The organism is Pseudomonas sp. H1_G08, from assembly GCF_054681355.1.
On the sequence record NZ_CP162822.1, the window covers coordinates 1,939,715 to 2,055,057 of the forward strand.

Below are 115,343 nucleotides of genomic sequence, written 5' to 3' on the forward strand. Positions count from 1 at the left end.
CTCTGCTCCGAACGAGAGCCGCTGAGGGTTGGCCCGCTGAGGAAAGTCGTGCTCGTCGAATATCGCTTTCCAGCCCATGGCGTATAGATCGGATTGCAGGACCTCGTGTCCTTGCGCAGTCAAGCATTCAACAGACACATCCACCAGTTGCCGCGTTAGCGACGAAGGCTCGGGATGGGCATAGATGATCAGTACTTTTTTCGACATGAAGGACGGCTCCGCTGTGATTTCGAAGGAGTGTCGCGGGGCTCGGGCCATCTGTGAAATCGCAAAATTTTGCTGCTAACATAAGATCGATGGATACCAGACGCCTTGATCTAAATCTGCTTGTGACGTTGGAGGCCCTTCTCATTGAGCAGAACGTGACCCGGGCTGCCGCTCGTCTGCATTTGAGCCAGCCAGCAGTCAGCGCTCAGTTGAGCCGTCTGCGCGACGTCTTCAACGACCCTCTTCTGATCCCCGCGCAGCGTGGAATGACGCCCACCGTCAAAGCCTTGGAGCTGCTCGTGCCGCTTCGCCAGGCACTTGACCAGGTAAGGGCGACCGTCACTACTCATCTGAATTTCGAGCCCGCGACGGCGAGCCTGACGGTATCAATCGCCTGCACGGATTACGTGCAGGCGGTTTTGATCAAACATCTCGTTGTCGCCATGCGACGCGAAGCGCCGGGTGTCCGCATCGCACTGCGCGTCCTGGACGTACCACAGCTGGAGCTGCAGATGACCCGCGGCGAGGTGGATCTGGCCGTGATAAACATGAACGGGGTTCCGCCCGCACTGCACTCGCAACACCTCTATGATGAGAGTTACGTGCTGATCGGGCGTCGTGGGCATCCAAGCCTGCGCGCGGGCCTGACCGTGGATGAGTTCGCGCAGCTGGAACATGTCGTGGTGTCACTGCGCGGCGGAGGCTTCTCTACCTCGGTGGATCACGCCTTGGTAGCGCACGGGCTGCGGCGTAACGTCGTTCATTCAGCGTCGTCATTTCTTCCAGTACCGGAGTTGGTCGCGCAGTCGGATTGTGTGGCCCTGGTTCCAAGTCGTCTTGTAGACGGTCGCAGCGAGCAACTGCTGTGCGTAGCCCCTCCCTTGCCGGTGGAAGGTTTTGCGATTGGCTTGTTCTGGCATGAGCGGTCGGATGGGCACGCCGGCTTCAAATGGGTACGTGAGTTCATCACTCGCGTGGCCGATTCTCGTGCATCCGATTATGGCAACCCAAGAACTCTGACAACCTTAAAACCCGTCCAGACAAGCTAGCGTGTCGAGTACTCGATAGGTCAAAGGCTCGCTGGTTGGCTCGCTCTTGCAAGCTCGCTGAGGCAATAAATTTCCATCCATCTACGTATGGCCGATTATGGTTTTATCGGCATACCTGAATGACTGTTTTTGGCCGGAAGCTGCCTCCCAGGCAGCGAACCGTGAATGGTCACTCGTCAAACAAGGTCCAGCCATGGCAAATGCCGGCAAAGTCTTTTGCCGTAAAAAATAATGTCAGTTCCTTTGGGTCAAATTCTTTGTAGAGCCAATGCCCAGGAATGGGGCCTCTCGTTATCGCGTATTCCAAGCGGTATTTTTGAACAGGTCCAAAACCGATGGAGCGTGAGTTCAACTCAAACCTGTCACCTCTGTTGAGCGCCCATAGCTTTTCAACAAGGCAGTCATCAAGCACCACCTCTCCCGCTACCTCAATGAGATACTTTGAATGAAGTTTCTGTTGAAGCCTAATGCTTCTGGCCATGCATCAACCTACCTATGAATAGTCCGAGCATCGACGCAATAATACTTGAACATGATGACGAGCGCTTTGGGTTGAAAAAAGTTCGCTGGGCGTACGCTCTGGCCGATAGCTGCCATCCGCCACCGGCAGCTATGAGCTGAGACGCCCGTACATCGGCGCCACGCAAGCCGCTCACCAAACCTGACCCCAGGTTTGTCCTGCCTGAAATCCCAAACCCGCACAAAAAAATCACCGATTCATTGTCAGTTGATTTTTTTCGGCCTATCTTGAATAAAACCTATACAGCCAACCTGTATGCGTACAACCTTTTCACCCGACTGTGTCCTTAACCCGCACCGCCACGAGTAACCCGAATGAGCCCACTACTAGCCAGCCATTACCGTGAAATCCTCGTTGGCGTCGGTGAGAACCCGGAACGCGAGGGTTTGCTGGACACGCCCCAGCGCGCCGCCAAGGCGATGCAATACCTGTGCAACGGTTACGCGATGAGCCTGGAAGACGTCACCAACGGTGCGCTGTTCGAGTCGCAGGGCGATGAGATGGTGATCGTCAGCGACATCGAGCTCTATTCGCTGTGTGAGCACCATATGCTGCCGTTTATCGGCAAGGCGCATGTGGCGTATATCCCCACTGGCCGGGTGTTGGGGCTTTCGAAGGTGGCGCGGGTGGTCGACATGTTCGCGCGGCGCCTGCAGATCCAGGAAAACCTTACTCGGCAGATTGCTCAGGCGATCCAGCAGATCACCGATGCTGCCGGTGTCGCGGTGGTTATTGAAGCCAGGCACATGTGCATGATGATGCGCGGTGTCGAGAAGCAGAATTCGATCATGACCTCCTCGGTCATGCTCGGTGCCTTTCGCGACAGCTCGACGACGCAGCAGGAATTTCTCCAGCTCATCGGCCGGCGCTAGGCCTATACACGGCCTGTTAACTGTACAAGCACAAGGAGTAGGAAGATGACCCGATTTCTGCTGCTGTTAGGACTGGCGCTCAGCATTGCAAGCTGCGGCAGTGTCGATGTTGCTCGTTATGCGGATCAGCAACCGGCATTGAGTCTGGAGCAGTTCTTCAGCCAGCCCGTCAAAGCCTGGGGGATGTTTCAGAAACGCAACGGCGAAGTGGTCAAGCGTTTCGAGGTTGATATCGCCAGCCGTCGTGAAGGTGAAAACCTGATCCTCGACGAGCGCTTCCGTTACAGCGACGGCACCCGTGAACGCCGAGTCTGGACCCTCACTCCCGGGGGCAATGGTCAGTGGAGCGGTCGCGCGCATGATGTGGTCGGAGTTGCTCAGGGCCAGATCGCAGGCAACACCTTCCACTGGCGTTATCGCCTGAACCTGCCAGTTGATGATTCGACCTACGAGATGAGCATGGACGACTGGATGTACCTGGTCGACGAAGACACGTTGATCAACCGCACCCGTATGTCCAAGTGGGGTTTCGAAGTCGGTCAGGTGACGGTGTTCTTCCGGCGCCAGAACGCTGGAGCGAACCCATGAGCAGTGGGTTGACCCTGGCCTCGTTCGGCGACGGTTATCGCGCCTTGGTGATCGGCGCCAGTGGCGCCCTCGGCACGGCGTTTTGCCAACATTTGAAGCAGGATCCACGCTGCGCCAGCGTCCGTACGCTGGGACGCAAAACTGTGCCGAAGCTCGACCTCGAGCAGCCCGAAACGATCGCCAGCGCCGCCGCCGAACTGGCAGGCGAAGCGCCCTTTCACCTGATCATTCACGCGGCCGGCCTCCTCCATCGTGACCGGATCAAGCCGGAAAAAAGCTACAGCGCAATCGAAGCCGAGTCGCTGCAGGCCGTGTTTCAAGTCAACACGCTGGGGCCTGCATTGCTGCTGCGCGACTTTCTGCCATTGCTTGCACCTCAAGGCGCGATGGCGATGCTTTCGGCAAAAGTCGGCAGCATCGGCGACAACCGTTTGGGCGGCTGGTACGCCTATCGCGCCTCCAAGGCTGCGCTGAACATGCTGATCAAGACCGCCGCCATCGAGCTTTCGCGCACGCGACCGCAGAGTCGCTTGCTCAGCCTGCACCCGGGCACGGTGGTCTCGCCGTTGTCGCAACCTTTTCGCGGAGCCGCAAGCGCCCGCCCGGCAGACATTGCCGCTGCGCAATTACTGAGTCTGATTGACACGCTGACGCCGGCCGATAGCGGCCATTTCTTCGCCTACGATGGAGAACGCCTGCCCTGGTAGGCAAGGAGTGAAGCATGAATCTGCAAACCCTCACCGAACGTGCGGCCAACAGTGAAGTTCGCGAACTGGAGCTGCTGTCACTCGAAGGTGGATTTTATCTGGCGAGAATTCGCGTAGATCAGGGCCAGTTCACCTTGCTCGATGACGCGGCCAAGCCAATGCACCTGCGTTCAATCACCCACCTTCGCGACTTGCTGCAAACCGTGCCGGCGTTTCCCTGCGTGCTGGTGCAGCAATGCGTGCACGACGAAATGTGCGGCCGGGATTCAGGGCCGGTCGAAGAGCTGCGCATTCCGTTTTCGCTGACCACGCCGTTATGACGCCGAAGCAAGGCGAGCGCTGAATGGCAGGCTGATAAAGCGCGCGTCGCCCACCGGCGACGCATTTATCGAACCCCTGCTCCGTCCACGGGTCTGCTTCACATCGATTCCCTGGAAGTAAATCCCATGTCCACTCAACACACACTTGTCCTGCTTGCCCGAGGCGGATACGCCGCGCGCGGCGTTCTGTATCTGATCATCGGCATCTTCGCGCTGCTGGCGGCGCACGACTCCACCAAACCGAAAGACAGTCACAAAAGCCTCGAAGCGTTGCTCAGCCAGCCCTTCGGCTACGTGCTGATCGGTGTTGTGGTCGCCGGCCTGCTGGCCTTCGCCGCCTGGCGTGCGCTGCAAGCGATCCGCGATGTCGACCACCACGGCAGCGAGTTCAAAGGCCTGGTCATTCGCGCAGGTTTGCTCGCCGGCGGTCTGGTCAACGCGGCGCTGGCCTTCTTTGCCTTGGGTCTGTTGGTGAGTGGCCTCAGGAGTTCCGGCGGTTCCGGCGATGGCAAGACCAAGGATCTGCTCGCGCAGCTGCTGTCATTCGAGCATTCGAACCTGTTGATCTACCTGATCGCGCTGATCCCGCTCGGTGTCGGTATCGCCCACATCATCAAAGGCTGGAAGGCCTCGTTCGAGAAGTACTTCGAAGCGGATGACGAAGTGATGCGTTACGTGCGCCCGGTGTCGCGCTTTGGCTTGATCGCCCGAGGCGTGGTGTTTATCGAGATTGCAGTGTTGATGGCGGTCAGTGGCTCGGTTTACCAGGCAACCAATCCACCCGGCATGAAGGAAGCGCTGGATGCTTTGCAGAATCTGCCGGCAGGCGGCGTGCTGTTGATGCTGATGGCGTTAGGGCTGATCGCGTTTTCGGTGTACAGCTTTTCCGAAGCGGCCTGGCGCCGGATCGAAATGGATGTGCCGCTGTAAGCGGCGATTCGAGGGGGCGTGTGCCCCCTCGACTGCTTCCCGTCAAGTAAACAGATCAACGCCCAACTGGAACGCTACCCATAGCGCCAGACCTGTAGCAAACATCAGCGCGATGTTTTCAAACAGGTTGTTGCGATATTGCTTGTCCAGCAGCGATTTCTGGTTGGACATGATCAGCAAGCCCAGGGAAATCACCGGCAAACCAATGATGTTCAATGCGCTGACACCAATGGTCAGTGTGACGAAATCCGGCATGCCCGGCATCGACCAGATCAGCGGCGTGACCAGGATGAACAGCATGAACCACTTGTGCATCGGGTCGTGATGGAACTCTTTACCGTACTTCTCGCGACGCTCAGGACGAACATGCTGGAAGGCATCGGTGATCAGCATCGGAAACGCCGTGGTCTTGCCTGAAATACTGGCGAACAGCGTCGCGAACACGCCGATGAAGAACACGTACCAGCCGATCGGGCCGAAGAAGATTTCCAGCGCCTTGCCCAGATCGCCCAAGGTTTTCACCTCGATGCCGTTGGGCCGCAGGATTTCCGCACCGACGATCCAGATCGCCAGGTTGATGATGATCCCGACGAACACCGCAAACAGCAGATCGTTACGCTGAATGCGCTTGTGCTGCGGCCCGGTCCAGCCTTTCTGGCGCATGACATAGGGGTGCACGAAGTTGGCGATCGAGCCGGCAACCGCGCCGATCACTGAAACCGCCACCAGCAACGCGCCATGCACGCCTTCGTCCGGTGGAATGCTGAAGCCGATGGTGCCTTTGATGATGCCGCTGACATCCGGACCGGACATCACCGCCAAAGCGATGAACGCCAGGGTCATGATCGCCAGCAGCAGCTTCATCACGCCTTCGATCATCGTGTAGATGTTGCGCCCGACCAGCATCCAGACCGCCAGCACCACCGCCACCGAGCACAGCAATGGCTGATCGATCTTGAACAGCATCGCCAGCGACTCCCCTGCCCCCTTGATCATGTAGGCGTTCATCAAGTGCCCCATCAACAAGGCATAAACCAACATGAACCAGGCAAACACCGGGTTGAGCTGGGCGTAGCCCTGCAGGATGGTCATGCCCTGGTTATTACACAGCTGGAACCGGGCAATGATGTTGACGATCAGGTACCTGAGCAACAGCGAGACCGCCAGCACCCACATCATTGCGTAGCCGTAATTCGCACCGGCCACTGACGACGTGATGAGATCGCCCGCACCGAGCCACGACAGCACGGCGATAATGCCAGGGCCGAGCAGTTTCAGCGTACGCAGGAACAGGTTTTGCGGTTTTGCAGCGGCCTGATGATCGAGTGGAGCCATGCTCGTCATAGGGGTATCTCCGTTATTGTTTTTGTGAGAATTGATGCAGTGCGCACATTAGGTAGGATGTCGTACAACAACGCTAACAGGAGAGTATGTAAAAATGTTTCACAACTCGCTGATTACCGTGCTGCTCGATCATTTCTGCTGATCAACATCCTCTAATACGCGTCTATAAAACCAGGCTAGGCGACGTTCCAGCTCCATGAAATAGACATTGAAGCCTTCGCCAATCACTCATAGGATGACTGATCACAACAACAATAAGGCTAAAATGATGAACAGAACGCTCTTGATTGCTGCGCTCGCCTCCACGTTGAGCGTGACGGCCAATGCCGCCACCTATGCCTACATCTCAAGCCCCGGTGACGGTCTGATCTCGCAGTATCGCCTTGATCAGAGCAATGGCGCGCTCACCCTCGTTGAGCAGATTCAGGCCGGTGATCAGGTCAATCCCATGGCTCTCTCCCCGGATGGCAAGGTGCTGTTTGCAGCCTTGCGCGTCAAACCCTTTCAGGTGCTGGGTTACCGGATCGATCGCCAAAGCGGTCGCCTGACAAAATTCACCCAAGCGCCCCTGGCAGAGAGCATGGCCTACCTGTCGACCGATCGAAAAGGTCGGTACCTGCTCGCCGCGTCCTACGGCGCCGATGCGCTCAGCGTTCAAAAGATCGGCGAGGATCAGCAACCTTCCGCCAACATCCTGCGCTACCCGACCGGCCTGCACGCGCATTCGATTCGCACCGAGCCGAGCAATCGCTTTGCCTACGCTGGCAACCTGGGCACCGACAAGGTGCTGCAATATCGCCTGGATGCCGAGACTGGCGAGCTCAGCGCGATCGGCAGCGGCGCGGTCAGTGTTCCGGAGAAAACCGGGCCTCGGCACCTGGCGTTCTCGCCCGACGGCAAATTCCTTTACGTCGTCGGTGAAATGAGCGGCACCGTGACGGCGTTTTCGATCGACGAGGCCAGCGGCGCGTTGACCCGAATCGCTGAAGCCAACGGCATTCCCGAGCGATTGAAACTGGCCCACGGCGAAGTCCGTGATGCGCGCAACAACGACTTGAAAGACGATCCGACCCCGCGCATCTGGGCTGCCGACCTGCGCATGTCGCCGGATGGAAAACTGCTGCTGATGAGTGAGCGCACCAGCAGCAGCGTTTCGGCATTTGCCGTGGATCCGGCATCAGGAGCACTCAAGTTCCTCGATAACTACCCGGTGCAAGAACAGCAACCGCGAAATATCGCCTTCTCCCCCGATGGCCACTGGCTGCTGGTGACGGGCGAGAAAAGCGCCAAGGTCGGTACGTACGCGGTGAGCAAGGATGGCGCGCTGAAGCGTGTCGGTGAAGCGGCCTCCGGCAAAGGCGCATTATGGATAGAAATACTGCAAACGCCTGATGCATGAATATCTGCGGAGCAGCAACTGCTCCGCCGTTCTGCAACTAATCCCCCGCCGCTTCGGTCATTAGGTTTGCCGAGGTTGATACATTTACGCAGACCTCACTTTCAAGAGACTGCCCACCGTGATCAGCCATCTCGATCGCCGCAACAACCGCTCGCTGGACAGTCTGAATTTCTTCCTCGCCGATGTTCGCGACGGCCTCGGGCCGTACCTCGCCATCTACTTGCTCGCCGTGCACCACTGGGACCCGGCCAGTATCGGCGTGGTCATGACCATTGCCGGTATCGCCGCACTGATCACGCAGACGCCCGCTGGTGCGCTGGTTGACAGCAGCCGGGCGAAACGGGCGCTGGTCATCATCGCCGCGCTATTGGTCACGGTGAGTTGTCTGCTCCTGCCGTTCATTTCGTCATTCAGTCTGGTGGCATTGACTCAAGCCTTGAGCGCGGCGGCAGCATCTATTTTTGCCCCGGCCATCTCCGCGATCACCCTGGGCATCACCGGCCCGCGAGCATTCACCCGGCGTACCGGTCGCAACGAGACGTTCAACCACGCCGGCAACGCGTGCGCAGCGTTATTAGCCGGTTTGTTTGCCTATCTGTTTGGTCCGGTGGCGGTGTTTTATCTGATGGCGGTCATGGCGCTGGCCAGCGTGATTGCCGTGCTGTTCGTCTCGGCCGAGGCGATTGATCACGACGTCGCGCGCGGTTTGCAGCCTGGCGATCAAAGCCATCAGCCGTCCGGGTTCAAGGTACTGCTGAGCAATCGCCCGTTGCTGATGTTTGCCCTGTGCTGCGCGCTGTTCCACTTGGCCAACGCGGCGATGCTGCCGCTGGTGAGCCAGAAACTCGCGCAAGCCAACTTGCACATGGCCACACCGCTGACGTCGGCGTGCATCGTCGCCGCGCAACTGGTGATGGTGCCGATGGCGCTGCTGGCCGGCGCGAAAGCCGATGTATGGGGGCGCAAACCGTTATTGCTGGCGGGTTTTCTGATCCTGCCGCTGCGTGGCTTGCTCTACACCTTCTCGGATGATCCGTACTGGCTGGTCGCCGTGCAGTTGCTCGACGGCGTCGGCGCTGGTTTGTTCGGTGCGCTGTTTCCAGTGATGGTCAAGGATCTGACCCTCGGCTCCGGGCATTTCAATGTCAGCCTCGGCGCGCTGACCACAGCGTTTGGCCTGGGCGCGGCGCTGAGCAACGGGCTAGCCGGTTTTGTCGTCGAAGCCGCCGGTTACAGCGCCGCATTCCTAACCCTTGCCGCAATTGCAGGAGCAGCGTTTCTGCTGCTGTTGATCGCTGTTCCGGAAACGCTGCAGCGGACTGAGAAAATCGAGTCCGCTGCGGTTATGGGCCAAACCTGAGCTAATCGCCACCGCAGCCATCGCCTAAAACGCTGTACGTGGCGACATGCCGCTGGCCGTGGCTGTCTTCATAGACGACCTCCACCGGAACAATTCCGCAGGCGGCGCTGGTGTCGGTGATGCTGATGATTTTGGCGATATCCAGTGGCACGCCGGTTTGTGCAGGTTCGGTGGCGGCGAACACGTTGCCGGCGAGGATGGTGAGGGTCAAAGCAATAAACGTTTTCATGGTGTGATCTCTCTATAAAGGGGAAGGAATTCAGGCCTGACGTTCAGTCAGCAATTGGCGCGCGGAATCGGCCATGACCGGCAGCGCTCCGGCGAGCATCAGGACGTCTTTGAGCACCAGGCGTCCGGCACCGGACAGATAGGGAAAGCCATGCTGACCATCGCCCAGCGCAGCGACCCAGGCTTCAGGCGTGGTAACCAGAAAGCTCAGGGTCACCAGCGGCGTAGCGAACGCCAGCGCGCCACCGAGCAGGCCGGTGCGGCGGGAAAGTGGGTTGGACAGGACCAGCAGACCGATGACGATTTCCACCACGCCAAGCCCGGTGGAAAAACCGTAGGTGTTGTTCGCGGTCTGCCAGGCGCGCTTGTCGGCGTTCAGCTCGCCCTCATGGGTCAGGTGCGCCTTGTAGTCCTGCGGGTGTTCGTAGAAGAACGACATCACCGGGCTGTTGGCGACGAAGGGCGTGATGCTGTCGGCTTCGTACGGGACGAATTTCAGCGCGCCGATCCACAGGAAGACGATGGCGATGGCCGCGCGCATCAGCGGGATACCGAGGCGATCGAGTTTGCCGAGCTGTTGTAGTCCGGCGTTGATTGAGGTGAACATGCGACGTCTCCAGATCAATGAAAGTGGAGTCAGTCTGCGGTGCTACCGAATCGCGCTTTTGTCGGTCATGCTCAACGTCTTGCTCAATCGTCTCAACTTTGCGGATTCCTTCATGATGGGTGCCAATGAACTCGCTCGATAAGCTCATCAGCCTGGCCAACGTGCGCGGCAGCCTCGATCTGCGTTGCCAGTTTCAAGGCGACTGGGCGCGCGATCATCAACAGGAAGCCTTGGGCAAGGCGCCCTATCACATCGTGCTCAAAGGTGAATGCCGGGTGGAACTGGCCAGCGGGCAACGCCTGGCGATGCGCGCTGGCGATATTCTGCTGTTGCCACGGGGCACGCCGCATGTGCTGCACAGCGGCGGTAAAGATGTAGCGCCAATGCTGCCAACGCTGATTCCCGGCGGGGTGTTGCCGATCTATCGGCTGGGTGGCGCGAGCGCCGATCTGGACATGCTCTGCGGTGGCTTTCATTACAACCGCGCATCGATGCTGTTCGCCGCCCTCCCCGATTACCTGTTGATTGCCAACGATGGTTTGCCGGTGGATGCGCCGCTGACAGCCCTGGTCGCGCTATTGCGCAGCGAAGCCGACAGCGAACAGCCGGGTGCACGGTTCCTCCTCGACTCACTGTCCCAAGCGTTGTTCACCTTGATCCTGCGTGCGCACCTGGCGCGTGCCGATCACGACAAAAGCACCCTGGCGCTGCTCGGCGACCAGCGCCTCGGCCGCACCTGTCAGGCGATATTGGCCGACCCGGCGCACGAATGGACCATCGAGGCCATGGCCGACACCGCGAACATGTCCCGTGCAACGTTCATGCGCACCTTTGCCCGGGTCGCTGGCGTATCGCCGTGGGTGCTGCTGACCCAGTTGCGCATGGAGCTGGCATTCAGTCTGCTCAGCCATTCGCATCTGGGCCTGAATGACATTGCCGTGCAGGTCGGCTATCAGTCGCAGGCTGCCTTCAGCAAGAAATTCAAGGAAATCTACGGCGAGGCCCCGGGCAAAGTCCGCCGCGCGATCTGATTGAATGGATCGCTTTGTATCAGCGTGTAGCTTTCGCCGACACAGATACACACGCATGCGAAGTCCGGCCGTGCGCACACAGAACTGACACATTTAGCGCGCTAAATACCCCTGTCGCTTCAATTCCTACCCCAACCAATCGACAGGACATCACCATGAACAAAGTCTTCGCAACCCTCGCCCTTACCGCCGCCATGTTCGGCGCCACCGCTGCGTTCGCCGCGCCGGTCAAACCTACCGTGGTGCTGGTGCACGGTGCCTTTGCCGATTCGAGCAGCTGGAACGGCGTGGTCAAGATTCTCGAGAAGGATGGCTATCCGGTGATCGCCGCCGCGAACCCGCTGCGCTCGGTCAAGGGTGATGCGCAATCGGTGGCGGATGTGCTGGCCAGCGTGAAAACTCCGGTGGTGTTGGTCGGCCACTCCTACGGTGGCCCAGTGATCAGCGAAGCCGCTTACGGCAATGCCAATGTCAAAGCGCTGGTGTACGTCGCAGCTTTTGCACCGGAAAAGGGTGAAACCGCCGCTGAGCTGTCCGGGCGTTTCCCTGGCAGCACCCTCGGCCCGACCCTGTCGGCCCCGGTTGAGCTGAGCGATGGTGGCAAGGATTTGTACATCCAGCAGGACAAATTCCATGAGCAGTTCGCAGCCGATGTTTCCCCGGCAGATGCGAAGTTGATGGCTGCCACCCAGCGCCCGGTGACCGTCGCCGCGCTCAACGAAGCCGCCACCGAGCCTGCATGGAAAACCGTGCCGTCGTACTTCGTCTACGGTGACCAGGACAAGAACATCCCGGCGCAAGCCTTGGCGTTCATGGCCGAGCGCGCGCACTCCAAGCAGACCGTCGTGGTCAAAGGCGCTTCGCACGTGGTGATGGTGTCCAACCCGAAAGCCGTTGCCAGCCTGATCGAAACGGCTGCGGCCGCGAAGTGATCCAGCGCTGAGTTGAACCTTGAAGCCTTAGCCGTGAACCCTGTTCACGGCTTTCAGCGCTGGGTGGTGTTGCAGCCGCTCGCTGAGAAAATCCACAAACGTGCGCACCTTCGCCGGTACGCGCGGATGTTTCAGATAGACCAGTTGCACAGGTAACGGCGGCGGCTCAAAGGCCTCCAGCACCAATTCCAGTTCACCGGCCGCGACCTGGCTGGCGACTTGATAGGACAGCACCCGGGTAATGCCCCAACCGGAACTGGCGATGTTGATCGCCGCCTGATTCGCGGTGACCACCAGACGCGGTTCGAAGCGAAAACTCAACGGGCCATCGGCATGGGCGAATTGCCAATCGCTGAGCAAATGACTGGCGGACGACATGACGATATTGGCGCGGCTCAGCTCGTTCGGATGTTGCGGTCGGCCATAGCGGGCGAAGTAATCGGGGGTGCCGCAGATGACCTGACGGACCTCGCCGACCTTGATTGCATGCTGATTGTTCTCGTGCAAATGGCCGATGCGCACGGCGACATCGATACCCTCTTCCGCCATGTTCACCACGCGATCAACCAGCAAAGCCTTCAGATGCACCGAAGGAAACGCATCGACGTATTGCGCCAGCAACGGCGCGATGAACAACTCGCCAAACAATACCGACGCGGTCACGCTCAAGTGCCCGCACGGCACCCGGTAACTGCCGGCGGCCGCCTCTTCGGCTTCGTCGACGTCGCACAGAATTCTTCGGCAATCGTCCAGATAACGATGCCCGGCTTCGGTCAGGTGCAGGCTGCGTGTGGTGCGCGACAACAGGCGCGTGCCGATGCGTTGTTCCAGCGCGGCAATGGCGCGGGTGACGCTGGGGGGCGAGGTGTTCAAACGCCGGGCCGCCGCCGCAAAGCCGCCCTCCTCGGCCACGGCCAGGAACATGCGCATTTCCTGAAAACGATCCATAGCTGGGGACCTGTCGAAGACTTTGAAAACCCACCGACCCTGTGGGAGCGGGCTTGCCCGCGATGGCGTCCTGTCAGTCAACAACGATGCTGAATGACCCACCGCTATCGCGGGCAAGCCCGCTCCCACAAGTTTTTTTGGCGTGTGCTGATATCAAGCGCTTTGCAGGCCCACCGCTGTGCGCTGCATGCCAACGAATTTCGGCAGCGCCTCGACCCGCCCGAGCCACGCCCGCACATTCGGGTAATCCTCAAGCGAGACATTGCCTTCCGGTGCGTGGGCTACGTAAGTGTAGGCGGCCACATCGGCAACGGTTGCCTTGTCGCCGGCAAGGAATGCGCTGTTGGCCAACTCGTCTTCCATCACTTGCAATAAAGCGTGGGAACGCTTGATCGCATCAGCCGCGTCGTAACCGGCGCCGAACACCGTGATCAAGCGCGCCGTGGCCGGGCCGGAGCTGATCTGCCCGGCAGCTACCGATAACCAGCGTTGCACCTTGGCTTGTTCGACCGGATCGCTCGGCAGCCACTGGCCGTTGCCGTATTTGCTCGCCAGATAAACAAGAATACCGTTGGAATCAGCGAGCACCGTACCGTTGTCGTCAATCACCGGCACTTGGCCGAAACGGTTTAGGGCGAGGAATTCAGGGGTTTTGTGTGCGCCCTTCATCAGGTCGACGAATACCAGTTCGGTCGGAACATCAAGCAGGGACAGCATCAACTCGACGCGATGCGAGTGGCCGGACAACGGATGGCGGTACAGTTTGACGGCTGACTGGGACATGACGTGCTCCTGGATTATTTGAGGTCGACCCGCTGATCGTGTCGATGGGCTCATCCTGCTCCCCTGCCGCAAATCGCGGAATCCTCAGCAAATACAATCGAGCATTTCAGCCAGTGAAATAATCATCCTCGTCCTTAGGCGCGCGTAGGGATCATTTCACCGCGTGAAACAGTGGATTGCAGTTTCTGGCCATTCCCTCGCAACCGGCCGAGGGCGAACATGAGCCCACTTGAGCTTCAGCCCCTGGCGGCTCACCGGCCCGTTTGCACCCGAGGAGAATCGAAATGGACACAGCGTCGAAACCGCAGCCCTCGCCCTGGCATGAAGGTGAGCTGACCCTGCAACGTGCCGTCGGCGCGGTGGAAATGATGGTCGGTGTCGGCCAGCGGCAACTGGCCCGCGACTGGATGCCGGATCAGCACCGCGAGTTCTATGCGCAACTGCCCTTCGTCGTGCTCGGCGCCGTTGATGGCCAGGGCGACCCGTGGGCGACGCTGCGCACCGGTCAACCGGGGTTCATGGATTCGCCGTCACCACAGGTTCTGAAGATCAAACTTGACGCCCAGCCCAATGACCCGGCCAATCAAGGCCTGCAGCCCGGCGACGCGATCGGCATGCTCGGCATCGAGCTGCACACCCGTCGGCGCAATCGCATGAACGGCAACATCAGCCGCCGCGATGACAACATTCTTGAGATCGGCGTGACCCAGGCTTACGGCAACTGCCCGCGCTACATCAATCTGCGCCATTACGCGTTCGTCGACGAAACCACCGACACCGCGCTCGACCTGCCTGTCAGCGAACCCTTGGTGCGCGACATGATCACCGCCGCCGATTCGTTCTACGTGGCCACTTATGTGGTGCGCGACGGTGAGCGCCAGGTCGATGTGTCCCATCGCGGCGGCAAATCCGGTTTCGTCCATATGGACGAGGACGGCACCCTGACCATCCCGGATTTCTCCGGCAATCTGTTCTTCAACACCCTGGGCAACATCCTGCTCAACCCGCGCGCCGGGCTGACCTTCATCGATTTTGAAAGCGGCGATCTGTTGCAGATGACCGGCAGCGCAGAAGTGCTGCTCGACGATCCGCAAATCGCCGCGTTCCAGGGCGCCGAGCGCCTGTGGCGCTTCAAGCCGCAGCGCATCGTTTACCGTCAGGCCGCATTGCCACTACGCTGGGCCGAGCAGCCGCAAGGCGATTCGCCCAATTCGCAAATGACCGGCAGCTGGGAGCAGACCCGCGAGCGTTTGCAGGCCGAGGCGCTGCGCAATCAATGGCGCGCGCTGCACGTCACGCGGGTGGTCGATGAGAGTCCGCAGATCCGTTCGTTTTACCTGCAAGCCAACGACGGCTTCGGCCTGCCGCGCTTCGAACCGGGCCAGCACTTGCCGATCAAGGTCTTGCTCGACGGCCAGGATGCCGCGTCGATCCGCACCTACAGCGTGTCCAGCGCGCCGTCGGACGAGTTTCTGCGTATCAGCGTTAAACGCGATGGCTCGGTCTCCTCGCATCTGCATGATCGCGTTCAGGCATTGGACTTGATCGAAGCCCGCGCGCCGCAAGGCGACTTCACCGTCGACGCCACCGAACGCCGGCCACTGGTGCTGTTGGCCGCCGGGGTTGGGGTGACGCCGTTGCTGTCGATGCTGCGCGAGGTGGTCTATCAGGGCAAACGCATCAGCCGCATGCGCCCGACCTGGGTGGTGCAAAGCAGTCGCACCGTCGAGGATCTGGCCTTTCGCGAAGAAATCGACGCCTTGGCTGCACGCGCCGGTGACAAGGTCAAGGTGCTGCGCGTGGTCAGCCAGCCGCCGCTGGAAGCAACAGCGCAGGGTTACGATCATGCCGGGCGCATCGACATCGCCTTGCTGAAGAGCCTGCTGCCGCTGGATGACTACGATTTCTACCTGTGCGGCCCGGGCAGTTTTACCCAGGCGCTGTACGACGGCCTGCGCAAAATGCGCATCCCGGACGATCGCATCCACGCCGAAACCTTCGGCCCGTCGACGCTGATCCGCGATGTCGAAATCAGCACCCCGGCGCCGCCGCAAGTACCGGTCGCCGAAGAGCCGGTCAAGGTGTTGTTTGCCACGTCCGGCAAGGAAGCACGCTGGGAACCGGGCAGCGGCACCTTGCTCGAACTGGCCGAGGCGCGTGGCTTGAATCCGGAGTTCAGCTGTCGCGGCGGGTCCTGCGGCACCTGCAAAACCCGCCTTACCAGCGGCCAGGTGCATTACCTCACCCCGCCGGCCATGCGCCTGGCGGACGACGAAGTGCTGATCTGCTGCGCCGCCCCGGCGCAGGGCAGCGACACCCTGGTGCTGGATGTTTGAATTTTGAGGAGGTGTGCCATGAAGCCGTTTGCCGAAACCAGCGTCGTTTGGCCGCAAGAGAAAACCGGACTGTCCGCCAGCGAATGCGAACGCAGTTTTTTGCTGCCGCAACTGATGGGCTCGCTCGCCGGTGAAACCTGCGCGTTGACGGGCTCATTCAATCAACGTGAGCATCTGCCTTCGAGCCCGAACGGCTGGTTTTCCCGTGGGCTCAAGGCGTTGTTTGCTTAGGCTTTGCTAACAGCCGCCACCCTGCCCGCCGGCCCGTGCTGGCGGCTGGTGACCAGGCCAATGAACGAGATCAGCAGCGCCAGGCCAATGGTCGAGGTCACTTCCAGGCGATGTTCAGGGGTGATCATCATCACCGCCAAAGCCGCGCAGATGAAGGCGATGACCAGCCAGGTGAGCCAGGGAAACAGCCACATGCGCAGGGTCATTTCGACCTTTTCCCGTTCCAGTCGGCGGCGCATGCGCAACTGCGAAATGGCGATCACCAGATACACCAGCAAGGCAATAGCCCCGGAGCTGGCGAGCAGGAACTGGAACAGCCCGGCCGGCATGAAATAGCTGAGCAAGGTAACGCCCGCACCAATCACCGTGCTGGCGATCACCGCCGCGCGTGGCACGCCGGCCGCCGAAGTCACCTTCAATGCCGGCGGCGCATCGCCGCGTCGGCCCAGCGAATAGAGCATGCGCGAGGAAATGTAGATCGAGGAGTTCATGCAACTGGCCACCGCGATCAACACGACCACGTCGACGAGGAATTTGGCGTTGGGGATGTTCATCAGTTCCAGTGCGCGCTGGTAGGAACCGACCGAGGCAAGTTGCGGGTCATTCCACGGCACCACGGAAATCACCACGAAGATCGACAGCAGATAGAAAATGCCGATACGCCAGATCACCGAACGGGTGGCCTTGGCGATGTTCTGCGCCGGATTGTTCGATTCCGCAGCGGCAATGGTCACCGCTTCGGTGCCGATGAAACTGAACATGATGGTGATGAACGCGCCGACCACCGCCGACATGCCGTTCGGCGCAAAGCCGCCGTGCTCGGCCATCAGCGTGCTCAAGCCACTGGCTTCACGCTCGGGAATCCAGCCCATCAGCACCGCAAAACCCAGGCCGATGAAACCGATGATTGCGATGACCTTGGCCATGGCGAACCAGAATTCGAACTCGCCGTATTTCGACACGCTGAACAGGTTGGTGATCACCAGCAGCACGATCGACAGCAAGGCGAACAACCAGGCATCGACCTGGGGAAACCACTGATTGAGCACGTGACCGGCGGCCAGTGCTTCGATGGGAATCACCAGCACCCAGAACCACCAATACAGCCAGCCGATGGTGAACCCGGCCCAGCGGCCAATGGCTTGATCGGCGTAGGTGGAAAACGAGCCGGTGTCGGGGTGCGCCACGGCCATTTCGCCGAGCATGCGCATCACCAGCACGACCAGCAGACCGGAGAACAGATAAGCGAGCAGCACCGCAGGTCCTGCAGCGGCGATGGCGTGGCCTGAGCCAACGAAAAGTCCTGCGCCGATGATGCCGGCAATGGAAAGCATGGTGACGTGACGCGGTTTGAAACCTTGCGCCAACTGACCGTTGGAGTCCTTGGGGTTCAGGCTAGTCATGGGTTCTTATTGTTCTCATGATCGACGTTTGGGCCACTGACTGAGCGTCAGGCGATCATCATTTCCGGTGTCGGCATCAGGCGAAAGCAGCGACGCAGACGCTTTGCCGACGAAATGATGCTTCACCTTACGTGGCCCGACCGCCGCGCAACTAGCCTGAGTGCGGCATGCCGATGTCTGATTTCGACATGCCACTTCAGGCCAGCATGGGGCGGCGGCAACCGCTGCGGCGAGTTACAGCGTGTAGGAAATCCCCACCTGCACGGTTCGCGGCGCGCCCGGGTAGGCGTAAACGTTGCCGAAGGCGCCTTCTTCGTAGTCGCGATCGAAGATGTTTTTCACATCGAGGTTGAGCCGCACCTTGTCGTTGACCTTGTAGAAGCTCAGCAGGTCGACCACGGTGTAACTGCCCATGGAAAACGCGGTGTTGGCGGTCTGCCCGGCTCGCTCGTCGACGTATTTCAGGCCGGTGCCAAGGCCAAGACCTTTGAGCGCGCCGTCCTGGAACTCGTACATGTTGAGCAGGCTGAAGCTGTTCTTCGGGATGTTCAGCAGTCGGGTGCCGGAGCGCAGCGTGTTGTCCTTGGTCACCTCGGCGTCGACGTAGGCGTAACCGCCGACCACTCGCCACTCCGGGGTGAGGTTGCCGGTAACGTTGACGTCGAAACCACGGCTGCGTACTTCACCAGCGGCGACGCTGAAGGTCGAATCCACCGGGTCGGTGGTCAGCACGTTGCGTTTTTCGATCTGGTAGATCGCCGCGTCGACGCTCAACTGCTGATCCAGCGCTTCCCACTTCACGCCCATCTCGTAGGACTTGCCTTTCTCCGGGGCGAAACCGCCGCCTTCGCGGCTGGCGCCGGTGTTGGGCTTGAACGAGCGCGCGGTGTTGGCGTACACCGCCAGGGTTTCGGTCAAATCGTAGGTCACGCCGATACGCGGGGTGACGGCATTGTCGCTGGCTTGCCAGCTCTTGCCGCCGGGCACGTAGGTTTCGTAATCGTGCTCGAAGCGCTCGAAACGTGCGCCGGCCAGCACCTTCAGTTTGTCGGTCAGCGCGACCTGATCCTGCACGAACGCCGCATAGGTCTTGAGGTTTTCCTTGTCGTGAGTCGGTGTGCGGGTCAGCGCCGGACGTGGCTGGCCGTAAACCGGATTGAAGATGTCGATCGGGTAGGCACTGACCGCGCCGCTGGAGCGCTGGATGATCGACTTGTAATCGTAATCTTCATACTCGATGCCGGTGAGCAAGGTGTGCTGCAGACCGCCAGTGTCGAAATGCCCGGTGAGGTTGAGCTGGGTGTCCTTGTCGGTCCATTCCAGCTTGCGGTAGTTGAAGTTGCGCCCCAGCGTGCGGCCGTCAGCGGCGATGCCGTTGGCCTCGATCGCATTACCCTTGAGCGAGCCGTCGAGCCACTGGAAACCTCCGCCCAAGGTCCAGTCGTCGTTGAGCATGTGTTCGAAACGCAACTGCGCCATGTTGTTGTCGTTGTGCAGCTTGCCGACGTCCTTCTCGCCAAAGAAGGTATCGCGCGAGGCAGTGCCGATCTGCGCCGGGTAGCGCGTGACGCCGCGATCGAGCGGCGCGTTGTTGCGCATGAAGTCGCCTTCGAAAATCAGCTTGGTCGCATCGGTGGCCTGCCAGGTCAGCACCGGCGTGATGCCGTAGCGCTCGTTCTCGACATGATCGCGGAAGGTGTCACCGCCCTCGCCCACCACATTCAAGCGATAGGCCAGACGCCCTTCTTCGTCGAGTGGCCCGGAAGCGTCGAGGGTGCCGCGCTTCATGCCTTGGTCGTTCAACTGGCTGCCTAACGTAACGGTGCGCTCGGGCAACGGCTGTTTCGACACCACGTTGAAGGTACCGCCTGGGTCGCCACGGCCATAGAGCATGGTCGCCGGGCCGCGCAGCACTTCCAGACGCTCGATGGTGTTGGCGTCGGGCATGTTCGGGTAGCCACGGTTAATCGGGAAACCGTTGCGGTAGAACTCACCGGTGGTGAAACCGCGCACGGTGAAGGTGGTCAGGCCCTGCCCGCCGAAATTGTTCGCCCGACCGACGCCACCGGCGTAATCCAGCGCATCCTGCAAACGCGTGGCGCCGAGGTCTTCGACGGCATCCTTCGTCACCACGCTGATCGATTGCGCGGTTTCATGAATCGAGGTGTCGGTGCGCGTGGCGCTGGCCGAACGGGTCGCGCGGTAGCCTTGCACCGGGCCGTCTGCCCGTTCGTAATCCGCTGTGCCGACTACGTCGGTAGCTTCCAGCTCAAGCGTTGAAGAAGTCGGTTCGGCTGACTCAGCCCACGAGGAAGAAGACAACGCCTGCAGCACACAAATGGAAAGCAGAGTTCGACGCATGAGGTGAAAACCTTTACGAATAGGCCAGAACGAAGGGCAAAACCGCCAGTGAAAACGTCGCGCATGGTATACGGTCGCATTAGTAATTGAAACGTATTCCTATTTGTCATATTGATCAGGATTGGTGAGCGAGATTCATCACTCCATCCTGAATCCGCGCATTATCAGTGGCGCGTCGATGGCCTAGGCTCGTAGAGATCCGACGTCAACCGATGGCTGCGCCGCGCTACGTGTGCGTCGCCAGCCTGTCTGGAAGGAATTTGCAGATGAAATTCGACACCCCGGCCGGCTCCAATCCGATCGACCAGCTGAAGGTGATCGGCCAACCTGCCGACCGCATCGACGGCAAGCTGAAAACCACCGGCACCGCCCCCTACGCCTACGAGCAAAACGCAGCGGTGCCGGACGCCGCCTATGGCTATATCGTCGGCGCCGGGATCGGCAAGGGGCGCATTGCCTCGATCGATTCGACGCAAGCGCGGGAAGCGTCCGGGGTGATTGCCATCGTCACTTACGAAAACGCCGGGGCATTGGCCAAAGGCGAGTTTTACGTAGCCAGGGCCTTGGCCGGGCCGCAGGTCGATCATTATCACCAGGCCGTGGCGATTGTCGTCGCGGACACCTTTGAACAGGCGCGCGCGGCCGCCGGCTTGCTCGACATCCGCTACGTGGCCGAACCAGGTTCATTCGATCTGGCGGCTGCGAAAGACTCCGCAACCCCACCGCCACCGGCCGGTTTCGGCCCGCCGCCGCAGACCAGCGTCGGTGACTTCGAAGGCGCCTTCAACGCTGCGCCAGTGCAAATCGATCAGCACTACAGCACACCTGACCAGGCCCACGCGATGATGGAACCGCACGCAACCATTGCCCGTTGGAGTGGCACGCAGTTGACCTTGTGGACATCGATCCAACAGATCAACTGGGGCGTGCGCGATCTGGCGAAAACCCTCGGCATCGCCAAGGAAGATGTGCGCCTGATCTCGCCATATATCGGCGGTGGTTTCGGCGGTAAGGGCACGATTCTTTGCGACGCAGTGTTGGCATCCCTGGCCGCTCGACATGCCGGGCGACCGGTGAAAGTCGCGCTGCCGCGGCCGCTGATGTTCAACAACCTGACCCATCGTCCAGCGACGCTTCAGCGCCTGCGCATCGGTGCCAACCGTGACGGCGTGATCACGGCGATCGGCCACGAGAGCTGGTCGGGCAATTTGCGCGGCGGACGCGCCGAAGCGGCTACCGCGTCAACCCGATTGCTTTACGCCGGGGCCAATCGCATGACCCGTTTGAATCTCGCCGTGCTCGATCTCGCCGAGGGTTCGGCGATGCGCGCGCCGGGCGAGGCACCGGGGATGATGGCGCTGGAAATCGCCATGGATGAACTGGCCGAAAAGCTGCAGATGGATCCGCTGCAACTGCGCATCCTCAACGACTCGCAGGTCGATCCGGAGCAACCGGCGCGGCCGTTCTCCAAACGGCAGTTGGTGGAATGCCTGAACACTGGCGCCGAACACTTTGGCTGGCGTCAGCGCAACCCTCAACCCGCTCAGCGCCGTGAGGATGGCTGGCTGATCGGCATCGGGCTGGCCTCGGCGATTCGCGGCGCACCGACCACCGCTTCGGCGGCGCGGGTGCGTCTCGATCGTCAAGGCGTCATCACCGTGGAAACCGACATGACCGACATCGGCACCGGCAGTTACACCATCATCGCCCAGACCGCCGCCGAAATGATGGGCGTGCCGCTGGACCGTGTCGTGGTGCACTTGGGCGATTCGCGGTTTCCGGAATCGTCGGGCTCCGGCGGCCAGTGGGGAGCCGCCTCCTCCACTGCCGGCGTGTATGCCGCGTGCATGAAACTGCGTGAAGCCGCCGCTCGCGCCGTCGGGATTGACCCGCAGCAAGCCGAGTTTGTCGATGCACAGATTCGCGCAGGCTCGCAGCAGGTTGCCTTGGCTCAGGCCGCAGCCAATGGCGAGCTGACGGGCGAGGACCGCATGGAATACGGTGACCTTGCCCAGCGCTTCGCCCAGCAGACTTTCGGCGCGCATTTCGCCGAAGTCGCGGTCAATGCGGCGACCGGCGAAATTCGCCTGCGCCGGCAACTGGCCGTGTGCGCCGCCGGGCGCATCCTCAACCCGAAAACCGCGCGCAGCCAGATCATCGGCGGCATGACCATGGGCGCTGGTGCGGCATTGATGGAAGAGCTGGCGGTGGATCATCGAATCGGCTTTTTCGTCAATCACGATCTGGCCGGATACGAGGTGCCGGTGCACGCCGACATTCCCCATCAGGAAGTGATCTTTCTCGATGAAGTCGACCCGTATGCCACCCCGCTGAAGGCCAAAGGCGTCGGTGAGCTGGGTATCAGCGGCGCGGCGGCGGCGATCGCCAACGCGATCTATAACGCGTGTGGCGTACGGGTGCGCGATTATCCGATTACGCTGGATAAACTCATCGGCGAGTTGTCCTACCCGGTCTGAGACTGGATCACGCAGGATATCGCCCATGTACCCCACCACCCCCGATGGCCGCTATTTTGTGGTCAAGCAACAGCTGTGGCGTTGCAGCAATCCATCACTGCCAGCCGCCGAACGTGAGACGTTTGTAGCCGAACTCATGTCAGCGCGGCGTGCGGTCAAAGAGGCGAAGCGTGCGGAGGATGCACAGGCGTTGAAGTCGGCGAGAGCTCGCGTCAACGACGCCAAAGTCGCGCTGGGTGAACGCGGGCCGGTGTGGTGGGATGACGGCAGCCCGGATTACAACCGTTTCAAGGTGAGCAATACGCCGTATGCGCAGTGGTTTGCCCAACTGCCTGAAGAGGAAAAGTCCCCTGACTGAATGTTGAGTGGCCTGATCCGGTACTCCCTGGACATAACTGCGACAACCACCGCTAATCCCTGTGGGAGCTGGCTTGCCAGCGATGAGGTCAGCACATCCAGCATTGATGTAGCAGATATACCGCCATCGCTGGCAAGCCAGCTCCCACAGGGATTGGGGATTGAATCAAGATCGGTGGTTCACTCATACAGGGACCTGCACGAGGCTCAGACTCGCAAAAGCTGCCGGGTCATCGCCATTGAGGTTTCCAGCGACTGTCCGGTGCGCTGGAGTTTGTTCAGCAGACTCGCGCCGAGCCAGAGCTGATACAGCGTCTCTGCCAACTTCCGCGCATCGCCCTCGGGCAAGCTTTTGTCATTTTGGCCTTGTTCGATGCATTCGGTGATGCGCGCGACGATGCGTTCGGCGCCGTCGCGCAAGGTCAAGCGCATTGATTCGGAGAGGTCGGCGACTTCGGCGCTGAGTTTCACCACCAGGCATTCATCGCCGTGGCCTTCCACGGTGCAGCGGTTCTGCCAGCCTTGCCAGTAATCCATCAAACGCTCGAACGCAGTCAGCCCAGGCAATGTCAGGCGGCGCTCCATGTCGGCGAGGTAGTCGACGAAGTAATCCTCGAGCAGCGCCTGGCCATACAACTCCTTGGATTTGAAGTAGTGATAGAACGAGCCCTTGGGCACGCCAGCGGTCTGCAGGATCTCGTTGAGGCCGACGCTGGTGAAGCCCTTCTCGGCCATCATCCGGTGGCCGGTGTCGAGCAAGTGTTGGCGGGTGTCGTCAAAGGTCGGCTTCATGGTGCGCAAAATTCCAGACAATAGACCAGTCGTATACTTCTCAAGGCCGGGAGTTTGCCATAACCGACGGGCAAAAACATTTTCTGAAAAAATTACTAGACGACTGGTCTAATTGGAACCTATGCTGCGCCCCGAGACACAAATTCATGCGGTGCCGACGCTGAGCGAATTCCTCGCCCTGTGCCGATGCCTGACCAAACCAAGGGTGCTCTATGAAAATCTTGATGGTTCTGACTTCCCACGATCAACTCGGCAACACCGGCAAGAAAACCGGCTTCTGGCTGGAAGAGTTCGCCGCGCCCTACTACGCCTTCAAGGACGCCGGCGCCGACGTCACGCTGGTATCGCCTGCCGGCGGCCAGCCACCGCTCGATCCGAAAAGCGATGAGCCAAGCGCGCAGACTGCCGAAACCGATCGCTTCCGCGCTGATTCGGCCGCGCAACAGGCGTTGGCCAACACGGGTCGCCTGGCTGATGTGAAGGCTGAGGATTTCGACGCAGTGTTCTACCCAGGCGGCCATGGCCCGCTGTGGGATCTGGCCGAAGACAAGGCCTCGATCGCGCTGATCGAAGCCTTCGACCGCGCCAACAAACCTCACGGTTTTGTCTGCCACGCACCCGGCGTGTTGCGTCATGTGGTGCGCGCTGACGGCCAGCCGATCGTCAAAGATCGCGACGTCACCGGTTTCACCAACGCCGAAGAAGCTGCTGTTGGTCTGACTGACGTGGTGCCGTTCCTCATCGAAGACGAATTCCAGCGTCTGGGCGGGCGCTATTCGAAAGTCGCCGATTGGCAGGTGCATGTGGTGGCTGACGGTCAACTGGTCACCGGCCAGAACCCGGCCAGCTCCGCCGCCGTTGCCGAAAAGCTGTTGAAGATGCTCGGCTGAATCCCTCGCTCTACCCCGATCAACGCCGCGTGCGTACCGCCCGGCGTTGTTTTTTTGCCCAGTCACTAGTCGACTGGTCTAATCAGATTCAAGGCTTACTCCATGAATAACGCTTTCTTCACGCCTGCCAAATTGGGCGCACACACCCTGAAAAACCGCATCGTCCTGCCACCTCTCACCCGCCAGCGCAGCACGCAACCGGGCAATGTCGCCAACGAATTGATGGCCGAGTATTACCAGCAGCGCGCCGGTGCCGGTTTGCTGGTCACCGAGGGCACCCAGATCGAACCGCGCGGCCAGGGTTATGCGTGGACGCCGGGCATTCACACGCCGGAGCAGATCGCCGGTTGGCGCAAAGTCACAGAGGCGGTGCACGCGGTGGATGGCGTGATCTTCGCCCAGCTCTGGCACGTCGGTCGGGTTTCACACACAGCGTTGCAGCCCAATGGTGATGCGCCGGTGTCGGCCTCTGCGGTGGCGACGGACCGCGTCAGCGTGTTCATCGAAACCGCGCCTGGTGTCGGTGAACTGGTGCCGCCGTCCGCTCCGCGCGCGCTGAGCACCGATGAAGTGCAGGAACTGATTCAGCTGTACATCCAGGCCGCGCGCAACGCGATGGATGCAGGTTTCGACGGCATCGAACTGCATTGCGCCAACGGTTATCTGGTCAACCAGTTCATCTCCGCCCACAGCAACCTGCGCACCGATCAGTACGGCGGCTCACTGGACAATCGCTTGCGCTTCTTGCGCGAAGTGGTGGCCGGTGTTGCCGAATGCATCGGCAAGGACAAGGTCGGTGTGCGTTTCGCACCGTTGTTCACTACCACCGATGAAGCGCGGACGTATCTGGGCCTGGTCGAGGAAGATCCGCACAGCACTTACATTGCCGCGATCAAGATTCTCCAAGACGTCGGCATCGCCTACCTGTCGATCGCCGAAGCCGACTGGGACAACGCGCCAGCGATGCCGCAGACCTTTCGCCAGGCCGTGCGCGACACGTTCAGCGGCGCGATCATTTATGCCGGTCGCTACACCGCCGAAACCGGCGCGCAATTGCTTGAGTCGGGCCTGGCCGATCTCGTCGCGTTTGGCCGACCGTTCATGGCCAACCCGGATCTGCCGGCGCGGATTGCCAATGATTGGCCGTTGAACCAATTGAATCCGGCGACGGTGTATGGCGGCGGTGCCGAGGGCTACATCGACTATCCGACCTACCCCGCATAAGGACACAACACAAATCCCTGTGGGAGCTGGCTTGCCAGCGATGGCGTCAGATCAGTCGATGCATGTGTGCCTGACAAAACGCTATCGCTGGCAAGCCAGCTCCCACACGGGACACTGCGCGCACAATACCTATACATAACAAACAATCTGTATAACTATTGGAGTTCGAATCGTTCACCGGACTTCGCTCCATGCCCCCAGCCCACCGCTTGCTCCTGATCCTCGGCGACCAGCTGTCTTTCGACCTGGCCTCCCTGCAGCCACTCGATCCCCAGCAAGACCTGCTGCTGATGGTCGAGGTCATGGAGGAAGCGACCCACGTCGCCCATCATCCGCAAAAGATCGCTCTGATCTTCAGCGCCATGCGCCACTTTGCCGAGGCGTTGCGCGATAAAGGCTACCGCGTCCAATACGTCCGCCTCGACGACCCGGATAACAGCGGCTCCATCCCCGGCGAACTGCAGCGCTGGCAAACCCTCACTGGTGCCGACGAAATCCACATCACCGAATGCGGCGACTGGCGCCTTGAGCAGTCAATCAAAGATTCGGGCTTGCCCGTGCACTGGCATTCAGACCGCCGTTTCCTCTGCTCCCGCGAAGAGTTCTCCAATTGGGCCAGCGGCAAGAAACAGCTGCGCATGGAGTTTTTCTACCGCGAGATGCGGCGCAAGAGTCGGCTGCTGCTCAATGGCGACGGTACGCCGGTCGGCGGTGCGTGGAATTTCGATGCGGAGAATCGCAAGGCGCTGCCCAAACACGCCAAACCGCCCTACCCGGCACGTTTCGCCAATGACGCAATCACCCAAGAGGTGCTGGCGTTGGTCGGCGAGCGCTTTGCCACGCATTACGGCACGCTGGATGACTTCAACTACCCGGTGACCCACGCCGATGCCCTGGCCTTGTGGCAATACTTTCTCGACTATGCGCTGGGCGGCTTCGGTGATTACCAGGACGCCATGGCCAGCGACGAACCGTTCCTGTTTCACGCGCGGATCAGTGCCGCGCTGAACATCGGCCTACTCGATTTGCGCCAGCTGTGCAGCGATGTCGAGGCGGCCTACTGGTCGGGGAGCATCGGCCTCAACGCGGCCGAAGGCTTCATTCGGCAGTTGATCGGCTGGCGCGAATACGTGCGCGGTGTGTACTGGCTGAAGATGCCGGATTACGCCGAGGGCAATGTGTTCGGCAACACGCGTGCGCTGCCGGAGTTCTACTGGACGGGTGAAACGCAGATGAACTGCATGCGCCAGGCCATCGGCCAAAGCCTGCAACATGCCTACGCCCACCACATCCAGCGGCTGATGGTCACCGGCAACTTTGCCTTGCTGGCCGGGATTGCGCCGAAGGAAATCTGTGAATGGTATCTGGCGATCTACATGGACGCCTTCGACTGGGTCGAACTGCCCAACACCCTGGGCATGGTCATGCATGCCGACGGCGGTTATCTCGGCTCCAAGCCTTACTGTGCCAGCGGCCAGTACATCAATCGGATGTCGGATTACTGCGGCGACTGCGCCTACAAGGTCAAGGAAAGCAGCGCGGACGATGCCTGCCCGTTCAACGCGCTGTACTGGCATTTCCTCATGCGCCACGGCGATATCCTGCGCGGCAATCAGCGCATGGGCATGATGTACAAGAACCTCGACCGCATGCCGCTGGCCAAGCAGGATGCGCTGTGGCAACGCGGGCAGATGCTGTTGGCGAAACTGGATAGCGGCGAAGCTTTCTAGTGCGCCTCAGGCCTGCCCGGCCATCCCGTTGCGCCCCGCCGCTTTGGCGCGGTACAGCGCCTGATCCGCGTTCTGGATCAACGCCGGGAGCGAATCCAGCTGGGCGCCCGTCCCTACCGCCATACCGATACTCACCGTGATCCGAGCAAACGGACTGCCCGGGTGGGCGATGTTCGCCTGCTGCAAACGCTCGAGCATCAGTTGCGCCACCACCGTCGCACCGGCGCTGTCTGTGGCCGGCATGATCACCGCCATTTCCTCGCCACCGTAGCGCGCGACCAGATCCGAGGGGCGTCGCACGCAGCCTTCAAGAATCTTGCTGACCGCTTGCAGGCAGGCATCGCCGGCGACGTGGCCCAAGGCATCGTTGAACAATTTGAAGTGGTCGATATCGATCATCAGCAAGGCCAGCGAAGTCCCGTCACGCTGCGCGCGCCGCGCTTCCACCGTCAGGGTTTCATCGAAACAGCGGCGGTTGGCCAGGCCGGTCAGCGCGTCCTTCAGCGCCAGTAATTCCAGCTGCCGATTGGACGCGAGCAATTGCTGCTGGGCATCGCGCAAGGCTTCTTCGGCCTCGGTGCGGCGGCGGATATCAAGGATCAGGAACCAGCCGATCAACCCGGTCAGCCCCAGCAGCCCGATCACCACCACCGCCGACAGCGCCGCTTCGATGCGCCACGCCGCCAGCGCTTCGTCCTTGCCCAGAGCCACGGTGGTGATCAGCGGCAGCGTTTCGCTTTTGCGGAACGCGTACAACCGCTCCACGCCGTCGAGGCTGGAGGTGTACGAGGCAGTGCCGACTGAACGGTCAACGAGGTATTTGGCGTAAATCGGCGATTTGGAGAAGTTGCGGCCCATGTCCTGCTCGCGGAACGGATAGCGGACCAGCAGCGTGCCATCGGTGTACGACAGGCCTATCGCGCCGTCCTGGCCAACGTCGAGTTTGCCGAACACCCGCAGAAAGTTTTCCACCCCCAGCGTCACTGCTACAACGCCAGCGAACTGGCCACCGGCGTCATTGAAGCGCCGACTGATGGTCACCACCCATTCGTGATTGGCACGGCTCTGGATCGGCGGGCCAATGAACGGCTCGCGGCTCCGGTTTTCACGGTGGTGAATGAAATAGGCGCGGTCGCTGCTGTTGGCGCCTTCCGGAATCGGCCGATTGGAGGACATCAGCCAATGCCCGTTCCGGTCATAGATGATGATGCCGCTGAGCTGTGGCATCAGCGGCTGCTGGCGGTCGATCAGGCTCTGGATGCGCTGAATCTGCGCCGGGCCGTTGCCCTCGGTTTCCAGACGTTCGACCAGTCCGAGCAAGAGCAGCGAGCTTTGCCGGACAATGCCTTCGGTGTAGGTGTTGAGCGCCTGGGTCAGGTTCAGGCCATGCACATCGACCTCGGCCAGCGCGCGCTCACGCGAAGACCAGACTTTCCAGATCGTCAGCGAAGTCAGGGAACAGCCAATCACCAGCAGCAGGAGCATTACAAGGCGAGTATCACGCTTCACGTCAGTACCTTAAGGAAGTCCGGTATCCATTCCAGCCATCATTCGAACGTCGGCACTCACGGCGGCCACGTGTTCCGGGGCGCAAGCATACAAGCAGTGTGCAGCGGCTGCAGCAACAGAGTGTGCAGCGCTAAGCGGCAGGTGCGGCGGGTTTGAGGATTTCCACGAGAAAATCGATGAACACGTTGATCCGGCTCGATCCACGGTGATTGGGCAGGTACAGCGCGTTGATGCAACTGCTGGCACTGCCGGGATTGACCTCGTAGTGCTCAAGCAAGCGCGTCAGGCGCCCGGCGGCGACGTCGTCGCGCACCAGCCAATCGGCCAGCAGCGCCACCCCGCCATCGCCAATCGCCGCTTCGCGCAGAATGTCGGCGTTATTGCTTTGCAGGCGGCCCGCAACGTTGAGCTGAATCGGCTCTTCGTCGCCCTGAAAGGTCCAGTGGTGATGGCTGCCGCCGTAATCGAAACGCAGGCATTGGTGCTCTAGCAGATCCCGCGGATGTTCGAGCACGGCGCTGCGCGCCAGATAATCCGGGCTGGCGACAATCCAACGCTGAAACTGCCCGACGCGTTTGCTGACGATGTCTTCGCTGACCACCGTCGAGCCGAGCCGCACTGAAACGTCGATCTGCTCGCTGAGCAAATCGCTGACCTGATCGCTCAGTGACAGGCTGATCTCCAGCCCCGGATGGCGTTCGAGCAAGCGGCTCAGGTGCGGCGCGATCAGCCGGCGGCCAAACTCCACCGGCACGCTGATGCGCAAGCGGCCTTGGGCATCACTGCCACGATCGGCGACCACCGCATCGGCTTCGTCGATAGCATCGAGAATGGCCACGGCCTTCTCGAAATAGGTTTGACCGGCGACGGTCACGCTGGTGTTGCGCGTGGTGCGATTGAGCAGACTGGCGCCCAACTCGTTTTCCAGCCCCGCCACTTGCCGTGTCACCGAAGACGTCGAAATCCCAAGCTTGCGCGCCGCCGAGGAATAGCCCCCGCAGCGCACGGTTTCAACAAACATCTTCAATGCCAGCAACTTGTCCATAAGCGGGATCCGGTGGTGAGGGAACGCCGCTGATTGTGCATCAGTGCTCGCCACACGTCTTGTATCGTCGTGCTTGCCGGGCCTCATCGCGACCTCAGCCATCAGCCTTGCGGCTCAGGAACAACGCCAGCGCCAGCGCCGGCAACACCGCTACGCCGACGGCCGAGAGATTCCAGCCGAAGTGTTCGTACAGCGGGCTGGCGACCAGTGAGCCGAGGGCGCCGCCGACGAAGATGCTCGTCATGTACACCGCATTCAGGCGGGCGCGGCTGTGCGGGTCGAGGGCGTAGACCTCGCGCTGGCCGAGCACCATGTTCAACTGCACGGCAAAATCCAGCAGCACCGCACACACCACCAGCCACACATAACCACTGCCCGGCAACGCGGCGATCAACAGCGACAGCGGCGCCAGCAGCAACGCCACCAAGGTACCGCGACGACCGTGCCCGGCATCGGCCAGACGCCCGGCAATCGGCGCAGCAATCGCACCCACCGCGCCGACCAACGCAAAGATCGCCACCTGCGCCTGGCTGAAACTGTGGTGACGCATCAGCTCAATCGGCGCGAGAGTCCAGAACAGGCTGAAACTGGCGAACAGTAAACCCTGATACAGCGAACGCTGGCGCAACACAGGAAAGCGTCGGGCCAAGGCAAACACCGAACCGATCAACGCGACATAGGTGGCTTTGTGCGTCGGCACCCGGCGCGGCAATGCCACAGCGGTAATCAGCGCGATCACCGCCATCAGTGCCGCCGCGCTGTAAAACACCCCGCGCCAGCCGAACACTTCGACCAACAGGCTCGACAGCGGCCGCGACAGCAGAATCCCCAACAGCAGGCCGCTCATGATGTTGCCGACCACGCGGCCCCGGCTGGCTTCCGGTGCCAGATGCGCGGCCAGCGGCACAAGGATCTGCACCGCAACCGACGTCAGGCCGATCAGCAAAGAGAGCAGCAGAAACAGCGACGGCGAATGAGTCAGGCCAGCGCACAACAGCGTCACGCTGGCGGCGAGGGTGAAGCCGACCACCAGACGGCGGTTTTCCATCAGGTCGGCCAGCGGCACCAGCAGCAACAAGCCCACCGCGTATCCGAACTGCGTCAGCGAGACGATCAGGCTGGCATTGGCGCTGGAGAGGCCGATCTGCGGCGCGATCAGTTCGACGATGGGTTGTGCGTAATACAGGTTGGCGACGACCGCGCCGCAGCAAAATGCCAGAAACGCGACCATCAGGCCGGAGAGTGAAGCAGGCTGTTCGGCCGGGGCCGCAACGGCAGGGTTGCCCGTAAGCATGGTGACACCTCGTTGAGTTCGGGAAAGTTGTGCCAAGGCTACGGTCAGCCGGCGGGGGCGAGAATGCGTGCCACTGGCAACGCACTGATGCGCGGCGCGCAACGTTGCTTGTGGCGCAACGCGCTGTTGCGCGGGCCGGTGATTCTCCGCTGCAAGGGTCTTCTCTACGCTTTGGCCCTGGCGCAGACGTCCGCATCGGCGCCCTTCCCCCGGCTGCTACAAGGAGCGTTTCCATGACCCGCACTGCACTCGTCCTGCCACTGTCCGCCGCGTTTTCCTGCCGATCATGAACAGCCCTCTACTCAAATCCAGAACCCTGTGGATCAGCGTGGCCGTGCTCGCGCTGATCGGCCTGATCGTCGCCGTCGCGCTGATGTGGCGCCCGGCGATCGCGCCAATCAAACGGCTGACGTCATTCGATACTGCGCAATTGCAACGCGGCGCACGGGTGGTCGAGGCCGGCGACTGCGCGGTGTGCCATACCCGCCCCGGCGGCGAATACCTGGCCGGCGGGCTGCCGCTGGTGACGCCGTTCGGCACGCTGTACAGCACCAACATCACTCCAGATGCGCAGACCGGGATCGGCGAGTGGTCATTGCCGGCCTTCGAGCGGGCGATGCGCGAAGGCATTGCCCGCGACGGCCACTTTCTCTACCCGGCCTTTCCTTACGTGCACTACCGGCGCATGAGCTCCGAAGACATCGCCGACGCCTATGCCTACTTGATGAGCGGCCCCGCCGTACACGCGCCCGCCATGCAGAATCAGATGAACTTCCCGATGAACATCCGCCCGCTGGTGTCGTTCTGGAACCTGCTGTTTCTGCACGGCGAGCCACTGACGCCGCTGGCCGAACACAGCGCGGCATGGAATCGCGGACGTTATCTGGCCGACGGCCCGGGCCACTGCGCCGGCTGCCATTCGCCGCTGAACCTGATCGGCGCGGAGAAATCCTCGGAGTATCTGCAGGGCGGCAGCGTTGATGGCTGGGAAGCGCCGGCACTGGTCGGCCTCCAGCAACGCGCCAATCCATGGAATCGCGAGCAATTGGTCGGCTACCTGCGCGCTGACGTGGTCGATGGTCACGGCACACCCGCCGGCCCGATGCGCCCGGTCAGCCTGAGTCTGGCGCGCTTGCCGGCCAGTGAAGCCGAGGCGATTGCCGACTACCTGCTGAGCCTGCAAAGCCCGCACGCGGTGACCGAAATCACCCCGAAAAAGCAGCCGAGCAGTCCAGCGGATCACAGCAGCGGCGCCCTGCTCTTCAGCAGCGCCTGTGCCGGATGTCACGCACCCGCCGCGCCGATGCGGGAAATCGACGGCCGCCCCGGCCTGCAAAGCACTTCGGCGCTGCAAGCGGCCAGCCCGCGCAACTTTCTCAAGACCGTGCTTGAAGGCGTGCCCGCCATTCCCGGCGCGCCCGGCCCGGTGATGCCGCCGTTCGCCGCCAGCCTCGACAACGCCCAGCTCGGCGCACTGGCGGCGTATCTGCGCGAGCAAGCCAGACCCGAGCAGCCATGGACTGACCTTTCTTCCACTATTGAAGCGTTACGTCAGGAGACGAAATGAGCCAGATCACTCTCACCGTCAATGGAGCCACCCAAGCGCTGGAGCTGGAAGCGGACATGCCGCTGCTGTATGCGCTGCGCAATCACCTGAACCTCAACGGCGCCAAGTACGGCTGCGGCCTGGGCCAGTGCGGCGCGTGCACGGTGATCGTCGACGACCAGCCGGTGTTCGCCTGCCTGACGCCTTGCGCAGGCCTTGAAGGAAAAAAGATCCGCACCGTGGAAAGCCTCGGCAGCGCAGAGAAACCCGGCCCTTTGCAAGCGGCGTTCATCGACAAGCAGGCCGCGCAATGCGGTTACTGCATCGCCGGCATGCTGATGCGCGCGCAGGCGTTGCTCGAACGTGATCCGCACCCGGACGAACAAACCATCCGCGAGCACATGGCCGGCAATCTGTGCCGTTGCGGCACGCACTTGCGCATCATCGAGGCGATCAAACAGGTGGCCGGGCATAACGGGAGCCTGACATGAGCGAAGCAAACGGCTTGAACCCCAGCCGCCGGGCCTTCCTGCGCGGCGGCGCGTTGCTCATGGCTTTTACCCTGATGCCAATGGCGCGGCGGGCCTTGGCCGACACCGAAGTCGACACCCTCGGCACCGTAGTGCTGGCCCCCGATCTGCCCGGCAGCCTGCGCACCAACCCTTACTTGGACGCGTGGATTCGCATCGGCGCCGACGGCATCACCGTGTACACCGGCAAAGTCGAATTGGGCACTGGAGTAAAAACCGCGTTGCTGCAAATCGCTGCCGAGCGCTTGCAGGTGCCGGCCAGCGCGATCAACTTGCTAACCGCCGACACCGCACTGACGCCCAACGAAGGCTACACCGCCGGCAGCCACAGCATTTTCGACAGCGGCACCGCGCTGTACAACGCTGCCGCGCAGGTGCGGGAAATGCTCGTCGATGCCGCTGCGCGCAGTTGGCAAGTCGATGCTGCGCAACTGAGCACTCGCGACGGCATTATCGAAGGGCCAGCCGCTCAGCGCATGGCTTATGCCGAAGCAGTCCAGCATGTCGATGTGCACCAATACGCCAAGGCGCAATCACCGGCGATGGCAGCGGCCGACTTCAAGCTGATCGGGCACAACCTGCCGCGTCTGGACATTCCGGCCAAGGTCAGCGGCGGCGCGGCGTTCGTGCAAGACATGCGCCTGCCGGGCATGCTGCATGCGCGGGTGATTCGCCCGCCGCGTCCCGGCTGCACGCTGCAGGCATTCGATACGGCATCGATTGAAGCGCTCAGCGGCGTGGTCAAAGTGATCCGCGACGGCAACTATCTGGCGGTGGTCGCCCGTGATGAGTGGCAAGCGATCAAAGCCATGCGCAGCGGCATCGAGAGTGCCAAGTGGAGCGGCGGCGAGGCGATTCCCGAAGCCGCCGGGATTCACCATTTGCTCAAGCAGCTGCCCTCCAAGCGCTATCCGATCAGCAACAACGGCAATCCCGGCGGCGCGACCGAAACGCGCTTCAAGGCGCGGGTCACCAAGCAGTATCTGATGCACGGCTCGATCGGCCCGTCCTGTGCGGTGGCCTGGTTCAACGACGGCGTGCTCACGGTGTGGACGCACACCCAGGGTGTCTATCCATTGCGCGCTGGTATCGCCGAGATGCTGCGTCTGCCGCCGGAGCGTGTGCGCTGCATTCATACCGAAGGCTCGGGTTGCTACGGCCACAACGGCGCCGATGATGCCGCCGCCGATGCCGCGCTGATCGCGATGCGCCTGCCGGGCACGCCGGTGCGCGTGCAATGGATGCGCGAGCAGGAAAATCTCTGGGAGCCGTACAGTTCGGCGATGGTCACCGAAGTCGATGCCGGCCTCAGCCACGGTCGTTTGCAGGACTGGAACTACGAGCTGTGGACCACGCCGCACAACGAACGCATCGTCAATGCCGGGCGCTTGCTGCCGGCACGTCTATTGGCGAAACCCTTCGCCTCGGCGCCGTCGGTGCCAATCGCCCAGCCCGAAGGTGACGGCGATCGCAACGCGGTGCCGCTGTACGAACTGGGCGCGACGCGGATCAACATGAACTTCGTCACCACCATGCCGTTCCGCACTTCGGCCATGCGCTCGCTCGGTGCGCACATCAACATCTTCGCCATCGAGGCGGGTATCGATGAGTTGGCGATCAAGGCTGGCCTTGATCCGGTGGCGTTGCGCCTGGCCCATCTGAGCGATCCGCGTGCCCGCGCCGTGATCGAGCGCGTGCGTGATGAAATCGGCTGGCCCCACAAGAGCAACGAGCCCGGCGCGGGGATCGGTTTTGCCTTCGCCCGCTACAAGAACATCATGGGTTACTGCGCCCTCGCGGTGAAACTGCGGGTGCATCCGCAGACCGGCGAAATTCGCGTCGATCATGTGGTGACAGCGGTCGACGTCGGCCAGATCGTCAGCCCCGATGGCCTGCGCAATCAGGTCGAGGGCGGCATCGTCCAGTCGGCGAGCTGGACGCTCTACGAACAAGTCGCCTACGACGCGGGCGGCATTCGCAGCTACGACTGGAGCGGTTATCCGATTCTGCGTTTCACCCAATTGCCGAAAAAAGTCGACGTGCATTTGCTTGATCAACCGGGCGAACCCTTCCTCGGTGCTGCCGAAATCGTCCAAGGGCCAATGGCTGCTGCCCTCGGCAACGCGGTCAGCAATGCCACCGGCCGGCGCTGGCTGAATCTGCCGCTGACTCGCTCGACCCAACCCGCCTGAACCACGCCCGCGTTCATCAGCGATGAGCGCGGGTGCCGTTGCGTTGCGCGCAAAACTGCGTAGCGCCGGCCACGGATTATCAGCCCCGCCACCCCCGGTTAAGTTACCTGCACAGCACGCGGCACCTGGCTGCCGCGCTTGTACCCTACTCATCGACATCCGGAGCTACCCATGACCCGTCGCCTGTTCCAACCCATTGCCCTCGGCCCTTACACCCTTGCCCATCGTGTGGCGATGGCGCCCCTGACCCGCTCGCGCGCTGGCCAGCCGGGCGACGTTCCGACCACGATGAACGCCGAGTACTACCGCCAACGCGCCAGTGCTGCGCTGATCATTACCGAGGCCACGCAGATTTCTCAGCAAGGCCAAGGTTATGCGTGGACGCCGGGGATCTACACCGATGCGCAAGTCCAGGCGTGGCGCGAAGTCAGCACGGCGGTGCACGCAGCGAACGGTCTGATCTTCATGCAGCTGTGGCACGTCGGCCGGGTCTCGCACCCCAGCTTTCAGCCGGACGCCGGCTTGCCGGTGGCGCCAAGCGCCCTGCCAGTGCCGGGCAAGACCTTTATCGTCGATGAACAAGGCAACGGCGTGTGGGGTGATGTGCCGGTACCGCGCGCCCTCGAAACAGCGGAAATTGCCGACATCGTCGAAGACTATCGCCGCGCTGCGCGTAACGCGTTGAACGCTGGCATGGACGGCGTGGAAATCCATGCCGGCAACGGTTATCTGCTCGACCAGTTCCTCAACAGCAACAGCAACCAGCGCGACGACGCCTATGGCGGCAGCGTAGAAAACCGCGCGCGCTTCCTGCTCGAAGTGGTCGCCGCCGTGGCTGATGAAGTCGGTGCCGAGCGCGTCGGCGTACGACTGACGCCGATGGGTCGCTTCATGGGCATGGGCGATGACACGCCCGAAGCGACCTTCGGTTATCTGGTCGAAGCGCTCAACCAGTGGAATCTGGCCTACCTGCACCTGGTCGAGCCGGCCATGGTCGGCACGGTCAAGGACGAAAACTTTGATCCGCGCTGGGACGCGATCATCGCCCAGTTGCGCCAGACCTGGAACGGCGTGCTGATCCTCGCTGGCGGTTACGACGCCGAGTCCGCTGAACAGGCGCTGAACGCCGATCGCGCCGACATCATTGCCTTTGGCCGGCCATTTTTGGCCAACCCGGACCTGCCGCGTCGGCTGCACGACGGGCTTGAACTGAACACGCCGGATCCGAGCAGTTTCTTCGGCGGCGATCAGCGTGGTTATGTCGATTATCCGTTTCACGCCTGAGGCTTGGGCTTCATAACTTTTAAGGTTTGTTTAAGGACTTTAAATAAAGCCTGCGGCCAGACTTTGCCCATCGATCAGGAGAGCCGCCATGAACCCGCAATCGGTGAAGTCAGACCCTTCCTGCCACCTGGCGCGCCCACTGGGCGCACTGTCCGGCTGGCAGGAACGCCGCGCCAAGGCCTACATGCTGCACGATCTGAGCCGCAGCCTGCGCGTCAGCGAGATTGCCGAACATTGCAATCTTTCACGCAGCCACTTTTCCCGGGCGTTCAAGATCGTCACCGGCTGCTCACCTCAGGAATGGATGCTGAAGATGAAGATCGACAAAGCCAAAGGGCTGTTGCTGACCTCGATGGCGATTACCGAGATTGTTTATGAATGCGGATTTTCCGATCACTCGCACTTCACCCGCACGTTCGGGCGCATGGTGGGGATGCCGCCGAAGGTCTGGCGCCAACTGATGTGCGGAGCGCGGGTGGCGCTGGTGGATGCGGATGTCTGGCGGCTCAGCGATGGGTTGCTGAATTCGACGATGGGCCAGCGCTTGACGGAACTGCGGCCCTGAGTCGGATTTCAAAGGGTTTTGTTCACTCCTCCCTTTTGGCCGCGATTTTTCGCGGCTTTTTTTTTGCGGTAGAGCGCTGGTGGTCGGCGTTGGTACGGCGGTGAACTCCCCCCTCACCCCAGCCCTCTCCCCGAGGAGAGGGAGCTGATTTGGTGTTTTTCCAGTCCTGAGTTCAACTCGGACTTTCACGTCGGCGTATCTCCCCCAAACACCCCGGTCAGTCCCCTCTCCCTCCGGGAGAGGGTTAGGGTGAGGGGCTTTTGATCCTGGCGTCCGGCGCAAGCGGCAGCCTGAAACAGATCCGCGCGCCCTCTTCGCTGTCTTCCACGCGCAACGTCCCGCCATGGGCGCCTATCACCGTTCGGCAAATCGCCAGGCCCATGCCCATGCCGCTGCCCTTGGTGGTGAAGAACGCATCGAAAATTTCTTCACGCTGATGCTCGGCGATCCCCGGCCCATTGTCTTGAAAAGCCACGCAGACCTGCCCATCGGACAGCGTCGACTCAATCACCAGGCGCCCGTCAGTCACGCCCTGCCCAGCCATCGCTTCCAGCGCGTTGACGATCAGGTTGTAGATCACCTGCTGGATCTGCACCCGATCCCCCAGCACCGGGTCAGCAGCGTTGAGTTGCGTGTGCAAGCTCACCCCGCGATTGTGCACATCGCTGGCCGTCAGTTGCACGACCTCACCGATCAACGCGTCAATCGACACCGGCAATCGTTGCAACGGCGCCTGCCTGGCCAATGCGCGCAAGGCCTGGACGATCTCGGTGGCACGGGCGCTGTCGGAGCGGATGTCTTCCAGTCCCTGAATAGCCTCGTCGAGATCAGGCGTGTCGCGCTTGAGCCAGCGCAGACTGGCCGAGGCGTTCGATGAAATGCCCAGCAGCGGCTGGCTGATTTCGTGGGCGATCGAGGCCGACAGTTCGCCCATCATTTTCAGGTGCGAGTTGCGCGCCAGTTCCGCCCGCGAGCTGCGCAAGTCGGCTTCCATCTGCGCGCGCAAGCGGTTGTCTTCGACCAGTTGCGCGTAGAGCCGTGCGGTCTGCAGCGACACCGCTGCCTGCGAGGCGAGGATTTCCAGCATGGTCAGGCGTTCGGCGCTGAACAGCTTCGGTACCAGGCTGTTTTCCAGATACACCAGACCGATCAGCGCGCCCTGCTTGAGCAACGGCAGGCACATCAGCGAGCGCGTCTGCCGCTCGCGCAAGTCGGCGCTGTAAGCTTGCGGGCAGTCGGCGCGGGCATCGTCGAGCACCAGCGGCGTGCGCGTGCGCATGGTCGAATTGAGTACTGAAACCGGCGCGATCTGCTCCAGCGAGCGATCGTTGTCCTGACTGACCCGCACGTTGCCCGCCTCGACATGCGCGGCAGCGGCCAATTGCAACTCACCCTCGGCGACCAACAGCAGCGCGCCGCGGTCGGCACCGGCCTGAATCATCAAGTGATTCATCAAGGTCTCCACCAGCCGATCGAGCAACACCTCTTGCGAGACCGCGCGTGCCGCTTCAATGCCGACTTCCAGATCAAGGCGCACCCGCGTCACCGGCGTTCCCGCTTGAAGGGTATGCTCGTGGGCGAGAAACGGATGCTGCGCTTCGAGCTGGCGCGCCTTGGCTTCAGCGCCCCACAGCACATAGCAGTCGCGCGCAACACGCAGGTGATGATGCGTGCCGGAGACCAGGCCGTTGGCCAGGCAGACCTCGGCCAGTTGTTCATGTGCCAGTGCTTGCTCATGGATAAATCCGGCAGCGGCCGCCGCGATTTGCGCTTGGTCGAAGCAGCGAATGGCGGCCAGCCCTTCGCCGCGCACGCGGGCCATCGCGCCTTCGATCAGCAGCAGTTTGTTGCTGAAGGTTGAAGGATTGAGCTCGACCCATGGCAGAAAACGCTGCCGTTGCTGCTCCAGCTTCTGCAGTTTTTCGGCAACAGAGCCCGGCGCCTCGGGACTGGCCAGTGCCAGGCTGTAGAACAGGTAGTAATGCGCCAGATCAATGTGCGCCGGCAGCGACCAGGTCAACGCCTCGGCGTCTTCGAAACGGCGCAACGCGTAACGCACTTCACCGAAATAGAACGCCGACATGCCCGAATACAACCACATCCACAACAGCGTCGGCTGTGAAACGCGGTCGCGATGCAGCGGGCCAAAACGGTCATGTTCCAAAGCATCCAGCATTGCGATCGAACGAGGCTCAGGCCCATTGCGCAAATCGCTGGCGAACGCCTGTTGCGCCAGCAGAATGCGCTCGATGTCGATGTAGTGAAACTGCCGCACCCAACTCAGGCCGACGTCCAGCTCGTTCAACACGTTTGGCAGCGGCTCGCCCATGAACAGCAGATCGGAGCCGATGTGGTTGCAGGCGTAACACGACATGCCCAGATCGCCGCCGGCCTGACCGCACTCAAACGCGGCGAAAGCCTTCTGCCGCGCGTAAGCCATCGGCCGGGTCCACGCGCTGACCTGATCCAGCGCCACCAGCGTGCCGGTGCGCCCCGCCTCATAGCCGTGCAGATCAGTCAGATCGAGCGCCAGTTCGGCGAAAGCAACACCGTCCAGATATTCGCCATAACGGTCGGCGATCATCACGCCGTACCAGGCGAAACCGTAGCCGCTGCTCGGCGTGGTGCCATGGAGCAAAGTCAGTTCGACCATCTTCGCCAGGTGCAGAAAAGCAATGTCGTCCTGCACGAAGAACGAGGCGATCAGCGTGCTCAGCAGTTCCATGGCCACTTCGATTCGCGGCTCGATGGCTTTGGGCAACGCCGTCAACTCAGCGATCCGTCGCGCACCGACCAATTGCCGAACCCGTTCGAACGCTTCGCCCAGTTGCGCCTTCGATGGGTGTCGCTGCAGGTCGATGTCGAGCAACGCAAGACCGGCCAGCGCTTCGCCGATCGCGCCGTGGTAATCGGAATGCAAGGTGCGCAGGCTGGCGCGCAGGCGGTAGGTTTTCGCCCGGTCCAGCACGGTGGCAGCGTGTTCCAGACAGTCGTCGAGACGCTGTTGCGCGCCGGGCAGATCCGCCAGCAACATCGCGCAGTCGGCTGCCAGCCAGCGCGCCGCGAAGGCTTGCGGGTAGAGCTGCGTCCAGCCGTTGTCGCCGAGTAACACCTCGGCGCTGCGCAGATAATCCACGGCCTGCTCGACAGCGGCGCTATCGCGGGCGCGCTCGGCAGCTTCGAGCAATAACTGGATGAATTCAGCGCGTCGAGGCGCTTGCAGCGCATTGCCGGCGCTGCGCTGAATCTGACTGGCGATGTCGAAGACCCGCGCCTGCCGCTGCTCGCCGCATTGATCGAGCATGGCGGCAGCGATGCGCGCATGCTCAGCCGAGCGCCCGGCCGGTGCGGTCAGCGCAGCGGCGGCTTCCAACACCCGATCGTGGGGAAACACCAGTTGGCCAGGCTCGCGCAGGAGAAATCCGGCGCTGACCAGATAATCCACGTCACGCAGCAATTGCGCCGGATCGTCCCCCAGCAAATCGCCCAACAGCGTTTCGTCACAGCGGCCACCAACGTAACCCGCGGTGCGCAACACTTCACGGGCACTGACCGGCAGACGCTGCAAGCGTTGCACCATCAATTCGGCCACGTTGTCGGCGTAGCGATAGCCGTTCACTTCGGCCTGATTCCACACCCAGCGCCGCGTCGTCGCGTCGAAACGCAGCAGACGCTCGTCCACCAGCGCGCGCGCCACCTGGCTGACGAACAACGGATTGCCGGCGGTTTTGAAGTGCACGACGCGGGCCAGCGCCTCGAGGTTGTCGACGTCAGCATCGAGTTCGACCGCCATCAGTTGCGCAACGGCCTGCACCGACAGCGGCCCTAGTCGAAGGTCACTGACTGGCAGCGCGGGTGCTCTGCGCATCTCATCGAGCCAGCCGCCCGGATGCTCCGTCAACTCGCCCTCGCGATACGCCAGAACCAGCAGCAGATGCCGCGTCGGTCGGCCGATAAAGGCTTTGAGAAACGCCTGCGTCGAGTCGTCAGCCCACTGCAAGTCGTCGATAAACAGCAGCAGCGGATGCCCCGGTTGCGCAAAGACTTCGAGCACATCGAGCAGCGCCCGATTGACCCGATCCAGGGCGTGGCGCGCCGGCATGTTCGGCAGTTCGGCGGTGGCGCCAATCAGCAGTTCGGCTTCCGGCGCCAGGTCCAGCAGCAAGCGGCCACGGCCCTTTAGGGTTTCGCGCAGTTGCTCGGCCAAGGCCTGCAAGGCCAGCGTGGGCTTGGTCAACACTTGGCTGATCAGAGACTGAAAAATCTGCGCCACCGGCGCGAAGGGCCGGTCATTGTTCAGCAGTTCGATCTTGCCGCTGGCCCAATAACCGGGTGCCTGGCTACGCAGGACTTGCTGGATCAGCGTCGACTTCCCCGCTCCCGGTGCGCCGGCAACCAGCAGCACGCGAGCGATGCCGTCGCTGCGCACGCGCTGGATCTGTTCAAGCAGTTGCTGACGTTCGTCATCACGACCAAACAGCACATCGCCGCGCGTGGCCGTTGCGCGAGCATCGAATGCACCGAGGCGGAACGCTTCGATCTGGCCTTTTTTCTGCCATTGCCGCAGGCACCAGGTCAGATCGGCGGCCAGCGATTCGATGCTTTGATAGCGCGCGTCCGACTCCTTGGCCAGGCCCTTGAGCAGCACGTGACAAATGCCTTGCGGCAGGTCGGGTTGGTATTGCGCTGGCGACAAAGGCTCGACGGCGGCGTGCACATGCAGCCATTGCGAGGCGTCGCGAGCGATCAGCGGCGGGCGCCCGGTCAGCGCCTCATAAATGATTGCCGACAGCGCATAGACGTCGCTGCGCTCATCGGAATCGACGCCGTCGCGCTGCAGCTGTTCCGGCGCCAGATAAGGCCAGTGTTCCAAGCTCGGCAGTTCGGTCGCCGGCGTTTCCTGCGCGTGGGTGTGAAAGCCCATCAGCCTGACGCTGTCGTCAGCATCGACCAGCAGATGCCAAGGCAATAAAGAACCCTGTGGGAGCGAGCCTGCTCGCGAAAGCGGTGGGTCAGTCAAGGGTGATGTCGGCTGGAATGACGCTTTCGCGAGCAGGCTCGCTCCCACAGGGTTTTGCGGTGTTTCCGGATGGCGAGAGTGGACCAGCGCATTCGCGGCGGCGACGGCGATATTCAGCACCCGTCCGAGTGGTAAGCCGGCGGCGTCGATCAGTCCAGCCAGCGGCGCGCCCCATTGCGGGTAGACCAACACCGGCCCGTCCGCCGAGCGAATCAGCGCGAGCGGGTTGAGCGCCCACTGCGAAGGCAACTGCAAATGGAAATCGCGCTCCAGCCGCTGGCACAGCGCCGGACGCTGGATCGGCGCACGCACAGCGAACCAGCTCTGGCCCGAGTGGCTGTCTTCGAGGCTGAACCAGGTCAGTTCATGGTCACGGCGCAGCAGACTGAACCGACAGCTCTCCAGCCATGCTTCATCGAGCATCGGCGCATCGGCCACGCGGGAAATTGCAGAGGAGGATGGCTGGCCGGGCATACGCATTCACCGCTGGAAATGGGATTCAGGCTGGTGGCGAAGTATACCCAGCGTTTTTTTGCCAGAGGGCCAGCCGCTGCGCTGATGTCCGTCCGCAGCCTCAAGATGGCCGTCCAGAGCCTTGCGCGGCTGTTTCTTGCGCTATACAAGCGCACGTCTTATCCCTCGGGATAATTGCTTTATGCCAGGCCGTCCCCTAGCGTACGAACCTGATAACCCGGCGCCCGCGCCCTCTCCTTCTCACCGCAACGCAGAGGCCCGCATGATCCGACTCGGCCAAGCCACGATTTCTTTGGAACGGCGCGAAGCCTTTCTCGATGGCCGGCCCTTGCGCATGGGCGGGCGGGCGTTCGAAATACTTTCCGTACTGATGCAGGCCGATGGGCGCATCGTCAGCAAGGACGAGCTGATCAATCAGGTGTGGCCGGACATCGTCGTCGAAGAGAACAATCTGCAAGTGCAGATTTCCTCGCTGCGCAAACTGCTCGGGGAAAAAGAAATCATCCAGACGGTTGCCCGTCGAGGTTACCGATTATTGAAAGACCGCGAACCCAAACTGCCCGTGTTCAACGCGCTGGCCTCGGCGCCGATGGTGGCGCAGCCGCCGTTGGTCGATACGCAATCGGTGCCGGTGTTCATCGTTGACGATGAGGCCTGCGTGCGTACCGCGCTCAGCCGCTTGTTGCGCGCCGAAGGCATCGAGCACCGGATTTTCCAGTCCGCCGAAGAACTGCTAGAGGGCGACATCGCCAATGGCCCGGCGTGCCTGTTGCTCGACGTCAGCCTGCCCGAAACCACAGGCCTGCAATTGCAGGCGGCGCTGAACGAGCGCGGCTTGCCGTGGCCGGTGATCTTCATGACCGGCCACGGCACGATTCCGATGTCGGTGCAGGCGATGAAGGCCGGCGCGGTGGAGTTCCTGACCAAGCCATTCAATGACGATGAACTGCTCGGCATTCTGCGCAGCACCCGTCAACACGCCGCGACGGCGTTCAATCAATGGCAACGGGTTCAGCACGTGCGGCAGCTGGCGGCGCAACTGACACCGCGTGAGCGCGAGGTGCTGCCACTGATCGTTGGCGGTCTGTCGAACAAGCAGATCGCCAACCAATTGGGCACCAGTGAAGTGACCGCCAAGGTTCATCGCAAACACATCATGGCGAAGATGCAGACCCGCTCGCTGGTCAACCTCGTCGAACTCTACGGACTGATCAGCGCTGCGCCTTCGCCTGGCCCATCGAGCCTGTCGTGAGCGCCCCGGCGGGTCGCCCGACGGCGATCGAGAACACCCGACCGACGATTGTCTGCATCGTCGATGACGACGCGTCGGTGCGCAAAAGCCTGTCGAATCTGCTGCGCTCGGTCGGTTATCGCGCGCAGGTTTATGCCAGTGGCGAAGCGTTTCTCGCCGAAGCAGACTTCGCCGAAATCGCCTGCCTGCTGCTGGATCTGCGCATGCCCGGCCTGTCCGGCATCGACGTGATGCGCCAACTGCCGCGACAGTTTCCGGTGATCTGCATGTCCGCCCATTGGGACGAGGCGGCGCTGGCTGAGTCCGGGCATTACCAGGCGTTTGAATGCCTGTGCAAACCCTTCGAAGAAGAGGTTTTGCTGGCGGCACTCGACAAGGCCCTGCACCGCCAGCACTGATCGCTTCAGCTGTCCTGCGTGGCTTCTTGCGCAGTTTCGATCGCGGGCAGCGACTCAGTCATCGAAGCGTGACACACCGTCAGAATCTCATCGGCCAGCGCCGAGTCATCCGGGCAGGCCCGCGACAGCATGATCGCCCCGACCGCGCGGGCCAGCAGGTCGATCATCCGGGTTCGGCCCTCACCTTGCGGTGCATCCGCTGCCGTCGGGTATTTCTCGCCGAGCGTCTGTAACGTGCGCTCGATGCCTTCAGCGAACGCCGCTTTGACATCCCCGGACTGCCGCGCCGCATCGCCGCACAACGCCGCCATGGTGCAACCGGTGGAGCGGCCATCGCGATGGTCGCGGGACACGTACACGTCGATGAAATCCTGCACGCTCATGCTTTCGGCGGCGGCCGTGGACTGCGCCAGGCTATTGGCCGAGGCTTCGGCCATCAGGTCGGCCTTAGAGCCGAAGTGTTTGTAGAAACCGCCGTGAGTAAAACCGGCGGCCGCCATCAGGTCAGCCACGCCGACCCCGTCATAACCGCGTTCGCGGAACATCACTGATGCCGTTTCGACAATGTGCTCGCGATTGGCCTGAGCCTGAGCTTTGGATACGCGCATGTTGAATCCTCCAGCGCTGAAAAATCATGGCTCGATGATACATAGATGTTGGCCATAATCAAAACCGTTGACATCTTAGATTTCGGTCATCATCCTAAAAGCCCGAAATCAGTCTTCACCTGAAAAAGAGCCAACACCATGACTACTCGCCCTACTGTTCTGATCACTGGCGCCTCCACCGGCATAGGCGCCGTCTACGCCGCACGTTTCGCCCAGCGCGGGCACGATCTGGTGCTGGTCGCCCGTGACCAGTCGCGCCTGGACAGCCTTGCCGCCGGTTTGCGCGCTGAGCACAACGTCCATGTCGAAGTGCTACAGGCCGACCTGACGCAACTGAGCGATCTGCAAACCGTCGAGGCGCGTCTGCGTGACGACGCGCGCATCGGTATCCTCGTCAACAATGCCGGCGCGGCGCAGTCCGGTACCTTCATCGAGCAGAGCACCGACAGCGTGGCGCAACTGGTCGCGCTTAACACCACCGCGTTGGTGCGGCTGGCTAGCGCCATCGCCCCGCGCTTGGCCAAGGCCGGCGACGGCGCGATCATCAATATCGGCTCGGTGGTGGGCCTGGCGCCGGAGTTCGGCATGTCGGTGTATGGCGCGACCAAGGCGTTCGTGCTGTTTCTCTCCCAGGGCCTGAGCCTGGAACTGTCGCCACAGGGCGTGTATGTGCAAGCGGTGCTGCCCGCCGCCACCCGCACGGAAATCTGGGACCGCGCCGGAATCGACATCAACACCCTCACCGACATCATGGAAGTCGGCGATATGGTCGACGCCGCGCTGGTCGGCTTCGACCGTCGCGAAGTCGTGACCATCCCGCCGCTGCACGAGGGCGAGCGCTGGGATGCCCTGCAAACCGCGCGGCAGGGCCTGTTGGGGCAGATCCGCCAGTCGGCTGTTGCGCAACGTTATCTGACTCAGGCCTGACCTCATTCAAACCCGCCGCTATGCCGGCGGGTTTCTACCGACAAGAGCATCCGCAATGAAGGCATTTTTCATCGAGCGCTACGGCAAGCAGAACGGCCGGATTGGCGACCTGCCCGAACCGCTGGTTGGCGCTCACGACGTGCTGATCGAAGTGCGCGCGAGTAGCGTCAACCCGCTGGATCTGAAGATTCGCAGCGGCGAATTCAAGATGATCCTGCCCTATCAAATGCCTTTGATATTGGGCAACGATGTCGCCGGTGTGGTGCTCAGCACCGGTGCGGCGGTCAAGCGTTTCAAACCGGGCGATGAGGTTTATGCGCGGGCGCCTGAAAACAGGATTGGCACGTTTGCCGAACGCATCGTTGTCGACGAACAAGCGGTCGCGTTGAAACCCGCCAATCTCGCCATGACCGAGGCGGCTTGCATGCCGCTGGTGGCGTTGACGGCGTGGCAGGCACTGGTCGAAGCCGCCAACGTGCAAAAAGGCCAGAAGGTACTGATTCACGCCGGCTCCGGTGGCGTTGGCACGGTCGCCATTCAACTGGCCAAACACCTCGGTGCTTTTGTTGCGACCACCACGAGCACGGCGAATGTCGCGTGGGTCAAGGCGCTGGGCGCTGATCTGGTGATCGATTACAAGCAGCAGGATTTCGCCATTGAGCTGCGCGACTACGACGTGGTGCTCAACAGCCTCGGCGGCGATGTGCTGGAAAAATCGTTGAGGGTGTTGAAACCGGGCGGGCAACTGATTTCCCTGTCAGGGCCGCCGACTGCGCAGTTCGCTCAGCAGCAGGGTTTGTCGTGGCTGCTCGGGCTGGTCATGCGTCTGCTCAGCAGTGGTATTCGGCGCAAGGCGCGCAAGCGTGGGGTGGGTTATTCGTTTCTGTTCATGCGTGCCGACGGCATCCAGTTGCAGAAAATCACTGCGTTGATTGAGGCCGGGGTGATCAAACCGGTGATCGATCGTACTTTTCCGTTCGATCAGATAGCTGACGCCTTGCACTACGTTGAACAAGGCCGGGCCAAGGGCAAGGTTGCCATCGTGATCGATCCTGATAGCCCCTCACCCTAACCCTCTCCCAGAGGGAGAGGGAACTGACCGAGCTGAATGCGCGAGTAACGCCGACCTGAAATACCGAGGCGAACACAGGTCTCAAAAAGCCCATAAATCAGCTCCCTCTCCTCGGGGAGAGGGCTGGGGTGAGGGGTGAATCCAGCGCGGTGTCCAAGCATGTGCATTGCAATACCACGCTCAATCCGCCCCTCCTGCTGAAACCTCGAGAAACCCCTCTCAACTTGCGTTTTGCTAATCCTGCACCACGCTTGATTCACAGAAGTGCACGTTTTCATGGCAAAACTGCGGTTAACTGAATGGTTAGTTACCGCTATAATCCCGCGCTTCATTCAAACGGGACTTTCAATGTGAACCACAGTCAACGCGTCTCAGGCGTTTCAACGTTCATCCTGGTCGGCCTTGGCGTGATCATCGCCCTGCTCGGTCTGGCGCTCGCGGCCGGCGGTGTGAAGCTGGTCAGCCTGGGCGGTTCCTGGTACTTCCTGGTCGGCGGTCTGGCGATGACCGTTTCCGGTGTGCTGATCGCACTGAAGAAAACCGCAGGCGCCTGGTTGTTCGCCGCGTTTCTCGTGGCCACCGCGATCTGGGCCGTGGCTGACGCCGGGCTGGTGTTCTGGCCGGTGTTCTCGCGGCTGTTCATGTTCAGCGCCATCGGCATGGTCGTCGCGCTGGTCTACCCGCTGCTCGCGCGCGCCAATGGCCGCGTGGCCGGTCGTGGTGCGTATGCCGTGGCCGCTGTGCTGGCGGTCGGTGTGGCCATTGCGGCGGGCAACATGTTCGTCGCCCACCCAACCGTTGCCGCCACTGGCACTGGCCCGGGCCTGACTCCGGTCGAGCCGGCCAAGGCGCAGAAAGACTGGGCGCACTACGGCAACACCGAAGGTGGCAGCCGCTTCGCCGCGCTCGACCAGATCAACCGCAACAACGTCGACAAGTTGAAAGTCGCGTGGACCTACCACACCGGGGACGTCGCCGAGAGCGATGGCAACGGCGCCGAAGACCAGCTCACCCCGCTGCAGGTCGGCAACAAAGTATTCATCTGCACCCCACACAACAACCTGATCGCCCTTGATGCCGACACCGGCAAAGAGCTTTGGAAGAATGCGATCAACGCGCAATCGAAAGTCTGGCAGCGCTGCCGTGGCATGGCCTATTTCGACGCCACCGCGACCATCGCTCAGCCGAGCAACTCTTCGATCATCGAAGCCAAACCGGCGCCGGCTGCCAACTGCCAGCGTCGTTTGCTGACCAATACCATCGATGCCCGCCTCATCGCGGTCGATGCTGACACTGGTGAGTTCTGCCAGGGTTTCGGCAACAACGGCCAGGTCGATCTGAAGGCCGGTCTGGGTGATGTTCCGGACAGCTACTATCAGTTGTCGTCCGCACCATTGATGGCTGGCACCACCGTGGTGGTTGGCGGTCGTGTTGCCGATAACGTGCAGAGCGACATGCCGGGCGGTGTGATTCGTGGTTTTGACGTGATCACCGGCGCCATGCGCTGGGCGTTCGACCCGGGCAACCCGCAGGATCGCAACGCGCCGGCCGACGGCAAAACCTACGTGCGCAGCACGCCGAACAGCTGGGCGCCGATGTCCTACGACGCGGCGACCAACACCGTATTCCTGCCGATGGGCAGCTCGTCCACCGACATCTATGGTGTCGAGCGCAGCGAACTGGACCACAAGTACGGCGCCTCGATCCTCGCGCTGGACGCCAGCACCGGTGAAGAACGCTGGGTGTTCCAGACCGTGCACAACGATCTGTGGGACTTCGACCTGCCGATGCAGCCGAGCCTGATCGACTTCGACAAGGACGGCCAAAGCGTTCCGGCGCTGGTCATCGGCACCAAGGCCGGGCAGATCTATGTGCTCGACCGCGCCACTGGCAAGCCGCTGACCGAGGTCAAGGAAGTACCGGTGAAAGCCGCGAACATCCCTAACGAGCCGTACTCGCCGACCCAGCCGAAATCCGTGGGCATGCCGCAGATCGGCGCGCAGCACCTGACCGAATCGGACATGTGGGGCGCCACGCCGTACGACCAGTTGCTCTGCCGTATCGACTTCAAGAGCATGCGCTACGACGGTCTGTACACCGCGCCGGGTACCGACAAATCGCTGAGCTTCCCGGGTTCGCTGGGTGGCATGAACTGGGGCAGCATCTCCACTGACCCGGTGCACGGTTTCATCTTCGTCAACGACATGCGCCTGGGTCTGTGGATCCAGATGATCCCGTCGCAGAACAAAGGCCAGGCCGCAGGCGGTGGCGAAGCGCTGAACACCGGCATGGGCGCTGTTCCGCTCAAAGGCACGCCGTACGCGGTGAACAAGAACCGCTTCCTGTCGGTGGCCGGCATTCCGTGCCAGGCGCCGCCGTTTGGCACTTTGACCGCGATCGACATGAAGACCCAGAAAGTCGCATGGCAGGTTCCGGTCGGCACCGTTGAAGACACCGGTCCCCTGGGCATTCGCATGCACCTGCCGATCAAGATCGGTCTGCCAACCCTCGGCGGCACCCTGTCGACCCAGGGCGGCCTGATCTTCATTGCCGGCACCCAGGACTTCTACCTGCGCGCCTTCAACAGCGGCAATGGCGAGGAAATCTGGAAAGCCCGTCTGCCGGTCGGCAGCCAGGGCGGCCCGATGACGTACGTTTCGCCGAAAACCGGCAAGCAGTACATCGTCGTCACCGCTGGCGGCGCACGCCAGTCGACCGATCGTGGCGATTACGTGATGGCCTACGCCCTGCCGTAACTCATTGCCGCACAACCAACCTCCTCCAAGCGCGCGGTGCCCCAAAGCACCGCGTCGCCGTTTTATTGCGTTAAAGATTTCAGCAGGAAGGATTCACATGTCATCGGCTGTTCGCTTTTCTCGTACCAAGCTTCCCACTGGCCTGTTGCTGGGCCTGAGCTGCGCTACTGCCCTACCCGCGCTGGCCGCCAGCGATTCCGGTCTGCTGACCCGCAGCACCCTGACCGGTGACTGGGGCGGCTTGCGTCATCAACTCGATGAAGACGGCATCAAGTTCACTGGCGATTACAGCGGCGAAACCGCTTACAACGCCGACGGCGGCCTGCACCGTTCGGCGCGCTACTCGCAGAACATCAAGCTCGGCGTGCAGTTTGATCTGAGCAAACTCTACGGCGTCGACAACGCCGGCAAAGTGCAACTGACCATCAACGACCGGCGCGGCAACAGCGCGTCGGAAGATCTGGTCGGCAACCGCTTGCCGATTCAGGAAAACTACGGCGGCCTGTACACGCGCCTGACTGAACTGAGTTACGAGCGCAGCCTGTTCACCCCGGCGCTGAACGTGAAGCTCGGCTACATGGCCATGGGCAACGACCTCGGCGGTCTGGATAGCGGCATTCTGTGCAACTTCATGAACGCCGGTTTCTGCGGTCACCCGCTGAACATGTCCGGCGGCAGCGGCTGGACCAACTACCCCAACGCGCGTCTGGGCGTGCGGGTCAAATACGACCTGTCGCCGTCCTGGCAACTGCGTGTGGCTGCGTTCAACGTCGACCCCGAGAGCAACGGCAATTCCAGCCGCGCCTGGCATCTGGGGCCGAAGCACACCACCGGCACCGTCGTGCCGATCGAGTTGGTGTACAAGCACGCCGGCGAGCTGCCGGGTGAGTACAAGCTCGGCTATTACTACGACAGCTCTGACGTCAAACGCATTGGCAGCGACGATGAAGTGTCCGGTCGTGGCGGACATTATTTGTTGATCGATCAGGCCGTATGGCGTTCGCCGACCTCCGAGGGCCGCAGCCTGCATGCGTTCGGTCAGTATTCGGCGGCCAGTGAAGCCGCCTCGCCGTTCAGCAAGTGGTACGGCACCGGCGTGGTTTTGTACAAACCGTTCGAAGGCCGCCCGCGTGACACCGTGGCCCTGGGCTATGGCCGCGCCGTGCCGAACCCGCGCAGCCGCGATGTGCAACAGGATGCCGCGCAGGCCAGCGGTGCTGCGTTCCCGAATCTGGACAGTGCCGAGCAGTTGATCGAGTTGGGCTACGGCTACCAGGCCACCCCATGGCTGACCCTGCGCCCGAACCTGCAATACATCATCGAACCGGGCGCGTTTTCCGGGCAGGACATCGACAATGCGCTGGTGGTGGGCTTGCAGGTGAAGGCTGCGCTTTAAGCCTTGTAATGGATGTCATGGCGTCATCGCTGGCAAGCCAGCTCCCACAGGGTTTGACGGCGGACACAAAATCCCGGCAACACCCAAAACCCTTGTGGGAGCTGGCTTGCCAGCGATAGCGGTGGGTCAGGCAATACAGCTCCAACAAGGCTCGGAGTTGCACCTCCCCCACCTGTCGAAATTAATTCCAGCCCACCGGTGAATTATTTCGTGTCCGCATGTATCTGAGCCAGAAGAGCCGGCGCCATCATGGAGATGGCATCGCAGCGGTAATCTGGATCAGCGAGCGGGAACAGCGCAATGAAATCACGCAAGAACACCGTCAAACCGATCGGTTTGAAAGACATCACCATTGTCGACGACGCCAAGATGCGCAAGGCGATCACCGCCGCCGCACTGGGCAACGCCATGGAATGGTTCGACTTTGGCGTCTACGGCTTTGTCGCCTATGTGCTCGGCAAGGTCTTCTTCCCCGGCGCCGATCCCGGCGTGCAAATGATCGCCGCGCTGGCGACCTTCTCCGTGCCGTTCCTGATCCGTCCACTGGGCGGTTTGTTCTTCGGTGCGCTCGGCGACAAGTACGGACGACAGAAAGTCCTCGCCGCGACCATCGTCATCATGTCCCTGAGCACCTTCGCCATCGGCCTGATTCCGTCCTATGCCTCGATCGGCATCTGGGCGCCGATCCTGCTGTTGCTGGCGAAAATGGCGCAGGGTTTCTCGGTCGGTGGCGAATACACCGGCGCCTCGATCTTCGTTGCTGAATACGCGCCGGACCGCAAACGCGGCTTCCTCGGCAGCTGGCTGGATTTCGGCTCGATCGCCGGTTTCGTCTTCGGCGCCGGTGTCGTGGTGCTGATCTCGACGATTCTCGGTGAACAGCGCTTCGAAGAATGGGGCTGGCGGATTCCGTTCTTCCTCGCCCTGCCGCTGGGCATGATCGGCCTGTATCTGCGCCACGCCCTCGAAGAAACCCCGGCGTTCCAGCAGCACGTGGAAAAACTCGAACAAGGAGACCGCGAAGGCCTTGCCGGTGGCCCGAAAGTGTCGTTCAAGGAAGTCGCGACCAAACACTGGCGCAGCCTGATGACCTGCATCGGCGTGGTGGCGGCGACCAACGTCACCTATTACATGCTGCTCACCTACATGCCGAGTTACCTGACGCACAACCTTCACTACAGCGAAAACCACGGCGTGCTGATCATCATCGCGATCATGGTCGGCATGCTCTTCGTGCAGCCGCTGATCGGTTTCATCAGCGACAAGATCGGCCGCAAGCCCTTCATCGTCGTCGGCAGCATTGGCCTGTTCATCTTCGCCATTCCCGCGTTCATGCTGATCAACAGCGGCAGCATCGCCCTGATCTTCTCCGGCCTGCTGATCCTCGCGGTGCTGCTCAATTTCTTTATCGGTGTGATGGCCTCGACCCTGCCGGCGATGTTCCCCACGCACATCCGCTACAGCGCGCTGGCCAGTGCCTTTAACGTCTCGGTGCTGATCGCCGGTTTGACCCCGACTGCCGTGGCCTGGCTGGTGGAAAGCACCAACGATCTGTACATGCCTGCGTATTACCTGATGGTCATCGCCGTGGTCGGTCTGGTCACTGGCGTGACCATGAAGGAAACCGCCAACAAGCCCCTGCGCGGCGCGGCCCCGGCGGCTTCCGATCTCGAAGAGGCCAAGGAACTGTTGCAGGAACACCACGACAACATCGAGCAGAAAATCGAAGACATTGATGCCGAGATCGCCGAGTTGGAGGCCAAGCGCAAAGTGCTGGTCCAGCAGCATCCGCGCATCAATGAATGATCCGCTGGACGCAGAAAAATCGGTGGGGCCATCACCCCGCCGATTACTCGAAGCGCGGCTTGGTGTTAAATAGGCGCCAGTCTTGACCTTGTCGCTTAAAGCCGTGCAACGAGAACCGCTATGAATACCCCTGCCCCAAACAACCACGCTCAACAGGTGACCCCATGATCGAAGTCACCGAAGTCTCCATCGCCCAACTGCGCACCGCCCTTGAATCCGGCCAGACCACTGCCGTGGAGCTGGTGCAGGCCTATCTGGCACGCATTGATGCCTACGATGGCGCCGACACCCCGACGGCACTCAACGCCGTCGTCGTGCGCAACCCCGAAGCACTGAACGAAGCCCGCGCCTCCGATGCCCGCCGTGCCAAAGGTGAGACCCTCGGCCCGCTCGATGGCATCCCCTACACCGCCAAAGACAGTTATCTGGTCAAGGGCCTGACCGCCGCCTCCGGCAGTCCGGCATTTGCCGATCTGGTCGCCCATCGCGACGCCTTCACCATCGAACGCCTGCGCGCTGCCGGGGCGATCTGCCTGGGCAAGACCAACATGCCGCCGATGGCCAATGGCGGCATGCAACGCGGCGTCTATGGCCGCGCTGAAAGCCCGTACAACGCCGCTTACCTCACCGCACCTTTCGCCTCCGGCTCGTCCAATGGCGCCGGTACCGCCACCGCAGCGAGTTTTGCTGCGTTCGGTCTGGCCGAGGAAACCTGGTCGAGCGGTCGCGGCCCTGCGTCGAACAACGGCCTGTGCGCCTATACCCCGTCGCGCGGGGTGATTTCGGTGCGCGGCAACTGGCCGTTGACCCCGACCATGGACGTCGTCGTGCCGTTCGCGCGGACCATGGCCGACCTGCTCGAAGTGCTCGACGTGGTCGTCGCCGAAGACCCGGACACCCGTGGCGACCTCTGGCGCCTGCAACCGTGGGTGCCGATCCCGCGTGTCAGCGAAGTGCGCCCGGCTGCGTACAGTGAACTGGCCGTCGATGCCAAAGCCCTGGCCGGCAAACGCTTCGCCATCCCGCGCATGTACATCAACGCCGACCCCGACGCCGGCACCAGCGAAGCCCCAGGCATAGGCGGCCCGACCGGCCAGCGCATCAACACCCGCGCGTCCGTGATTGATTTGTGGAAGCAGGCGCGCCAAGCCCTCGAAGCCGCCGGCGCCGAAGTCGTCGAAACCGACTTCCCGCTGGTCTCCAACTGCGAAGGCGACCGCCCTGGCGCGCCAACCGTGTTCACCCGTGGGCTGGTGTCGAAAGAGTTTCTCCATCATGAATTGTGGGATCTGACTGCCTGGGCATTCGACGACTTCCTGCAGGCCAACGGCGACCCGAAGCTTAATCGTCTGGTTGACGTCGACGGGCCGAAGATCTTCCCGCACGACCCCGGCACCCTGCCCAACCGCGAAGGTGATCTGGCCGCCGGCATGGACGAATACGTGCGCATGGCCGAGCGCGGCATCACGCCGTGGAATGAAATCCCTACCGTGCCCGATGGCTTGCGCGCTCTGGAGCGAACCCGACGCATCGACCTCGAAGACTGGATGGACAACCTCGGCCTTGACGCCGTGCTGTTCCCGACCGTCGCTGACGTCGGCCCGGCCGATGCGGATGTCAATCCTGCTTCGGCCGACATCGCCTGGAGCAACGGCGTCTGGGTGGCCAACGGCAACCTCGCGATCCGCCACCTCGGCGTCCCGACCGTCACCGTGCCCATGGGCGTGATGGCCGACATCGGTATGCCGGTCGGCCTGACCTTCGCCGGCCGCGCCTACGACGACTCGAACCTGCTGCGCTTCGCCGCCGCCTTCGAATCCACCGGCAGCAAACGCCAGATCCCACCGCGCACACCGCCGCTGGCTTAATGCACTGTGTCAGCTCCCACAAACCCTGTGGGAGCTGGCTTGCCAGCGATGGAGGCCTGACGGCCGCCAAAGTTCTAATTGACTACCCCCGACTCAAACTGTGGGAGCGAGCCTGCTCGCGAAAGCGCTGTGTCAGTCAGCATTTTCGTTAACTGACACTCCGCATTCGCGAGCAGGCTCGCTCCCACAGGTTTTGTGGTGAAAGCTGCCAACTCAGCACATCAACCCAATCCTCTTTGTTCCCGATCTTCGATCATCAGCGCCATCCTGATTACCACCGGCCCTGACCATGATCAACCGCGCGCCCTCCCGCCTCACCCTGCTTGCCATGCTCTGCGGTCTGACCGGCACCGCCCATGCCAGCGGCTTTTTCGACGACGCCAAAAGCGATGTTCTGCTGCGCAACTTCTACCTCAGCAACGACTACCGCTCGCCCACGCCCTCCGGAAAAAACTACAAACAGGAATGGGCACAGGGCTTTATCGGCAACTTCTCATCCGGTTTCACCGAGGGCACAGTCGGTTTCGGCATCGACGCCCACGCTTTCGCCGGCCTGAAACTCGACGGCGGCAAGGGCCACTCCGGTACTGGTCTGCTGCCCGTCGACAGCGATGGTCGCAGTGAAAACAACTATTCCAGCGCTGGCGGTGCGTTCAAGCTCAAGGTCTCGCGCACCACTTTGGCCTTCGGCGAAATGACCGTGGAAACCCCGGTCTTCGACACTTCCGACAAACGCCTGCAACCGGAATACGCCACAGGCTTTTTGCTCAACAGCGCCGAGTTCGACAGCGCCGAGTTCGACAACGTCAATCTGGTCGCCGGGCATTTCACCGCGTTCAAGAATCAGGACAGCTCCTCCGGCCAAGGCGACTTCTACGGTTACGGCGCCAACACCGAAGCAGGCGGCATCAGTTTCGTCGGCGCCGATCTGTTCGGCAGCAGCCCGGTCGGCGGCGCACTCTACGCCTCAGAACTGAGCGACACCTGGCATCAGTATTACGGCAACCTGCATTTCAAACAGTCCGGCGTGCTGCTCGACGCCAACCTCTACCACACCCGCGACACCGGCCGCGCAGTGGCCGGCGAGATCGACAACACCGCCTTCAGCCTCTCCGGCAAATACAGCTTCGGCCCGCATGCGGTGATGCTCGGCTGGCAGCGGATCAATGGCGACACGCCGTTCGATTTCGTCGGCGGCGACTCGATCTACCTCGCCAACTCGATCAAATACGCCGACTTCAACGGCGCCAACGAACGGTCCTGGCAAGCCCGCTACGACCTCGACCTCGGCGCCTTCGGCATCCCCGGCCTGAACTTCATGACCCGCTACGTCAGCGGCAGCCACATCGACGGAACGCACGCGCCGAGGGGCGGCGCCTACAACCCGTTCGACGCCGACAGCGGCGACTATCAACCGCAACAAGGCAGCGGCGGCAAACACTGGGAACGCGATATCGACCTGAAGTATGTAGTGCAGTCCGGCACCGCGAAGGATCTGTCGGTGCAACTATCCCACGTCACCCACCGCGCCAACGAAGCACAGGCCGGGGATGACATTGACCGGATTTACGTGGTCGTTCAGTACCCGCTGGGTTTTTGAGGTAACACGATCAACCCGCCCACAGGTTCCTGCGTCGGCCACAAACCATGAGTTTGCTCCTTGAGATCAAAATCAAATGATTTCAGCGTACCGCAGCGCCTACAGCAGCTAGCCAAGTGCCATCACCTCGTTTATTCTGCGCCCCCGCATAAAAAGCCAAGCCAGGAAGGCATTGATTGACCTTCCTGTTTGTAGTCAATCAACGCAAGCAGATTCAGGGATGTACATGTTTCAGCTATTCAAACTCGGAGCGGCCGTCGTGCTCGCCGCGACGCTCAGCGGCTGCATTACCGAAAGCGCTTCCTGGGTCAGCGAACCCTTGCAACCCAAGGCAAGCGAGCCAGTCAGTTATCTCGTTGGCTCAATCGGGCCGCAATCACTCAAGCAATCAGCCGCTGACAACCAGCGAATCTTTTTCCGCAAACGCGGTTCCGAATACGGTGCGGCCGGCGTCTGGAAAATGGCCGGCGCTTACTCCACGCCGCAGGATGTTCAGGACGGTGTCGGCGCAGCGAGCGTATTCGTGCTTCCCCTGAAGCCGGGCGATTACGAGTTCTATGATTTCCAGTTCTTTTCCGCACGTTATCAACCTGGGCTAGGCACTGTTTTCACCTCGAGAGAGGCGCGGGAGAAATTCAACCTGCCGATGCGCCTGGAACCCGGCAAGGCCTATTACATCGGCGAGTTCCGTTCGTTCTGCCTGACCGCCGGTTTCTGCGCGTTCCGCTGGAGTGATCAGAACGCCCGCGATGCGCTGATTGCGCTACGTCTGGCGCCAGGATTGCCAACGCTGCAACCGCTGAAACTCGACCTGAACAGTGCTCAGCCCTACATCTTCACCGGCCCCATTCCGGGTATTGCCGTGGACGCCAAACCATGAAAAAAATCATCGCCCTCACTGCCGCCGCTCTGTTGACCGGTTGCGCGGCGACCAACACCTTGCCCGAGCGCACGCTTACGGACGCTCAGGATTATCTGCAGCCGATTCACGTTATGGTCGATGATCCGGAAAACGGCTCCAGCCTGCGCAACCACCTGCGTCAGACCGGTGTGTTCCGCACCATCGAAACCGGCAGCGGTAAAGCTGACGAGTACAACGTGCAGGTCAAACTTGATGTGGAACGTCACCTACCGCCGTTTCCGGTGATTCTGCTGAGCACCGCGACGTTGTTCTTGCTGCCGCTGTCGAACGAATTCGACACGCAAACCGAATTCACCGTGTTCCAGGGTGACAAGCGACTGAAGCAATACACCTATCGCAACATCACTCAAAAATACACTTGGCTACTGGATCAGGGCGGCGAGATGCGCGAACAGAACCTCGGCCGCATCGCCCGCGCCTTCGCGCAGGATGTGCAGCAGGACCGGCTGATCCCGGCAGTCGCGCAATGAACCGCGCGATGATAAAAGTCGCCGGCCTGCTCTGTGCCTCACTGATGCTGGGCGGCTGCGCCAACACCTTGCAACCGCTCGATTACCATGCCGATCAGGCCTACGTGCCGGTCACGCTCGGCATGGGGCCGGCGTATACGCGCATCGACGAGCAGCATCAGCGCGAAACCGTCAGCGTCCTGAAAAAGACCGGCGCGTTCTCGATGCTCGACGGCGGTTACACTCGCAACGGCTACAGCCTGTTGATCACCGAACCCAGCGACGGCAAGGTCAACTGGCTGGCGCTGGTCAACGTTTTCACCCTGTTCACCTTCCCGATGCCCTACCACTACCAGGACAACCTGCGCGGCTCGGTCTTCAAGGATGGCCAACTGCTCAAAACCTACAACTACTCCCGCGAAGGCTGGAGCGTGATGACATGGTATGTGCCGATTCCCGGGGTCGAGAACAAACGGCAGATGCTCGACCAGTTGTTGGTGGAAATGGACCGGGACAAGGTGATTCCGTATCAGCCGTGAGGTTGGGTGATGGGGGCTGGTGCGGTGGACTGCGGCGCAACGCATTGCAATGTGTGAGCGAGCCTGCTCGCGAAGAGGCCATCAGGTACGGCGCAATTCTTTGATTTAAACGAAGCTGTTTAAAAGACACCTGCGGATACGGTCTCAAGGCTACAAATCCTTGCGCCATTGCCTACAGCCAAGCCAGAATCCGCTGGCTTGTGCGCCTTGGGGGCGGGTTCTATTGTGGTGCGGTCGCTGACGAATCAGCGATCGGGTTTAGCGACCCGGATCTTGAATAGGTGCATCAGCGTTCCATGCTTTGTCGCGGGTTCAATGTCTGCGACTACGCCATGGTGGCTGTATGTGGGAGACCTTCGGGTCTGCCGGGTGCCTATAACCGGTTCGCTAACCTGCGTACAGCCGCCACCTTACTGTTTAGCGACAGTGCCTGACGGCTCCACTTAATAGGAGCTTCACCATGATCAAACCCACACCCAACCCACCCGAAACCGATCCCACCTCCCCCTACGAATCCCTCGACTCCAAAAAACTCCACGAAGCCGCCGACCGCGCCCTCGACCACTACCTCTGCCCACCCGGCTCTACCCCGCCACCCTTCAGCCCCCGCGCCATGTATGCCGTCACCGCCGACACCAAAAACGAAGACCTGCTGGCCAACGCCTGCGAAACCCTCGCCTCGGCCAAAACCATCGCCCAGGAATTCGCCGGGCTGGTCAAGCCATCCCAGCGCCGGACGCTGATGGGGATTGCGCAACTGATCATGCTCGGGGAACTGGCGGTGAATCGGGTGCTGGATAATCTGGAATTGCCGGGGTAATGCGGGCCGGCTGAGTTATGCGATGCCCGTGCCGGCCTCTTCGCGAGCAGGCTCGCTCCCACATTGATCCTGGTCGGACGCAAACTTTGCGACCACTGAAGGAACCTGTGGTAGCGAGCCTGCAAGCGATCACAAAGGGGAAGGATTATTTAACCCGATGGATGTGCTCGGGCAGCAGATTCGGTTGCGGGTCTGAAAATGCAGCCTGCGGCAGTTCGAGTGATATACGCATGAGCTGCCGAAGGCTGTGATTCGTTCTTATAACGGCTAGGCTCATACTCGTTAGCGCACCATTAGTATGATAATTTGCGCAAAGTTCGCCATCCGCAAAGGGCCCGATCATGGCTACCGTACGCAAAACCATAACCGTGACTGACCAGCAAGACCATTGGATCAAAGCTCAAATAGAAGCGGGACATTACACCAACGACAGCGAATATATCCGCGATTTGATCCGTCGAGAGCAAGAGCGAAACGCTGAACTGGAAACCGTCCGCGCAGCCCTTCGAGAAGGAGAATCCAGTGGTGCCCCCCGGCCTTTCGATGCTGATGCTTTCAAAAAGAGAATGTTGAGGGCGCATGGCTGAATACCGACTTACCCCCGCCGCCGAAGCGGATCTTGAGGCTATCTGGACCTATACAGCTCAACAATGGGGGTTGGATCAGGCCAATCGCTACATCGACATCCTGACTGAGTCTTTCGAGCAGTTGGCTGATCGTCCCAAAACAGCACCCGCATGCGACGCTATCCGCCCCGGTTACCGACGCTGCAGCGTGGAGAGTCACATGATTTATTTTCGAATCACCGCCTATGGGATCGCGATAATCAGAATCTTGCATGACCGGATGGAGGCGCAGCGTAATCTCTAACCTCTCGTATCACCGAAAATCAAAAGATCGCAGCCTTCGTCAGCCCCTACAAATCGATGTAGGAGCTGCCGAAGGCTGCGATCTTTGCTTTTGGGAGACTGGCGGAAGACAGCCGGAGTCGAACCTGCCCGGGAACGGATGCCGTCCCCAACCGGGTTTGAAGCCCGGCCGCGCCACCGGGCGCGATTGTCTTCCTGAACTCAGGGTGCGCAAGCGTCAGCCAGCGCGTTGTCGGGGCGGATCTGGCGGGATTCGCCGAGCCGGCGGGTCAGGCCGAGTCGGTCGAAATATTCCAGATACTGAATACAGCGTTTGCGTCCCAAGCCTAGCGCATCACGGAAAGTTGTCACCTCAATCGCTGGATTTTCTTCGGCGAGTTTCAGCAGTAGCGCCGCCATTTGCCGCAGGACGATGTCGCTGATAAACAGGTCGCGCACCACCTGGTGCATCAGGCCCAGCCGTGCGAGTTTGCGCAGCAGCAGGCGGACACTGGCGTCGTCTTCGCCGAGAATTTTCGCCGCGTCGCGCACCCACGGTGGGTCGAAACCGGCCTCTTCGAACAACGGCTGTAATTGCTGCCAGAGGATTTCGTCGTCGGCATTCAGGCGCACCTGATGTTCGGGCAGGTGCAGCCAGGGGCCGCTGGCGAGAATGGTGCCGGCGTTGAGCAGTTCGTCGAGCAGGCTGATGAACGTCGAGCGTTCCAGTGCCAGCGCGCTGAAGCGGCGCAGGCGATCACGGTCCGGCCCCATCTGGTCGGGTTCCTGTTCGTGGAATCGCGCCAGTTGCTCGAGCAAGGTGAATTTCAACTGGCCCCAGCGCTGCACGTTGAACAGCAGCGGACCTTGGCGGGTGTCGATCAGACGGATGTTGTCCGCCAGCGTCCACTGCGCGCGCGGGCGGTTGAACTGGCGCTCGAGGCGTTGCGGGTCGAGGCCGCCGGGGCTGTGGTTGAGCAGTGCCGGCAGGGCCTGTTCGAGGCTGACGCTAAGGGCAAGGGTTTGCAGTTGCGCGAGGCGTTCCAGGCTGCGGCGTTGGCGTGCCGGAGCGAATGGGTCGAGCACAACAGCGCCGCCCAATGTGCGCTGGGCGCTGGCGTCGCGCAGGATCAATCGATCGCCTTTCACTGCGTGCACCGGCGCGTTGATCAGCAGTTGCGCGAACATGCGCTCGCCGGGGCTCAGGCGCGGGCCTTGCAGCAAGGCGACGCGGGCGATGACATCCTGGGTGCCAAGGTGCAGATGCACCGGGTGAAAATGCTCAAAGGTGCGCTCGCCGGGCAACAGCTGAAAGTCGATGTCGACGCGCTGGGTCGGGGCGTGCAGCCAGTCCGCCAGCAGCCATTGGCCACGGTGGATCTGCGTCAGTTCCAGACGTTCGCCGCTGAGGTTCAGCGCCACGCGCTGGCCGGCGAAGGCCTGTTCGGCGGCCTGGTTTTGCGCGTGCAGGCCCCGGATGCGAACCGATTTGCCGGCAGGCGCCAGAACCAGTTTGTCGCCCACTGCAACCGTGCCCGATAGCGCCGTGCCCGTGACCACAATCCCCGCACCCGCGACGCTGAAAGCCCGATCAATCGCCAGACGAAAGCCGCCGTCGCAACCGCGCGCCTGCACCTCGCTCCGCACCTGCAACAACGCCGCGCGCAATCCATCGACGCCCTGCCCGCTCACACTCGACACGGTAAAAATCGGCGCATCAGCAAATGGTCCGGGCGCGAGCAGGTCCAGGACCTGGCGCTGCACCTCTTCCACCCTGCCCGCTCCCGCCCGGTCGCATTTAGTGATCGCCACCAGCGCGCGGGGAATGCCGAGCAGTTCGATGATCGCCAGATGCTCTCGCGTCTGTGGCATCACGCCGTCGTCGGCCGCTACCACCAGCAACACCAGATCGATGCCCTGCGCACCAGCGAGCATGTTGTGGGTGAATTTTTCGTGGCCGGGCACGTCGATGAAGCCGGTCAGCCCGGAGCCCGCTGCGAGTTCGGCGTAGAGATAACCGAGATCGATGGTCATGCCGCGTTCGCGCTCCTGCGGGCGGCGGTCGCCGGTTTGCCCGGTCAGCGCCTGCAACAGCGAAGTCTTGCCGTGGTCGATGTGCCCCGCCGTGCCGACGATCACGGATCGACCTGCAATTGCGGCAACTGCGCCAGCCACGCTGGCTCATCGTCGAGCTGGCGTAGATCCAGCCACAGCGCATCGTCGCCGATTCGCCCGAGCACCGGGATCGGCAAACCGAGCAACGCTGCTTCGAGATTGAGCAGATAACGCCCGCGCCAGCGCTTGGACACTTGCGGGCGGCAACACAGCGCTGCACTCGGCAAGCGCGCCACCGGTTGGCTGCCGCTGCCGATCATGCCCAACGCCTCGACCGCGCTGACCTGCCAGACCTCGCCCAACACATCGGCGAGCAACGGTTGCAAACGCAGAGCCTGAGCATGAATGTCGGCCTGGGGCCGGGTCAGCAGGCGCAGGCTCGGCAGACGCTCGGCGAGGCGATCCGGATCGCGGTACAGACCGAGCACCGCTTCCAGCGCGGCCAAGGTCAATTTATCGACCCGCAGTGCGCGCTTCAGTGGATTCTTCTTGATCTTCGCGATCAGTTCTTTGCGTCCGACGATCAACCCGGCCTGCGGCCCGCCGAGCAATTTGTCGCCGCTGAAGGTGACGATGTCGGCGCCATCGAGCAATGCCTGACGCACCGTCGGTTCCGCCGGCAGGCCCCAGCGCGTCAGGTCGAGCAGACTGCCGCTGCCCAGATCTTCCAGCAACGGCAAGCCATGAGCGTGTGCCAACTCGGCCAGTTCCGCAGTCGCCACCCGCGCGGTGAAGCCTTCGATGCTGTAGTTGCTGGCATGCACGCGCATGATCAACCCGCTGCGCGGACCGATTGCCGCTTCGTAATCCCGGGCATGGGTGCGGTTGGTGGTGCCGACTTCGTGCAGGCGCACGCCGGCCCGGGCCATGATGTCGGGGATGCGGAAAGCGCCGCCGATTTCGATCAGCTCGCCACGGGAAATGATGCCTTCCTTGCGCGCGCCGAGGCTGTTGAGGGTCAGCAGCACGGCGGCGGCATTGTTGTTGACCACGGTGACGGCTTCGGCGCCGGTCAGTTCGCGGATCAGCCCTTCGATCAGGTCGTCACGATCACCGCGCTTGCCGCTCGCCAGATCGAATTCGAGATTGAGCGGATAACGTGCGGCCATTTGCACCGCTTCGATGGCTTCTTCGGGCAGCAAGGCGCGGCCGAGATTGGTGTGCAGCACCGTGCCGGTCAGGTTGAACACCCGGCGCACCTGGCTGCGCTGCTGTTGCGCCAGGCGTTCGCCGACGCGGCCGGCGAGCACTTCGGGGCCAATTTCCACGGCCGCCAATTGCCCGCTTAACACGTCAGGCCTTAGCTCATCGAGCAACTGACGCAGGCCAGTCAGCAACGAATCCCGGCCGTAACGTTCGGCCAACGGCGCGCACGCCGGATGACGCAACAACCCATCAATGGACGGCAACCGCAGGGCAACGCTGGAAGACATCAGCCACTCCTGATTTCACTGAAACAATCCCTTTTGGGAGCAAGCTTGCTCCCAAAAGGGTTTCAGAAGTGTAGACGCACTGCCGGAGCTAGCCTGCTCGCGAATGTGGTGTGTCAGTCAGTGTGGATGTGGCTGACCTGACGCCTTCGCGAGCAGGCTCGCTCCCACAGGGAAATCCGGGGCTGACCGGGCTTTGTGATTCGGCACAGAAGTCTGTGGGAGCGAGCCTGCTCGCGAATGTGGTGTGTCAGTCAGTGTGGATGTGGCTGACCTGACGCCTTCGCGAGCAGGCTCGCTCCCACAGAGAAATCCGGGGCTGACCGGGCTTTGTGATTCGGCACATAGACTTGTGGGAGCTGGCTTGCCAGCGATTGCGGTGGGTCAGTCAAAGAAGGCGGTGGATGTGCCGACCAATCGCTGGCAAGCCAGCTCCCACAGGGATTCGGGGTGGAATGAACATTGTTGGTCACCACAAAAACCTGTGGGAGCGAACCTGCTCGCGAAAGCGGTGTGTCAGTCAATGTGGATGTGGCTGACCTGACGCCTTCGCGAGCAGGCTCGCTCCCACAGAGAAACCCGGGGCTGACCGGGCTTTGTGATTCGGCACACAAATCTGTGGGAGCTGGCTTGCCAGCGATTGCGGTGGGTCAGTCAAAGAAGGCGGTGGATGTGCCGACCGAATCGCTGGCAAGCCAGCTCCCACAGGGATTCGGGGCGGAATGAACATTGTTGGTCACCACAAAAACCTGTGGGAGCGAGCCTGCTCGCGAATGCGGTAAGTCAGTCAAAGATGATGTGTCTGAAACGACGCCTTCGCGAGCAGGCTCGCTCCCACAGGGAAATCCGGGGCTGACCGGGCTTTGTGATTCGGCACATAGACTTGTGGGAGCTGGCTTGCCAGCGATTGCGGTGGGTCCGTCAAAGAAGGTGGTGGATGTGCCGACCAATCGCTGGCAAGGCAGCTCCCACAGGGATTCGGGGTGGAATGGACATTGTTGGTCACCACAAAAACCTGTGGGAGCACACCCCCTTCCACAGTTTCGCTCTGGTCATTCGTCCCCCGGCGCCAGCAACAGATTGGGCGCCAGACGCTGATAGCCGTCCTGGGCCAAACGCATGTCCAACAGCAAACTGCCGAGATCCGCCGACAACGCCTCGGCTTCGGCGTCGTTCTCCAGATAGAGCAATTTCAGGTAGCTGTTGCAGCTCGGGCAGACTTCGGCGCGCAGCGGCGCCTGTTCGGCGCTGTGCCGGTCGTCTTCCTGGCTCAGATACTCAAGGCCCTTGCTCTGCTCGCAATACACGCACTTGACCCGCACCACATGCCATTCGCAGGCACATAGCGAGCAGACCAGATAGCGCAAACCGTTGTGCTTGCCGCGATGGCGAATCACCCCGGCCATGGCCGGCGAACCACAGGCCGGGCATTGGCTAAGGCTGTCGCCAGGCTTGAGTTGCAGATTTGGCACACTGAGCAGCCAGTGGCTCCAGGCGGTTTGCAGCGCGGCGCCGAGAAACGGCACCAGCGCCGCCGGCACCAGCGAATACTGCCCACTGACCAGCGCCACCGCCCACGCGCGCAGCTGGCCGGAACTGGCCCCGCGCAGAGTGTCCAGCGCGTCGATCACTGCAGGTTGATCCGCTGGCGCATAGCGCTGCAGCAAGGCGTCCAGCCACGGCTGCCAGGCATCTTCGCGCACCAAGGTATCTGCCGCGAATGGTGGCAGACCGTGTTGCTGACAGGCTTCGAAACGCTGCGCATCAAACGGCGCGGTGAGCGGCGGATCGTCGAAGACCTGCTGCTGCGCCCGGCACAACCCGGCCATCAGCCGCAGGTAATCCGCCAACCCATTGCCCTCGGCCAGACGCTCGAGGCGCTCAGCGCGCAGGGCAAACAGGTTACGTGGCGGCAGATACAGAAACGGCGGCGAACTGGCCGCCGCCTCGATTTCCCCAGGTTCAAGAATGCTTGGCAAAAGTCAGCCCTTTTTTGTCAGCGGTCGCTCGGGCACGTCCCGAGGCTGTTCGTCGCGGGTCACCTCGCGGTACCACAGTTCATGGTGTTTTCTCGCCCACGGCCGGCTGACCCAGCCATGCAACATGGCGTCGACCGAACCTTTGATCCACAAGCCGGCGTAGATGTGCACGATGATGCTCAGCACCAGCACGAATCCAGCCAGCGCATGCAGCAGCATGGCCCAGCGGATCGTGGTGATGCCGAAGTACGCGCTGAACCACGCGCGCCAGATCACCAGCCCGGTGAACAGCAACGCGAGCATGCACAGCAGTAAAGTCCAGAACAGCAACTTCTGCCCGGCGTTGTATTTGCCCACCGGCGGCACGCTTTCTTCGTCGTTGACCATCACCCGGTTGATCCGCCGCAGCCACTGGCGGTCATTGGCGATGAAGAAATTGGTACGCCAGAAGCTGAACACCAGGCCGAGAAACAGCACGAACATGGCGATGCCCATGTACGGGTGCAGGATCCGCGTCCAGGTGCCGCCGCCGAACAGGTTACTGAGCCAGAACAGCGACGGATGAAACAACGCCAGCCCGGACAACCCGGCCATGAAAAACAGAATCGCCACCAGCCAGTGATTGGTGCGCTGGTTGGCGCTGTAACGCAAGATCGTCTTGTTGCTCATGGCCGCTCCTCCCCGCGTGGATCGAAGGTGTGCACCGCCGGGTCGACCACGTGCACCGACGTATCGGGTGGCGTCGGGTGTTCATCCTCTTCGACACGATTCGGCCCGATGCGCACATAGTGGAAGAACCCGGCCAGCACCGCCGCGCCCATCGCCAGCAGCCCGAGGGGTTTGCTGATGCCTTTCCACAAGCCCACCAGCGGACTGATCGCCGGATGGTCCGGCAAACCTGCATAGATTTTTGGCGTGTCGGCGTGATGCAGCACGTACATCACGTGGGTGCCGCCGACGCCTGCCGGGTCGTACAGACCGGCGTTTTCAAAACCACGGCTTTTCAGATCGACGATGCGTTCGGCGGCGTGTTCTTTCATGTCTTCCTTGGTGCCGAAGACGATCGCGCCGGTCGGGCAGGTTTTCACGCAGGCCGGCTCCAGCCCCACCGCCACCCGGTCGGAACACAGTGTGCATTTGTAGGCCTTGTGATCCTTCTGCGAAATGCGCGGAATGTTGAACGGGCAACCGGTGATGCAATAGCCACAACCGATGCAGTGGTCCTGATCGAAATCGACGATGCCGTTGGCATGCTGAATGATCGCCCCGGGGCTCGGGCACGCGGCCAGACAACCGGGCTCGGCGCAGTGCATGCAGCCGTCCTTGCGGATCAGCCACTCAAGGTTACCGGCGTCGGTTTCGTGCTCGGTGAAGCGCATCAGCGTCCACGAATCCGCCGTCAAATCCTGCGGATTGTCGTAGGTGCCGTGGTTGTGGCCGACCTCGTCGCGCAGCTCGTTCCATTCCGAGCAGGCGACCTGGCAGGCCTTGCAGCCGATGCACTTGGTCGTGTCGATCAGCTTGGCAACGCCTTGCTGAGTCCTCACCGACGGCGGCACGGTGGTGGTGGCCGAGCGGGCAATGATGTCTTGGCTGGCCATTTACAGTTTCTCCACGTTGACCAGGAATGACTTGGATTCCGGGGTCTGAGTGTTGCCATCGCCGAGGAACGGCACCAGGGTGTTGGTCAGGTAACCGTGGCGCGTCAGGCCGGTGAAACCCCAGTGCAGCGGGATGCCGATCTGATGCACGACCTGGCCGTTGACCTGCAGCGGCCGGATCCGTTTCGTCACCACCGCCACCGCTTCGATAAACCCGCGCTTGCAGCTGACACGCACGCGATCACCGGCAGCGATGCCCTTCTCGTTCGCCAGCACCTCACCGATTTCCACGAACTGCTCGGGCTGAGCAATCGCATTCAACTTGCAGTGCTTGCTCCAGAAATGGAAATGCTCGGTAAGCCGGTAACTGGTGCCGGCGTACGGGAAGTCCTTGGCTTCGCCGAGGGTTTCCCAGACCGAATCGAAGATCCGCGCCGCCGGGTTGCTGGTGGCCTTCTTGTTTTGCGGGTGCAGCGGGTTGATGCCGATCGGCGTTTCGAAGGGCTCGTAGTGCTCAGGGAATGGCCCTTCGTTCATCTTGTCCACGGCGAAGAACCGGGCCACGCCTTCGGGGTTCATGATGAACGGATTCATCCCGGCTTCCGGCGGCACGTCGGCCTTGTAGTCCGGCACATCGGTGCCGGTCCAGGCCTTGCCGTTCCACCACACCAGTCGTTTTTTCGGGTCCCACGGTTTGCCCGCCGGGTCCGACGAGGCGCGGTTGTAGAGAATCCGCCGATTGGCCGGCCAGGCCCACGCCCAGCCCTGATGCTGGTGCATGCCGAATGGGTCGGCGTTATCGCGCCGGGCCATCTGGTTACCGGCCTCGGTCCAGCTGCCGGCGAAAATCCAGCAACCGGACGCGGTGCTGCCGTCATCCTTGAGCAAGCCGAAACCGGCCAGTTGCGTACCAGCCTTCACAGTGACACCGCTGGCATCGGTGAAATCGCTGACAGCGGTGCCGTTGATTTCCCGCGCCAGTTCTTCCGGCGAAGGCTCGTCGGGGATCTTGTATGGCCACGACAGCTTGAGCAGCGGATCGGGAAACTTGCCGCCCTCGCTCTGATAGCGCAGGCGCAGGCGCAGGAACAGTTCGCTCATGATGCGAATGTCGGTCTGCGCTTCGCCGGGGCCGTCGGCGCCTTTCCAATGCCATTGCAGCCAGCGGCTGCTGTTGACCAGCGAGCCGTCCTCTTCGGCAAAACAGGTGGTCGGCAAGCGAATGACTTCGGTCTGGATTTCGGCGGTTTTCACATCGTTGTACGGCCCGACGTTCTGCCAGAACTCCGAAGTCTCAGTGGCCAGCGGGTCCATCACCACCAGCCACTTGAGCTTGGCCAAAGCGCCCATCACGCGGTTCTTGTCCGGTAACGCAGCGATCGGATTAAAGCCTTGGCAGAAGTAGCCGTTGACCTTGCCCTGGCTCATCAGATCGAACATTTTCAGCACGTCGTAGTTGGGGATGTCGAGCTTCGGCAAATGGTCGAACAGCCAGTTGTTCTCGGCGGTGGCGTTGGCGCCGTACCAGGATTTCATCAGGCTGACGTGGAACTTGCTGTAGTTCTGCCAGTACGAAAGCTGCCCCGGTCTGAGCGGAACCTGCGTGCGTTTGAAGATGAACTGACCGTAGTCATGCTCGCTGTCGCTGGGCAGCGTGAGGTAGCCGGGCAAGGCGTTGGACAGCAGGCCGAGATCGGTCAGACCCTGGATGTTCGAGTGCCCGCGCAAAGCGTTGACGCCACCGCCGGGCATGCCGACGTTGCCCAACAACAACTGCACCATCGCCGCGCTGCGGATGATCTGCGCGCCGATCGAGTGCTGCGTCCAGCCGAGCGCGTAGAGAATCGTCATGGTCTTGCCCGGTGTCGAGCAGGTGGCGATCTCTTCCCAGATTTTCTGCATGGCGTCGACGGGCATGCCGCAGATCTGGCTGGCCAGGTCGATGTTGTAGCGGCTGTAATGCTGCTTCATCAGTTGATAAACGCAGCGCGGGTCTTGCAGGGTCGGGTCGACGCGGACGAAACCGTCCTCGGCGAATTCGTAACCCCAGCCGGACTTGTCGGTATAGCTGCGTTTTTCCGCGTCATAGCCGCTGAACAGGCCGTCTTCGAAGCCATAGCCGGCTTTGACGATGAACGACACGTCGGTGTAATTGCGCACGTATTCGTGCTGGATCTTGTCCTCGGTCAGCAGGTAATTGATCAATCCGCCCATGAAGGCGATGTCGGTACCGGTGCGGATCGGCGCGTAATAGTCGGCCACCGAAGCGGTCCGGGTAAAACGCGGGTCAACCACGATCAGCCGCGCGGCGTTGTGCGCCTTGGCCTCGGTCACCCATTTGAAGCCGCACGGATGCGCTTCTGCTGCGTTGCCACCCATCACCAGGATCAGATTCGCGTTGGCGATATCGGTCCAGGTGTTGGTCATGGCACCACGGCCGTACGTCGGGGCAAGACTTGCCACCGTCGGGCCGTGTCAGACACGCGCCTGGTTATCGAACCCCAGCAGACCGAGGCTGCGAATCACCTTCTGAGTGATGTAGCCGGCTTCGTTGGATGCCGCCGATGCCGCGAGAAAACCGGTGGTCAGCCAGCGATTCACCGTTTGCCCGTTGGCATTTTTCTCGATGAAGTTGGCGTCGCGGTCGGCCTTCATCAGGTCGGCGATGCGATCGAGGGCTTCGTCCCAGCCGATGCGCGTCCATTCATTGCTGCCGGGCTTGCGCACTTGCGGGTACTGCAAGCGGCCGGGGCTGTGAATGAAGTCGAGCAGGCCCGCGCCTTTCGGGCACAGCGTGCCGCGATTGACCGGGTGGTCGGCATCGCCTTCGATGTGAATGATGTTTTGCGCCACGTTCTTGCCGGCATCGCCCTGGCTGTACATGATCAAACCGCAACCGACCGAGCAATACGGGCAGGTGTTGCGGGTTTCACGGGTGTGGGCGAGCTTGAAGTGACGCACCTGCTCGGCGAAGGCCGCCGTCGGGGCCATGCCCAACGCGCCCAGGCTTGAGCCTGCAAGGCCGATACCGGCGACCTTGAAGAACTGACGACGGCTGAGATCCATCGTGCACTCCTGATCAGGTGGAACCCGGTACTTGCGCCGGGCTTTATCTGGACAATCACGGTTGCGACGCCTTGACGCCGACTTTTTCACTGTAGACAAAGACCTTGCCGATTGTGTGAAAACCGACCGTCGGGTGTCTGGGCGCAGAATTTGCTCTGCACCCCAATCCCTGTGGGAGCTGGCTTGCCAGCGATTGCGGTGGGTCAGCAACACCTATGCCGACTGTGCCGGCGCCATCGCTGGCAAGCCAGCTCCCACAGGGTTATGAGGTTGCCGTCAGGATTTATGTGCCCCGCCCGGGCCACGAGTTATCATGGCGCCCACGAACCACCCGCCGCCCCGAGACCGCGCATGACTTTCGATTTTGATCAGCTGTTCGACCGCCACCACACTGGCAGCACCAAGTGGAGCCGTTACCCGACGGATGTGTTGCCGATGTGGGTCGCTGACATGGATTTCGCCGCGCCGCCGGTCATCGTCGAAGCCTTGCAACAGCGCCTGCTGCACCCGCTGCTCGGTTACAGCGTGGCCCAGGACAACCTGCGCGACGCCATCGTCGCCGACCTGTGGAACAAGTACGCATGGCAGGTCAAACCGCAGGAGCTGATTTTCCTGCCGGGCGTGGAATCGGGTTTCAACATGGCCCTCAAGGCCTTGGTCCAGGCGCAGCAGAATGTTGTCGTGCAAGTGCCGAACTATCCGCCGCTGCGCCATGCGCCGGGCCACTGGGGCCTGAACAAGGTCGAGCTGCAATTCGAAGCCCAGGCCGATGGCACTTACGCCACGCCATTGGACGCACTGCGCGAGTCACTGAAAGGCGGCGGCGCCCTGCTGTTGAGCAACCCGCACAACCCGATCGGCAAGGTCTTCGATCGCGAAGAGTTGCAGGCAGTGGCGGATATCTGCGCAGCGCAGGACGCGTGGATCATTTCCGACGAGATCCACGCCGAACTGTGCTTCGACGGCCGCGTGCACATTCCCACCGCCTCGCTGAGTCCGGAAATTTCCAAACGCACGATCACCCTGATGTCGGCGAGCAAGGCCTACAACATCGCCGGTCTGAAGACCTCGTTCATGATCATCCAGGACGCCGCGCTGCGTGAACGCGTCAACCACGCCCGCTGCGGCATGGTCGACAGCGTCAACCCGCTGGGCATGGAAGCCACCCGCGTCGCCTACAGCGAAGCCGGGCCTTGGCTCGCGGAATTGAAAATCTACCTGCAGGCCAACCGCGACTGGCTGGTGAACGCCGTACGCACGCGGCTGCCGGGCGTGACCATCAATGTGCCGCAGGGCACGTATCTGGCGTGGCTCGATTGCACCGCGCTGGACCTGCCGGATCCGCAGCGGTTCTTCCTCGAACAGGGCAAGGTCGGGCTGAGTGCCGGGCTCGATTTTGGTGACCGGCATCAGCAGTTCGTGCGCTTGAACTTCGGTTGCCCGAGGGCGTTGCTCGAAGAAGGGATTGCGCGGATGGAGCGGGCTTTGGCAAACCGCAATCTCTGATCCTGCCCCGAGATTCCCTTGTGTAAATGATCCCTGTGGGAGCGAGCCTGCTCGCGAAAGCGCAGTGTCAGTCGACACATCTATCGTCTGACAGACCGCTTTCGCGAGCAGGCTCGCTCCCACATTGGTTTTGCATAGCCAACTAAATCCAGCGCAAATCCGATCGAACTCAAGGCAAAGCCACCGGGTCAACCCGGAACACTGGACTTGAAATCAGGAGACCCTGCGATGACTGACTATCCAAAACCACCCTTCCCGAAACAAGCCCAACCGGTGCCCGGCTCGCAACGCAAGATGGAACCGTATCCAGACTGCGGCGAGCAAAGTTACGTCGGTTCCGGCCGCCTCGCCGGCAAGATTGCGTTGATCACCGGTGCCGACAGCGGCATCGGTCGCGCGGTGGCGATTGCCTTCGCCCGTGAAGGCGCCGACGTCGCCGTGGCTTACCTGAATGAACACGAAGACGCCAAGGAAACCGCACGCTGGGTCGAACAGGCCGGGCGTCAGTGCATCCTGCTGCCGGGCGATATCGCCGAAAAGGCTCAGTGCCAGTCGCTGGTCGACAAGACTGTCGAGCGCTTTGGCCGCATCGACATTCTGGTCAACAACGCTGCGTTCCAGATGACACATGAAAACTTCGAGGAAATCCCCGATGACGAATGGGTGATGACCTTCGACGTGAACATCACCGCCATGTTCAGGATCTGCCAGGCGGCGATCAAGCACATGCGCCCCGGTTCGTCGATTATCAACACCAGCTCGGTCAACTCGGACATGCCCAAGCCGACTCTGCTGGCGTACGCCACCACCAAAGGCGCAATCGCCAATTTCACCGGTGGCCTGGCGCAGATGCTCGGGCCGAAGGAAATTCGCGTCAACAGCGTCGCCCCTGGCCCGATCTGGACGCCGCTGATCGTCTCGACCATGCCCGACGAAGAAGTACAGAACTTCGGCGGCAGCACCCCGCTCGGCCGTCCGGGCCAACCGGTGGAAGTCGCACCGATTTACGTGCTGCTGGCCTCCGACGAAGCCAGCTATATCACCGGCCAGCGCTACGGCGTGACCGGCGGCAAACCGATGCTGTAACCGTGCAGCAGAAAAACTGAACCCGAGCGGCATGGCATCTCTCCATACCTTTAAGCGCCTACGGGCCAACTGGAACAGGAGGTTGTCATGTCCGCCCCCCTCGTCAGACTCTTCACCCAACCCAACTTCGCCTGGACCGATATCCGCCGCGAAGAAGAAACCCATCCCCGCCACTACCTCGCGCATTTGCTGCTGCTCGCGTTGATTCCGGCCGTGTGCCTGTTCATCGGCACCACTCAAGTCGGTTGGAGCCTCGCCGCGGGTGAGAACGTGCGCCTGAGCACGGCCAGCGCCCTGCAGTTGAGCGTGCTGCTGTACGTGACGATTGTCGCCGGTGTGGCGGTTATCGGCGGATTCATTCGCTGGATGTCGCGATCGTTCGATGCGCGGCCAACGCTGAATCAATGCATCGGGTTTGCCGCTTACACGGTGACGCCGTTTTTCCTCGCCGGGATCGCCGGGCTGTACCCGAGCCGCTGGCTGGCGATTCTGGTGCTCGGCGCGGCGTCGATCTATTCGACGTTCTTGCTGTTCGTCGGCCTGCCGACCTTCATGCATGAGCGCAAGGAGCAAGGCCTGCTGTATTCGGCGTGCGTGTGGGGCGTCGGCCTGCTGGTGCTGGTGACCATGCTGGTGTCGATGATTCTGCTGTGGTTCAACGTGCTCATCCCCGAGTACCTGCGCACGACCGTGAGCTGACCCGGTGCGCCTGTCCTCGAAAGTTCGCTGCAGTGAGCGGTCATGAGTTTCGGCGTATGGGTCGCGGTGCTCGGCGCCGTGCTGCTGACGCTGGCCCTGACGTCGTCTTGGTTGCGCTGGATGCCGGTCACCACCTCGGCGGTGTGCCTGCTGCTCGGCATCGCCATCGGCCCCAGCGGCCTCGAACTTCTAAAACTGTCGCTGGAAGAATCATCATTGTGGATGGAGCACCTGACTGAAGTCGCGGTGCTGTTTTCCTTGTTCGTCTGCGGTCTGAAGCTGCGGTTGCCGTTGGCCCACAAGACCTGGCGTATCGCTTTTGGTCTGGCCGGGCCGGTAATGATTCTGACGATTATCGGCGTGTGCCTGCTATTGCATTGGGGCCTGCAATTGCCGTGGGGACCGTCGTTGCTGATCGGCGCGATTCTGGCCCCGACCGACCCGGTGCTCGCTGCACTGGTGCAGGTCAATGATGCGCAGGACGTCGACAGCGTGCGCTTCGGCCTCTCCGGTGAAGCCGGGCTCAATGATGGCGTGGCTTTCCCTTTCGTGATTCTCGGTCTGCTGTTGCTGCACGGTGACGGCAGCGCTGGCGAATGGCAGCACTGGGTGCTTCGCAGTCTGTTGTGGGCGGTGCCGGCGGGTTTGCTCACCGGTTACTGGATGGGGCGCGGCATTGGCCGCATCGCTCTGTTGCTGCGCATTCACAACGAGGACAGCACCCTCGGCCCGAACGATTACCTGACCCTCGCGCTGATCGCACTGTCCTACGTGGTGGCCGACGCCATTGGCGGCTACGGCTTTCTCGCGGTCTTCGCTGCTGGCCTGGGTCTGCGTCAGGAGGAAGTGAAATCCACGGGCATCACCCAAGCGCCTGCCGAGCATCTGGTGCAGCCGGTGGTCGGTCATCAGAACGTCGAACCACAGAACGCCGTGCATGGCGACACGGAGCAGTTGGAAGACAGCCAGGTCGCGGCGGGAATCATGATGGGCGACATGCTCGCATTCGGCAGTCTGGTCGAGCGGGCGATGGAAGTGTTTCTGGTGACCCTGCTCGGTGTCGTGCTGATTGCGCATTGGGACTGGCGGGCGTTGTGGATCGGCGCCGTGCTGTTCTGTCTGATTCGTCCACTGAGCGTGGCGCTGATGCCGTGGGGCAATCTGCTCAGCGGACCGCAGCGTTTGTTGATCGGCTGGTTTGGCATTCGTGGCATCGGCAGCCTTTTCTATCTGTTCTTCGCCCTGAACCATGGCCTCGATTCCGACGTGGCCAAGGTCTGTACCGACATCACGTTGTCGGTGGTGGCCCTGAGTATCCTGCTGCATGGCATCAGCACACAGCCGATGCTGGCGCGCTATGAAAGTCTGAAGCAACGAAAAAGCTGATTCTTCAACCGCTGCGCTTTGCCGAAAATCATCGAAGATTTTTCTACAAAAAAATGGATCGCCGGGCGCGACCCAAGGGTCACACCTTTAACCGCGCCAACCATCCAGCGCGACCCGGCAGGTTCGGTTCCCCTGCGGTGAACAGCCTATCAAACGGAACCCCGACACAAACAAGGTCACAGTCATGAACGAATGCTCGACTCCTGCGCAAATCAAGGCTTGCAGAGCACTGGCTCTGGAACGCAATCGTCAACTGTTCGAAGAAGCCCACGGACTGAACCGAGCGGCCAACGCGCTGCTGGAACAGACCCCGACCGACTTCGAACGCTTTGAGCAATACCGGGCACTGCGCAAGAAAGCCGATGCGAAATTTGAAGATGCAATTGATCATCTGTGTGTGCTGAATGAGGATTTCCCGCCTATTCCGGCAGCGGTGCAGAATGCTGTTACACCGCGGCGTGAGCTGGAAACCGCGTGATAAAAGTCAAAAGCCCCTCACCCTAGCCCTCTCCCCGAGGGAGAGGGGACTGACCGAGGTGTTCTCACGTGCTACACCGACCTGGCATACCGCGCCGAATGTAGATTTTGAAAAGCATGAAGATCTGCTCCCTTTCCCCCTCGCCCCCTTGGGGGAGAGGGCTGGGGTGAGGGGGTAAGATCTCACAGACACCACAAAATCCAGCACCTGTCCCCTGCCCCCGACCAATCCACCTCAAGGATTGGTCACCTGAATAAACACCGCATACACCCCCAACATCACCCAGAACGTCGCAAAAATCCAAGGCGTGCGCACTGAGAACAGCAGCGACTTGCGATAGCCCTTGTGGCTCGATTCCATTTCGCTGAACAGTGGAGACTCGTCATACGCCGCGCCCATCACCGGTTCGCTGTGCAGCAACTGGCTTTGTTTAAAGTGCCAGTGATCGATGATGTCGTAAGCCGCACGAATCCCCGGCCAGGCATTCAGCGAACTGAGCACACCAAGCAGCGCCAGAAACGGCGGCACGACAAGGGTGAACATCTTGCCCCACTCGGGATTTAGGTTGGCCATGCACGAGGCGAAAGCAATGACCAGAAACGACTGCGCCGCCAGATAGGCGTCGGTGCGGTTGGCGAGGATGCTGGTTTCGTACTGGATTTCCCGGCGATAGAAATCCAGCCGCTCCTTGGGTGAGCCAAACATCTTGGCGTCGTGCTCGGCCAAGGCTTCTTCAACAGCGCTTGGCTGGGTCAATATGCGAGACAAGAGACGTGCCCTCCAAAAGTGAACAAGACTTTTGGAAAGGCACGCGTCAGCACTAGTTCAGCCGGATCGACCAGCGCATCACTTCATCGACTGGGCGATGATCTGGACCAGATTCAACTGAGTGAACGGTTTCGGCAGACGCGGCAGATCGGCGGCGAAGCCTTCCAAACGTTCGGCGTATCCAGTGGCGAGAATGATCGGCAAATCCGGCTTGAGCATACGCAAGGCGTGAGCCAGTTGCGCGCCGCTCATTTTTGGCATGGCCATGTCGGTGATCACCAGATCGATGACTTCGCCCTGATCGAACAGCGCCAGCGCCTGGGCGCCGGAGGTCGCGCCGATGACGCGGTGGCCGAGGTCTTCGAGCAGCAGGCTGGTGCTGGTCAGCACCAGCGAATCGTCATCGACCACCAACACGCTGAGCCTTGGGACCGCAATGGGCGCGGCGTTGCTGTACGCCAGGCGACTGGCCGTTTGCTCTAGCGCCACCGGAATCCACAGTTCGGCCGCCGTGCCGTGGCCCTTCTCGCTTTTGAGAGTAAAGCGCCCGCCCAACTGCTCGATGAAGCCATGCACCATCGACAAACCGAGCCCGGTGCCTTTGCCCAGTCCCTTGGTGGTGAAGAACGGGTCGCGGGCGCAGGCCAGCGTGGCTTCGTCCATGCCTTCGCCGCTGTCGATCAGGCTCAGGCAGACGTAACGCCCCGCCGCCAGGGTCGAATGAGTTTGTTCCAGCACCACTTCGGCTTGCGCCTGAATGATCACCGTGCCGCCCTCGGGCATGGCATCGCGGGCGTTGGTCGCCAGATTGAGGATCGCCAGTTCCAGCTGATTGCTATCGGCCAGCACTGGCTGCAGATCGTCGGGAAAGCGCGTTTCGATACGAATCCCCGGCCCGAGCGAACTGCGCAGCAGCCCGGTGATGCCTTGCACCAGTTGCGGGATATCCACCGATTCGGTCTTGAGTTCCTGACGCCGGGCGAAGGCCAGCATGCGCTGGGTCAGCGAGACACCGCGCAAGGCCCCTTGGGTGGCGTTCTCCAGCAGTCGAGCGATTTTCGGCGCGTCGCCGATGCGTTTCTGCACGATCTCAAGGTTGCCGAGAATCACCGTCAGCAGGTTGTTGAAGTCATGGGCGATGCCGCCGCTGAGTTGGCCGATCGCCTGCATCTTCTGCGCCTGGAACAACGCCTCGCGGGTCTTTTCCAGGGCCTGCTGCGCCTCGTGCGCCTCGGTCACATCACGGGTGATCTTGGCAAAGCCGAGCAGCGTGCCGGTGTCGCCGCGAATTGCATCGACGACCACATGGGCAAGAAACCGCGTGCCGTCCTTGCGCATCCGCCAACTGCGGCTCTCGAACCGGCCTTCGCGGGTGGCAATCTCCAGCGAGCGCTGCGGCTCGCCGAGTTCGCGGTCTTCGGGGGTGTAGAAAATCGAAAAATGCTGGCCGATGATTTCTTCCGGCAGGTAACCCTTGATGCGCTGCGCGCCCTGGTTCCAGTTGCTGACGCAACCTTCGGGGCTGAGCATGTAGATCGCGTAGTCGGTGACGCCCTGCACCAGCAGGCGGAACTGCTGTTCGCTTTGCTTGAGGGTTTCCTCGGCCATTTTGCGGTCGGTGAGGTCGCGGGTGATCTTGGCGAACCCCAGCAGTTCGCCGTTGGGGTCGATGATCGGGTCGATCACCACGTGCGACCAGAAGTGCGTGCCGTCCTTGCGCACGCGCCAGCCCTCGCCTTCGAAGCGACCTTCACGGATCGCAGTGTCCAGCGCCCGTTGCGGCATGCCGTTGGCGCGGTCTTCCGGGGTATAGAAGCGCGAGAAATGCTCGCCGATGATTTCCGCTTCTTCGTAGCCCTTGAAGCGTTTGGCGCCGGAGTTCCAACTGGTGATGGTACCGTCGGGGTCGATCATGTAGATCGCGTAGTCGACAACCGCGTCGATCAGCAGCCGGAAACGGCTGTCTTCGATCGCTGCGGTACTGTTGTTTTCACTCATCACACTCACCAGCCACTGTCATGGGCTGAAGTATGCGTGAATCCACTGATTTGGAAAGTGCCGGTTCGCTTTTGATCGCCCACCAGCGCGGCAGCAGTTGCTGGATGCGGCTTGCGGCAAAGCGGTCATCAATGAGCATGACCGTGCCGCGATCCTCACGGGTGCGAATCACCCGCCCGGCGGCTTGTACGACTTTTTGCATCCCCGGGTACAGATAGGTGTAATCGTAGCCGGCGCCAAAAATGGCGGCCATGCGCCGCTTCATCTGCTCGTTGACCGGGTTGAGCTGCGCCAGCCCCAGCGTGGCGATGAACGCACCGATCAGCCGCGCGCCGGGCAAATCGATGCCCTCGCCAAACGCCCCGCCCAGCACCGCAAACCCGACGCCCTGGCTGTCGGCGCTGAACTGGTCGAGAAACGCCTGCCGCGCGCCCTCGGCCATGCCCCGCGATTGCAGCCACTGGGTGATGTGCGGATGGCGCTCGGCCAATAACGTCGCGACCTGTTGCAGGTAATCGAAACTGCTGAAGAACGCCAGATAGTTGCCCGGGCGCTCGCTGAACTGGCGCGCGATCAGCTCGACGATAGGCTCCAGCGAGGCCTGGCGATGGTTAAAACGCGTGGAGATCTGGCTGACGATGTGCACCTGCAACTGCTCGGCGCTGAACGGCGATTCGACGTCGATGCACACCGTGTCGGCGGGCGTGCCGAGCAGGTCGGCGTAATAATTGCGCGGGCTCAGCGTGGCCGAGAACAGCACGCTACTGCGCGCCGCTGTCAGGCGCGGGCCGATGAACGAAGCCGGCACCACGTTGCGCAGGCACAGTTGCGACAACGGACGTTTGCGGTCGAGATCGCGTTTGCTGATATCGAACAGGTAATGCTCGTCGTACAGCTCGGCGACCCGGGCGAATTGCAGCAAGTCGAAATAGAAATTCTGCAGGCCGCTGTCGAGGCCTTGTGGATGCTCGTTGAGGTAATCGCCAATGGCCGCGCAACACAGCGAGATGGCGTGCAGGAGCTTGTCCGGCGCCTTGTCGTACGCCTGATACGCCGCCAGTTGCGGCGCATGCAGCGCGTTCCATTCACGGTTGACCCGTTGCAGGGAATTCTTCAGCGCTGCCGGCGCGGTTTTGCGCACGCTGGCGAGGGTGAACTGGTCGAGACTGGCGCTGTACATTTGCCGGCCGCGTTCGACCAGGTTGTGCGCCTCGTCGGCCAGCACCGCGACTTTCCATTGATTGAGCTGGGCCAGGCCGAACAGCAGCGCGCTGAAGTCGAAGTAATAGTTGTAGTCGGCAACCACCACATCCGCCCAACGGGCCATTTCCTGACTCAGGTAATACGGGCATACGCTGTGCTGCGCGGCAACTTCACGCATTGCCGCCTGATCCAGCAGATTGATATGGCTGGCAGATTCGCGGGCAGCCGGCAGGCGATCATAAAACCCCTGGGCCAACGGACAGGATTCACCGTGGCAGGCTTTGTCCGGATGTTCGCAGGCCTTGTCGCGAGCAACCATTTCCATCACCCGCAGCGGCAACTCAGGCGTCTGCTTGAACAACACCTGACTGGCATCCAGCGCCAGTTTGCGTCCGGGAGTCTTGGCGGTGAGAAAGAACACCTTGTCCAGCTGCTGCGGCGCCAGGGCCTTGAGCATCGGAAACAGCGTGCCAAGGGTTTTGCCAATCCCGGTCGGTGCCTGGGCCATCAGACAGCGGCCGGTGCTGACGGCTTTGAACACTGATTCGGCCAGATGCCGTTGGCCGGGACGAAAATCCGCATGCGGGAACGCCAGTTGCTGCGCGGCCAGATTGCGCGCTTCGCGATGGGCCATTTCCTGCTCGGCCCATTGCAGGAACAAGCCGCACTGCTGCGTGAAAAACGTCTGGAGTGACTCGGCGCTGTGGGATTCGACCAGGCAGGTTTCCTTTTCGCTGACGACGTCGAAATACACCAGCGCCAGATTGATCTGCTGCAATTGCAGTTTCTGGCACATCAACCAGCCGTAGATTTTCGCCTGCGCCCAGTGCAACTGGCGGTGATTGGCCGGTTGCCTGCTCAGGTCGCCGCGATAGGTTTTGACTTCTTCCAGGCAGTTTTGCGCCGGGTCGTAGCCATCCGCCCTGCCCTTGACCTTCAGCTCGCCGAATTCGCCTTGCAGAGCCACTTCGCTCTGGTACTGCTCGCTGCGCCGCGACGCCACGGTGCGATGGCCGACGATGCCTTCGAGCGCCGTTGGTGACGGGGTGAAGCGCAGGTCGAGATCACCGGTCTTGGCGGTGAACTCGCACAGTGCACGCACGGCAACGCTGTAACTCAAGCGCTCTGCTCCGCCCATTGCACGTAACACACCGCCACCGGCATCCGGTGCTCGTGGCAGAACTCCAGCCAGCGAAGTTGATTGTCCTGCAAGCGGTCGCCGGGGCCTTTGACTTCGATCATCCGGTAGGTCTTGTGCTGCGGCCAGAACTGGATCAGGTCCGGCATGCCGGCGCGGTTGGCCTTGATGTCGAGCAACAGGCGATTGAACCAGTGTTTCAGGTGTTCGGCGGGCAGACAGGCCAGCGCCTGTTCCAGCAAGTCTTCGTTGAGCGCGCCCCAGAACACGAACGGCGACTGGATGCCCCACTTGTCGACGAAGCGCTGGCGGATGGTCTCGGCGTAGCGGCCGTCATCGAGTTCGCCCAGGCAGGCCTGGAACAGCTCGGCGCGGCGCTCGAGGAAGTCTTCGCTGAGCAGATCCACCGGGCCGCGCTGGAACGGGTGAAAGAACGCGCCCGGCAACGGCGCGAAGATCGCCGGCCAGCACAACAGGCCGAACAGTGAATTGATCAGGCTGTTCTCGACGTAATGCACCGGGCCGTCATCGGCGTGCAAGTGCGCTTGCACATGGAATTCCACCGATCGCGTCGGATCGACGCGTGGCAAGTGCAAGTCGAGGCGCTCGACCTCTCTGGCCTTGGCACGCTTGAGCGGCGGGCCACCGAGTTTACGCCGCAGACGCGGGACGATGCGTTGCAAACCTTGTTGCTCGGCCGCGCTTTGCGGTGCCTGTTCGGCCAGCGTGCCGAGCTCCAGCGCCAGCGCGTATTCGCCGCAGCGTTCGAGCACACGGATCATGCGCAGCCGTGCGCCCGGATACGCGCAGTCGCGGTAAACACTCAGGGCCAGCGCAAAGTCGCCGATACGCTCGGCATACTGGCCGATCTGGAACAACGCCTTGGCTTGCCGGCGGCGTAGCCACGGGTTGTCGAACTGCACGGCGTTGATCTGTTCGACGATTTCCGCCAGCGGCTCACCGGCCTCGAAACGCAGTTGGCATTGATGCAGGAACAGGCAGGCGTCGACGTCTTCACGACTGCGCAGGCCTCGGGAGTCGGCGCAGAACTCGACTTTCTCATAAGTGAAGATGCCCAGGTCGGCCAGCACGAACTCCGACCAGTCCTGATAAAGATTGCCGAAGAACATCAGGCGCAGGCGATCGCACAAATCCATCAGGGTCAGGCTGAACAGCCGATCGGCCAGTTGCGGTGCCCAGACGCGCAGGGTTTGCGCCTCGCTGAACTGTTCGGCCAGCACGGGCAGCCATTCGTCCTTGCGCCCTTTCGGTTGATCGATAAAGGTGCCGAACGCTTGCAGCAGCTCGGCCTTGAGCAGGACATCAAACAGCTCTGCCAGGGTCAGCGCAGCGTGTTCATCGAGCCAGCCGCGATCAAGCAACGGCTGCGCCGCCTCAGCGATGTCGCCGATTTCCAGATAATTGAGTTTGCTCGCGCGAAAGTGAATGCCCTTGCGCATGACCATGCGCACCAGCAATCCCTGCGAGGCTTGCGGCAGCGTGTTGAAGTCGCGGATGAAGCCGTGCTCGCTCGTGCTCATCACATCGGCATAACGAAGCCCAAGCCAATCAAGCACTTGCCGGAAGTTGTTGAGGTAATAGAACGGATCGTCGAGAGGGTTGGAGGTCACGGGAATTCAAAGCCACGGCAAGCGAACACTGGTTATGCGTACAGATAACAGCTCAGCGCCGCCCGGCGCAAACGGAAAAAGATCAATGGCATTTTTTCGTGCCGCCATCGAACTTTTCCGCCGCTGCTGGCACCAACCGCGTTACAGGGCCGACAATGCCCGCAATCACATTCAAGCAAGGAGTCAGAGGTGGGTATGAAAATCAAGATGCTGGGTATTCCTGTAGCAGTCGCAGCCCTGTTGGCGCTGGGCGGCTGTTCGACCCAGACCGTGGTGACGCTGCAGAACGGCACCCAGTACCTGACTGAGGACATGCCGAAGACCGAGACCGAAGATGGTTTCTATGAGTTCGAGGACATTTCCGGCGCCAAGGTCAAGGTTCGCGCCGATGAAGTCGCGACCGTGCGTAAGGAAGACTGATCCGATAATTACCGCGTTATCCTTCAATCGCGGGCAAGCCCGCTCCCACAGGTCTTATGTCGTTCACAGCGTGGATGTACGACTCGGACTCTGTGGGAGCTGGCTTGCCAGCGATGGCGCCATTACTGGCGCCGCATAACCATCAGGCAATCACGATCCCGTCGCTGTTGAGGCTCCCCAGCGCCACCCCCACCAACGTCACCGAATCCCCGCCAAATGTCAGCACGGTATCCTGCCCGACCGCCGAGGCATGGGCGCGCAAATCATCCCCCGGCAACACACCCTGTACGCCGAGAAACACCAGTTTGTCATCGGCCGTATAGCCAACGACCCGATCCTGGCCGAACGCGCCGTGGAACAGAAACGTATCCGCCCCGCCGCCCGATTCCAGCAGGTCATTGCCAGCGCCGCCGACAAACACATCATTGCCCGCGCCGCCGAGCAAATGATCATTGCCCTCAAGGCCAAACAGCCAATCACCGCCCGCATGCGCCTTGAGCGTGTCATTGGCAGCCGTGCCTTTCATGCTCGACTCATAAGCGGTGAGGTTGCTGCCGACTTTCAGCCCCGTGGCCGTGACGCTGTGCAACACGTCGTCCTTGAACACGCCCCAGAGAAAACCCGGCTCTTTGCTGACAATGCTGCCGATGTCGCGGGTAATGCTGATCCCGCCGTTGGCATCGCGGATGTACAGGTTGCCGGCACCGTCGTTGGCGAAATCAAAGTTCTTCACTGTTTGCTGCAAGTCGAGCGTGTTGTTGCCCTGCCCGCCCAGAATGACGTTGTAGCCGCCGTTGTCGCGGAAGCTGTCGTTGCCGGCGCCGCCCTCCAGATAGTCATTGCCGCTGCCCCCCTGGATCAGGTCATTGCCGTCACTGCCGATGATGAAGGTGCTGCCCTTGTGGGTTTCGGCGTTGCGGTTGAGGTCCTGCACCCAAGTGTTGGCCCGCGCCGGGTCGGAGAGGTTGGCGACGATGATCGTCGAGTCGCGGCTGGTCAGGTCGTAGAACTTCGACTTCAGCACGCGGGTCATGCCGTCGCCGTAGCCAGTGGGCAGGTGCGAAATCCAGGTCGGGACATTCAGTATCGAATACGGCAGCACGTTCCAGGCGTTCGAGGCGTAGTGATCGTTGAAGCTGACGATGTTGTCGGTGGTGGATGTGTGCGGCGCATCGTGCACACCCACCGAGGCACTGCTGAAGGTCGAACCGTCGAGGGCACGAAACACCGGGTCGTTTTCGTAGCCGATATTCAGCACCTTGTCGCCGCTGCTCTGGGTCGGCGAGGCGTAGGCGATGTAGTTGGAATCGGCGAAAAATCCGCCCCACTTGCCACCGCTCAGGTCGGCCATGCTGTTCACCGCCAGACCGCCCAGGCTGTGGCCGCTGACCAGTACGTCCTTGCCGCTGAGGCCGTTGGCCCGGGCGAATGCGACGACATCGTTGAGCAGTTTGCCGAAAGCTTCGCCGACGTAGTTTTTTGCGTAATCGGCCGGGCCGAACGCCGCGAGCAGATCGTTGATCACGTCGCCAATCGAATCACCAATGAGAATTTCGCGCGGACCGCTGGTGCCGCGAAAGGCGATACCCAGTTCGGTGAGATGCCCCTGGGCGTCGTATTTGCCGAGGATTTCCACTTGCGCGCTGGTGTAGCCAGCCTTCTCGCCGAAGAACGTCCCGCGTGCATCGGTCTTGCCGTCGTAGCCCAATTGCGCAGCGGTGATGGGCGTCCAGCCGGCCTTCTGTACGGCCTGGAGGGCGAGTTTTTCCGAATCGGGATTCCACGGGATACCGGGGATCACCCCTTGCGAATCGGTGCCGCCAATCAGCGCGGTGACCAGCGTCGCCGGCAGGCCCAGGCCGAAGCCGTTGTGCTGATAACCGGCGGCGAAGCCGTTATCGAGGTTGTGATAGGAATACAGCGTGATCGCCATGGCATCGCTGAACAGCGCCGCGGAATCGGCTGTGCCGAAGTTCTTGTAGTCGTATACACCCATTGCCATTGCCTCTCTTGTTGTTGGAATTGTCAGAGATAGCTCACAGCCAGAGCGCGGGGCTCTGGAGCATTCGTTACATCTTGCACATCCTCTGTAGGAGCTGCCGAAGGCTGCGTTCTTTTGGGACGCAGAGCGCCCCCGGCTGCATTCCCACACAGAGCGTGGGAACGTTCATGTGTACGCCGCACCTGTGGGAGCGAGCCTGCTCGCGAAGGCGGCAGCACATTCAACATCACAATCGCCTGACCCACCGTTTTCGCGAGCAAGCTCGCTCCCACAATGAGATCTCCTGCACCTTCGGAATCAGGCAAAGACGAAACTCGAATCCGTCAGGTTAGCCACGCCGACGCCAATCAGCGTCACGGCAAAATCGCCGACTTTCAGCACGGTATCAGCGCCGGACTGCGCGGCATGCTGCTTGTAGTCATAACCCTGTCCCGCGCCCGCGACGCCCATGAACAGCAGTTTGTCGCTGCCTTGATAACCATTGATCGCATCGAAACCGAACGCGCCGCTGAACAGGAAGGTGTTGCCGCCACCCACCGCCGTCATCACGTCGTTGCCGGCGCCACCCACGAAAGTCACCTGCGACTTGTCACTGATCAGTTGATCATCGCCGCCGAGGCCGAACAGCCAGTCGCCGTCGGCCGTGGCATGCAAGGCATTGCCGTAGCCATCACCGCTGAGCGAATGGTTGTACTGGGTCAGTTCGCTGCCGTTGCTCAGGCCCTTGGCGGTGACGCCCCAGGTGATCTCCTTGCTGCCCCACCACGAACCGGCCTCTTTACTGACCAGCGCGCCGATGTCGCGGGTCAGGCTGACGCCGCCGTAGGCGTCGCGCACGTACAGCGTGCCGTCGCCGTCGTTGGCGAAGCTGAAGTTCTGTAACGGCTTTTGCAGTTCGAAGGTGTTATGGCCCTGCCCGCCAAAAATGACGTTGTAGCCGCCGTCATCACGGAAACGATCGTCGCCGCCCAGCCCTTCAAGAAAGTCGTTACCCGCCCCGCCCTTGAGCCAGTCGCTGCTCTGCGTGCCGATGATGAAGGTGCTGCCGCTGTGCGGCTCGCCGCTGCGGCCCAGGTCCTCGACCCAGGTCTTGCTCCGCGATGCCTCTTCGAGATTGGCAACGATGATTGTCGAGTCGCGCTCGGTCAGGTTGTAGAACGCCGAATCGATCACCCGATTCAAGCCATCGGCGTAGCCTAGCGAACTGTGCGCCGACCAGTTCAGCGGGTTGGCGATGCTGAACGGCACCAGGTTCTGCGCCGTGGAAGCGTAGTTATCGGTGAAGTTGACGAGGTTGTCGGTGGTCGATTCGTGCGGCTTGTCGTGCTTGCCCATCGACGCCGTGCTGAACGTGGTGCCGTCGAGCACGCGAAATACCGGATCGTTTTCGAAACCGATGTTGAGCACCTGGGGGCCGGTGCTGCTCTGGGTCGGCGAGGCGAAGGCGATGTAATTGGCATCCTTGTAGAAGCCGCCCCAGTTGTCCGCGCTCAATTCAGCAACGCTATTAACCCCAAGCCCGCCGAGGCTGTGGCCGCTGATTAGCACATCGTTGGCGGCAATGCCGTTGGCGATCGCGAAATCGGCGACGGCGTTGAGCAGATTGTCGAACGCGTTTTTCGCGTAGTTGCTCGCGTAATCCGACGGCCCGACCGCGGCGAGCAGATTGTTTTTCAGATCACCGAAAGTGTCGCTGTAACCCAGCCCGCCGGTGCCGCGAAAGGCAATGCCAAGGCCGATCAACTTGCCAGCGGCGTCGTACTTGCCGAGCACTTCGGCCTCGGCGCTGGTGAAGCCATCCTGTTCCCCGAAGAACGTGCCTTGCACGCCGACCTTGCCCTGATAGCCCAGCGCCGTCGCCGTGACCGGTGCCCACGCCGTGGCCGGCAATGGTTTGCCGGTGGGCGTGTAGGCATACAGCGTCAGTGCGATGGCGTCGCTGTACACCCCTTTGCCGTCGGCATTTTTGTAATCGAACAATCCCATGTGCAGCGCTCCTTTTCCTTGAAAAACCGGCAGCCCAGAAGCGCTGCCGGTTACGCCTCAGAACTGCCAGTCGAGGGTCAGACCGACGCCGTGATCCTTCTCGTTCGAGCCGATCAGGCCGTTGTAGTCGAGGTTGACCCGCACGTCGCGATTGAGCGCCAGCCCGGCGCGCACTCCGACCACGGCAGCGTCACGATCCATCGACACGCTCTGCACGGTGAACGCGCTATTGCCGTTGGCGAAGGCCAGATGGCTGTCGGCATCGACGCTGCTCAGGTTGTGCTGCCAGCCGAGACTGGCGCCCAGTTCCAACTGATGCTTGTCCGACACAGCGAAGCTGCGCTTGGCGCGCACGCCGAGGGTCGACAGCACCACGTCGCGGTTGTCTTCACCACCCTTGAGCGCGGCAGCGTCACCCTTCTCGGTGAAGCTGTCGGTGTTGAGGTGCACGTAGGACAGATTGGCGAACGGCTCCAGGTTCATCGGTTGCAGGCCCAGATCGTATGCGGCCTCGGTGAACACTTGCGCGGTGGTCGCGTCACGCTTGGTTTTCTGTTTGCCGCTGACGTCGCCGAACTGCAGATCACGTTTGACGTCGATGCGATGCCAGCTGTAGGCGCCGCCGACGGTCAGGCGCAACGCGTCGATTTCATGGCCCAGATACGCACCCAAGTGGTAGCTGTCGACCGACGCCGACGAATGCGTGCCGCTGCCCATGCTCAACGAACTGTCGCTGTAACCTGTGACGAAACCGAGACGGGTATCTTCAGCAATCAGACCGTCGACACCGGCCAGCAGCCCACCGATGGAGCTGTTGGAATCGGCATTGTCGTGTCCGCCGTCACTCTCGCCCCACGAGCCGAGGACCTTGACCCAGACGTTGCTGCGCTCATCAGTCGGCGCATCGGCGTTGAACAGATCACGCTCACGCAGGCGCTCGCCGACGGCTTCGCGCAGGTAGCGGCTGTCGTTGATCAGCAGCGTGCCGATGGCCGGGTGAATCTCGCCGGACAACTGTTGAAAGGCCTGCTGCGCCGACGCCGCGTTGGGCGACAGCAACAGGGTTTCGAACAGCGCATTGCCCGCCCCCAGACGTTCGGCAGCCGCACCAACGGCGCGCTGGTTCGGCGTCAGACCGACGCTGGCGAACGATGCCTCATTGCGCCCCACCGCCAGCTGAATGCCGCCCGCCGAATAATCCAGAGTGCCGCCAAGGAAGGCGTAATTCGGCAAGACCTGACCGAAGCGCCCTTCAATGCCGCCCGCCGCTTGCAGGATGTTGTAGCGAGTGCCGAGCAGGCTTTGCACTTCGCCGGTACTGAGCAAGGTCGGGCTGTTTTCCAGCGACAGGCTCACCGTGGCACCGTCGATGATGGCTTTGCCGCCCGCAACGATCTGATCGCTGCTGGTTGGCGACAGCTCTACGGCGTAGGTCGAACCCGGCGCGAAGGTCACGTCACCGGCGACGTTCAGGGTGCCGATGGAGTTGCCCGGCGCCACTGTACCGCCGCTGTTCACTGCCAGCGCGCCGATGCGGCCATTGCCGCCGAGGATGCCGCCATTGTTGACGGTGACCGCCGATTGCAGCGAACCGTTGATGGCCAGTCGACCCTGATTGACCAGGGTCGGCCCGCTGTAAGTGTTATTGCCGGTCAGCACCAGGGTGCCGATGCCTTGCTTGGTCAGACCGCCATGGCCGCCGATGTCGTTGCGCCAGGTGTCGAGGCCGCACGTGATATCGCTGCACACCCGCTCGGTAGGTTTGCCCTGATCGATGATCGCACCGATGCCCGGCAGATCAGCGACAAACTGGCCGGAACCGTAAGCGCCCTGCACGCGGAATTCCTCGGGAATGTCCTGCTCGGTCACGAACATCGCCGGGCCATCGATGGCCTTGCGCAGGTTGATCATGCCCCAACCGTACAAGGCGTCGATGCCCGGTGCGCCGAGGTCGGTCGCAGTGGTGCGCAATACGCTGGCGACCTGATCGCCGGACATATACGGGAAGCGCTCCATCAGCACGGCGATGGAACCAGCGACATGCGGCGCCGCCATCGAGGTGCCGTTGTAGTTGGCGTAGCTGGTGGTCAGGTTGCCGGCGTTGGTGCCTTCGATGATCGAGCTGTAGATCTTGGTGCCCGGCGCCGAGACGCAGTAACTCGCCGTATAGCCGCAGCGCGAGGAGAACGTGCTGATCACGTACGGATTGGCGCTGGCGGTGTCCGGGTTCTGCTGCAACGCGGCGACGGTGATCCAGTTCGGCGCGATGTCCGGGACGAAATAACCCAGGCCGGCAATGGCGTCGGGATTGTTCAGGTTGTAATCGTTGCCGGCGGCAAAAATGGTGACGATGCCGCTGCGTGCGGCGGCAATGGCGCCGTCGTAAGCGCCGCCGGGTTTGGTGCCGAGCAGCGTGCGGATTTCGTTGAACTGCAATTGCGCGTCGTTGACGGTGAAATGCGGATACGCCGGATCGCGGCCGCCGAGGTCGAAGCGGTCGGTGATGCCGATGCCCCAGCTGTTGTTGATGATCCGCGCCCCGCTGGCGATCAGCGCATCCCAACCGGCCTTGTACACCGCGCCGTCGTTGCCGCGCACGATGCCGTCTTCCGGGCCTGGGTCGCCGTTATCGGCACTGATGATCTGCGCACCGAATGCAACACCGTGCATCACCCCGCCGTCGCGACTGCCCGCCGCGATGCCGCCGACGTGCGTGCCATGGGCGCCGAGCTTGCCGTTGGAGCCGACCGAGGGTGAACCGTCATAGAGGAACGCATCGCCGGCCTTTACCGGGATGTAAGGGTCGGTGTATTCGCGAATGCCGCTGGTGACCAGGGTGACGACTTTGTTGCTGCCGGAGAACTCCGGATGTGCGGCGTAGACCGGCTGATCGAAGATGCCCAGCTTCACGCCTTTGCCGGTGTAGCCGGCGGCGTAGGCGTAATCCGCGCCGATCGCGCCCAAGCCCCAGTCAGCCTTGAATTCATTGCTGCGCCAGCTCGACGGATCGCCGCTGCGGCCGTTTTCAACGTAAGGCGCTGCCTGTGCCATCGCACTGGCACAGAGCATGGCGACTGTCAGGGTTTTCAGGGCAAAGCGGCCACCCGATTGCGCGGGGGTATTGTTGTTATCCATCCACGACCTTCCTTAGTGATGTTGCGAAAAATCCGGTTGCCTTGATCGTTCCCACGCTCCGCGTGGGAATGCAGCCCGGGACGCTCCGCGTCCCATTGGAACGCGGAGCGTCCCTGGAGGCGTTCCCACGCAGAGCGTGGGGACGATCAATTCCCTTGCTGCACGTGGGAACGATCAGGTTTTGCGACTGCTGCGCAGTCGAGCGGGGATAAATCCCCTCGCCACGGTGACTCAAACACATGCAATCAGAACTGCCAGTTCAGACTCAGGCCAACGCCGTGCAGCTTCTCGCGGCTGGCCAGTTGGCCGTTGTAATCGAGGTTGACCCGCACGTCCTTGCTCAAGGCCAGACTGGCCTGCACGCCGACCAGTGCGGCATCGCGTACCAGCGCTGAGCTCTCCACGGAATACGGCGTGCCGCCGCTGGCAAAACGCAAATGCTGCTCCGATTCGATATCGCTGAGGCTGTGCTGCCAGCCGAGACGGGCGCTGACGTCCAGCGCTTGCTGGCTGGAAAGGTTGAAGGTTTTGCTCGCCCGTACGCCCAGAGTGCTCAGCACCACATCGCGCTGATCGCCCGAGCTTTTCAGCGCAGCGGCATCGCCCTTTTCGGTGAAGCCTTCGGTGTCCAGATGCAGGTAGGTCAGGTTGGCGAACGGTTCCAGCGCCAAACGTTGCAGCTGCAAGCGATAAGCCGCTTCGCCGAAGACTTGGGTGGTGGTCGCGTCAACTTTGGCTTTCTGCTTGGCGCTGACCTCGTCGTATTGCAGATCGCGCTTCACATCGCCGCGATGCCAGCTGTAGGCCGCGCCAGTGCTCAAGCGCCAGGCGCCGAGATCGTGTGCGGCGTAAGTGCCGAGGTGATAGCTGTCGACTTTCGCCGAAGAATGGGTGCCCGAGCCCATGTTCAACGAGCTGTCGCTATAACCGGTGACCAGACCGATGCGGGTCTGCTCGTCCAGCGCGCCGTCGACCCCCGCCAGCAGGCCGCCGATCGAGGTGTTGTAGCCCGCCGTGTCGTGGCCCGAATCGGTACTGCCCCAGGCGCCGAGTGCTTTGATCCAGCCATTGCTGCGTGTCGCCGATTCATCGTGCAGCCGCTCGCCAACCGCATCACGCAACTGGCGGCTGTCGTTGATCAGCATTGTCCCCAGCGCGGGATAAATCTCGCCGCTCAGTTGCTGGAAGGCCTGCTGGGCCGAGGCCTGAGTCGGTGCACGAAGCACGCTTTCGTAAACCGAATTGCCGGCGCCCAGACCTTCAACTGCAGCGGCCACCGAGCGCTGGTTCGGCGTTTGCCCGACGCTGGCGAAGCTGGTGGCATTGCGCTGGATATTCAGCTGGATGCCGCTTGCGGCGTAGTCGAGGGCGCCGCCGATGAACAGGTAGTTCGGCACCACCGCAGCGAACTGCCCCTGCACGCCGCCGGCCGCTTGCAGGATGTTGTACTGGCGACCGAGCAGGCTTTGCGCTTCGGCGCTGCTGAGCAAGGTCGGGCTGTTTTCCAGCGCCAGGCTGACGCTGGCGCCGCTGACGGTTGCCGTGCCGCCGGCAACGATGCGGTCGCTGCTGGTGGGCGATAGCTCGACGGCGTAAGTCGAGCCCGGGGCGAGTGTCACATCACCAGCGACGTTCAAGGTGCCGATGGAATTGCCCGGTGCAACCCGGCCGCCGCTGTTGGCGGTCAACGCGCCGATGCGTCCGGAGCCGCCGAGGGTGCCGCTGTCGTTGACGGTGACCGCTGAGGTCAGCGAACCGTTGACGGTCAGCAGACCGCCGTTGACGGTAGTCGGACCGCGATAGGTGTTTGCGCCACTGAGCAGCAATTGCCCGGCTCCAGACTTGATCAGGCTGCCCTCATACACCCGGTTTGCCGCTGCCGCATCACGCAGCATGCCAACGGCGTAATCGGTCTGGTCCTGTTGACTGGCGCCGGCCGGGACACCGCTCTGCCAGCCTTTGTCCTGTAGGGTTTGCTGCCAGGTGCTGCGCTCGGCGAGGTCTTCTTTTTGACGCTGGAGCAGCGCGTTGTCGGAGATGTCGTTGCTCCAGACATCGCGCTGCCCTGCCCCCAGATTCGCGTCGAACGCACCGAGCAATTGCCCCGGCCCGCGCATCGCCCGATTGAGATTGGCGACGCCCCAGCCGACCCGCTCGTTCGGTGCGTCCGTGACCGAGCCATCGAGCTGGGTGGCGGTGGTCAGCAGCACCTCAAGCGCCTGCTGGTTGGTCATGTACGGATAACGTTCCATCACCAGCGCCAGGGCGCCGGTCGCGTGCGGCGCCGCCATCGAGGTACCGGACTTGATCGCATAACCGCCACCGGGAATGGTGCTGTCGATCTTCGCCCCCGGTGTGGTGATGCACCAGTATTTGGCGATGCCGCACTGGTTGTATTTCTGCTGATTGCTCTGATCGAGCCCGGACACCGCCAGCCAGTGACCTTCCAGATCCGGCTGAAAGTACGGCAGAGCCGAACGTACACTGGCATTCGGGTAGCCGCTGTTGCCGGCGCTGAAGACATTGATCACGCCGCGCCGGGAAACATCGGCAGCGGCGTCGAGCCAGGTGCCCTTGTTCCAGTGTTGCGCGTAGGCGGCGTGCAGATCCGCGAGAGTGCGGTAACTGACATCCGGCGGCTGACTGCCCCAACTGTTGTTGATCGCTCGAACCCCGGCATTGGCGAGGCTGTCGTAGACCGCTTTGAAATAACGCGGATCAGGGCTGGGGCCGAAGAGGAAACTGTCGTTCTTGTTGGTGTTGCCGACGTAGATTTGCGCGTTGTACGCCACCCCGTGCATGCCGCGGCCATCACGGGCGGCGCCCATGGTGCCGACCACGTGGGTGCCGTGGGAATCGTTGTTGGGGTTGAGCGTGCCGTCGACGTTGAACGCTGAGCCATCGACGTAGCTGCCGCTGGCGGTTACCGGGTGATAACGGTCGGCGGAGAATTCGGGGTGGGCGGCATCGAAACCGGAATCGAGCGCGCCGATTTTCACGCCCTTGCCGGTGATGCCGGCTGCGTAGGCCTGATCGGCCTGCATGCGTTCCAGGCCCCAGTCGCGCAAGAACTCGGCGCTGCGCCAACTGGCCGGATTGCCGGGCTGGCCGGGTTCCAGGTATTGCGCCTGCGTTGCCGAGGTCACCAGCAATAGCGTGCCGAGCGAAATCGGCTTGATGCGTACGTCCATGGTCATCATTCTCGTTTTTGTTGTTTTGTTCAGGGCTGATAGCGATGTCGCCTGTTCCCCTCACCCCAGCCCTCTCCCCGAGGAGAGGGAGCCGATTTGTGTTGATATCAAAACCTGCGGCCTGCTCGGTCGCTCAAGTCGATGCAGCTATCGCAGGCCACTCGGTCAGTCCCCTCTCCCTCTGGGAGGGTCAGGGTGAGGGCTGTTGCGCGACCACAAATGCTTCGTCCACCCGCACCAGATCCTGCTCATTAACGTCTCGGTGCAAAGCCTCAGATCCTGCGGTGTCGCCCGTTCCCTTCACCCCAGCCCTCTCCCAAAGGGAGAGGGAGCCGACCGTGTTGTGTTCAGTTATTCAGCGACCTGGAAAACCAGTCGATTACGGATTCAGCACAGCTCGTTCAAGTCGGTGCATCTCGCCAATCTCCCCGGATCGGTCCCCTCTCCCCCTGGGAGAGGGTTAGGGTGAGGGCTGTTGCGCGACCATAAATGCTTCGTCCACCCGCGCCAGATCCTGCTCATTCAGCGTCCCGGCGTAGTAATGCAATTTGGTCCAGGCCATCAGGTAGTCGTAGCGTGCCTGGGCCAAATCCCGGCGGGTGGTGAACAGTTGCTGCTCGGCGTTCAACGCATCGAGATTGGTGCGTTCGCCGCCCAGAATGCTTTGTCGGGTCGAGACCACCAGTGCTTCCGCCGACTTCAAAGCCTTCTGATAAGCACGCAATTTGCTCACTCCGGACAGGCACGCGCTGAACTGTCGGCGCAGTTCGATCAGGGTTTCGCGGGTTTTGCCATCCAGTTCGTATTCGGCCTGTTCCATGGTGCGGCTGGCCTGACGTGTGGAGGCCGACACCCCGCCGCCGGCGTACAGCGGCACGCTGACTTCCAGGCCGATGGTGTTGGTTTCGTAGCGCTGGTTATAGGTGTTGCCGCTTTCGGACTCGTTGTCGCGCATCGAGGCATAGGCGCTTACTTTCGGCAGATGTCCGGCGCGGTTGCGTTCGACTTCATAGCGCGCCACTTCCACGGCCTGACGCTGCGAAGCGAGGTTCGGGTTGTTGCTGATCGCCAGTTCATGCCAGGTGTCGAAGTTGGCCGGTTGCAGGGTGAAGGTCTGGAATTGCTGACCAAGCGGCGCCAGATCACCGATATCCACCGCCGGCACGCCCACCAGCGCACCCAGCTCACGCAAGGCGGCATCCTGCTCGTTGCGCGCTTCGATTTCCTCGGCAGTCGCCAGCTCATAGCGTGACTCGGCTTCAAGAATATCGGTGCGCGTGCCCTCGCCCTGCTTGAACATGTGTTCGTTCTGCTGGAACTGCTGCTCGTAGGCCTTTTTCTTCGCCTGGGCGATGTCGATCTGGTCCTGGGCGAACAAGGCTTTGGTGTAGTTATCCAGCACGCGCACCAACAGTTCCTGACTCTTGCCGCGAAACGCTTCGTCGGCAAACAACGACTGCGCCACACCTTTGCGATACGCCGCATAAGCCTCGTAATCGAGCAGCGGTTGCTGCACCGTGAGCGCCGAGCCGTAACTGTTGTAGTTGCGCTCATCGGTGCGGTTGCGCGCGCGATCATCCAGAGACGTCGCCTTGGACGAGTTGCGGCCCTTGTTGTAGGTGTAACCGATGCGTGGCAGCAGGCCGGCGCGGCCAATCACGCGGTTTTCCAGGCCAGCATCGCGCTCCTTGATTGCACCGAGAAACACCGGATCGTTGCGCAATGCCTGTTCGTAAATCTCGAATGGCCCCATGGCCGCGACTGCCGAGTGACTCGCGAGCAGCGTCATTGCGGCCCCCAGCATGCAAAGCTTTTTCATACAGCCGAACATCCTTATTCCTCGGTCAACGCGGAACCGGCGCGATCGAGCAGCGGTTTGAACAAATAGTTGAGGAGTGAACGCTCACCGGTGCGCACGAACATTTCCGCCGGCATACCGGGCTTGATCACCAGGCCGTTGAGCTTTTCCATGGCCTGATCGCTGACGCTGCTGCGCAACACGTAATACGGCACGCCGGTTTTCTCATCGACCATCTGGTCGGCGGAGATCAGGCTGACTTCGCCGGGCACGCGCGGGGTTTTGCTCTGGTTGAACGCGGTAAACAGGATGTCCACCGGCAAATGCGTGCCGACCTTGTCGATCAGGTTGATCGGCAAGTGCCCCTCTACTTCCAAGGTGGTGCCTTGCGGAACGATCTCCAGCAGGGTTTCGCCCTGACGCACCACAGCGCCTTCGGTGTGCACGCCGAGGTTGACTGCCACGCCATCGGCGGTGGCGAGGATCTCGCTGTGTTGCAGGTCGAAACCGGCGGAGGTCAGCTGTTCGGACAGCGTCACGCTTTTGAGCTGCGCATCGGCCAGTTGCGTGCGAACCTCCTTCTGGTATTCCTCGCCGTGCTGCTGCAACTTCAGGCGTGACTCAAGGATGCCCTGCTCCACACGCCCGCTTTCACCGGTGTTTTCCGCCAGTTGCTGCTGCACTTGCGACAGTTGCCGCTGGTAGTCCATCAAGCGGTTGCGCGGGATGTAGCCGTTGTCGGCCAGCGGTTGCAGGTTGCTCAGTTGTTGTTGCAAAGAGCTGGCCTGGGCATTGAGGTCGCTGCGCGCGCGGCGCATGCCGGCCAGTTGTGCAGTGGCGCCTTCGATATTGGCGCGCAGTGCCGCTTGTTCCCGGGAGAACGCTTCGCGGCGGCTGCTGAACAGTTGCCGCTGGCCTTCCAGCACCAGCGCCAGGCGCGGGTCCGGGTCGTTGCTCAGCTCGGCCGGAAAGCTGACTTGCTTGAGGTTGTCGCGCTCAGCTTGCCAACGCGCGAGGCTGGCCCAAGCCATGCGGTACTGCGCCTGCAGCGATTGCACATCGGCGGCAACCTGCGTCTGATCGAGGCGGAACAGCGGCTGGCCCTGCTTCACGATCTCGCCTTCGCGCACCAGAATCCGGCTGACCACGCCGCTGCTCATCGACTGCACGGCCTTGCGCTTGCCCGAGACCACCACCGTGCCCTGCACCGGAATGCCCTGATCCAGCGGCGCCAGTGCCGCCCAGGTGAAGAAACTGCCAGCGCCGACGATGGCCAGAATCCAGCCCATGCGCGCGAAGAATTTCGCATCGCGCTCCGGGCGCTCGGTGAGGTAGGCGTGTTCCATGTTCGCTTCGTTTTCAGTGTTCATGCTGGCGCTGCTCATACACCCGAATTCCTTGTCGAGGGCTGATACTGCCGGCTCATGCTGAGCCCGCCCGGTGTTTGTGCGGCTTTTTCGCGTTGCTGTTCGTGCTGGCCGGACAGTGCCTTGAGCACATCCTGACTCGGGCCGAACGCCTGCAAGCGGCCATCGTTGAGCACGAGCAATTTGTCAGCCTGAGCCAGCACCGAAGAACGGTGCGTGACCAGAATCACCGTGGTGCCTTGCGCCTTGAGTTGCGCGATGGCGCTGGCCAGTGCGGCTTCGCCGACGGTGTCGAGGTTGGAATTGGGTTCATCGAGCACCACCAGACTCGGCGTGCCATATAGCGCGCGGGCCAGGGCCACGCGCTGTTTCTGGCCACCGGACAAGCCGCTGCCGTCCTCGCCCAGTTGCGTGTCGTAACCTTGCGGCAGGCGCAGGATCATCTCGTGGACACCGGCCTGTTGCGCGGCGGTGACGACTTTTTGCGGGTCGGCTTCGCTGAAGCGCGCGATGTTCTCCGCGATGCTGCCGCTGAACAATTCGATGTCTTGCGGCAGGTAACCGATGTAGGGACCAAGCTGGTCGCGGTTCCAGCGGTGAATATCGGCACCGTCGAGGCGCACCGTGCCGCCCAGAACCGGCCACACGCCGACCAGCACTCGAGCCAGCGTCGACTTGCCGGAACCAGACGCGCCGAGCACGCCGAGCACTTCGCCAGCACTCAGATTGAAATTGACCATGTGCAAAGTGGCCGCACGCTGCCCCGGCGGGCCGGCGCTGACTTGTTCGAAGCTGATCTGGCCTTTCGGTGCCGGCAGTGCCATCGCCTCGTCGCTAGGCGGAAACGCCTGCAACAACGCATCAAGGCGCCGGTAAGCCAGCTTCGCCCCACTCCACTGCTTCCAAACGGCGATCAACTGATCGATCGGGCTCAGTACGCGCCCCATCAGGATCGAACCGGCGATCATCATCCCCGCAGTCATGTCGCCCTTGATCACCAGCAACGCGCCCAGGCCCAGCACCAGGGATTGCAGGCATAGACGCAAGGTCTTGCTCAGCGAACTGATCACCGCGCCGGTGTCGCTGGCCTGGTTCTGCAAGCCGAGAAAGCGCGAATGCACCCCGAACCAGCGCTTGCGCAGCGAGCCGAGCATACCCATCGCCTGAATGGTTTCGGCGTTGTGCAAGTGACTGGTAGCCAACTGACTGGACTGCTGGGAAAAACCGGCGGCTTCGCCCAGCGGTTTTTTGGTCATGTATTCGTTGAGGCAGGCCAGTGCGATCAGCAGCAACGCGCCTGCCGTGGCCAGCACGCCAAGCCAGACGTTGAACAGGTAAATGACAAACAGATAGACCGGGAACCACGGCGCATCGAAGAAGGCGAACAGCGCCGGGCCGGTGACGAACTGGCGGATGTGGGTCAGGTCGCCCAGCGACTGCCCGGCGTTACCCTCACCCTTGAACAGGTTGCGCTCGAACGCGGCCTGATAGACGCGCAGATTGAAGCGCCGCTCCAATTGGCTGCCGATGCGGATGACGATAAAGCTGCGGATCACTTCCAGCAGGCCGATGAAGGCGAAGAACCCGACCACCATCAACGACAGCATCGCCAGAGTGGTTTCGTTCTGTGACGACAGCACCCGGTCGTAAACTTGCAGCATGTAGATCGACGGCACCAGCATCAGCACGTTGATCAACGCAGTGAAACAACCGACGCTGATCAGAATGCTTTTATAGTCGCCCAATGCCTTGATTAACGGAGCGGCCGGAGACTTCGCCATCTTCATTGATTCTTCCTGAGTTCATAGTCTCGTCGGTGCGGACGAGCATTCCATTGATATTTCGCGTACCTGCCAAAGATCATTTGCAAGTAGTGCTTACAATTTCATAACAAGTTGATCGGCTTCGCGGTTATAACGCTCAGTTATTGCAGTACATCAACTTCGCGCAACTACCCAGCCACCGCTTAGTGCCCGACGCGTTCGAGCAAGATAAGCAATTGCGAACTCAACCTGCTTGTGTAAGAGCCATCCCCCCGGCGGCTGAAAAAGGCGATTTTCGAACCATCCTTGCCAGTGATGGCAATGCCATCGGGTTCTGGAAACCAACCAATCGGGGCTTCGCTCAACCACGCGCCCAGACAATCGGCGCCCTCGCCCAAGGTCTTGTCTGGCGCAAGATCGACAACGCATGTGTTCGACGGCTTGTCTTGCAACGACCGCGTTTCGGGTGTGTCGTTGTGACCGGTCAATGTGGCCTGCCAGCGCCCGGCGAATGCCGAGGGTTCTTCGAGTCTGAGGCTGCTTGCCATGCTTGTCGCTCCGGTCATCATCAGCGTGACTGCCATCAGCCATGCCATCGTCGTGTCAGTTAAAACGTATCGAGTCATAGGAAATTTCACTTCCGCTCGTAGCCTTGCTCGGGGATCAGGCCGATGCAAGCGAAGAAAGCGACGCACGAGGCGCCGCTTTCCTTTCACATCACGCCACGATGTCGCTGGTCGCTGCCTGGCCAACGGTGCTGACGATGAAGTCAGCCACGCCATGCCCGGAGAAATCCACCGACAACAGGCTATTGCCGCCCGACGAGGTCAACACTGCGTCGCCGGCCGAACCGGTGAAGCTGTTGACGAAGTGCAGGCCCGCACCGTTGGTGATGCCGGTCAGGTCGATTTTGTCCAGACCGCTGACGAAATCGAGGATCTGATCGATCGCACCTGGCTTGGAGTCCGAGCTGGCGGCGAACACGAAAGTGTCCGAACCGGCGCCGCCCCACAGCTTGTCGGCACCGCCAGCGCCGTACAGGATGTCGTTACCGGCACCGCCCTTGAGCTCGTTGGCCACGCTGTTGCCGATCAACAGATCGCTGCCCGAACCGCCAATCGCGTTCTCGATGACCGCGCCCTTGGCGATCGACACGTTACCGACCATGCCGCCAACGTCGGAGAACGAAGCGCTGTTGAGGTTGATCTTCTGGTTCTGGGTGAAACCGGAGAAATCCAGGGTGTCCTTGCCGCCGGCATCCCACACCGAGAACACCACTTTGTCGCTCGACGACGACGCGCTGAGGAAATCGCGGCCGGTATTGGAGTTGAAGCCGTAGGTGGTGTCGCCGGTGCGGGTGGTGGTGTTGGCGCCGTAGAGTTTCTGGATGGCTGCGATGTCGTCCATCAGCGGGCCGGACGAATAGGCTTCGACGCCGCCCTTGCTGAAGTTCTGGTTGGTGTTGCTCTCGCTCCAGTAACTCATGACGCTGTAGCCACGGGTGTCCTGGCCGTAGGTCGCGTCGTTGTAGGTCGGGTTGCCGTTGCCGGCGTTGTAGTCGCCAGGGTGAGCAAGGCCCAGGGTATGGCCGATTTCGTGGGTCAGGGTCTGACGACCGTAGTTGTTCAGATCCGGGTTCTTGTTCTGCGTGTAACCGCTGTTGATCAAGTACCACGAGGTGCCGTCATAACCGGCGCCGGTCCCCGGCAGATAGGCAAACGCCGCAGCGCCATCCTGGCCACCGCTGTAGTTACCGAAGGTCATGTGCCCGTCGCCGCCCGAGGCTCTCTCGGTGAAGGTGACATTGGCCACATCGGCCCAGGACTGCATGGCGAGCTTGGCCTGCGCCTGTTGCTGCGCGCTGAACTGACTGAACCCGGTGATCCCGTGCTTGTTCATCGTGCTGTTCGAGGCCGAGGTCAGGAACGTATAGGTGAGTTCGATCTTGCCGCTGCTGTCCTTGTCCTGATAGGCAGCGCCGTCACGCAGCAATTGCGTAGCCGCCTGATCGACGGTGTACGAGGGTTTGCCATTGACCGTGAGGTTGCCGCCACGGTCATACTGATGGCTGAAGCTATTGATCTGGTTGTACGCCGAGCTGAAGGCAGCCAGCTGGAAAGCCTGTTCGGCGGAATCAACAGCATTGGTTTTAACTTTCGACATAAACACACTTCCTTGTTTAGCAATGGAACAGTTTTTGTCCGACAGGACGATCTTTGGCGAGATCGTCCTATCACTCGCCCAATGAAGGCGTAACGAACCTGACACAATTGGAAATCTGTCGTAAAGGATTTTTTTGCGATCCAATTTGGTGGTATCAGGAAACTGCCGTAAACAAAGCGTGCGGGGAGGAAAGATTGTTTTTAGTTGTAGCGAGGGCGGAAATTGTCTGACGATTTTCTATTTAAATATTAAATATCGCTAAGTTTGAATTTGTTGGGCAAGTCACACTTTCAGTCAGCGGTGCCAGTGCTTTGATATCAACTATGCTGATTCATTGAATAACAAATGTGGGAGCGAGCCTGCTCGCGAAGGCGCCAAGCCAGTCAACATAAGAGTCGAATGACAAACCGCTTCGCGAGCAGGCTCGCTCCCACAGGGGTCTTGTACGTTGCCTGAAAAAACTCAGCTGCCGGTACGAATCTTGTTCCAAACCCGCGTCCGGATCCGGTCGATATTCAGCGGCATCGCTTCCAGCGCGAACAGCTTGCCCATCATTTCCGGGCTCGGGTACACCTTGGTGTCGTTCTTGATCGCTGGATCGATGAGCGTGTCCGCCTGTTCATTGCCATTGGCGTAGTGCACGTAGTTGGTGATGCCCGCCATGACGTCCGGGCGCAGCAGGTAGTTCATGAAGGCGTAGCCGGCCTTTTCGTCCGGTGCGTCGGCGGGCATGGCGACCATGTCGAACCAGATGGCCGCGCCTTCCTTGGGAATCGCATAACCGATCTCAACGCCGTTCTTGGCTTCCTTGGCGCGGTTCTCCGCTTGCAGGATGTCACCGGAAAAGCCGACTGCTACGCAAATGTCGCCGTTGGCCAGGTCACTGGTGTACTTGGAGGAATGGAAGTAGCTGACATAGGGCCGCACTTTCATCAGCAAAGCTTCGGCTTTTTTGTAGTCTTCGGGATTCTTGCTGTGGTGCGGCAGGCCGAGGTAGTTAAGTGCCGCCGGGAGCAGTTCCGGGCCGTTGTCGAGGATCGCCACGCCGCACTTTTGCAGTTTTTCCATGTATTCGGGTTTGAAGATCAGATCCCAGGAATCCACCGGCGCGTTGTCGCCCAGCACCGCTTTGACCTTGGCGATGTTGTAGCCGATGCCAGTGCTGCCCCACAGGTACGGAAAGCCGTGCTCGTTGTTCGGGTCGTTGGTCTGCAGGGCCTTGAGCAGCGCTGGATTGAGGTTCTTCCAGTTCGGCAACTGACTCTTGTCGAGTTTCTTCAGCGCCCCACCCTGAATCTGCCGCGCCATGAAGTGGTTCGACGGGAACACCACGTCATAACCGGATTTGCCGGTCATCAACTTGCCGTCGAGGGTTTCGTTGCTGTCGTAGACGTCGTAGGTGACGCCTATGCCCGTGTCTTTCTGGAAATTCTTCGTGGTGTCCGGGGCGATGTAGTCGGACCAGTTGTAGACCTTGACCGTCTCGGCCGCGTGACTGACGGAAGCGGCCAGCAGCAGCGGCGCCAATGCGAGGGTTTTCTGGATCATGGGGCGATTCCTGTATGGGCTTTTTTTGTTGGCAGGCAATCAAAGGATCGAACAATCAGAAAATCAGCACGTAGCTCTTGCGCACGGTTTCCTGGATATCCCAGATCCCGAGCGTGTTGGCTGGCAACATCAGTGCGTCGCCGCCTTGTATGTGCAGGGTTTCGCCGCCACCGTCGGGGGTGAAGGTGCAGCGCCCGGAAATGAAATGGCAGAACTCCTGCGCGGTGATCTGCCGCCGCCAGCGGCCCGGGGTGCATTCCCAGACGCCGGTTTCAACGCCGTCATCGCGCTCGACGCTGGTGGTCGAGGCAATTGCGACAGGTTCGCCGAGGGGCACAGCGACCGGGTTGGACTCCTCGAGTTCGAGCGCGGCGGTGTTCTTGAATTGGGTGATGCTCATGGCGTGACCTGTTTGTTGAGGGAAACGGCGGTTAGTGCATGAAACCTTCCATGAACCCGGCGACTTGGCTGGCGAGCTTGCGCCGCCAGGGCGCGGTCGCCGGATTGGCCAGCGTCTGGTCTTCATGCACGAAACTTTTGATGATCGCGTTGTAGCCGAGCCAGCGGCATGGCTCTGGCTCCCAGGCACGCAGCGCGTGAATGCCACCGTCGGGCAGGACCCACGGTTGTTGGGTCAGCTCGCTATCGCGCTCGAGAATCAGATCGGCCAGGGTGCGCCCGCCAAGGTTGCTGGCGCCGACGCCCTCGCCGCCGTAACCGCCCGATAGCGCGATGCCGTTGGCGCGGTCGCAGAGCATGTGCGGTTTGAAATGCCGCGACATGCCGAGGTTGCCGCCCCAAGCGTGGGTGATCTGCACATTTTTCAGCTGCGGGAACAGTTCGCCGAACAGATAGCGGCGCAACTCGACTTCATCGCGAGTGAGGTTGAAGTCATGGCGCAGCTTGCCGGCGAACTGATAGCCGCCACGGGCGCCGAAAATCAGGCGGTTGTCGGCACTGCGCTGGCCATAGGTGACTTGACGGCTGAACTCACTGAAGGCCTGGCCGCGATTCAGGCCGATTTCGTCCCAGGTCGCGGCGGACAGCGGCTCGGTGGCGACGATCAGGCTTTGCACCGGCAACTGATAGCGACCAAGCGGCGGCAACGTCACCGAATAGCCTTCCACGGCCGGGACGATCCAGCGGCTGCGTACGCTGGCCTTGGCCGTGCGCAAACTGCCGGATTGCCAGTGGGTAACCGGGCTGTTTTCGTAGATTTTCACGCCCATGTTCTGCACGGTACGCGCCAGGCCACGGACCAGTTTCGCTGGGTGAATGGTCGCGACATGGGGGGCGAAGATGCCGCCGTAGGGCTTGGCCACGCGGATCTGCTGGGCCAGTTGCTCGGGACTCAGCCAGCGGTAATCGTCGTCAGTCAGGCCTTGGGCATGCAGCTTGTTCAGGTAATCGCGCAGAACGGTTTCCTGCTCTGGGTAGCGCGCAGCACAATAAAGCACCCCGCCCTTGCGGTAATCGCAGTCGATGCCTTCGCGTTCAACGACGATCTCTACTTCATCAGGAATGCTGTGCAGCAGATCAAACGACGCCCGCCGTTGCTGCGGCGATAAGCCTGCGAGCAAGCGATCCTCACCCAGCAAGTTACCCATCAGCCAGCCGCCATTGCGTCCGGACGCACCGAACCCGGCGGTTTGCGCCTCGATGATGGCGATATCCAGGCCGGGCGCCTGTTTTTTCAGGTAGTACGCCGTCCACAGTCCGGTGTAACCGGCGCCGATGATCGCCACGTCGACATCTAGATCCCGCTCAAGCGCAGGGCGCGCCAGCAGCGGTTCATCGAGCTGATCCATCCACAAACTGATCGTGCGCCACGCCGACATGCCAGACTCCGCCACTGAAAACCTTCGATGGCGTCGATCCTAGTGGCTGCCTTCAGTGGATGTCTTGCGCGCGTGCCCGCAGAGAAATTTGTTTGGCGTAGGCCTTGGGCGACTGGCCGGTGTGCTCGCGAAAGCATTTGTAAAACGCCGACAGCGAATTGAAACCGGCGGCAAACGCCAACTCGTCGACGCGCAATGGCGGTGCGGCGCTGTCCAGTGCACGCAGCAAATGCTGCAGGCGCGCCTGGTTGACGTAGCGATAAAAGCTTTGCCCGAGTACCTGATTGAGCAGATAGGAAATCTGATTGCGGCTGTACCCGCACTCCTTCGCCACCCGTTGCAGGTCAAGCTCAGGGTCCAGATAAGGCTGCTGCTTCTCGAAATACTGCTGCAGGTCTTCGGCCATGAAGCTCAATTGGCGCGGTGACAGACCGAGACGACTGACCGCCGGACGGCTCGGTGCCGAACTGCCGTCGGTTTGGGTACGCACCAGCGAGGCGTATTCATTGACGCGCCATATCAGGCCGTCCTTGACCGTGATCGCTTCGCTGGAACGAAACGACACCAGGCCATCGCCGCCACGCAAGGTCACCTCGTACTGAATGAACGCGGTGTTGCCATCCACCCGGATGCGGTCGCAATGCTCGAGCAGTTCGTCGGATTCTCGCGGCATGCTCACGCGCACGTACTCGCGTAACTCATCCAGTCTGAGTACGCGATTCTGAAAGAAATCGCTGTACTGGATATCGGCGTGATAAAGCGCCATGACGCTGTCCAGATCCCGGTGTTTCCAGCTCAGGTGATAGCGCATGACCGTGGCGGCCGTGGCCTGGGTCTGTTCTGGGCCGTCGTCATCGGCGTGCATAAGCGGCTCGGCGAAAAAGAACCGAGCTTGCCCAACTTCCTCTGCCGCTTCAATGAAAAATCCATGGTGGCGTTTTGGCGATAATCGATGAGCCAGTGACTTACATCAAAAAATGCGAATCAATCGCTAAACGGACTGAAAAAACTCACAGTTTTTTCACACACGGATGCTACTTTTAAAGCTCAAGCACTGGTTGAGCCAATGAAGGCTCTTCCCACCTAACATGAGCAAAAGGAAGCGCTCGATGAAGCAGGCGGGCAACACCATGAATAAAGGGTTCAGCAAAGTCACCTTTCCAAACGCTTGCCAGCTGATGCGCTGGCATTTTCATCCCATGGGTTTCGAGGCGACGATGGATGCGCCGGGCAGCCTGATCGCCCGTCTGTTTGATCGTGCCAGCGGCGAAACCATGATCGCCATTGCCGGCATTCCCTGCGCAACGGTGATGAACGCGGCAGACGTCGAGCGCATCATCGAAGCCATCGAAGATGAGCTGGAAGCTTTCACTCCTCCGGAATCTCTCAAGAACTACGCATAAGCGCCTGATTTAAAACAAAAAGCCCGCAGCGATTCGGGCTTTTTTATTGATCAGGCGCTGGCCTTCTCGGTTCGATGATCGACGAAGAACGGCTTGCCCTTGGCAACTCGATCCGATGCCCTCGGCATGTTTACCGCTTGGGTTTCCTGCGGTTCGACGTACCAGTAGCAATGGCTGACGGCGCGCGTGATACCAACGTAGGCAAGGCGCAGGATTTCGTCTTTTTGCGCATTGTCGTACGGCTCGCTATCGCCACTTTTGCCCAATCCCGCCATGCGATACACCTGGTTCTTGTACGGAGAACTGGTCAGATGCTGGCAATCACCCAGCAGGAATACCGCATCAGCCTGCAAGCCTTTGGCGCTGTGATAGGTCAGCTGTTTCAGCCGCCGCGCATCATAGGGCAAGCTCGAATCCACATTAATTACAGGCTGAATATGCTGCTCAATCAATAACCTATCGCTGCTTTTTCGATAAAGCATCAGGATTGAATCACCCCGCCGGTAATGCTCGGCCAGACGCTGCCCCAACGCTTCATCGTCACGCTCAAGCACGTTGACCGGGTGAAGCGGCTTGGGCTCACCACTGGCCTTGGCCTTCTTGCCTGCGATCGCCGGCGCTGCACGGACAATGTGTTCAGCGGCGTCGATGATGTGCTGGTGGCTGCGGTAGTTGTCACTGAGCATGACCCGCGTGGTGCTCGGCGACGGAAATTCCTTGTTGAACTCCATGAAGTAACTCGGAGAACTGCCGCGCCAGCCGTAAATCGACTGCCAGTCATCACCGACGCACAATAGCGACGACCGCTGCGCCCCTCGCCCAACGTGCATGGCCGGGCCACGGCTGCGGATTTCATTGAGGCTGGCGCGAATCCACGAAACGATCTGCGGCGATACGTCCTGGAATTCGTCGATCATCAGATGCGCCATCGGCCGCAGCAGCTCGTCGCTGAGGAGCTTGAGGTTTTCCGGCGAGTGTTCGCTGAACAGCGCGAACATGCGGTTGTAGGTCATCACTGGCGGTTTCTGATCCAGCAGGTGATCTTCAAATGCGCGCCAGAACAGGCTCAGGGCTTCGAAGAAAAAGCGGTCGGGATCATCCTTGGCGAAGCTCATTCGACTGACCGCGTCCGGCACATCCAGGCCGAGGTTTTCGATGAAGCCTGCCGCGGCGACAAAACAGTCCAGCAATGGCGAGGATGCCAGCTCGCCCTTGACCTTGTAATCAAATCCGGGACCGGCGCTAGCATCTCCGGCCAACGTCGCAAGAACGCGCCTGGATGACTCGTAACTATCCATCCATATCAATGGCTTACGGCAGAAAGCTTGAAACAGGGTGCGCTTGACCGCCCACTCTGCACGGACACTCAGCTTGGCGTTGGGTCGGGTCAGCTGGGCGTTTTCCTTGGGATCAAAGCCGAGCACCACCCAGGCATCGAGGCTGGGAATATAGCCGTGAGCGTGGAACTTCGAGCCATTGATTTCGAAGGCCTGCCGATTCGGCTCGATGCCTTTAATGGGCCACGCACCGGCGCGAAACCACAGATCCTCGATGACATCGCAGAGCTCTTCATCGCGCTTGGCCGCCAGTTCGGTGACCGCCATGCGTTTCTGCACATCGGGGTGATCCCGTTCCAGTTCCTTTAATTGCAAACCCGCGCGGGACAGCGGCTGGATCAACTGGCGGAAACGCTCATCGTCGTTGAACAGCCGGTGATAACAAGCGTTCAGTTGCTGCCGCTGCGCGTCGTTGATCCGCAGGTCAAACGGATTGCTGTCGACCTCCTCTGCGCCACTTTGCGGGCGATCGCTGAGGTTCTCGAAGGCCTGCAAGCGCTCGAAACCCGGCAGGCTGCGCACCATCGGCAGGATGCGCGAGTGGAAGGTTCGCACCAGTTCGCGCGCCTGCTTGAGGTTCAGCGGCTGCCCCCACAACGTGAATATTTCGATGAGCTTGTTAATGAAGTCCTTGCGCGATTCACGGGTGAAGGTCACCACAGTCATCGAATCCAGCTCAAAACCCAGATAATGGCTGAGCAACAGTATGCGCAGCACCAGCGTGGTCGACTTGCCGGCGCCCGCACCGGCGACCACCGAGGTGGACGGCGTATCGCTGAAGATCATTTTCCATTGCGCGGCGCTGGGCTGGGCGTGGGCCGGGAGCAAACGAGCGACGTCAGCCTTGATGCGTTTTTTCAATTCGGCGGTGAGCGGCAGGCGCCAGTCATCGAACAGGTTGTTATCGACGCTGGGCGGCCGATGCTCGGTGTTGCGGCTGTCGCGAATCAGCAGAACCTGGCGGCCTTCCTCCAGACCCTCAAGCTTGCCCTCCTTGAAACCATATTCGACGCCGGCTGTGTGGCCACTGCGAAATCCGTCAGCTTGCCCGTGCAGCCACGATGCCCGGTGCTGCGCGCGCAGCTTGGTCAGACCGTGACCAAAGAATCGCGCGGCCAGACGCTTGAACCAGGGCATCTCGGCCAGTGGACGAAGTTCAGGGGGAAGATCGGGGGTGTGTTGCGCCACGCTGACGGACTCCAGGGTGTGAGGCTGTGGCGGCTATGGTGTCTGGATTTGCTGATGAGTTCTAGCGAAATGCTTACAGGTCATCGGTTTAGGCGACGAATTGAAAGTCGGATGAGACGATTTTGAGGCAAATTCCTATCGAATAACCTGATCATGACGCGGCAGTTTTTGCGCTTTTTATCGATGATTGCCTGATAGATGATCGTCGTCATCAACCACGGGGCCCGCCCCCCTGACGAACCTAATTTTAGGAGACGATCATGCTTGAACTCAGACCCTTCAGCTCGCTGGGCGGCGCCCATCATGGCTGGCTGGACGCGCATCACCACTTTTCGTTTGCCGAGTACTACGACCCGCAGCGGATGAGCTGGGGCAATCTGCGCGTGTGGAACGACGACATCATCGCTGCAGGCACAGGTTTTCCGCAGCATCCGCACCGCGACATGGAAATCATCACTTACGTGCGAGAAGGTGCCATCACGCACCAGGACAATTTGGGCAACAAGGGCCGCACCGAAGCTGGTGATGTACAAGTGATGAGTGCCGGCACCGGCATCGCCCACAGCGAGTACAACCTCGAAGACAAGGAAACCAAGATCTTCCAGATCTGGATTCTGCCGACCGAAACCGGTGCGCCGCCGTCGTGGGGAGCCAAGCCGTTTCCCAAAGGCGAGCGCGAAGGTTTTGTCACCTTGGCCAGCGGCAAAGACGGCGACGATGAGAGCCTGCACATTCGCGCCAATGCGCGCCTGGTGGCGGCGAACATCAAGGCCGGTGAAACCGCAGAATATCGACTGGATGAAGGACGGCGCGCCTATCTGGTTCCGGCCACTGGCGTGATCGAGGTCAATGGCTTGCGTGCCCAAGCGCGTGACGGTGTGGCGGTAGCCCATGAGCAAGTGCTGACGGTCACGGCGATCGAGGACAGCGAGATCGTACTGGTCGACCTGGCTTGATCGGCAAGGCAATAAAAAAGGGCAACCATTACGGTTGCCCTTTTTCATGTGCGCATCATTTGCTGGAAATGGCGCCATCTACCAAAGTTTGCGCCTCGGCCACCAGTTGCTTGAGGTGGTCGTCGCCGAGGAAGCTTTCGGCGTAGATCTTGTAGATGTCTTCAGTGCCCGAAGGACGCGCGGCGAACCAGCCGTTTTCGGTCATGACTTTCAGACCGCCAATGGCTTGATCGTTGCCCGGTGCATGGCTGAGGATGCTCTGGATCTTCTCGCCTGCCAGCTCGGTCGAGGTGACCTGTTCCGGCGCCAGCTTGCTCAGCAGTGCCTTCTGCTCAGGGTTGGCCTTGGCGTCGACGCGTACCGAGAACGGCTCGCCCAGTTCGTCGGTCAGCGCTCGGTAGGCCTGACTTGGATCGCGCCCGGTGCGCGCCGTCATTTCGGCGGCGAGCAAGGCTGGAATCAGACCGTCCTTGTCGGTGCTCCATACACCGCCATCCTTGCGCAGGAACGAGGCGCCAGCGCTCTCTTCACCGCCAAAACCCAGCGAACCATCGAACAGACCGTCGGCGAACCACTTGAACCCGACCGGCACTTCGTACAGTCGACGGCCCAGGCGCTTGGCCACGCGGTCGATCAGACCGCTGCTGACCACGGTTTTGCCCACGGCGGCATCAGCGCGCCATTGCGGACGATTCTGGAACAGGTAGTCGATGGATACCGCCAGATAGTTGTTCGGCGCGAGCAAACCACCGGACGGCGTGACGATGCCGTGGCGGTCGTGGTCCGGGTCGCAGGCAAACGCCACGTCGAAGCGCTCTTTGAGGCCGATCAGGCCCTGCATCGCGTGGCTGGACGACGGATCCATACGGATTTGGCCGTCCCAGTCGACGGTCATGAAACGGAACGTTGAATCGACCTGTTTATTCACCACTTCCAGGTCGAGACGGTAGTGTTCGGCAATGGCCGACCAATAGCGCACCCCTGCTCCGCCCAGCGGATCGACACCGAGACGCAGCTTGGCGTCGCGGATGGCATCGAAGTCGATGACGTTGATCAGGTCGGCGACATAGGTGTTCAGGTAATCGTGGCGATGGGTCGTGCTGGCCTTGAGCGCCTGCTCGTAGCTGATGCGTTTGACCCCGGCCAGTTTGTTCGCCAGCAGTTCGTTAGCCTTGGCTTCGATCCACTTGGTGATGTGGGTATCGGCCGGGCCACCGTTGGTTGGGTTGTATTTGTAGCCACCGCTCTGTGGCGGGTTATGCGACGGCGTGATGACGATACCGTCAGCCAGGCCGGAGGTACGGCCGCGGTTGTAGCAGAGAATGGCGTGGGAAACTGCCGGGGTCGGCGTGTACTCATCGCCTTCGGCGATCATCACGGTGACGCCATTGGCGGCGAGGACTTCCAGTGCGCTGGCGCCGGCCGGGGTCGACAATGCATGGGTGTCGATGCCGACGAACAGCGGGCCGGTAATGCCTTGGGCTTCGCGATACAGGCAGATCGCCTGGCTGATGGCCAGAACGTGCCATTCGTTGAAACTCAAATCGAACGAACTGCCGCGGTGGCCGGACGTGCCGAACGCCACTCGCTGGGTAGAAATCGATGCATCAGGCTGGCCGGTGTAATAGGCCGTAACCAGTCGCGGGATGTCGACCAACAGTTCTGCCGGTGCCGGTTTGCCCGCAAAAGGACTGAGTGTCATGCAAAAACCTCTGAAATCGGAGTGGTTCAGGAAATGCAGCGCAGTTTACTGGCAGTTTGACCACTGTGCGACGGGATGTATCCGAAACTCGCCCGATGTTTTTTAACGTTATTGGCCGGGCGACAGGCGCAAGGCATCGCCGAGCAAGCCGATGACACTCGGCAAATCCCGCTCGCCATGGTTCAGCGCGCTCAAACGCAGATGATCCGCATGCAAGCCCTGCAGACTGAACAGCTCGCCCGGTGCGACGATGATCTGTTGCTTGAGCAGGCGATGAAACACGCTTGCCATGTCGACCGGGCGTAACGAACGTACCCACACCGTCGCCCCGCCCGGCGGCTCGCCAATCTGCAGGGTATCGCCCAGGCGTTCGCGCAGTGTCTGGATCAACACGGCTCGCCGCTCACCCAGCATCCGCCGCAACACGGATAAATGCTGATCAAGCCGTCCGCCATTCAACAGCCGCGCAATCGCCTTTTGGCGAATGGGCGACAAGCGAAACGCCCGCAGCAGAAAATGGCGCTGCAATTCCTCGCGCCAGTGACGCGACAAGACAAAGCCGAATGGTGCTTCGGCGCCGATGAATTTCTCGAAAGTGGAAAACACCAGCAGACGATCAGGATCGAGCCAACTGCGCAAACGCTGCGAATCATTGCGCTCGTCAAGCTCGCTGTAGCAGTCGTTTTCCAGTACCCAGACGCCATGATGATTGAGCAACTCCGCCGTGGCCCGCTGACATTCGCGAGTGAAACCGTTGCCTTGGGGCATGCTCAGCACGGAAGACAGCAGGATCAAACGAACCGGCTCGTTCTTCAGCAGTGATTCGAGTGACGACAGATCGAGCACGCCTCGGGCAAGCAATGGCCACTCGATCACGCGTACTCCGCACGACTCGAGCAGGCGCAGGATGACCCAGTCGCACGGTGATTCGACAATCACGGTGGCCTGACGCAATCCAAGCACCGAAATCAGAATCTCCAGGACCCCGCGCAGATCAGCACCGATATAAATGTCATCGGCGTGCCAGAAGTGCTCTGTCGAGCTGGTATACCGCGCCGCCAGCGCAACCCGCAATTCCAGTTCACCGCAAGGCTGCACGAATGTCTGCAACTGACGCGGGTATTGACGCAAAAGCTCACGTTCCGAGGTCAGCAACGGACTGTCCAACGGTTGCAGCGAGGCCGGTTCGTCAGCACTCAACACACACATCCCGGGACGCCTGGCGTTGACGTACACGGTCTCCAGCAGGTCATTGCCGTTGCCGGGTGCATCCATGCTGAACTGCGCTTGCGCGTAATACCCTGACTTGGCGATCGAATAGACCCGGCCTTCCTTTTCCAGAAGCGAATAGGCGTATTGCACCGTTGAGATGGAGACATTCAGCCGGTCCGCCAGTTGTCGCAAGGAAGGCATGCGTACCGCCCCACCACCTCCGGCAGCATCAATCAGCGTTGTCAGATATCGATAAACTGCCTGATAAACAAAGTCGTTGTCCCGCGCGCCCTTCACACCCTCATTTCCGTAGATATTGGTTCACAATCCAGGCTCTGGCTCACCGTCAGCGTTCCGTCGACCGCTCGAACGGCGCAGCCGAACGCGCCTCGTCCGAACCCGAACTCTCCGAGGAGAATTGCGCAGGTGCATCAATCTGCACAGGGCCCATTGCATACAGGCGGTTCAACAGCCTGACTGGCAAGCCGCTGACTTCCGTCAGCCACTTCATCACCTGCTCGGGTGCGTGCAGACCCTGCATGGCGCGGTGCAGGTCCGGCATGGCGACCAGCATGCCGGGATGACAGTTGCGCAGGAAGCGTTCGAGACCTTTGCCGTTGTCGATGAACGGCGCAAACAGCAGGCACGCCAACTGCGTTTCGGTCAATCCGAAACCATTACTGAGGTAATCCTCGGCAAGCATCCGCAGTTGTTCTGGCCCGCCGGCGTTGTCGTAGCTGGCCAGCAAGTGCTCGCAGACGGTTTCGGCAACCTGCTTTCGCCGCATGTCGGCCAGCGTGTGCCGGACGTAATCGTCGATGCCCGCCTCATAGGCGCGCCCCTCGATGAACCGTGCGTACAAACCTCGCACATGTGCCGAGATCAAAGGATCAGCAAACACCGCTTCGCCTTGGTATAGCGCGAGATCATCAGGTTCATAACCGAGAAACTCGCCCAACAGCGGCCAGCGGTCCTCGAGCTTGCCGACCATCATGTCGTTGATGTCGATAAAACTGGTGCGCCGGCAGGCTTCGAACTCACCTTCCGGCCGCCACACGGTCCGGTCATCATCGGCACGCAGTTCCCGGTAAAAGTCATCACCGAGCTCGTCGAGCAGAGGAAAAAGCGTTTCGAATCCGGCATTGACCAGGCCTGGAGCCGGTATTGCCACTCGCTGCATCGCGCGGTTCAGGCCTTCGAGGAAATGCTGCTGACTGCCTTTGGTTTCGGTGCTGATCATGGCGTCGACGCCGTTGTTCCAGCGCGCGATCTGGCTGTAGTACTCGGCCGTCGCCAGGTAGGCGTCATCCCATAATTCAGGTGTTTCCAGCCAGGTGCGACAGTGCCCCACCAGCAGCAGATTGACCCGGCTGGCCTCGCGCCCTTCATTGCTGACAGGCGTGCGATGGTCGAACGGCAGGACCTCGCGGTTATCCACCATCAGCACCTCGACCCGCGGATCGTCATAAAGGAATAGCGCACTGTAGCTGCGATGCAGGTTTTGCAGGGCGAGCGGGCTGTCGCCATTCCAGCGCAGGGAAGCCACGCGCAGCTGAAAGGTCGCCGGAGCACGGCCGGCAATGGTCAACTGAGCGGCCCGGAGCAAGGCCAGGGTATAGCAGCCGTCCCGCAGGCCGGACTGAGGCACCAGCACCTTGAATTGCCCGATGTTTTCCATGCCGCCTGCGGCCACCACCAGGCGCTGTATCAGCAATTGCAATGCCGTGCGCTCGGCTCGGGAAAAGAAACTCAGCAAACGCTGCAATACTTGCTGATAGACATAGTTCATTGCCTGATCATGGATCGTGCTCATCGGTATTTACCCGGTATCAAAAGTTTCATGCCGCGCAGACATGACAGTAGGCGCGCGGCAATTGGATCAATAAGTAATAGACGCTGAAATGCTAACACTTACAAAGTTGTAGTTATTTGAAACACTTCACCTGAACAAAGCCTTCCAGATGCCAGGCTTGACGCTCAACCACCCGTATTCATTGGCCTTTCGCCACTCAACAATGTTCTGAGGAAACTTCCCACAACGTCCCACGCCAAATCATTACAAGAAAAAGAGAAGCAACTTCCGAATCGCCCTACAGCAATTAAACAGAAATTGACGAAGCCAGCTGAGCCAGCCATTTGATATTGCCTCGGACAAATTGAATGCACAGCCATAGCTCATTCCTTGAGATGAAAGTAATCATTCAATTATCAGTGCTTATAGTGTGATTAGAAGATACAGATGAACGGCAAAAACCAGTTCAGTTGCTGAAAAGGCCAATGCTTCGATATTGGGGAGGGTTTACTGACAGCGAGGGTATAAACAGAAAAGAGTCCGTGGCGGCCACGGACTCTGATGAGCGGATTTACGCGGTTTCCACTTGCAGGGCCACTCGCTCGCGGCATGGGCATTCGTCCATGTAGCGATGCGCTTCGACGAACTCGTTGAACGGGAATACACGAGTCTTGAGCGGCAAAAGCACGCGGTCAGCGGTCAACTGGTTGATGTCACGCAAAGCACGCTGCAGAGCGACGTGGTCCTGGACAATGCCCAGCTCCGGCTTGCCGGTGAAGTTGCCGATGCAGTGCACAAAGAACTGAATGTTTTTCTGGAACGCTGCACACGCCGGGAACGGGGTCTGGTTACCACCTTGCAGCCCGTACAGCACCAGACTGCCGCGTGGCGCCAGCACATCGCCGAGCAACGACATCTGCGGGCCGCCAAGACCATCGAACACCACATCGACGCCGCGGTTGTCGGTGATCTTGTTGATACGCATCAACAGATCTTCCTCTTCGGTGACGATGACCTTCTCCGCACCGAGGGACAGCAGGTACTCCCGCTCCTCCGCCGATTTGGTCGCGGCGATCACTCGCACACCCAGCGCCTTGCCCAATTGCACAAACGACGGGCCGGCGCAGTGGCTGGCGTCAGTCACCAGCGCAAATTGACCCGGTTTGACCCGCGCCAGATCGGCATAAGCGAAGTAGGCGATCAGCAGCGGCGTGTAATGCACGCTCGCTTCGATCGGGCTGAGCACATCGGGATAACGGGTCAGCGCGGTGCGCGGCAGGACGATCGACTCGCCGTAAACCGGATAGTCGTTCGGGCTTTCCGCAGGAAAACTGGCCACTTTGTCGCCGACGGACAGGTCTTCGACATCAGCGCCCACCGCAGTGACCACGCCAGCCATTTCATGACCGAGGCCCGAAGGCAGACGTGCCTGGGACGACGCCAGATTCTGGCGCCACAGGGTGTCGTACCAACTGATGCCGATTGCCTCGACACGCACCTGCACTTCGCCAGGACCTGGCTGAGCAGCCGCATGCTCTTCGCATTTGAGCACCTCGGCCGGACCAAACTTGTGAAAACGGATCGTGCGGGACATCGCAAACCTCGTCAAAGTAACCTCTAATGCCATGAACTCTATCTGGGCTTTCGACCCAAGACCATCAGTGGCTATTAATAGTCGACATGCCTGTCATTGATTCCGCATCAAGGGCGGCATTGGCAAAATCCATGAAAAAAGGCCTGCCACCGTCGCAGTAAAGCTGAATTTTCCGGTGCAGAGTACCAGCCTTTCCCCGTAAGATTCATGCCGGCCATTGTTCTCATATGGCCGCCCTCGTCAAGTTTGATGACTCTGCCAGGACTCCAGATGAATCGTAATGACCTGCGTCGTGTCGACCTGAACCTGCTGATCGTGTTCGAAACATTGATGCACGAACGCAGTGTGACTCGGGCCGCGGAAAAATTGTTCCTCGGCCAACCGGCTATCAGTGCGGCCTTGTCGCGCCTGCGCAGCCTGTTTGACGATCCCTTGTTTGTCCGCACCGGTCGCAGCATGGAACCTTCCGCGCGCGCGGTGGAAATCTTCGCCCTGCTCTCGCCTGCCCTTGATTCGAT

Annotated in this window: 89 protein-coding genes and 1 tRNA gene (2 of these 90 running past the window's edge); 46 read left to right on the plus strand and 44 right to left on the minus strand. The window is 61.2% G+C overall.

Annotated elements, in window-relative coordinates; all coding sequences use genetic code 11:
- On the minus strand, window positions 1-207 hold the 5' portion of the coding sequence (locus AB4N85_RS08900) for an NAD(P)H-dependent oxidoreductase (RefSeq protein WP_252867631.1). The gene continues 612 nt to the left of window position 1, outside the view; only the first 207 of its 819 coding nucleotides appear in the window; its start codon is at window positions 205-207; its stop codon lies off the left edge, out of view.
- Between the two features lie 89 nt (window positions 208-296).
- Here AB4N85_RS08900 and AB4N85_RS08905 point away from each other — a divergent pair, with 89 nt between their 5' ends.
- On the plus strand, window positions 297-1,256 hold the full coding sequence (locus AB4N85_RS08905; protein WP_050977893.1) for a LysR family transcriptional regulator: 960 nt from the start codon (window positions 297-299) through the stop codon (window positions 1,254-1,256).
- 169 nt (window positions 1,257-1,425) lie between these two features.
- Here AB4N85_RS08905 and AB4N85_RS08910 read toward each other — a convergent pair whose 3' ends face one another.
- Window positions 1,426-1,737: a hypothetical protein gene (locus AB4N85_RS08910; protein ID WP_130927275.1), complete on the minus strand. Its 312-nt coding sequence runs from the start codon at window positions 1,735-1,737 to the stop codon at window positions 1,426-1,428.
- Between the two features lie 353 nt (window positions 1,738-2,090).
- Between AB4N85_RS08910 and folE the strand changes: the two genes are divergently transcribed.
- From folE to AB4N85_RS08935, 5 genes are all read left to right on the plus strand, one after another.
- Entirely contained in the window at window positions 2,091-2,648 is a 558-nt protein-coding gene (gene folE, locus AB4N85_RS08915; RefSeq protein WP_252867632.1) for a GTP cyclohydrolase I FolE, read from the plus strand.
- A gap of 45 nt (window positions 2,649-2,693) precedes the next feature.
- On the plus strand, window positions 2,694-3,236 hold the full coding sequence (locus AB4N85_RS08920; RefSeq protein WP_122746185.1) for a DUF3833 domain-containing protein: 543 nt from the start codon (window positions 2,694-2,696) through the stop codon (window positions 3,234-3,236).
- Window positions 3,233-3,943, plus strand: coding sequence for an SDR family oxidoreductase (locus AB4N85_RS08925; protein ID WP_125927069.1), 711 nt, complete (start codon window positions 3,233-3,235; stop codon window positions 3,941-3,943). Before AB4N85_RS08920 ends, AB4N85_RS08925 begins: the two co-directional genes overlap by 4 nt.
- A gap of 14 nt (window positions 3,944-3,957) precedes the next feature.
- Entirely contained in the window at window positions 3,958-4,263 is a 306-nt protein-coding gene (locus AB4N85_RS08930; protein ID WP_016774774.1) for a DUF6482 family protein, read from the plus strand.
- A gap of 126 nt (window positions 4,264-4,389) precedes the next feature.
- Window positions 4,390-5,193: a DUF1206 domain-containing protein gene (locus AB4N85_RS08935; protein ID WP_056786090.1), complete on the plus strand. Its 804-nt coding sequence runs from the start codon at window positions 4,390-4,392 to the stop codon at window positions 5,191-5,193.
- 42 nt (window positions 5,194-5,235) lie between these two features.
- On the opposite strand, the gene AB4N85_RS08940 is transcribed toward AB4N85_RS08935, so the two are convergent.
- Window positions 5,236-6,528 (minus strand): Nramp family divalent metal transporter, encoded by a 1,293-nt coding sequence (locus tag AB4N85_RS08940; RefSeq protein WP_371699886.1) that lies wholly within the window; start codon window positions 6,526-6,528, stop codon window positions 5,236-5,238.
- A gap of 274 nt (window positions 6,529-6,802) precedes the next feature.
- Between AB4N85_RS08940 and AB4N85_RS08945 the strand changes: the two genes are divergently transcribed.
- Window positions 6,803-7,936: a lactonase family protein gene (locus AB4N85_RS08945; protein WP_435406325.1), complete on the plus strand. Its 1,134-nt coding sequence runs from the start codon at window positions 6,803-6,805 to the stop codon at window positions 7,934-7,936.
- Window positions 7,937-8,054: 118 nt separating this feature from the next.
- Window positions 8,055-9,296, plus strand: a complete 1,242-nt coding sequence (locus tag AB4N85_RS08950) for an MFS transporter (RefSeq protein ID WP_252867634.1) — start codon at window positions 8,055-8,057, stop codon at window positions 9,294-9,296.
- Between the two features lies 1 nt (window position 9,297).
- On the opposite strand, the gene AB4N85_RS08955 is transcribed toward AB4N85_RS08950, so the two are convergent.
- Window positions 9,298-9,525 (minus strand): DUF2790 domain-containing protein, encoded by a 228-nt coding sequence (locus AB4N85_RS08955; protein WP_252867635.1) that lies wholly within the window; start codon window positions 9,523-9,525, stop codon window positions 9,298-9,300.
- 30 nt (window positions 9,526-9,555) lie between these two features.
- Window positions 9,556-10,131: a reactive chlorine resistance membrane protein RclC gene (gene rclC, locus AB4N85_RS08960; RefSeq protein ID WP_252867636.1), complete on the minus strand. Its 576-nt coding sequence runs from the start codon at window positions 10,129-10,131 to the stop codon at window positions 9,556-9,558.
- A gap of 125 nt (window positions 10,132-10,256) precedes the next feature.
- Between rclC and AB4N85_RS08965 the strand changes: the two genes are divergently transcribed.
- Together AB4N85_RS08965 and AB4N85_RS08970 are read left to right on the plus strand one after the other, a co-directional pair.
- Window positions 10,257-11,162, plus strand: coding sequence for an AraC family transcriptional regulator (locus AB4N85_RS08965; protein WP_252867637.1), 906 nt, complete (start codon window positions 10,257-10,259; stop codon window positions 11,160-11,162).
- A 155-nt stretch (window positions 11,163-11,317) separates the two neighbouring features.
- Entirely contained in the window at window positions 11,318-12,094 is a 777-nt protein-coding gene (locus tag AB4N85_RS08970; RefSeq protein WP_252867638.1) for an alpha/beta fold hydrolase, read from the plus strand.
- A 27-nt stretch (window positions 12,095-12,121) separates the two neighbouring features.
- On the opposite strand, the gene AB4N85_RS08975 is transcribed toward AB4N85_RS08970, so the two are convergent.
- On the minus strand, window positions 12,122-13,042 hold the full coding sequence (locus AB4N85_RS08975) for a LysR family transcriptional regulator (RefSeq protein ID WP_236168792.1): 921 nt from the start codon (window positions 13,040-13,042) through the stop codon (window positions 12,122-12,124).
- A 153-nt stretch (window positions 13,043-13,195) separates the two neighbouring features.
- Window positions 13,196-13,825, minus strand: a complete 630-nt coding sequence (locus AB4N85_RS08980) for a glutathione S-transferase family protein (protein ID WP_252886230.1) — start codon at window positions 13,823-13,825, stop codon at window positions 13,196-13,198.
- 284 nt (window positions 13,826-14,109) lie between these two features.
- Between AB4N85_RS08980 and AB4N85_RS08985 the strand changes: the two genes are divergently transcribed.
- Complete coding sequence (locus tag AB4N85_RS08985) at window positions 14,110-16,161, plus strand: 2Fe-2S iron-sulfur cluster-binding protein (protein ID WP_375123738.1); 2,052 nt, start codon at window positions 14,110-14,112, stop codon at window positions 16,159-16,161.
- Between the two features lie 18 nt (window positions 16,162-16,179).
- Complete coding sequence (locus AB4N85_RS08990) at window positions 16,180-16,392, plus strand: hypothetical protein (RefSeq protein WP_041480326.1); 213 nt, start codon at window positions 16,180-16,182, stop codon at window positions 16,390-16,392.
- Here the strand turns inward: AB4N85_RS08990 and gabP are convergent.
- Together gabP and AB4N85_RS09000 are read right to left on the minus strand one after the other, a co-directional pair.
- Window positions 16,389-17,795: a GABA permease gene (gabP, locus tag AB4N85_RS08995; protein WP_252867640.1), complete on the minus strand. Its 1,407-nt coding sequence runs from the start codon at window positions 17,793-17,795 to the stop codon at window positions 16,389-16,391. The genes AB4N85_RS08990 and gabP overlap by 4 nt on opposite strands.
- A gap of 234 nt (window positions 17,796-18,029) precedes the next feature.
- Window positions 18,030-20,156, minus strand: a complete 2,127-nt coding sequence (locus AB4N85_RS09000) for a TonB-dependent siderophore receptor (protein WP_460067766.1) — start codon at window positions 20,154-20,156, stop codon at window positions 18,030-18,032.
- A gap of 266 nt (window positions 20,157-20,422) precedes the next feature.
- Between AB4N85_RS09000 and paoC the strand changes: the two genes are divergently transcribed.
- Window positions 20,423-22,633 carry an aldehyde oxidoreductase molybdenum-binding subunit PaoC gene (gene paoC, locus AB4N85_RS09005; protein ID WP_460067768.1) on the plus strand — a complete coding sequence of 737 codons (2,211 nt, stop codon included), beginning with the start codon at window positions 20,423-20,425 and terminating at the stop codon, window positions 22,631-22,633.
- Window positions 22,634-22,658: 25 nt separating this feature from the next.
- A complete protein-coding gene (locus AB4N85_RS09010; RefSeq protein ID WP_323164558.1) occupies window positions 22,659-22,991 on the plus strand; it encodes a hypothetical protein in 333 nt (110 codons plus the stop codon).
- 206 nt (window positions 22,992-23,197) lie between these two features.
- Here the strand turns inward: AB4N85_RS09010 and AB4N85_RS09015 are convergent, their stop codons facing one another.
- A complete protein-coding gene (locus AB4N85_RS09015) occupies window positions 23,198-23,782 on the minus strand; it encodes a TetR/AcrR family transcriptional regulator (RefSeq protein WP_236168785.1) in 585 nt (194 codons plus the stop codon).
- A 212-nt stretch (window positions 23,783-23,994) separates the two neighbouring features.
- Between AB4N85_RS09015 and AB4N85_RS09020 the strand changes: the two genes are divergently transcribed.
- From AB4N85_RS09020 to AB4N85_RS09030, 3 genes are all read left to right on the plus strand, one after another.
- Window positions 23,995-24,672 carry a type 1 glutamine amidotransferase domain-containing protein gene (locus tag AB4N85_RS09020; protein ID WP_056786124.1) on the plus strand — a complete coding sequence of 226 codons (678 nt, stop codon included), beginning with the start codon at window positions 23,995-23,997 and terminating at the stop codon, window positions 24,670-24,672.
- A gap of 102 nt (window positions 24,673-24,774) precedes the next feature.
- The gene (locus AB4N85_RS09025; RefSeq protein WP_460067772.1) at window positions 24,775-25,896 is read left to right on the plus strand and encodes an alkene reductase; all 1,122 of its coding nucleotides are present in this window, start codon (window positions 24,775-24,777) and stop codon (window positions 25,894-25,896) included.
- Window positions 25,897-26,087: 191 nt separating this feature from the next.
- Window positions 26,088-27,626, plus strand: coding sequence for a cryptochrome/photolyase family protein (locus AB4N85_RS09030; protein WP_460067775.1), 1,539 nt, complete (start codon window positions 26,088-26,090; stop codon window positions 27,624-27,626).
- Window positions 27,627-27,632: 6 nt separating this feature from the next.
- On the opposite strand, the gene AB4N85_RS09035 is transcribed toward AB4N85_RS09030, so the two are convergent.
- From AB4N85_RS09035 to AB4N85_RS09045, 3 genes are all read right to left on the minus strand, one after another.
- Window positions 27,633-29,135 carry a sensor domain-containing diguanylate cyclase gene (locus AB4N85_RS09035; protein ID WP_460067777.1) on the minus strand — a complete coding sequence of 501 codons (1,503 nt, stop codon included), beginning with the start codon at window positions 29,133-29,135 and terminating at the stop codon, window positions 27,633-27,635.
- A gap of 130 nt (window positions 29,136-29,265) precedes the next feature.
- Entirely contained in the window at window positions 29,266-30,180 is a 915-nt protein-coding gene (locus tag AB4N85_RS09040) for a LysR family transcriptional regulator (RefSeq protein WP_460067780.1), read from the minus strand.
- Between the two features lie 94 nt (window positions 30,181-30,274).
- A complete protein-coding gene (locus AB4N85_RS09045) occupies window positions 30,275-31,474 on the minus strand; it encodes an MFS transporter (RefSeq protein ID WP_460067782.1) in 1,200 nt (399 codons plus the stop codon).
- 286 nt (window positions 31,475-31,760) lie between these two features.
- Here AB4N85_RS09045 and AB4N85_RS09050 point away from each other — a divergent pair, with 286 nt between their 5' ends.
- The 5 genes from AB4N85_RS09050 to AB4N85_RS09070 all read left to right on the plus strand — a co-directional run bounded on the left by AB4N85_RS09050 (window position 31,761) and on the right by AB4N85_RS09070 (window position 37,591).
- The gene (locus tag AB4N85_RS09050; RefSeq protein WP_460067784.1) at window positions 31,761-33,041 is read left to right on the plus strand and encodes a c-type cytochrome; all 1,281 of its coding nucleotides are present in this window, start codon (window positions 31,761-31,763) and stop codon (window positions 33,039-33,041) included.
- Window positions 33,038-33,511, plus strand: a complete 474-nt coding sequence (locus AB4N85_RS09055) for a (2Fe-2S)-binding protein (RefSeq protein ID WP_236168780.1) — start codon at window positions 33,038-33,040, stop codon at window positions 33,509-33,511. The genes AB4N85_RS09050 and AB4N85_RS09055 overlap by 4 nt, the downstream gene beginning before the upstream one ends.
- Window positions 33,508-35,742 carry a xanthine dehydrogenase family protein molybdopterin-binding subunit gene (locus AB4N85_RS09060; RefSeq protein WP_460067787.1) on the plus strand — a complete coding sequence of 745 codons (2,235 nt, stop codon included), beginning with the start codon at window positions 33,508-33,510 and terminating at the stop codon, window positions 35,740-35,742. The genes AB4N85_RS09055 and AB4N85_RS09060 overlap by 4 nt, the downstream gene beginning before the upstream one ends.
- A gap of 171 nt (window positions 35,743-35,913) precedes the next feature.
- Window positions 35,914-37,026 (plus strand): alkene reductase, encoded by a 1,113-nt coding sequence (locus AB4N85_RS09065; protein ID WP_431077998.1) that lies wholly within the window; start codon window positions 35,914-35,916, stop codon window positions 37,024-37,026.
- 88 nt (window positions 37,027-37,114) lie between these two features.
- Window positions 37,115-37,591 (plus strand): helix-turn-helix domain-containing protein, encoded by a 477-nt coding sequence (locus AB4N85_RS09070; protein WP_016774798.1) that lies wholly within the window; start codon window positions 37,115-37,117, stop codon window positions 37,589-37,591.
- A gap of 244 nt (window positions 37,592-37,835) precedes the next feature.
- On the opposite strand, the gene AB4N85_RS09075 is transcribed toward AB4N85_RS09070, so the two are convergent.
- Window positions 37,836-43,034: a trifunctional serine/threonine-protein kinase/ATP-binding protein/sensor histidine kinase gene (locus AB4N85_RS09075; protein ID WP_460068334.1), complete on the minus strand. Its 5,199-nt coding sequence runs from the start codon at window positions 43,032-43,034 to the stop codon at window positions 37,836-37,838.
- 313 nt (window positions 43,035-43,347) lie between these two features.
- Here AB4N85_RS09075 and AB4N85_RS09080 point away from each other — a divergent pair, with 313 nt between their 5' ends.
- Together AB4N85_RS09080 and AB4N85_RS09085 are read left to right on the plus strand one after the other, a co-directional pair.
- A complete protein-coding gene (locus AB4N85_RS09080; RefSeq protein ID WP_236168777.1) occupies window positions 43,348-44,337 on the plus strand; it encodes a response regulator in 990 nt (329 codons plus the stop codon).
- Window positions 44,334-44,735 carry a response regulator transcription factor gene (locus AB4N85_RS09085; protein ID WP_236168776.1) on the plus strand — a complete coding sequence of 134 codons (402 nt, stop codon included), beginning with the start codon at window positions 44,334-44,336 and terminating at the stop codon, window positions 44,733-44,735. Before AB4N85_RS09080 ends, AB4N85_RS09085 begins: the two co-directional genes overlap by 4 nt.
- A gap of 5 nt (window positions 44,736-44,740) precedes the next feature.
- On the opposite strand, the gene AB4N85_RS09090 is transcribed toward AB4N85_RS09085, so the two are convergent.
- On the minus strand, window positions 44,741-45,343 hold the full coding sequence (locus AB4N85_RS09090) for a TetR/AcrR family transcriptional regulator (RefSeq protein ID WP_305380825.1): 603 nt from the start codon (window positions 45,341-45,343) through the stop codon (window positions 44,741-44,743).
- A 138-nt stretch (window positions 45,344-45,481) separates the two neighbouring features.
- Between AB4N85_RS09090 and AB4N85_RS09095 the strand changes: the two genes are divergently transcribed.
- The 13 genes from AB4N85_RS09095 to AB4N85_RS09155 all read left to right on the plus strand — a co-directional run bounded on the left by AB4N85_RS09095 (window position 45,482) and on the right by AB4N85_RS09155 (window position 60,368).
- Complete coding sequence (locus AB4N85_RS09095; RefSeq protein WP_252876346.1) at window positions 45,482-46,270, plus strand: SDR family NAD(P)-dependent oxidoreductase; 789 nt, start codon at window positions 45,482-45,484, stop codon at window positions 46,268-46,270.
- A gap of 55 nt (window positions 46,271-46,325) precedes the next feature.
- Window positions 46,326-47,342, plus strand: a complete 1,017-nt coding sequence (locus tag AB4N85_RS09100) for an NADP-dependent oxidoreductase (protein ID WP_460067792.1) — start codon at window positions 46,326-46,328, stop codon at window positions 47,340-47,342.
- Window positions 47,343-47,692: 350 nt separating this feature from the next.
- On the plus strand, window positions 47,693-50,098 hold the full coding sequence (locus AB4N85_RS09105) for a glucose/quinate/shikimate family membrane-bound PQQ-dependent dehydrogenase (RefSeq protein ID WP_460067794.1): 2,406 nt from the start codon (window positions 47,693-47,695) through the stop codon (window positions 50,096-50,098).
- Window positions 50,099-50,195: 97 nt separating this feature from the next.
- Window positions 50,196-51,494: a carbohydrate porin gene (locus tag AB4N85_RS09110; RefSeq protein ID WP_423661561.1), complete on the plus strand. Its 1,299-nt coding sequence runs from the start codon at window positions 50,196-50,198 to the stop codon at window positions 51,492-51,494.
- Window positions 51,495-51,794: 300 nt separating this feature from the next.
- Window positions 51,795-53,300 carry a glycine betaine/L-proline transporter ProP gene (gene proP, locus AB4N85_RS09115; protein ID WP_041480305.1) on the plus strand — a complete coding sequence of 502 codons (1,506 nt, stop codon included), beginning with the start codon at window positions 51,795-51,797 and terminating at the stop codon, window positions 53,298-53,300.
- A 164-nt stretch (window positions 53,301-53,464) separates the two neighbouring features.
- Window positions 53,465-55,168 carry an amidase gene (locus AB4N85_RS09120; RefSeq protein WP_252867655.1) on the plus strand — a complete coding sequence of 568 codons (1,704 nt, stop codon included), beginning with the start codon at window positions 53,465-53,467 and terminating at the stop codon, window positions 55,166-55,168.
- 289 nt (window positions 55,169-55,457) lie between these two features.
- Window positions 55,458-56,768 carry an OprD family porin gene (locus AB4N85_RS09125; RefSeq protein WP_252867656.1) on the plus strand — a complete coding sequence of 437 codons (1,311 nt, stop codon included), beginning with the start codon at window positions 55,458-55,460 and terminating at the stop codon, window positions 56,766-56,768.
- Window positions 56,769-56,994: 226 nt separating this feature from the next.
- Complete coding sequence (locus tag AB4N85_RS09130; RefSeq protein ID WP_150635200.1) at window positions 56,995-57,648, plus strand: hypothetical protein; 654 nt, start codon at window positions 56,995-56,997, stop codon at window positions 57,646-57,648.
- Complete coding sequence (locus tag AB4N85_RS09135; protein ID WP_252867657.1) at window positions 57,645-58,160, plus strand: hypothetical protein; 516 nt, start codon at window positions 57,645-57,647, stop codon at window positions 58,158-58,160. The genes AB4N85_RS09130 and AB4N85_RS09135 overlap by 4 nt, the downstream gene beginning before the upstream one ends.
- Before the next feature lie 8 nt (window positions 58,161-58,168).
- The gene (locus tag AB4N85_RS09140) at window positions 58,169-58,678 is read left to right on the plus strand and encodes a hypothetical protein (protein WP_016774812.1); all 510 of its coding nucleotides are present in this window, start codon (window positions 58,169-58,171) and stop codon (window positions 58,676-58,678) included.
- A 460-nt stretch (window positions 58,679-59,138) separates the two neighbouring features.
- Entirely contained in the window at window positions 59,139-59,498 is a 360-nt protein-coding gene (locus tag AB4N85_RS09145; RefSeq protein ID WP_150635198.1) for a DUF6124 family protein, read from the plus strand.
- Between the two features lie 341 nt (window positions 59,499-59,839).
- Window positions 59,840-60,085 carry a type II toxin-antitoxin system ParD family antitoxin gene (locus tag AB4N85_RS09150; protein WP_016770738.1) on the plus strand — a complete coding sequence of 82 codons (246 nt, stop codon included), beginning with the start codon at window positions 59,840-59,842 and terminating at the stop codon, window positions 60,083-60,085.
- Complete coding sequence (locus tag AB4N85_RS09155; protein WP_041480302.1) at window positions 60,078-60,368, plus strand: type II toxin-antitoxin system RelE/ParE family toxin; 291 nt, start codon at window positions 60,078-60,080, stop codon at window positions 60,366-60,368. The genes AB4N85_RS09150 and AB4N85_RS09155 overlap by 8 nt, the downstream gene beginning before the upstream one ends.
- Window positions 60,369-60,467: 99 nt before the next feature.
- Here the strand turns inward: AB4N85_RS09155 and AB4N85_RS09160 are convergent.
- From AB4N85_RS09160 to fdnG, 7 genes are all read right to left on the minus strand, one after another.
- Window positions 60,468-60,563 (minus strand) — tRNA-Sec (locus tag AB4N85_RS09160).
- Between the two features lie 5 nt (window positions 60,564-60,568).
- Window positions 60,569-62,485 carry a selenocysteine-specific translation elongation factor gene (selB, locus tag AB4N85_RS09165; protein WP_252869552.1) on the minus strand — a complete coding sequence of 639 codons (1,917 nt, stop codon included), beginning with the start codon at window positions 62,483-62,485 and terminating at the stop codon, window positions 60,569-60,571.
- Window positions 62,482-63,894 (minus strand): L-seryl-tRNA(Sec) selenium transferase, encoded by a 1,413-nt coding sequence (selA, locus tag AB4N85_RS09170; protein WP_252867658.1) that lies wholly within the window; start codon window positions 63,892-63,894, stop codon window positions 62,482-62,484. The genes selB and selA overlap by 4 nt, the downstream gene beginning before the upstream one ends.
- Before the next feature lie 1,049 nt (window positions 63,895-64,943).
- Window positions 64,944-65,870, minus strand: a complete 927-nt coding sequence (gene fdhE, locus AB4N85_RS09175; protein ID WP_252867659.1) for a formate dehydrogenase accessory protein FdhE — start codon at window positions 65,868-65,870, stop codon at window positions 64,944-64,946.
- Between the two features lie 3 nt (window positions 65,871-65,873).
- Window positions 65,874-66,539 carry a formate dehydrogenase subunit gamma gene (locus AB4N85_RS09180; RefSeq protein WP_041480299.1) on the minus strand — a complete coding sequence of 222 codons (666 nt, stop codon included), beginning with the start codon at window positions 66,537-66,539 and terminating at the stop codon, window positions 65,874-65,876.
- Window positions 66,536-67,471: a formate dehydrogenase subunit beta gene (fdxH, locus tag AB4N85_RS09185; RefSeq protein WP_016774818.1), complete on the minus strand. Its 936-nt coding sequence runs from the start codon at window positions 67,469-67,471 to the stop codon at window positions 66,536-66,538. The genes AB4N85_RS09180 and fdxH overlap by 4 nt, the downstream gene beginning before the upstream one ends.
- A complete protein-coding gene (gene fdnG / locus AB4N85_RS09190) occupies window positions 67,472-70,537 on the minus strand; it encodes a formate dehydrogenase-N subunit alpha (RefSeq protein WP_252867660.1) in 3,066 nt (1,021 codons plus the stop codon).
- Window positions 70,538-70,888: 351 nt separating this feature from the next.
- Here fdnG and AB4N85_RS09195 point away from each other — a divergent pair, with 351 nt between their 5' ends.
- The 5 genes from AB4N85_RS09195 (at window position 70,889) to AB4N85_RS09215 (ending at window position 75,692) form a co-directional block, all read left to right on the plus strand.
- The gene (locus AB4N85_RS09195; RefSeq protein WP_252867661.1) at window positions 70,889-72,043 is read left to right on the plus strand and encodes a MalY/PatB family protein; all 1,155 of its coding nucleotides are present in this window, start codon (window positions 70,889-70,891) and stop codon (window positions 72,041-72,043) included.
- 228 nt (window positions 72,044-72,271) lie between these two features.
- Entirely contained in the window at window positions 72,272-73,129 is an 858-nt protein-coding gene (locus tag AB4N85_RS09200) for a glucose 1-dehydrogenase (protein WP_252867662.1), read from the plus strand.
- Window positions 73,130-73,216: 87 nt separating this feature from the next.
- Window positions 73,217-73,828: a Yip1 family protein gene (locus AB4N85_RS09205; protein ID WP_056786193.1), complete on the plus strand. Its 612-nt coding sequence runs from the start codon at window positions 73,217-73,219 to the stop codon at window positions 73,826-73,828.
- Between the two features lie 42 nt (window positions 73,829-73,870).
- On the plus strand, window positions 73,871-75,214 hold the full coding sequence (locus AB4N85_RS09210; protein ID WP_041480294.1) for a cation:proton antiporter: 1,344 nt from the start codon (window positions 73,871-73,873) through the stop codon (window positions 75,212-75,214).
- A 184-nt stretch (window positions 75,215-75,398) separates the two neighbouring features.
- On the plus strand, window positions 75,399-75,692 hold the full coding sequence (locus AB4N85_RS09215) for a hypothetical protein (RefSeq protein WP_252867663.1): 294 nt from the start codon (window positions 75,399-75,401) through the stop codon (window positions 75,690-75,692).
- Between the two features lie 234 nt (window positions 75,693-75,926).
- Here the strand turns inward: AB4N85_RS09215 and AB4N85_RS09220 are convergent, their stop codons facing one another.
- The 4 genes from AB4N85_RS09220 to AB4N85_RS09235 form a co-directional block, all read right to left on the minus strand.
- On the minus strand, window positions 75,927-76,460 hold the full coding sequence (locus tag AB4N85_RS09220) for a hypothetical protein (RefSeq protein ID WP_016774826.1): 534 nt from the start codon (window positions 76,458-76,460) through the stop codon (window positions 75,927-75,929).
- 78 nt (window positions 76,461-76,538) lie between these two features.
- Window positions 76,539-78,458, minus strand: coding sequence for a hybrid sensor histidine kinase/response regulator (locus tag AB4N85_RS09225; protein ID WP_252867664.1), 1,920 nt, complete (start codon window positions 78,456-78,458; stop codon window positions 76,539-76,541).
- Window positions 78,451-80,781, minus strand: coding sequence for an ATP-dependent DNA helicase (locus tag AB4N85_RS09230; protein WP_252867665.1), 2,331 nt, complete (start codon window positions 80,779-80,781; stop codon window positions 78,451-78,453). The genes AB4N85_RS09225 and AB4N85_RS09230 overlap by 8 nt, the downstream gene beginning before the upstream one ends.
- Window positions 80,778-82,430 (minus strand): VRR-NUC domain-containing protein, encoded by a 1,653-nt coding sequence (locus AB4N85_RS09235; protein ID WP_252867666.1) that lies wholly within the window; start codon window positions 82,428-82,430, stop codon window positions 80,778-80,780. Before AB4N85_RS09235 ends, AB4N85_RS09230 begins: the two co-directional genes overlap by 4 nt.
- A gap of 195 nt (window positions 82,431-82,625) precedes the next feature.
- On the opposite strand from AB4N85_RS09235, the gene AB4N85_RS09240 reads away from it, so the two are divergent.
- The gene (locus AB4N85_RS09240; RefSeq protein ID WP_016774830.1) at window positions 82,626-82,850 is read left to right on the plus strand and encodes a YgdI/YgdR family lipoprotein; all 225 of its coding nucleotides are present in this window, start codon (window positions 82,626-82,628) and stop codon (window positions 82,848-82,850) included.
- Window positions 82,851-82,992: 142 nt separating this feature from the next.
- On the opposite strand, the gene AB4N85_RS09245 is transcribed toward AB4N85_RS09240, so the two are convergent.
- The 13 genes from AB4N85_RS09245 to AB4N85_RS09305 form a co-directional block, all read right to left on the minus strand.
- Window positions 82,993-84,846 (minus strand): polyurethane esterase, encoded by a 1,854-nt coding sequence (locus AB4N85_RS09245; protein ID WP_460068336.1) that lies wholly within the window; start codon window positions 84,844-84,846, stop codon window positions 82,993-82,995.
- A gap of 303 nt (window positions 84,847-85,149) precedes the next feature.
- Window positions 85,150-86,838 carry a polyurethane esterase gene (locus tag AB4N85_RS09250; RefSeq protein WP_252867667.1) on the minus strand — a complete coding sequence of 563 codons (1,689 nt, stop codon included), beginning with the start codon at window positions 86,836-86,838 and terminating at the stop codon, window positions 85,150-85,152.
- Window positions 86,839-86,895: 57 nt separating this feature from the next.
- Window positions 86,896-89,973: an autotransporter serine protease gene (locus AB4N85_RS09255; protein ID WP_252867668.1), complete on the minus strand. Its 3,078-nt coding sequence runs from the start codon at window positions 89,971-89,973 to the stop codon at window positions 86,896-86,898.
- A 245-nt stretch (window positions 89,974-90,218) separates the two neighbouring features.
- Window positions 90,219-93,164, minus strand: coding sequence for an autotransporter serine peptidase EprS (gene eprS / locus AB4N85_RS09260; protein ID WP_460067816.1), 2,946 nt, complete (start codon window positions 93,162-93,164; stop codon window positions 90,219-90,221).
- Window positions 93,165-93,624: 460 nt separating this feature from the next.
- Complete coding sequence (locus AB4N85_RS09265; protein ID WP_460067818.1) at window positions 93,625-94,995, minus strand: TolC family outer membrane protein; 1,371 nt, start codon at window positions 94,993-94,995, stop codon at window positions 93,625-93,627.
- A 2-nt stretch (window positions 94,996-94,997) separates the two neighbouring features.
- On the minus strand, window positions 94,998-96,347 hold the full coding sequence (locus tag AB4N85_RS09270) for an HlyD family type I secretion periplasmic adaptor subunit (protein ID WP_460067821.1): 1,350 nt from the start codon (window positions 96,345-96,347) through the stop codon (window positions 94,998-95,000).
- A complete protein-coding gene (locus AB4N85_RS09275; protein WP_252867671.1) occupies window positions 96,344-98,116 on the minus strand; it encodes a type I secretion system permease/ATPase in 1,773 nt (590 codons plus the stop codon). The genes AB4N85_RS09270 and AB4N85_RS09275 overlap by 4 nt, the downstream gene beginning before the upstream one ends.
- Window positions 98,117-98,295: 179 nt before the next feature.
- Window positions 98,296-98,718: an AprI/Inh family metalloprotease inhibitor gene (locus AB4N85_RS09280; RefSeq protein ID WP_159894617.1), complete on the minus strand. Its 423-nt coding sequence runs from the start codon at window positions 98,716-98,718 to the stop codon at window positions 98,296-98,298.
- Between the two features lie 91 nt (window positions 98,719-98,809).
- Window positions 98,810-100,255, minus strand: a complete 1,446-nt coding sequence (locus AB4N85_RS09285) for a serralysin family metalloprotease (RefSeq protein ID WP_056789836.1) — start codon at window positions 100,253-100,255, stop codon at window positions 98,810-98,812.
- Window positions 100,256-100,717: 462 nt separating this feature from the next.
- A complete protein-coding gene (locus AB4N85_RS09290) occupies window positions 100,718-101,803 on the minus strand; it encodes a polyamine ABC transporter substrate-binding protein (protein ID WP_252867672.1) in 1,086 nt (361 codons plus the stop codon).
- A gap of 55 nt (window positions 101,804-101,858) precedes the next feature.
- Window positions 101,859-102,203 carry a cupin domain-containing protein gene (locus AB4N85_RS09295; RefSeq protein WP_252867673.1) on the minus strand — a complete coding sequence of 115 codons (345 nt, stop codon included), beginning with the start codon at window positions 102,201-102,203 and terminating at the stop codon, window positions 101,859-101,861.
- A 31-nt stretch (window positions 102,204-102,234) separates the two neighbouring features.
- Window positions 102,235-103,641, minus strand: coding sequence for an NAD(P)/FAD-dependent oxidoreductase (locus AB4N85_RS09300; RefSeq protein ID WP_056789827.1), 1,407 nt, complete (start codon window positions 103,639-103,641; stop codon window positions 102,235-102,237).
- A 52-nt stretch (window positions 103,642-103,693) separates the two neighbouring features.
- A complete protein-coding gene (locus tag AB4N85_RS09305; RefSeq protein ID WP_252867674.1) occupies window positions 103,694-104,506 on the minus strand; it encodes an AraC family transcriptional regulator in 813 nt (270 codons plus the stop codon).
- Between the two features lie 265 nt (window positions 104,507-104,771).
- Here AB4N85_RS09305 and AB4N85_RS09310 point away from each other — a divergent pair, with 265 nt between their 5' ends.
- Window positions 104,772-105,044, plus strand: a complete 273-nt coding sequence (locus tag AB4N85_RS09310; RefSeq protein ID WP_041480416.1) for a DUF1652 domain-containing protein — start codon at window positions 104,772-104,774, stop codon at window positions 105,042-105,044.
- A gap of 50 nt (window positions 105,045-105,094) precedes the next feature.
- Here the strand turns inward: AB4N85_RS09310 and AB4N85_RS09315 are convergent, their stop codons facing one another.
- Window positions 105,095-107,569: a UvrD-helicase domain-containing protein gene (locus AB4N85_RS09315; protein WP_150635181.1), complete on the minus strand. Its 2,475-nt coding sequence runs from the start codon at window positions 107,567-107,569 to the stop codon at window positions 105,095-105,097.
- Window positions 107,570-107,829: 260 nt separating this feature from the next.
- Here AB4N85_RS09315 and AB4N85_RS09320 point away from each other — a divergent pair, with 260 nt between their 5' ends.
- On the plus strand, window positions 107,830-108,525 hold the full coding sequence (locus tag AB4N85_RS09320; protein WP_016774845.1) for a pirin family protein: 696 nt from the start codon (window positions 107,830-107,832) through the stop codon (window positions 108,523-108,525).
- A 55-nt stretch (window positions 108,526-108,580) separates the two neighbouring features.
- Here the strand turns inward: AB4N85_RS09320 and pgm are convergent, their stop codons facing one another.
- The 4 genes from pgm to AB4N85_RS09340 all read right to left on the minus strand — a co-directional run bounded on the left by pgm (window position 108,581) and on the right by AB4N85_RS09340 (window position 114,825).
- Window positions 108,581-110,227, minus strand: coding sequence for a phosphoglucomutase (alpha-D-glucose-1,6-bisphosphate-dependent) (gene pgm / locus AB4N85_RS09325; protein ID WP_095180093.1), 1,647 nt, complete (start codon window positions 110,225-110,227; stop codon window positions 108,581-108,583).
- A gap of 108 nt (window positions 110,228-110,335) precedes the next feature.
- Window positions 110,336-111,736 carry an aminotransferase-like domain-containing protein gene (locus AB4N85_RS09330; RefSeq protein ID WP_252867675.1) on the minus strand — a complete coding sequence of 467 codons (1,401 nt, stop codon included), beginning with the start codon at window positions 111,734-111,736 and terminating at the stop codon, window positions 110,336-110,338.
- 49 nt (window positions 111,737-111,785) lie between these two features.
- Window positions 111,786-113,252, minus strand: a complete 1,467-nt coding sequence (locus AB4N85_RS09335) for a hypothetical protein (RefSeq protein ID WP_252867676.1) — start codon at window positions 113,250-113,252, stop codon at window positions 111,786-111,788.
- 550 nt (window positions 113,253-113,802) lie between these two features.
- The gene (locus AB4N85_RS09340; protein ID WP_095180096.1) at window positions 113,803-114,825 is read right to left on the minus strand and encodes a zinc-dependent alcohol dehydrogenase family protein; all 1,023 of its coding nucleotides are present in this window, start codon (window positions 114,823-114,825) and stop codon (window positions 113,803-113,805) included.
- A 270-nt stretch (window positions 114,826-115,095) separates the two neighbouring features.
- Between AB4N85_RS09340 and AB4N85_RS09345 the strand changes: the two genes are divergently transcribed.
- A protein-coding gene (locus AB4N85_RS09345) for a LysR family transcriptional regulator (protein ID WP_016774850.1) crosses the window boundary here: on the plus strand, window positions 115,096-115,343 show its start. Its footprint extends 667 nt past the window's final position; the window shows 248 of its 915 coding nt (coding positions 1-248); the start codon lies at window positions 115,096-115,098; the stop codon falls past the right edge of the window.

Bases quoted from the DNA above. Each gene is read 5' to 3' on its own strand.
- AB4N85_RS08905 (WP_050977893.1), top strand. From the start codon at position 297: ATGGATACCAGACGCCTTGATCTAAATCTGCTTGTGACGTTGGAGGCC.
- AB4N85_RS08910 (WP_130927275.1), bottom strand. From the start codon at position 1,737: ATGGCCAGAAGCATTAGGCTTCAACAGAAACTTCATTCAAAGTATCTC.
- folE (WP_252867632.1), top strand. From the start codon at position 2,091: ATGAGCCCACTACTAGCCAGCCATTACCGTGAAATCCTCGTTGGCGTC.
- AB4N85_RS08920 (WP_122746185.1), top strand. From the start codon at position 2,694: ATGACCCGATTTCTGCTGCTGTTAGGACTGGCGCTCAGCATTGCAAGC.
- AB4N85_RS08925 (WP_125927069.1), top strand. From the start codon at position 3,233: ATGAGCAGTGGGTTGACCCTGGCCTCGTTCGGCGACGGTTATCGCGCC.
- AB4N85_RS08930 (WP_016774774.1), top strand. From the start codon at position 3,958: ATGAATCTGCAAACCCTCACCGAACGTGCGGCCAACAGTGAAGTTCGC.
- AB4N85_RS08935 (WP_056786090.1), top strand. From the start codon at position 4,390: ATGTCCACTCAACACACACTTGTCCTGCTTGCCCGAGGCGGATACGCC.
- AB4N85_RS08940 (WP_371699886.1), bottom strand. From the start codon at position 6,528: ATGGCTCCACTCGATCATCAGGCCGCTGCAAAACCGCAAAACCTGTTC.
- AB4N85_RS08945 (WP_435406325.1), top strand. From the start codon at position 6,803: ATGATGAACAGAACGCTCTTGATTGCTGCGCTCGCCTCCACGTTGAGC.
- AB4N85_RS08955 (WP_252867635.1), bottom strand. From the start codon at position 9,525: ATGAAAACGTTTATTGCTTTGACCCTCACCATCCTCGCCGGCAACGTG.
- rclC (WP_252867636.1), bottom strand. From the start codon at position 10,131: ATGTTCACCTCAATCAACGCCGGACTACAACAGCTCGGCAAACTCGAT.
- AB4N85_RS08965 (WP_252867637.1), top strand. From the start codon at position 10,257: ATGAACTCGCTCGATAAGCTCATCAGCCTGGCCAACGTGCGCGGCAGC.
- AB4N85_RS08970 (WP_252867638.1), top strand. From the start codon at position 11,318: ATGAACAAAGTCTTCGCAACCCTCGCCCTTACCGCCGCCATGTTCGGC.
- AB4N85_RS08975 (WP_236168792.1), bottom strand. From the start codon at position 13,042: ATGGATCGTTTTCAGGAAATGCGCATGTTCCTGGCCGTGGCCGAGGAG.
- AB4N85_RS08980 (WP_252886230.1), bottom strand. From the start codon at position 13,825: ATGTCCCAGTCAGCCGTCAAACTGTACCGCCATCCGTTGTCCGGCCAC.
- AB4N85_RS08985 (WP_375123738.1), top strand. From the start codon at position 14,110: ATGGACACAGCGTCGAAACCGCAGCCCTCGCCCTGGCATGAAGGTGAG.
- AB4N85_RS08990 (WP_041480326.1), top strand. From the start codon at position 16,180: ATGAAGCCGTTTGCCGAAACCAGCGTCGTTTGGCCGCAAGAGAAAACC.
- gabP (WP_252867640.1), bottom strand. From the start codon at position 17,795: ATGACTAGCCTGAACCCCAAGGACTCCAACGGTCAGTTGGCGCAAGGT.
- AB4N85_RS09000 (WP_460067766.1), bottom strand. From the start codon at position 20,156: ATGCGTCGAACTCTGCTTTCCATTTGTGTGCTGCAGGCGTTGTCTTCT.
- paoC (WP_460067768.1), top strand. From the start codon at position 20,423: ATGAAATTCGACACCCCGGCCGGCTCCAATCCGATCGACCAGCTGAAG.
- AB4N85_RS09010 (WP_323164558.1), top strand. From the start codon at position 22,659: ATGTACCCCACCACCCCCGATGGCCGCTATTTTGTGGTCAAGCAACAG.
- AB4N85_RS09015 (WP_236168785.1), bottom strand. From the start codon at position 23,782: ATGAAGCCGACCTTTGACGACACCCGCCAACACTTGCTCGACACCGGC.
- AB4N85_RS09020 (WP_056786124.1), top strand. From the start codon at position 23,995: ATGAAAATCTTGATGGTTCTGACTTCCCACGATCAACTCGGCAACACC.
- AB4N85_RS09025 (WP_460067772.1), top strand. From the start codon at position 24,775: ATGAATAACGCTTTCTTCACGCCTGCCAAATTGGGCGCACACACCCTG.
- AB4N85_RS09030 (WP_460067775.1), top strand. From the start codon at position 26,088: ATGCCCCCAGCCCACCGCTTGCTCCTGATCCTCGGCGACCAGCTGTCT.
- AB4N85_RS09040 (WP_460067780.1), bottom strand. From the start codon at position 30,180: ATGGACAAGTTGCTGGCATTGAAGATGTTTGTTGAAACCGTGCGCTGC.
- AB4N85_RS09045 (WP_460067782.1), bottom strand. From the start codon at position 31,474: ATGCTTACGGGCAACCCTGCCGTTGCGGCCCCGGCCGAACAGCCTGCT.
- AB4N85_RS09050 (WP_460067784.1), top strand. From the start codon at position 31,761: ATGAACAGCCCTCTACTCAAATCCAGAACCCTGTGGATCAGCGTGGCC.
- AB4N85_RS09055 (WP_236168780.1), top strand. From the start codon at position 33,038: ATGAGCCAGATCACTCTCACCGTCAATGGAGCCACCCAAGCGCTGGAG.
- AB4N85_RS09060 (WP_460067787.1), top strand. From the start codon at position 33,508: ATGAGCGAAGCAAACGGCTTGAACCCCAGCCGCCGGGCCTTCCTGCGC.
- AB4N85_RS09065 (WP_431077998.1), top strand. From the start codon at position 35,914: ATGACCCGTCGCCTGTTCCAACCCATTGCCCTCGGCCCTTACACCCTT.
- AB4N85_RS09070 (WP_016774798.1), top strand. From the start codon at position 37,115: ATGAACCCGCAATCGGTGAAGTCAGACCCTTCCTGCCACCTGGCGCGC.
- AB4N85_RS09075 (WP_460068334.1), bottom strand. From the start codon at position 43,034: ATGCTCGATGAAGCATGGCTGGAGAGCTGTCGGTTCAGTCTGCTGCGC.
- AB4N85_RS09080 (WP_236168777.1), top strand. From the start codon at position 43,348: ATGATCCGACTCGGCCAAGCCACGATTTCTTTGGAACGGCGCGAAGCC.
- AB4N85_RS09090 (WP_305380825.1), bottom strand. From the start codon at position 45,343: ATGCGCGTATCCAAAGCTCAGGCTCAGGCCAATCGCGAGCACATTGTC.
- AB4N85_RS09095 (WP_252876346.1), top strand. From the start codon at position 45,482: ATGACTACTCGCCCTACTGTTCTGATCACTGGCGCCTCCACCGGCATA.
- AB4N85_RS09100 (WP_460067792.1), top strand. From the start codon at position 46,326: ATGAAGGCATTTTTCATCGAGCGCTACGGCAAGCAGAACGGCCGGATT.
- AB4N85_RS09110 (WP_423661561.1), top strand. From the start codon at position 50,196: ATGTCATCGGCTGTTCGCTTTTCTCGTACCAAGCTTCCCACTGGCCTG.
- proP (WP_041480305.1), top strand. From the start codon at position 51,795: ATGAAATCACGCAAGAACACCGTCAAACCGATCGGTTTGAAAGACATC.
- AB4N85_RS09120 (WP_252867655.1), top strand. From the start codon at position 53,465: ATGATCGAAGTCACCGAAGTCTCCATCGCCCAACTGCGCACCGCCCTT.
- AB4N85_RS09125 (WP_252867656.1), top strand. From the start codon at position 55,458: ATGATCAACCGCGCGCCCTCCCGCCTCACCCTGCTTGCCATGCTCTGC.
- AB4N85_RS09130 (WP_150635200.1), top strand. From the start codon at position 56,995: ATGTTTCAGCTATTCAAACTCGGAGCGGCCGTCGTGCTCGCCGCGACG.
- AB4N85_RS09135 (WP_252867657.1), top strand. From the start codon at position 57,645: ATGAAAAAAATCATCGCCCTCACTGCCGCCGCTCTGTTGACCGGTTGC.
- AB4N85_RS09140 (WP_016774812.1), top strand. From the start codon at position 58,169: ATGATAAAAGTCGCCGGCCTGCTCTGTGCCTCACTGATGCTGGGCGGC.
- AB4N85_RS09145 (WP_150635198.1), top strand. From the start codon at position 59,139: ATGATCAAACCCACACCCAACCCACCCGAAACCGATCCCACCTCCCCC.
- AB4N85_RS09150 (WP_016770738.1), top strand. From the start codon at position 59,840: ATGGCTACCGTACGCAAAACCATAACCGTGACTGACCAGCAAGACCAT.
- AB4N85_RS09155 (WP_041480302.1), top strand. From the start codon at position 60,078: ATGGCTGAATACCGACTTACCCCCGCCGCCGAAGCGGATCTTGAGGCT.
- selA (WP_252867658.1), bottom strand. From the start codon at position 63,894: ATGTCTTCCAGCGTTGCCCTGCGGTTGCCGTCCATTGATGGGTTGTTG.
- AB4N85_RS09180 (WP_041480299.1), bottom strand. From the start codon at position 66,539: ATGAGCAACAAGACGATCTTGCGTTACAGCGCCAACCAGCGCACCAAT.
- fdxH (WP_016774818.1), bottom strand. From the start codon at position 67,471: ATGGCCAGCCAAGACATCATTGCCCGCTCGGCCACCACCACCGTGCCG.
- AB4N85_RS09195 (WP_252867661.1), top strand. From the start codon at position 70,889: ATGACTTTCGATTTTGATCAGCTGTTCGACCGCCACCACACTGGCAGC.
- AB4N85_RS09200 (WP_252867662.1), top strand. From the start codon at position 72,272: ATGACTGACTATCCAAAACCACCCTTCCCGAAACAAGCCCAACCGGTG.
- AB4N85_RS09205 (WP_056786193.1), top strand. From the start codon at position 73,217: ATGTCCGCCCCCCTCGTCAGACTCTTCACCCAACCCAACTTCGCCTGG.
- AB4N85_RS09210 (WP_041480294.1), top strand. From the start codon at position 73,871: ATGAGTTTCGGCGTATGGGTCGCGGTGCTCGGCGCCGTGCTGCTGACG.
- AB4N85_RS09215 (WP_252867663.1), top strand. From the start codon at position 75,399: ATGAACGAATGCTCGACTCCTGCGCAAATCAAGGCTTGCAGAGCACTG.
- AB4N85_RS09225 (WP_252867664.1), bottom strand. From the start codon at position 78,458: ATGAGTGAAAACAACAGTACCGCAGCGATCGAAGACAGCCGTTTCCGG.
- AB4N85_RS09240 (WP_016774830.1), top strand. From the start codon at position 82,626: ATGAAAATCAAGATGCTGGGTATTCCTGTAGCAGTCGCAGCCCTGTTG.
- AB4N85_RS09245 (WP_460068336.1), bottom strand. From the start codon at position 84,846: ATGGGTGTATACGACTACAAGAACTTCGGCACAGCCGATTCCGCGGCG.
- AB4N85_RS09250 (WP_252867667.1), bottom strand. From the start codon at position 86,838: ATGGGATTGTTCGATTACAAAAATGCCGACGGCAAAGGGGTGTACAGC.
- AB4N85_RS09255 (WP_252867668.1), bottom strand. From the start codon at position 89,973: ATGGATAACAACAATACCCCCGCGCAATCGGGTGGCCGCTTTGCCCTG.
- eprS (WP_460067816.1), bottom strand. From the start codon at position 93,164: ATGGACGTACGCATCAAGCCGATTTCGCTCGGCACGCTATTGCTGGTG.
- AB4N85_RS09265 (WP_460067818.1), bottom strand. From the start codon at position 94,995: ATGTTCGGCTGTATGAAAAAGCTTTGCATGCTGGGGGCCGCAATGACG.
- AB4N85_RS09270 (WP_460067821.1), bottom strand. From the start codon at position 96,347: ATGAGCAGCGCCAGCATGAACACTGAAAACGAAGCGAACATGGAACAC.
- AB4N85_RS09275 (WP_252867671.1), bottom strand. From the start codon at position 98,116: ATGAAGATGGCGAAGTCTCCGGCCGCTCCGTTAATCAAGGCATTGGGC.
- AB4N85_RS09280 (WP_159894617.1), bottom strand. From the start codon at position 98,718: ATGACTCGATACGTTTTAACTGACACGACGATGGCATGGCTGATGGCA.
- AB4N85_RS09285 (WP_056789836.1), bottom strand. From the start codon at position 100,255: ATGTCGAAAGTTAAAACCAATGCTGTTGATTCCGCCGAACAGGCTTTC.
- AB4N85_RS09290 (WP_252867672.1), bottom strand. From the start codon at position 101,803: ATGATCCAGAAAACCCTCGCATTGGCGCCGCTGCTGCTGGCCGCTTCC.
- AB4N85_RS09295 (WP_252867673.1), bottom strand. From the start codon at position 102,203: ATGAGCATCACCCAATTCAAGAACACCGCCGCGCTCGAACTCGAGGAG.
- AB4N85_RS09300 (WP_056789827.1), bottom strand. From the start codon at position 103,641: ATGTCGGCGTGGCGCACGATCAGTTTGTGGATGGATCAGCTCGATGAA.
- AB4N85_RS09305 (WP_252867674.1), bottom strand. From the start codon at position 104,506: ATGCACGCCGATGACGACGGCCCAGAACAGACCCAGGCCACGGCCGCC.
- AB4N85_RS09310 (WP_041480416.1), top strand. From the start codon at position 104,772: ATGAATAAAGGGTTCAGCAAAGTCACCTTTCCAAACGCTTGCCAGCTG.
- AB4N85_RS09320 (WP_016774845.1), top strand. From the start codon at position 107,830: ATGCTTGAACTCAGACCCTTCAGCTCGCTGGGCGGCGCCCATCATGGC.
- pgm (WP_095180093.1), bottom strand. From the start codon at position 110,227: ATGACACTCAGTCCTTTTGCGGGCAAACCGGCACCGGCAGAACTGTTG.
- AB4N85_RS09335 (WP_252867676.1), bottom strand. From the start codon at position 113,252: ATGAGCACGATCCATGATCAGGCAATGAACTATGTCTATCAGCAAGTA.
- AB4N85_RS09340 (WP_095180096.1), bottom strand. From the start codon at position 114,825: ATGTCCCGCACGATCCGTTTTCACAAGTTTGGTCCGGCCGAGGTGCTC.